Source organism: uncultured Sulfitobacter sp. (assembly GCF_947502895.1).
GTDB lineage: Bacteria > Pseudomonadota > Alphaproteobacteria > Rhodobacterales > Rhodobacteraceae > Sulfitobacter.
The window spans coordinates 1013018-1128360 of sequence record NZ_CANNBM010000001.1 but is presented as its reverse complement, the minus strand read 5'-3'; the positions used below and the strand labels follow the sequence as shown (position 1 = coordinate 1128360).

96 protein-coding genes and 1 tRNA gene (2 of these 97 running past the window's edge) are annotated in these 115343 nt (G+C 55.1%); 60 read left to right on the top strand and 37 right to left on the bottom strand.

The window, feature by feature from the left end; translation table 11 throughout:
- The 5 genes from Q0903_RS05620 to Q0903_RS05600 form a co-directional block, all read left to right on the top strand.
- Nucleotides 1-964, top strand: the final stretch of a protein-coding gene (locus Q0903_RS05620) for a TRAP transporter large permease subunit (RefSeq protein ID WP_299413593.1). The gene continues 1400 nt to the left of window position 1, outside the view; the window shows 964 of its 2364 coding nt (coding positions 1401-2364); its start codon lies off the left edge, out of view; its stop codon occupies nucleotides 962-964.
- On the top strand, nucleotides 961-2523 hold the full coding sequence (locus tag Q0903_RS05615; protein WP_299413590.1) for a sulfatase-like hydrolase/transferase: 1563 nt from the start codon (nucleotides 961-963) through the stop codon (nucleotides 2521-2523). Before Q0903_RS05620 ends, Q0903_RS05615 begins: the two co-directional genes overlap by 4 nt.
- A 255-nt stretch (nucleotides 2524-2778) precedes the next feature.
- On the top strand, nucleotides 2779-7386 hold the full coding sequence (locus tag Q0903_RS05610; RefSeq protein WP_299413587.1) for a DUF4214 domain-containing protein: 4608 nt from the start codon (nucleotides 2779-2781) through the stop codon (nucleotides 7384-7386).
- Nucleotides 7387-7651: 265 nt separating this feature from the next.
- Nucleotides 7652-10297, top strand: a complete 2646-nt coding sequence (locus Q0903_RS05605; protein ID WP_299413585.1) for a DUF4214 domain-containing protein — start codon at nucleotides 7652-7654, stop codon at nucleotides 10295-10297.
- A gap of 73 nt (nucleotides 10298-10370) precedes the next feature.
- Complete coding sequence (locus Q0903_RS05600; protein ID WP_299413583.1) at nucleotides 10371-11012, top strand: LysE family translocator; 642 nt, start codon at nucleotides 10371-10373, stop codon at nucleotides 11010-11012.
- On the opposite strand, the gene Q0903_RS05595 is transcribed toward Q0903_RS05600, so the two are convergent.
- On the bottom strand, nucleotides 11009-12031 hold the full coding sequence (locus Q0903_RS05595; RefSeq protein WP_299413581.1) for a LacI family DNA-binding transcriptional regulator: 1023 nt from the start codon (nucleotides 12029-12031) through the stop codon (nucleotides 11009-11011). The two genes, Q0903_RS05600 and Q0903_RS05595, sit on opposite strands and share 4 nt — an antisense overlap.
- Nucleotides 12032-12128: 97 nt before the next feature.
- Between Q0903_RS05595 and Q0903_RS05590 the strand changes: the two genes are divergently transcribed.
- Genes Q0903_RS05590 through Q0903_RS05570 form a run of 5 tightly spaced genes read left to right on the top strand, consistent with a single transcriptional unit; the run spans nucleotide 12129 to nucleotide 18065 of the window.
- Nucleotides 12129-13640: a tripartite tricarboxylate transporter permease gene (locus tag Q0903_RS05590; RefSeq protein WP_299414482.1), complete on the top strand. Its 1512-nt coding sequence runs from the start codon at nucleotides 12129-12131 to the stop codon at nucleotides 13638-13640.
- On the top strand, nucleotides 13637-14104 hold the full coding sequence (locus Q0903_RS05585; RefSeq protein ID WP_299026239.1) for a tripartite tricarboxylate transporter TctB family protein: 468 nt from the start codon (nucleotides 13637-13639) through the stop codon (nucleotides 14102-14104). Before Q0903_RS05590 ends, Q0903_RS05585 begins: the two co-directional genes overlap by 4 nt.
- A 44-nt stretch (nucleotides 14105-14148) precedes the next feature.
- Entirely contained in the window at nucleotides 14149-15117 is a 969-nt protein-coding gene (locus Q0903_RS05580) for a tripartite tricarboxylate transporter substrate binding protein (protein WP_299026236.1), read from the top strand.
- 57 nt (nucleotides 15118-15174) lie between these two features.
- Nucleotides 15175-16578: an aldehyde dehydrogenase family protein gene (locus Q0903_RS05575; RefSeq protein WP_299413578.1), complete on the top strand. Its 1404-nt coding sequence runs from the start codon at nucleotides 15175-15177 to the stop codon at nucleotides 16576-16578.
- Nucleotides 16575-18065: an AMP-binding protein gene (locus Q0903_RS05570; RefSeq protein ID WP_299413575.1), complete on the top strand. Its 1491-nt coding sequence runs from the start codon at nucleotides 16575-16577 to the stop codon at nucleotides 18063-18065. The genes Q0903_RS05575 and Q0903_RS05570 overlap by 4 nt, the downstream gene beginning before the upstream one ends.
- Here the strand turns inward: Q0903_RS05570 and Q0903_RS05565 are convergent.
- The 5 genes from Q0903_RS05565 to Q0903_RS05545 form a co-directional block, all read right to left on the bottom strand.
- Nucleotides 18062-18826, bottom strand: coding sequence for a 5-oxoprolinase subunit PxpA (locus tag Q0903_RS05565; protein ID WP_299413571.1), 765 nt, complete (start codon nucleotides 18824-18826; stop codon nucleotides 18062-18064). The genes Q0903_RS05570 and Q0903_RS05565 overlap by 4 nt on opposite strands.
- Nucleotides 18817-19857 (bottom strand): biotin-dependent carboxyltransferase family protein, encoded by a 1041-nt coding sequence (locus Q0903_RS05560; RefSeq protein ID WP_299413568.1) that lies wholly within the window; start codon nucleotides 19855-19857, stop codon nucleotides 18817-18819. Before Q0903_RS05560 ends, Q0903_RS05565 begins: the two co-directional genes overlap by 10 nt.
- Complete coding sequence (locus Q0903_RS05555) at nucleotides 19854-20591, bottom strand: carboxyltransferase domain-containing protein (protein WP_299413565.1); 738 nt, start codon at nucleotides 20589-20591, stop codon at nucleotides 19854-19856. The genes Q0903_RS05560 and Q0903_RS05555 overlap by 4 nt, the downstream gene beginning before the upstream one ends.
- On the bottom strand, nucleotides 20584-21471 hold the full coding sequence (locus tag Q0903_RS05550; RefSeq protein WP_299413563.1) for a hypothetical protein: 888 nt from the start codon (nucleotides 21469-21471) through the stop codon (nucleotides 20584-20586). Before Q0903_RS05550 ends, Q0903_RS05555 begins: the two co-directional genes overlap by 8 nt.
- Nucleotides 21472-21625: 154 nt before the next feature.
- The gene (locus Q0903_RS05545) at nucleotides 21626-23227 is read right to left on the bottom strand and encodes a choline dehydrogenase (protein ID WP_299413560.1); all 1602 of its coding nucleotides are present in this window, start codon (nucleotides 23225-23227) and stop codon (nucleotides 21626-21628) included.
- Nucleotides 23228-23342: 115 nt separating this feature from the next.
- Here Q0903_RS05545 and Q0903_RS05540 point away from each other — a divergent pair, with 115 nt between their 5' ends.
- The 4 genes from Q0903_RS05540 (at nucleotide 23343) to Q0903_RS05525 (ending at nucleotide 27515) form a co-directional block, all read left to right on the top strand.
- On the top strand, nucleotides 23343-24575 hold the full coding sequence (locus Q0903_RS05540) for a TRAP transporter substrate-binding protein (RefSeq protein WP_299413557.1): 1233 nt from the start codon (nucleotides 23343-23345) through the stop codon (nucleotides 24573-24575).
- A 124-nt stretch (nucleotides 24576-24699) separates the two neighbouring features.
- Nucleotides 24700-25368, top strand: coding sequence for a TRAP transporter small permease subunit (locus tag Q0903_RS05535; protein WP_299026210.1), 669 nt, complete (start codon nucleotides 24700-24702; stop codon nucleotides 25366-25368).
- The gene (locus tag Q0903_RS05530; protein ID WP_299413555.1) at nucleotides 25368-26726 is read left to right on the top strand and encodes a TRAP transporter large permease; all 1359 of its coding nucleotides are present in this window, start codon (nucleotides 25368-25370) and stop codon (nucleotides 26724-26726) included. The genes Q0903_RS05535 and Q0903_RS05530 overlap by 1 nt, the downstream gene beginning before the upstream one ends.
- A gap of 33 nt (nucleotides 26727-26759) precedes the next feature.
- Entirely contained in the window at nucleotides 26760-27515 is a 756-nt protein-coding gene (locus tag Q0903_RS05525; protein WP_299026205.1) for an IclR family transcriptional regulator, read from the top strand.
- Here Q0903_RS05525 and Q0903_RS05520 read toward each other — a convergent pair.
- Both Q0903_RS05520 and Q0903_RS05515 read right to left on the bottom strand, forming a co-directional pair.
- Nucleotides 27498-28724 (bottom strand): crosslink repair DNA glycosylase YcaQ family protein, encoded by a 1227-nt coding sequence (locus Q0903_RS05520; protein ID WP_299413552.1) that lies wholly within the window; start codon nucleotides 28722-28724, stop codon nucleotides 27498-27500. The two genes, Q0903_RS05525 and Q0903_RS05520, sit on opposite strands and share 18 nt — an antisense overlap.
- A complete protein-coding gene (locus Q0903_RS05515) occupies nucleotides 28721-29758 on the bottom strand; it encodes a LacI family DNA-binding transcriptional regulator (RefSeq protein ID WP_299026199.1) in 1038 nt (345 codons plus the stop codon). Before Q0903_RS05515 ends, Q0903_RS05520 begins: the two co-directional genes overlap by 4 nt.
- A gap of 159 nt (nucleotides 29759-29917) precedes the next feature.
- Between Q0903_RS05515 and Q0903_RS05510 the strand changes: the two genes are divergently transcribed.
- The 6 genes from Q0903_RS05510 (at nucleotide 29918) to Q0903_RS05485 (ending at nucleotide 34590) form a co-directional block, all read left to right on the top strand.
- Nucleotides 29918-29994 (top strand) — tRNA-Arg (locus tag Q0903_RS05510).
- 155 nt (nucleotides 29995-30149) lie between these two features.
- The gene (locus tag Q0903_RS05505) at nucleotides 30150-31004 is read left to right on the top strand and encodes a hypothetical protein (protein ID WP_299413549.1); all 855 of its coding nucleotides are present in this window, start codon (nucleotides 30150-30152) and stop codon (nucleotides 31002-31004) included.
- Nucleotides 31005-31225: 221 nt separating this feature from the next.
- Complete coding sequence (mobC, locus tag Q0903_RS05500; protein ID WP_299413547.1) at nucleotides 31226-31486, top strand: plasmid mobilization relaxosome protein MobC; 261 nt, start codon at nucleotides 31226-31228, stop codon at nucleotides 31484-31486.
- Nucleotides 31480-33039: a relaxase/mobilization nuclease domain-containing protein gene (locus Q0903_RS05495; RefSeq protein WP_299413544.1), complete on the top strand. Its 1560-nt coding sequence runs from the start codon at nucleotides 31480-31482 to the stop codon at nucleotides 33037-33039. Before mobC ends, Q0903_RS05495 begins: the two co-directional genes overlap by 7 nt.
- A complete protein-coding gene (locus Q0903_RS05490; protein WP_299413542.1) occupies nucleotides 33023-33565 on the top strand; it encodes a hypothetical protein in 543 nt (180 codons plus the stop codon). Before Q0903_RS05495 ends, Q0903_RS05490 begins: the two co-directional genes overlap by 17 nt.
- Entirely contained in the window at nucleotides 33565-34590 is a 1026-nt protein-coding gene (locus Q0903_RS05485) for a type IV secretion system protein (RefSeq protein ID WP_299413539.1), read from the top strand. The genes Q0903_RS05490 and Q0903_RS05485 overlap by 1 nt, the downstream gene beginning before the upstream one ends.
- Before the next feature lie 2 nt (nucleotides 34591-34592).
- Here Q0903_RS05485 and Q0903_RS05480 read toward each other — a convergent pair whose 3' ends face one another.
- Together Q0903_RS05480 and Q0903_RS05475 are read right to left on the bottom strand one after the other, a co-directional pair.
- A complete protein-coding gene (locus Q0903_RS05480) occupies nucleotides 34593-37184 on the bottom strand; it encodes an ATP-binding protein (protein ID WP_299413537.1) in 2592 nt (863 codons plus the stop codon).
- Nucleotides 37185-37209: 25 nt separating this feature from the next.
- Entirely contained in the window at nucleotides 37210-40494 is a 3285-nt protein-coding gene (locus Q0903_RS05475; RefSeq protein WP_299413534.1) for a hypothetical protein, read from the bottom strand.
- Between the two features lie 52 nt (nucleotides 40495-40546).
- Between Q0903_RS05475 and Q0903_RS05470 the strand changes: the two genes are divergently transcribed.
- Together Q0903_RS05470 and Q0903_RS05465 are read left to right on the top strand one after the other, a co-directional pair.
- Complete coding sequence (locus tag Q0903_RS05470) at nucleotides 40547-41923, top strand: hypothetical protein (RefSeq protein ID WP_299413531.1); 1377 nt, start codon at nucleotides 40547-40549, stop codon at nucleotides 41921-41923.
- 394 nt (nucleotides 41924-42317) lie between these two features.
- Nucleotides 42318-43616 carry a hypothetical protein gene (locus Q0903_RS05465; RefSeq protein WP_299413529.1) on the top strand — a complete coding sequence of 433 codons (1299 nt, stop codon included), beginning with the start codon at nucleotides 42318-42320 and terminating at the stop codon, nucleotides 43614-43616.
- A 181-nt stretch (nucleotides 43617-43797) separates the two neighbouring features.
- On the opposite strand, the gene Q0903_RS05460 is transcribed toward Q0903_RS05465, so the two are convergent.
- From Q0903_RS05460 to Q0903_RS05450, 3 genes are all read right to left on the bottom strand, one after another.
- Nucleotides 43798-44907, bottom strand: a complete 1110-nt coding sequence (locus Q0903_RS05460) for a hypothetical protein (RefSeq protein ID WP_299413526.1) — start codon at nucleotides 44905-44907, stop codon at nucleotides 43798-43800.
- Nucleotides 44908-45030: 123 nt separating this feature from the next.
- Nucleotides 45031-46788 (bottom strand): hypothetical protein, encoded by a 1758-nt coding sequence (locus tag Q0903_RS05455; RefSeq protein ID WP_299413524.1) that lies wholly within the window; start codon nucleotides 46786-46788, stop codon nucleotides 45031-45033.
- An 86-nt stretch (nucleotides 46789-46874) separates the two neighbouring features.
- Nucleotides 46875-47228: a hypothetical protein gene (locus Q0903_RS05450; protein WP_299413521.1), complete on the bottom strand. Its 354-nt coding sequence runs from the start codon at nucleotides 47226-47228 to the stop codon at nucleotides 46875-46877.
- A gap of 416 nt (nucleotides 47229-47644) precedes the next feature.
- Here Q0903_RS05450 and Q0903_RS05445 point away from each other — a divergent pair, with 416 nt between their 5' ends.
- The gene (locus tag Q0903_RS05445) at nucleotides 47645-48739 is read left to right on the top strand and encodes a tyrosine-type recombinase/integrase (RefSeq protein ID WP_299413519.1); all 1095 of its coding nucleotides are present in this window, start codon (nucleotides 47645-47647) and stop codon (nucleotides 48737-48739) included.
- Between the two features lie 108 nt (nucleotides 48740-48847).
- Here the strand turns inward: Q0903_RS05445 and Q0903_RS05440 are convergent, their stop codons facing one another.
- Nucleotides 48848-49615 carry a DeoR/GlpR family DNA-binding transcription regulator gene (locus tag Q0903_RS05440; RefSeq protein WP_299413517.1) on the bottom strand — a complete coding sequence of 256 codons (768 nt, stop codon included), beginning with the start codon at nucleotides 49613-49615 and terminating at the stop codon, nucleotides 48848-48850.
- 255 nt (nucleotides 49616-49870) lie between these two features.
- On the opposite strand from Q0903_RS05440, the gene glpD reads away from it, so the two are divergent.
- The 12 genes from glpD (at nucleotide 49871) to Q0903_RS05380 (ending at nucleotide 63099) form a co-directional block, all read left to right on the top strand.
- The gene (gene glpD, locus Q0903_RS05435) at nucleotides 49871-51457 is read left to right on the top strand and encodes a glycerol-3-phosphate dehydrogenase (protein ID WP_299413514.1); all 1587 of its coding nucleotides are present in this window, start codon (nucleotides 49871-49873) and stop codon (nucleotides 51455-51457) included.
- Nucleotides 51458-51466: 9 nt separating this feature from the next.
- Nucleotides 51467-52555 carry an ABC transporter ATP-binding protein gene (locus Q0903_RS05430; RefSeq protein WP_299413512.1) on the top strand — a complete coding sequence of 363 codons (1089 nt, stop codon included), beginning with the start codon at nucleotides 51467-51469 and terminating at the stop codon, nucleotides 52553-52555.
- An 11-nt stretch (nucleotides 52556-52566) separates the two neighbouring features.
- Nucleotides 52567-53643 (top strand): ABC transporter ATP-binding protein, encoded by a 1077-nt coding sequence (locus Q0903_RS05425; RefSeq protein WP_299413509.1) that lies wholly within the window; start codon nucleotides 52567-52569, stop codon nucleotides 53641-53643.
- Nucleotides 53643-54512: a sugar ABC transporter permease gene (locus Q0903_RS05420; protein WP_299026141.1), complete on the top strand. Its 870-nt coding sequence runs from the start codon at nucleotides 53643-53645 to the stop codon at nucleotides 54510-54512. The genes Q0903_RS05425 and Q0903_RS05420 overlap by 1 nt, the downstream gene beginning before the upstream one ends.
- A 4-nt stretch (nucleotides 54513-54516) precedes the next feature.
- Nucleotides 54517-55374, top strand: coding sequence for a carbohydrate ABC transporter permease (locus tag Q0903_RS05415; protein WP_299026138.1), 858 nt, complete (start codon nucleotides 54517-54519; stop codon nucleotides 55372-55374).
- A 16-nt stretch (nucleotides 55375-55390) separates the two neighbouring features.
- Nucleotides 55391-55663 carry a DUF2160 domain-containing protein gene (locus tag Q0903_RS05410; RefSeq protein WP_299026135.1) on the top strand — a complete coding sequence of 91 codons (273 nt, stop codon included), beginning with the start codon at nucleotides 55391-55393 and terminating at the stop codon, nucleotides 55661-55663.
- Nucleotides 55664-55730: 67 nt separating this feature from the next.
- Entirely contained in the window at nucleotides 55731-57452 is a 1722-nt protein-coding gene (locus tag Q0903_RS05405) for an ABC transporter substrate-binding protein (protein WP_299026132.1), read from the top strand.
- Between the two features lie 131 nt (nucleotides 57453-57583).
- On the top strand, nucleotides 57584-59071 hold the full coding sequence (glpK, locus tag Q0903_RS05400; protein WP_299413505.1) for a glycerol kinase GlpK: 1488 nt from the start codon (nucleotides 57584-57586) through the stop codon (nucleotides 59069-59071).
- A 1-nt stretch (nucleotide 59072) separates the two neighbouring features.
- The gene (locus tag Q0903_RS05395) at nucleotides 59073-60233 is read left to right on the top strand and encodes an iron-containing alcohol dehydrogenase (protein WP_299413502.1); all 1161 of its coding nucleotides are present in this window, start codon (nucleotides 59073-59075) and stop codon (nucleotides 60231-60233) included.
- A 113-nt stretch (nucleotides 60234-60346) separates the two neighbouring features.
- On the top strand, nucleotides 60347-61345 hold the full coding sequence (gap, locus tag Q0903_RS05390) for a type I glyceraldehyde-3-phosphate dehydrogenase (protein WP_299413500.1): 999 nt from the start codon (nucleotides 60347-60349) through the stop codon (nucleotides 61343-61345).
- Between the two features lie 95 nt (nucleotides 61346-61440).
- Nucleotides 61441-62298, top strand: a complete 858-nt coding sequence (locus Q0903_RS05385) for a sugar ABC transporter permease (protein WP_299413498.1) — start codon at nucleotides 61441-61443, stop codon at nucleotides 62296-62298.
- Nucleotides 62299-63099 (top strand): carbohydrate ABC transporter permease, encoded by an 801-nt coding sequence (locus Q0903_RS05380; RefSeq protein WP_299413496.1) that lies wholly within the window; start codon nucleotides 62299-62301, stop codon nucleotides 63097-63099.
- A 7-nt stretch (nucleotides 63100-63106) separates the two neighbouring features.
- On the opposite strand, the gene Q0903_RS05375 is transcribed toward Q0903_RS05380, so the two are convergent.
- The 5 genes from Q0903_RS05375 to Q0903_RS05355 are packed head-to-tail and all read right to left on the bottom strand — an operon-like array spanning nucleotide 63107 to nucleotide 69067.
- Nucleotides 63107-64447 (bottom strand): FAD-binding oxidoreductase, encoded by a 1341-nt coding sequence (locus Q0903_RS05375; RefSeq protein WP_299413493.1) that lies wholly within the window; start codon nucleotides 64445-64447, stop codon nucleotides 63107-63109.
- A 1-nt stretch (nucleotide 64448) separates the two neighbouring features.
- Entirely contained in the window at nucleotides 64449-65999 is a 1551-nt protein-coding gene (locus tag Q0903_RS05370; RefSeq protein WP_299413490.1) for a trimethylamine methyltransferase family protein, read from the bottom strand.
- A complete protein-coding gene (locus tag Q0903_RS05365) occupies nucleotides 65996-67474 on the bottom strand; it encodes an aldehyde dehydrogenase (RefSeq protein WP_299413488.1) in 1479 nt (492 codons plus the stop codon). The genes Q0903_RS05370 and Q0903_RS05365 overlap by 4 nt, the downstream gene beginning before the upstream one ends.
- Nucleotides 67471-68379, bottom strand: a complete 909-nt coding sequence (locus Q0903_RS05360; protein ID WP_299413486.1) for a dihydrodipicolinate synthase family protein — start codon at nucleotides 68377-68379, stop codon at nucleotides 67471-67473. Before Q0903_RS05360 ends, Q0903_RS05365 begins: the two co-directional genes overlap by 4 nt.
- Nucleotides 68369-69067: a GntR family transcriptional regulator gene (locus Q0903_RS05355; protein WP_299413485.1), complete on the bottom strand. Its 699-nt coding sequence runs from the start codon at nucleotides 69065-69067 to the stop codon at nucleotides 68369-68371. The genes Q0903_RS05360 and Q0903_RS05355 overlap by 11 nt, the downstream gene beginning before the upstream one ends.
- Before the next feature lie 159 nt (nucleotides 69068-69226).
- Between Q0903_RS05355 and Q0903_RS05350 the strand changes: the two genes are divergently transcribed.
- Together Q0903_RS05350 and Q0903_RS05345 are read left to right on the top strand one after the other, a co-directional pair.
- Nucleotides 69227-69901: a DUF1045 domain-containing protein gene (locus tag Q0903_RS05350; RefSeq protein ID WP_299413482.1), complete on the top strand. Its 675-nt coding sequence runs from the start codon at nucleotides 69227-69229 to the stop codon at nucleotides 69899-69901.
- A 143-nt stretch (nucleotides 69902-70044) separates the two neighbouring features.
- Nucleotides 70045-72531 carry an FAD-dependent oxidoreductase gene (locus tag Q0903_RS05345; protein ID WP_299413480.1) on the top strand — a complete coding sequence of 829 codons (2487 nt, stop codon included), beginning with the start codon at nucleotides 70045-70047 and terminating at the stop codon, nucleotides 72529-72531.
- Nucleotides 72532-72538: 7 nt separating this feature from the next.
- Here the strand turns inward: Q0903_RS05345 and Q0903_RS05340 are convergent, their stop codons facing one another.
- The 4 genes from Q0903_RS05340 to Q0903_RS05325 form a co-directional block, all read right to left on the bottom strand.
- A complete protein-coding gene (locus Q0903_RS05340; protein ID WP_299413477.1) occupies nucleotides 72539-76438 on the bottom strand; it encodes an AAA and adenylate/guanylate cyclase domain-containing protein in 3900 nt (1299 codons plus the stop codon).
- A 68-nt stretch (nucleotides 76439-76506) separates the two neighbouring features.
- Entirely contained in the window at nucleotides 76507-77220 is a 714-nt protein-coding gene (locus tag Q0903_RS05335; protein WP_299413475.1) for a cyclic nucleotide-binding domain-containing protein, read from the bottom strand.
- 75 nt (nucleotides 77221-77295) lie between these two features.
- Complete coding sequence (locus Q0903_RS05330; RefSeq protein ID WP_299413472.1) at nucleotides 77296-79437, bottom strand: SulP family inorganic anion transporter; 2142 nt, start codon at nucleotides 79435-79437, stop codon at nucleotides 77296-77298.
- Between the two features lie 260 nt (nucleotides 79438-79697).
- Nucleotides 79698-80789, bottom strand: coding sequence for a cupin domain-containing protein (locus tag Q0903_RS05325; protein ID WP_299413469.1), 1092 nt, complete (start codon nucleotides 80787-80789; stop codon nucleotides 79698-79700).
- Between the two features lie 137 nt (nucleotides 80790-80926).
- Here Q0903_RS05325 and Q0903_RS05320 point away from each other — a divergent pair, with 137 nt between their 5' ends.
- Nucleotides 80927-81178: a hypothetical protein gene (locus Q0903_RS05320; RefSeq protein ID WP_299413466.1), complete on the top strand. Its 252-nt coding sequence runs from the start codon at nucleotides 80927-80929 to the stop codon at nucleotides 81176-81178.
- A gap of 35 nt (nucleotides 81179-81213) precedes the next feature.
- On the opposite strand, the gene leuB is transcribed toward Q0903_RS05320, so the two are convergent.
- The 7 genes from leuB to Q0903_RS05285 form a co-directional block, all read right to left on the bottom strand.
- A complete protein-coding gene (leuB, locus tag Q0903_RS05315) occupies nucleotides 81214-82320 on the bottom strand; it encodes a 3-isopropylmalate dehydrogenase (protein WP_299026081.1) in 1107 nt (368 codons plus the stop codon).
- A 54-nt stretch (nucleotides 82321-82374) separates the two neighbouring features.
- Nucleotides 82375-83313 (bottom strand): endonuclease/exonuclease/phosphatase family protein, encoded by a 939-nt coding sequence (locus Q0903_RS05310; RefSeq protein WP_299413464.1) that lies wholly within the window; start codon nucleotides 83311-83313, stop codon nucleotides 82375-82377.
- Nucleotides 83314-83378: 65 nt separating this feature from the next.
- Nucleotides 83379-84215 carry a hypothetical protein gene (locus Q0903_RS05305; RefSeq protein ID WP_299413461.1) on the bottom strand — a complete coding sequence of 279 codons (837 nt, stop codon included), beginning with the start codon at nucleotides 84213-84215 and terminating at the stop codon, nucleotides 83379-83381.
- Nucleotides 84216-84605: 390 nt separating this feature from the next.
- Nucleotides 84606-85211 (bottom strand): 3-isopropylmalate dehydratase small subunit, encoded by a 606-nt coding sequence (leuD, locus tag Q0903_RS05300; protein ID WP_299026075.1) that lies wholly within the window; start codon nucleotides 85209-85211, stop codon nucleotides 84606-84608.
- 2 nt (nucleotides 85212-85213) lie between these two features.
- Nucleotides 85214-85519: a hypothetical protein gene (locus Q0903_RS05295; RefSeq protein ID WP_299413459.1), complete on the bottom strand. Its 306-nt coding sequence runs from the start codon at nucleotides 85517-85519 to the stop codon at nucleotides 85214-85216.
- Nucleotide 85520: 1 nt separating this feature from the next.
- Nucleotides 85521-86936 (bottom strand): 3-isopropylmalate dehydratase large subunit, encoded by a 1416-nt coding sequence (leuC, locus tag Q0903_RS05290; protein ID WP_299026072.1) that lies wholly within the window; start codon nucleotides 86934-86936, stop codon nucleotides 85521-85523.
- A 212-nt stretch (nucleotides 86937-87148) separates the two neighbouring features.
- Nucleotides 87149-88531, bottom strand: a complete 1383-nt coding sequence (locus Q0903_RS05285; RefSeq protein WP_299413456.1) for a M10 family metallopeptidase C-terminal domain-containing protein — start codon at nucleotides 88529-88531, stop codon at nucleotides 87149-87151.
- A 194-nt stretch (nucleotides 88532-88725) separates the two neighbouring features.
- On the opposite strand from Q0903_RS05285, the gene Q0903_RS05280 reads away from it, so the two are divergent.
- The 3 genes from Q0903_RS05280 (at nucleotide 88726) to rlmH (ending at nucleotide 91118) form a co-directional block, all read left to right on the top strand.
- Nucleotides 88726-90042 carry a mechanosensitive ion channel domain-containing protein gene (locus tag Q0903_RS05280; RefSeq protein WP_299026066.1) on the top strand — a complete coding sequence of 439 codons (1317 nt, stop codon included), beginning with the start codon at nucleotides 88726-88728 and terminating at the stop codon, nucleotides 90040-90042.
- Nucleotides 90043-90273: 231 nt separating this feature from the next.
- A complete protein-coding gene (rsfS, locus tag Q0903_RS05275) occupies nucleotides 90274-90630 on the top strand; it encodes a ribosome silencing factor (RefSeq protein ID WP_299026063.1) in 357 nt (118 codons plus the stop codon).
- Between the two features lie 17 nt (nucleotides 90631-90647).
- Entirely contained in the window at nucleotides 90648-91118 is a 471-nt protein-coding gene (gene rlmH, locus Q0903_RS05270) for a 23S rRNA (pseudouridine(1915)-N(3))-methyltransferase RlmH (protein ID WP_299413452.1), read from the top strand.
- A 2-nt stretch (nucleotides 91119-91120) separates the two neighbouring features.
- On the opposite strand, the gene Q0903_RS05265 is transcribed toward rlmH, so the two are convergent.
- Nucleotides 91121-91489: a hypothetical protein gene (locus Q0903_RS05265; protein WP_299413450.1), complete on the bottom strand. Its 369-nt coding sequence runs from the start codon at nucleotides 91487-91489 to the stop codon at nucleotides 91121-91123.
- 37 nt (nucleotides 91490-91526) lie between these two features.
- Nucleotides 91527-92225, bottom strand: a complete 699-nt coding sequence (locus tag Q0903_RS05260) for a DUF599 domain-containing protein (protein ID WP_299413447.1) — start codon at nucleotides 92223-92225, stop codon at nucleotides 91527-91529.
- 386 nt (nucleotides 92226-92611) lie between these two features.
- Here Q0903_RS05260 and Q0903_RS05255 point away from each other — a divergent pair, with 386 nt between their 5' ends.
- From Q0903_RS05255 to Q0903_RS05220, 8 genes are all read left to right on the top strand, one after another.
- Nucleotides 92612-93292 carry a hypothetical protein gene (locus tag Q0903_RS05255; RefSeq protein WP_299413445.1) on the top strand — a complete coding sequence of 227 codons (681 nt, stop codon included), beginning with the start codon at nucleotides 92612-92614 and terminating at the stop codon, nucleotides 93290-93292.
- A 92-nt stretch (nucleotides 93293-93384) separates the two neighbouring features.
- Complete coding sequence (locus tag Q0903_RS05250; RefSeq protein ID WP_299026049.1) at nucleotides 93385-94833, top strand: FAD-linked oxidase C-terminal domain-containing protein; 1449 nt, start codon at nucleotides 93385-93387, stop codon at nucleotides 94831-94833.
- A 42-nt stretch (nucleotides 94834-94875) separates the two neighbouring features.
- Nucleotides 94876-95973, top strand: a complete 1098-nt coding sequence (locus tag Q0903_RS05245; protein ID WP_299413441.1) for an FAD-binding protein — start codon at nucleotides 94876-94878, stop codon at nucleotides 95971-95973.
- The gene (locus Q0903_RS05240) at nucleotides 95970-96335 is read left to right on the top strand and encodes a hypothetical protein (RefSeq protein WP_299026044.1); all 366 of its coding nucleotides are present in this window, start codon (nucleotides 95970-95972) and stop codon (nucleotides 96333-96335) included. Before Q0903_RS05245 ends, Q0903_RS05240 begins: the two co-directional genes overlap by 4 nt.
- Before the next feature lie 9 nt (nucleotides 96336-96344).
- Nucleotides 96345-97709 (top strand): glycolate oxidase subunit GlcF, encoded by a 1365-nt coding sequence (gene glcF / locus Q0903_RS05235; protein ID WP_299413438.1) that lies wholly within the window; start codon nucleotides 96345-96347, stop codon nucleotides 97707-97709.
- Between the two features lie 87 nt (nucleotides 97710-97796).
- Complete coding sequence (locus tag Q0903_RS05230; RefSeq protein WP_299026038.1) at nucleotides 97797-98600, top strand: trypsin-like serine protease; 804 nt, start codon at nucleotides 97797-97799, stop codon at nucleotides 98598-98600.
- Nucleotides 98601-98738: 138 nt separating this feature from the next.
- On the top strand, nucleotides 98739-99209 hold the full coding sequence (locus tag Q0903_RS05225; RefSeq protein ID WP_299026035.1) for an Hsp20 family protein: 471 nt from the start codon (nucleotides 98739-98741) through the stop codon (nucleotides 99207-99209).
- A gap of 136 nt (nucleotides 99210-99345) precedes the next feature.
- Entirely contained in the window at nucleotides 99346-100074 is a 729-nt protein-coding gene (locus Q0903_RS05220; RefSeq protein WP_299413435.1) for a hypothetical protein, read from the top strand.
- A 99-nt stretch (nucleotides 100075-100173) separates the two neighbouring features.
- On the opposite strand, the gene Q0903_RS05215 is transcribed toward Q0903_RS05220, so the two are convergent.
- Nucleotides 100174-101646 carry an NAD-dependent succinate-semialdehyde dehydrogenase gene (locus tag Q0903_RS05215; RefSeq protein WP_299413433.1) on the bottom strand — a complete coding sequence of 491 codons (1473 nt, stop codon included), beginning with the start codon at nucleotides 101644-101646 and terminating at the stop codon, nucleotides 100174-100176.
- Between the two features lie 81 nt (nucleotides 101647-101727).
- Here Q0903_RS05215 and Q0903_RS05210 point away from each other — a divergent pair, with 81 nt between their 5' ends.
- The 9 genes from Q0903_RS05210 (at nucleotide 101728) to Q0903_RS05170 (ending at nucleotide 109925) form a co-directional block, all read left to right on the top strand.
- Nucleotides 101728-102519: an alpha/beta hydrolase gene (locus tag Q0903_RS05210; protein ID WP_299026027.1), complete on the top strand. Its 792-nt coding sequence runs from the start codon at nucleotides 101728-101730 to the stop codon at nucleotides 102517-102519.
- Nucleotides 102520-102701: 182 nt separating this feature from the next.
- Nucleotides 102702-103778: a hypothetical protein gene (locus tag Q0903_RS05205; protein WP_299026024.1), complete on the top strand. Its 1077-nt coding sequence runs from the start codon at nucleotides 102702-102704 to the stop codon at nucleotides 103776-103778.
- Nucleotides 103779-103985, top strand: a complete 207-nt coding sequence (locus Q0903_RS05200) for a hypothetical protein (protein WP_299413430.1) — start codon at nucleotides 103779-103781, stop codon at nucleotides 103983-103985. It abuts the gene before it with no gap.
- A gap of 9 nt (nucleotides 103986-103994) precedes the next feature.
- Nucleotides 103995-105113 (top strand): hypothetical protein, encoded by a 1119-nt coding sequence (locus tag Q0903_RS05195; protein WP_299413427.1) that lies wholly within the window; start codon nucleotides 103995-103997, stop codon nucleotides 105111-105113.
- A 92-nt stretch (nucleotides 105114-105205) separates the two neighbouring features.
- Entirely contained in the window at nucleotides 105206-107140 is a 1935-nt protein-coding gene (locus Q0903_RS05190) for an ATP-binding protein (RefSeq protein ID WP_299413424.1), read from the top strand.
- Entirely contained in the window at nucleotides 107137-107643 is a 507-nt protein-coding gene (locus Q0903_RS05185) for a hypothetical protein (protein ID WP_299413422.1), read from the top strand. Before Q0903_RS05190 ends, Q0903_RS05185 begins: the two co-directional genes overlap by 4 nt.
- Nucleotides 107640-109010 (top strand): DUF6638 family protein, encoded by a 1371-nt coding sequence (locus tag Q0903_RS05180; protein ID WP_299413419.1) that lies wholly within the window; start codon nucleotides 107640-107642, stop codon nucleotides 109008-109010. The genes Q0903_RS05185 and Q0903_RS05180 overlap by 4 nt, the downstream gene beginning before the upstream one ends.
- A gap of 3 nt (nucleotides 109011-109013) precedes the next feature.
- Nucleotides 109014-109280, top strand: a complete 267-nt coding sequence (locus Q0903_RS05175; protein WP_299026007.1) for a hypothetical protein — start codon at nucleotides 109014-109016, stop codon at nucleotides 109278-109280.
- 12 nt (nucleotides 109281-109292) lie between these two features.
- A complete protein-coding gene (locus tag Q0903_RS05170) occupies nucleotides 109293-109925 on the top strand; it encodes a DUF1523 family protein (RefSeq protein ID WP_299413416.1) in 633 nt (210 codons plus the stop codon).
- Between the two features lie 94 nt (nucleotides 109926-110019).
- Here Q0903_RS05170 and Q0903_RS05165 read toward each other — a convergent pair whose 3' ends face one another.
- Both Q0903_RS05165 and Q0903_RS05160 read right to left on the bottom strand, forming a co-directional pair.
- Nucleotides 110020-110400 (bottom strand): histidine triad nucleotide-binding protein, encoded by a 381-nt coding sequence (locus tag Q0903_RS05165; protein ID WP_299026001.1) that lies wholly within the window; start codon nucleotides 110398-110400, stop codon nucleotides 110020-110022.
- An 11-nt stretch (nucleotides 110401-110411) separates the two neighbouring features.
- Nucleotides 110412-111989 (bottom strand): DUF5928 domain-containing protein, encoded by a 1578-nt coding sequence (locus Q0903_RS05160; RefSeq protein ID WP_299413414.1) that lies wholly within the window; start codon nucleotides 111987-111989, stop codon nucleotides 110412-110414.
- Between the two features lie 144 nt (nucleotides 111990-112133).
- Between Q0903_RS05160 and Q0903_RS05155 the strand changes: the two genes are divergently transcribed.
- Together Q0903_RS05155 and Q0903_RS05150 are read left to right on the top strand one after the other, a co-directional pair.
- Nucleotides 112134-112952, top strand: a complete 819-nt coding sequence (locus tag Q0903_RS05155; protein ID WP_299025995.1) for a sulfotransferase family protein — start codon at nucleotides 112134-112136, stop codon at nucleotides 112950-112952.
- Nucleotides 112953-113063: 111 nt separating this feature from the next.
- Nucleotides 113064-113759, top strand: a complete 696-nt coding sequence (locus Q0903_RS05150; protein ID WP_299413411.1) for a fumarylacetoacetate hydrolase family protein — start codon at nucleotides 113064-113066, stop codon at nucleotides 113757-113759.
- A gap of 89 nt (nucleotides 113760-113848) precedes the next feature.
- On the opposite strand, the gene Q0903_RS05145 is transcribed toward Q0903_RS05150, so the two are convergent.
- Both Q0903_RS05145 and Q0903_RS05140 read right to left on the bottom strand, forming a co-directional pair.
- Nucleotides 113849-114439 carry a DUF805 domain-containing protein gene (locus Q0903_RS05145; protein WP_299413408.1) on the bottom strand — a complete coding sequence of 197 codons (591 nt, stop codon included), beginning with the start codon at nucleotides 114437-114439 and terminating at the stop codon, nucleotides 113849-113851.
- A 67-nt stretch (nucleotides 114440-114506) separates the two neighbouring features.
- Nucleotides 114507-115343 carry the 3' portion of a tetratricopeptide repeat protein gene (locus Q0903_RS05140; protein WP_299413407.1) on the bottom strand. It continues 540 nt past the right edge of the window, so only the last 837 of its 1377 coding nucleotides appear in the window; its start codon lies beyond the right edge, outside the window — the gene reads right to left on this strand; it ends in the stop codon at nucleotides 114507-114509.

Sequence of the window (115343 nt, the reverse complement as noted above, 5' to 3'; positions counted from 1 at the left end):
GATCAATTTGCCGTGGTTCTTTGAGCTGTTGCAAAACGCGGCGGGAGATGCTGGCGCGACAGGTTGGTGGGCGGCAGCATTTGTGACCGTCTTGCTGTTTCTGGATAAAGAATTTCGCGCCAAGCCCCGATTGCTGCTGGATGCGCTGGCCGAAGCAGGGATTACGATTTCGTCGCTCTATCTGATGTTTTTGGCCGTCACTGTGATCGATGTTTGCCTCAGCTTTACGGGGCTGTCCAAATTTGTAGGCATCGACATCCTTAGCTTCCTGATCTCGCTGGATCTGGGGGGGGATGGATCTGATTATCTCAAGTTTATTGCCTTGCTGATCACGATGCTTCTTGCTGTGCTGCTGGGTATGGGTATGCCTGCGGTACCAGCTTATGTGAACGTGGCATTGCTGATGGGGCCGATGCTGATCGGTCTTGGGATTGCGACGGTAACGGCGCATATGTTCATCTTTTATTTTGCGGTTGCCTCGGCCATTACACCACCTGTCGCGGTGGCGGCTTTTGCGGCCTCCACCATCACAAAAGCCGATCCGATGGTAACGGGTTTCAGTGCCGTGCGTTCGGGGATTGTGATGTTTGTGATCCCCTTCATTTTTGCTTTCTATCCCGAGTTCTTGTTGATCGACCAAGCCTTGATTGATCCTGCCTCTTCTACAGGTGCACCGTTGCCGGGATATGAAAACGGGGTGAGCTGGTCGTCGTTTGCATGGCTTACTGCGCGATTGGTTCTGGCGCTGTTTCTAATCGCAAGCGCATTGGCGCGGTTTGATGTGCGCGCGCTGAGCCTGCCGATGGTTTTTGTCAGGCTGACCCTTGCTGTGCTGGTATTGCTGCGGCCCGAAACCATTCATATCGCTGCGGTGGCTGTTGCGCTTGCACTGTTGGTTTGGCACCGGATGAGCGGTGGCAGCGACTCTCCTATGTATAATACGCAAGCGGAGGCATCCACATGACCAAACGTCCAAATTTCTTGTTTCTGATCACCGACCAGCAACGTGCCGATTGGCTGGGCTGTTACGGGCATCCGGTTTTGAAGACACCGCACATTGACAGCATCGCGGCACGGGGTACGCGGTTTGACAACTTTCATGTGGCGTCACCTGTGTGCATGCCCAACCGCGCGTCTTTGCTGACAGGGCGGTATCCCAGTCTCCACGGCTTGCGTCACAATGGCTGCCGTTTGCCGCTGTCTGCGAACACATTCGTCGATTTGTTGGCCGAGGACGGCTATCACACTGCGGCTATTGGCAAGAGCCACCTCCAGCCATTTACCGATATGCCGCCGATGGGCAAGACGCTGGAAGAAATTGCCAAGCAGAAAGAGGCGTGGAAAGCTGATACAGGCAATTATGACCAAGAGGAGCCGGGACAGTATACAGCCGATGGTCGTTACGCGTTCAAAACACCTTACTATGGCTATCAACACGTTGATATGGTCACCACCCACGGCGATCGCTGCGGTGGGCATTATCACCAGTGGTTCCGCGAGAATGCCGATGACTGGGAGGCGTTGCACGATGATGCTAACGAGTTGCCGCATGGGTATACATGCCCGCAGGCTTACCGAACGCCGATCCCCGAAGATCTTTATCCAACGGCCTATGTGCGTGACCGTGCCATTGATTATCTGAACACGCGCGTGGGCAAGGACGCGCCATTCTTCAGTTTTGTGTCATTTCCCGATCCGCATCATCCGTTCAACCCGCCTGGCAAGTACTGGGACATGTATTCGCCAGATGATTTTGATGTATCGTTGCCCTATTCCGCGCACCAGAATCCCACACCGCCGATGCGATGGCTTGACGCTAATCTTCAAAGTGGTGGCGGGCAATCTACGCCTCAAACAGCGCAGATGCTTACAGATCGACACCTGAAAGAAGCGATGGCGCTGACGGCTGGCATGATGGCCTGCGTTGATGATGCTGTCGGTGAGATTTTGAATACACTTGAGCAGAACGGCCAGCTGGAGAATACGGTTATCTGTTACACGTCGGACCATGGCGATTACCTTGGTGATTTTAATATGCTTCTCAAAGGTGCGTTGCCCTTCAGGAGTGTGACGCGTGTACCATTTATCTGGTCTGACCCCGCCGACCGTAGTGCGGGGACCTCGGATGCGTTGGCATCGACAGTTGATCTGGCTGCAACGATCCTTGATCGTGTCGGCATCGCGCCGTTTAACGGTAATCAAGGCAAGAGTTTCAAAAGTGTCCTGACGGATGGCGGCAGTGTGCGGGATGAATTACTGATTGAGTTTAACGATGGCGGCATCCGTCTTGGCTTTCCCAAACCGGCGCGTGTCCGTTCCCTTTTGACGCCAGAATGGCGCTATACCATGTATTTGGACGAGGACTGGGGCGAGCTCTATGATCTGGGAGCTGATCCGAAAGAGACCCTCAATCTGTGGGATAGCGCGGACCATTTCGAGATGCGTGCGCATCTTGCAGAGCGGCTGATCCATCATTTAACGGCGCAGATGGATGAAAGCCCTGCGGCAGATCGTATTGCCTGACGGCTGGTTCGAATGGGGTCTGCGTTTACGCTGGCGTCCTTTAGTATGCTTTGCACTCATTTTTTTAAGGCGGCATTCCTAGGCCACGGACTGGCATGTATCCCCAATCACCTGTCAGTACGTGAATGTTGTGTGAATTCAGTTATGCTGCCCTTGAGTCAAAACGTGCGAGAGACAATACTTGGCCAGCGGTCCAACCAATATCCGATTTTGATGACGAGGGCTGAACACTAGGATCTGAATGGGATTGGTAGAATGAGTGCAGTGTATTCTTTTGAGCGGCTGGCAGCAGAAAGCCTTTCCAATACTGCAACGGATTTCCAGCAGTTAGAGCCTAGAATAACCACGCTATCTGACGGCGGTTACGTCGTTCTTTGGGTCGATACCAGCGGGCAAGGCGGCGATGCGGATGGCTCTTCAATCAAGGCGCGTCTGTTTTCAGATGACGGTAACGCGCTTGGTCCTGAAATTCTAATAAACCAGTCCACGTTGGGTATTCAGACGCAGCCTTCGGTCACGGCCCTTGTGGACGGACGGTTTTTGGTCGCATGGGAGAGCTTTAGCCAGACCTCAAGCGAGACGATCAACGGTATAACTGTTGATTTGCCATCGGATGGCAGGGTCATGGCACGTATTTTTTCCGCGGATGGCGCACCTGAGGGCGGCGAATTTAATCTGGATACCTCGCTTAGTGGCATACAGGGCATTCCTACCGTTCAAGGGCTGGCGGGAGGCGGATTTGTTGCGAGCTGGTTCGAGCTGGACGGATACTCTGCTTTTGAGACGGTAGACGGCAATATCAAAGCCAAAATCTTTGATGAAACAGGTGTGACCACCTCGGGTGAGTTCAAGGTCAACAACCTGACTTTCGGCTTGGGCGTGCGCCCTGAAATGGCCGAGCTGTCGGATGGTCGGATCATTGTGGTGTGGGACGGCACCGATCTGACAGGCAAAGATACGTCTGGGTTGGGTATTTCAGGTCAGCTACTGGATGCCGATGGCACGAAGAACGGCGGCGTTTTCACAGTCAATACGACGCGTGGTAATCAACAGGACTCGGCCAAGGTCGTCGCAACACCCGATGGTGGCTTTGTTGTCGTGTGGAATGATTTCCTTAGCGGATCGGGCACGCAAAAATACGATATTCGTGGCCGCGTTTACGACAGTAACGGTTTTTCAAAAGGTCAGGATTTTGCAATCGAGGGGTCACTGGGCTCACAACTTGATCCGGTCCTGACAGTATTGGACAATAATACCCTTGTCGTTGCATGGACGGATGAAAGTGGTCAAAGCGGTGATCCAAGTACCGCCGTGAAGGCAAGGTTCTATGATTTGGAAACAACGGACCGAGTGGGGACCGAAGCCTATCTGATCAATAGCGTTACCGCCGAGACCCAGTCCAAGCCAGCAATCACAGCCCTGTCTGAGGGTCGGTTTGCAGTTGCATGGACGGATGATAGTGGAATTGGCGGCGATACGTCGGGCTTTGGCATTAAGTCGGCGGTGTTCAAGGCAAACACGGCGCCTGTGAATTCCGGGCTGTTGGCGGATTATCCAAGTGCCACGCTCGAGAACCTCCAAGATGAAATTCTATTCATCCCCGAGCTTTTCGCATACGATCGTGAAGGCGATGCGATAACCTATAGTTATTCATCGCCGCTGCCGTCATGGGTGCGGGTAGAGGCAGACGGTACTTTGATCGGGCTGCCGGATTTGTCCTATACCGACTTTCTTGTGCGGGACGTTTCGGGTGATCTGAATGTCGCCTATTTTTCGTTTACTGCGGTGGCTACGGATACGTTTGGTGCATCGTTCAGTCAGACGTTCAGCTATGATTTTGTGATGGAAGGCATGCGGCGTGTTGGAGAGATCACCGCTGTCGATCCTCCTTTGGATGTCGATGTAGACGCACTGTTGGCAACGGTTGGTGTTTCGCATGACAGCGAAGGGCTGGAAGATATCGTAATGCTTGGGGACGGTCGGGCATTGGTCCTTGTTGCCGCCACATCATCAGATATCGACCAGATTTCCGGCGGTGGTACTGTTTATTGCAAGACGGGGCAGTATTGTCCGCCACCACCTGCCAGCAGGTATGACACATCAGCCGCCAGCGAGCTTTGGCAGTTTTGGCTTGATGCCGATGGCACGTCGGCGATTTCGCCAGAACTCCTGCAAGGGGTTTCGGAAACCGCAAACAACGTGATCTATAGTGGCCGCGCGCAGGTCGATAGTCCTTTGGCAAAAGCCGCCTTTGACCCCGAGACTGGAACTGCGCTGTCGATTTACAAAGATCTGGTGAATGGTCGTACATACTTTGAAATGCAGCTCGATCCCGCGAGATCGGGAGAATTCACCCAGCTAAGCCTGAAACAGGCCCTTCATTATTCAGACGTATATGACATGGAAATCGGATATTCAGGCAATAGCAGCTTTGTCGCTTTGCTGGATGTATCGGGTGCTCAGGATCAGGCGTACCAGATCACTGTATCAGGCAGCGGTGCCGATGTGACCAATCTCGGGGTGGTGCGGTTTGAATACCATAACCAGCTGATCCTCAGTGACGGGCGAATTGTGGCGTGGGCTCTGACGGGTGGCAATTCGGATAGGGAACTCAAGGCACAGCTGTATGATACGGACTTTACCAAGATTCTGGATCCCGTTGTTGTCGTTGACAGTGATGCGGATGATGCGCCCGAAGGCGGTTGGTTTTTCGCTTCGAGCCAGACGCTTGAGGCGCGCGAAACGGAAAACGGGCAGGTCGCGTTTAGTTGGACGCATCAGAATGGCACAACCTATGAGCAGGTGATTGATTTCCTCTTTGAACCTGTCGAGCTTACCGATCTTGATGATGACTACACTCTGCCCGAACAACCGGTCGGTCGGGTGGTTGCGCGTCAGGGCAACGACAGCATCAAAGGCAGCATAAACGACGATATCCTCGACGGCGGTGAAGGTGGTGACAGTTTGGCGGGGCAGGCGGGCCAAGACCGCCTGTTCGGAGGTGAGGGTGCAGATTCGATCACGGGCGGTTTGGATAACGATAAACTGTATGGTGGCATTGGTGATGACACGCTGAAAGGCCAAGGCGGGGATGATGCACTCGACGGTGGCGACGGTGACGATGTTTTGTTTGGCGGGCTTGGGGATGATACGTTCTTTGCAGGAAGCGGGCAGAACATCATCGTCGGTGGTGGCGGCACGGATCTTGTCGTTCTCGATTTTGCCAGTGACAAGATCGAAGGCCAGGAAATTACGACGTATATCGAGCTGGTTGATCCATCAGGGAACACATACAGGATTAACGAAGATGTGGAGCTGATCCAGTTTGCAGACAGGACCATGACACTGGCGCAAGTGGAGGCACTTATTCCTTTTGCGGCTGATGGCATTGTCAGAATTGACGGTGCTGCCGCACAACACAGGATACTTTCAGCGGATACGTCGGAACTGTCCGATGACAATGGTCTTGGTGCTTTCAGCTATCAGTGGCTGCGTGACGGGGATGCGATCAGCGGGGCAATCCGGCGCGACTATACATTGTCAGCGCAGGACATTGGGGCGCAGATTTCTGTTACTGTAAGCTACACGGACGGAATAGGTACGCAAGAGAGCGTCCTGTCTGCACCAACGGCCGCCATCGCCGCGCGGGTTACAAAATCGGGAAATGATGCAGGCGAGACCCTCGCGGGTACTGCGGGCCCTGATGCGCTCAACGGGTTGGGCGGGAGAGACATCATAAGTGGTGCGGGTGGCCCTGATATCCTTCTGGGTGGTAACGGCAACGATTTTCTCTACGGAGATGATTTTGAGCTGCGCTATGCGTTGCCCCGAGCCAATCAGGTCTATCGTTTGTATCAGGCCACATTCGACCGGTTGCCGGACGAGGCTGGGCACAAAGCATGGACCTCTGAATTGTTCACAGAAAACAGTTCTTTGTTGGAGGTCATTGAAGGGTTCGTACGCTCGCAGGAATTTACCAACAGATATACAGGCACCAGCACTGCAGACTTTGTTGCAGAGCTGTACAAGAATGTTCTCGACCGTGATCTCGCTGCAGGCGAGGTGACAGCCGCAGAAATAAGTGGGTGGACAGACCGGATGGATGAAGGGCTGAGCCGCGCAGGGGTCGTGAACGGTTTTTCGGAGAGCGTGGAGTTCAATCTCAAGACGTTAGATGACGCTAATGCGCTGGCTGTGAACAACAACCCTGCTGAATGGTCAGATGATATCTACCGTCTGTACCGCGCCACGCTGGACCGTGATCCCGATCAGGGCGGTTTTCTTGCTTGGTCCGAGCAGATGTCAGAGGGGCGTGCCTATGAGCAGGTCGCGGCTGGCTTTACCAGATCGTCCGAGTTTACAAAAACTTACGGAAACCTGTCTGATCCGACATCTTTTGTCACACAGCTTTATAGTAATGTGTTGGGCCGTGCGCCTGATGCGACAGGTTTGTCTGCATGGGTAGATCTGCTGGCGGGTGGCACATCCCGCGAAGCCGTCGTGAGAGGCTTTGCCGAAAGCGGAGAGTTCAAACAAAACACCGCAGCAGACCTAAAGGACTGGATACGCTCACTTGGAGTAGATGACGAAATAAATGCCGGTCGCGGGTCCAACTTCATGGCGGGTGGCGCTTTGGCAGATAGTTTTATTTTCGTTCAGGCAGATCGGGGCGTAAATACCGTTCTGGACCTTGAGGTATGGGACTATCTGTCATTTCAGGGCTACGGGTATGAAACCGCCCAGGACGCGCGCGCACATATGGTTGAATTGGGCAACCGCGTTTTGTTCACAGATCAGGGGACCAGTATCAGTTTCGAGCGTACACAGCTGAGTGAACTTGTAGATGATATGTTCCTTGTCTAGCAGGTAAAGCCATTCGAAAGCGCAGCGGAGTATGACCAGAAGCCGTGGCTTGTTGCTCCAGAGCAGTGGACCAGTCTATTGGCGCAAGTATTGCCTAGGCTTGCGGCAATCTCTTTGAATATCGGCGGTTGCGCGATCTAGGGGCGTGAGACAGGCGGTGATCCACCTACGGCGATCTTTGTGCTGACGCATTGCTTTTCATCACTAATTTCATGCCCTAAGGTAAACCAAAGCGCCATGCACGCGCAAGATTTGAGGGTTTTTAATGGCAACGATTACTGAAACATCCGACGCGTTGGCGACTGTTGGTACAAATTACGACATTTCCTTTGGGGATGAGTTTTTAGGTGAAATCGAATCATCGCGTGAGCGGGATTGGATCAGGACCGAGCTTGATGTCGGATATAGCTATTGGGCGCAAATGCGTGGTGATGGAACCGCGACGCAATTGACGACAAATTCGCTGCGGTTGCGTGATGATGTAGGCGCGTCTCTGGCGGGCGTCAGTGGCAGTGGACCGATTGTTTTCGTAACACCAACCGAACTCTCGACATACTATCTGGATACAGGCGGGCAGTTTTCATCTTCCCTCGGGACCTACCGCGTCACACTTGAACGCGAGGTTGCAAATTCTGTTGCGACGGTTGCGACACTTGGAGTGGATAGCAGCCTTAGCAGTGCGATTGATTATAACAACGACCGTGACTACTACCGCGTCGAGCTTGAGGCCGGAACAGGGTATTATGCGCGTATGTCAGGTGATGGTGGCGCAGGCCAGATCACGGATAACCGCATCCGATTGCTGGATGACGCGGGAACAACGCTTGAGTCTGTCTCCGGTACTGCCCCGTTGGTTTTCATTTCACCTGATCAATCAGGCACCTTCTATATTCAGGCCGCAGGACAGTTCACATCGCGCCAAGGTACATATGCACTGGAGTTGGTGTCAGAGATTGCAGCGGGCGTCGGCACATCTTCTACCATTGAGTATTCCGAAGATCCGGTCGCGATTACCAGTGTTGTTGATTACTCTGGGGATAGTGACTGGTTTAAAACCACGCTTGAGACTGGATATAGCTATGTTGCAACGGTTACGGGCGATGGTTCCGGTAACACGTTGGATGATCCACGCGTGACGTGGCGCACTGAAAATGGGGCACAGATAAGCACCGGCACAGGAAGCGTTTCATTAGCGTCTGTCACCCCTTCTGAAAACGGCACGTTCTTTGTTGAAGCGGAGGGGCAGTTTTCATCGGATGTTGGCGGTTACGAGCTAGAAGTGCTGCGCGAAATTTCGAACGGGTTTGATACGGTCGCGTTCCTTACACCTGGTCAGACGTTGAGCAGTACATTGGAGTATCGCAGCGATATCGACCTGATCCGCACCACAATGACGGGTGGCGAGACCTACGTGATTTCACTGAAGGGCAGCGAGACCTCCAATCCGATCAGCCGTTCGTATATTGAGGTGTTCAACAGCAACGGCGTGCAAGTCAGCAACTTGCCCAATAGCTTTACGGGCGATCTGTCGACAGAATTCACACCGGATACGACTGGCACCTATTTCCTGCATGTTGGTAATAGCTCGTCCATTTCAGGCCGATCGGGTGACTACGATCTGACGTTCACCAAAGTGCCTGTCAACGGTGATGATACGGCCAACACATTGACAGGAGATGCCGGGCCTGACGTACTGAACGGGTTAGGCGGAAGCGACTGGATCACAGGACAGGGTGGGTCTGATCGTTTGGATGGCGGCGATGATGGCGATTTCATCTTCGGTGATCAGTTCGAGGTGAATTACTTTTCCACCATTGGCAGCTTTAGCGAAGATTCCGCGGTATTCGTGTACCGCCTCTACGTCTCTGCTTTTGACCGTGTAGCCGATCAGGAAGGTTTGGCAGGCTGGGTGGGTGCGCTCGAGCGTGACGAAGTGGATCGCCTGTCTGTTGCCAATAGTTTTGTGCAGAGTGCCGAGTTCCAGCAGACCTATGGTACGCTGAATACCGCTGAATTCGTCAATCAGATGTACCAGAATATCTTTGATCGCGAGGCAGACAGTGGCGGCTTCAATTTCTGGACCGATGCGCTGAACAATCAGGGCACGTCGCGGGCGTCTATGCTGAAGTCGCTTACGGAAAGCAGAGAATTCAGGAACGCGACCAACGCTGACGCCGCTCTTTATTTGCGCGAATCCGATCCTGCGGAATGGTCCGATGACGTGTTTCGTTTGTACCGTGCGACGCTGGACCGTGACCCTGATCAGACGGGGCTTTTGGGCTGGACTGATCTGCTTTCAAACGGCACATCCTTTGACAGCGTGATTGCGGGCTTTACAAATTCGCGCGAATTCCGTCAGACCTATGGTGATCTGGATAACGAAGATTTTGTCGAGTTGCTGTACCAGAATGTGCTGGACCGTGCGTCCGATACCGCAGGTCGCGAAGGCTGGCTGGATGTGCTGGAGGGGGGCAGCAGCCGCGCAGAGGTTGTCCGTGGGTTCTCGCAGAGCCGTGAATTTGTCGCCGATACCACTGATCCGCTAACCGATTGGATGCGCGCACAAGGCACTGACGATGTCATCGATGGCGGGAATTCTGTAAATGGTGTCGACTATCTGGCCGGCGGTAGCCTGTCGGACGAATTCATCATCCGTCCGAACACCAGCAATACCAAGGTCCTTGATCTTGAGGTGTGGGACACGCTGAATTTCAGCACCTTTGGGTTCACTGATAAACAGCAGGTGCTGGAACGGTTGCAAACCAGCAGCGAAATTGCTGTTGCGAACGGTGGCGTTTGGCAGGGTATTCTGCCTGATAATCTCAACTTCCGTGATTCATCTGGAAATGCTTTTGTGGAATTTGTGGGCATCTCTGAAGGTGGCATCACTGAAGATATGATCCAGATCTGATTTCGTCCGGTGGCGTTTGCTGTCAGTGGTGATGCCCTGTAAAGGGGCATCATCCCGAGAGAGAGCTTCGCCTATGGAAGTCCTGACACCATTCATTGCTTATGGCGCGGCTTTGACGCTGGCGGCCGCAATCCCCGGACCAGGGGTTGCTGCACTGGTCGGGCAATCACTTGGTATGGGGTTTCGGGCCTCCCTTCCATTCATCATGGGCATCGCCGTAGCCGATTTGGTGTACCTGACTGCGGCGATTGTCGGTCTTGCTGCATTGGCGCAGGCTTTTGCGGGTGCGCTGATGGTGATTAAGGTTCTTGGGGCGTTATACCTCGTCTACTTAGCCTACCGGTTCTGGACCAGCAAAGCAGGCCTGACGCGTGTGGAGGCGGCAACAAAACGTGACGGTGCGCGCGCTTTCATGACTGGCTTTGCAGTAACTATGGGCAATCCAAAGGCGATTGTGTTCTACCTCGCGCTTTTGCCAGCGGTCGTGGATTTGGAAGGCATCGGCATGTCGCAATGGTTTTTCTTGGCTGTTCTGACGGTTGGGATTCTGTTTGCCGTATTGCTGCCTTACGCGGTTCTTGCGGCGAAGGCGCGGTTGTTCATGGCCCGCTCTGGCGCATTACTGCGTCTGAACCGCGTGGCCGCTCTGACAATTGGCGGCGCAGGTGCGATCATTCTGGTGCAGGCCCTGCTTGCCTTGGGGGGCATTGCCTAAAGGGGGCGACAACTATCCCGTACCCGCAAGGCGATGTCGCAATTTATTCTTCGCATCTCGCTTGGCGCGTTGATGATTGCATCAGAAAGCTGTTCACCCGCGATACGACCAATGCGCTGGGCGGGTAGACGGATGGTGGTCAGGGCGGGATACATCTCGGCAGAGCCTTTAAAATCGCCGATCCCGATGACCGAGATATCATCAGGCACCGACAGACCCGTAGTCTGCGCTGCATAGATTGCCCCGAGTGCCAGTACATCATTGCCACAAAGCAGAGCTGTCGGGCGGCGCGTCGACTGCAAGAGTGCCATCACATCACGTTTGGCAGCGGAAAGGCTATAGGGGCTTTGCAAGATCCACTCTTGAGGCACACTGATACCTGCGGCTTGCAATGTCTGGCGCGCGCCATCCATTCTGCCTTTGGCGCGGTCATTCCCTGTTCGGGGAGCAAATATCATTGCGATGTCACGGTGGCCATGCTCGACTAAATGGCTGGCGGCCAGTTTTCCCGCACTCAGGTTGTCGGCGCCGACACAGGGCAGACGCGAATTTTTATCATAATTCCAGATCGAAATTGCGGGTGTCTGGTTTTGCGAAAGCAACTGATAGGTTTCTTCCGAATGATCCTGCCCGATCAGAGCAACGCCATCAACGCGGTGTTCAAGGAATTTTCGCGCTACAGCGTATTCCTTTTCCAGATCGTAGCCGTGTGAAGCGACAAGCATCGAGAAGCCGTGTGGCTCCACCGATCGGGCAAAGGCCTCCATCAGTTCGGAAAAGATTGCGTGATCCATTGTGGGAACAATTAGTCCGATGGTGCCGCTGCGGATACCATGCATCGTTTGGGCGGCGCGGTTGCGAATATAGCCCAGCTTTCGTACGGCGCGATCGATGCGTTTGCGGGTTTCGGGTTTCAGCTTTTCAGGATGATTAAAGCTGCGCGAAACAGTTGAGATAGACACTTTTGCAGCATTTGCCACTGCAAAGATGTCCACGTTTCTTTTATCTTTATCAGACATTTACGCGCCCATTTCGCCAATTTTATGAAAACATTTGCATTACTGTTTTCATTCTCTACCCTGAAACGTCAATGATTTTATGAATGGGGGCGAATGGTTGGAGTTCATCTTTTACTTCGGTGATGTGTTCACTCCGATCAACTTCGGGCTGTTGCTTATCGGGACTATTGGCGGCCTGATCCTCGGCGCGACACCGGGTTTGTCGCCCACGATGGCGGTTGCGTTGTTGATCCCATTTACGTTCCAGCTTCAGGCGACACAGGGGCTGATCCTTTTGGGGGCGGCCTATACATCGACGGTGGCAGGGGGCGCTGTATCGGCAATCTTGCTCAAGATTCCTGGTGCCCCTGCTAATATTGCGACCACGCTGGACGGACATGCAATGGCGCAAAAAGGCGAGGGGGCCAAAGCGCTACAGCTGTCATTCTTGTCCTCTGCTGTGGGCGGTGTTTTTGGTGTTCTGTTGCTGATCTTTCTAACGCCCCTGCTTGCGAAATGGGCGTTGGCGTTCGGGCCCAGCCATCTGTTCTGGCTTGCAATCCTCGGCGTGACAGTGATCGGTTCGCTCGATGGCAATTCGGTTGTCAAAGGGTTGCTGTCAGGGTGTATCGGTCTGTGGCTTGCGACGATTGGTTTTGATGACATCATGGGCGCGCAGCGGTTTATCTTTCATGATTCACTGGGCGGCGGGATTAACATCATCGCGGCGTTGATCGGGTTGTTCGCTATTCCACAGGTGATCACCATGTTCGCGCGTGGCCGCCGTAATGATGTGGCAGATGTCATCGAAGTGCAAAAACATCCGATCAAGGACGCGGTTGCCCTGATGATGAAATCGAAACGCGCCCTTGGTATAGGGACCATGACAGGGTCTATCATAGGGCTGATCCCCGGTGTCGGGGGGCAGATCGCGGGGTTGGTAGCCTATGACCAGTCCAAAAAATTCAGCCCTGACCGCGAGAAGTTCGGCACAGGCCACCCCGAAGGACTGATTGCCGCAGAGAGCGCCAATAACGCAATGGTCGGGCCTTCGCTTGTGCCGTTGCTGACACTGTCTATCCCAGGCTCTCCTACTGCGGCGGTGCTGTTGGGCGGTTTGCTGATCCACGGGATTTTTCCTGGCTCTGACTTGTTTGATAATCACCCTGATGTCGCCTGGACCTTTATTAATTCTATGCTGATCGGGCAGGTGTTGATGTGCATCTTTGGCCTCTATGTGGCGGGCCTTGCTGCACGCATCGCCACCGTTCCGCAGAGCGTAATGGCGGCTGTCGTTCTGGGCCTCGCGGTTTTTGGCAGCTACTCGGTCCAGTCGAGCATGGGCGATGTCTATGTAATGGCGTCACTTGGAGTAATGATGTATTTTCTGGAGCGGTTCGGATTTTCTGCCGCACCTTTGGTGCTGGGCCTCATTCTTGGTCCGATCGCTGAATCCAACTTTATTCAGGGCAGTATGATCGCAAATGCGACAGAAGGTTTGGGGCCGTATTTCTTTGGCGGCGGCCTGAATATTTTGCTGATCTCTGTTGTGATCGCGTCGATCATATATTCCGCGTGGATGGAGCTTCGCTCGCGGCGCTACACCTCAAAAGAGGAAATCCTGCAATGAGTGTGAGTTTGCCGCGCGTCCAGCATATTATCGGTTCCGGCATTGTTGCCGCTGTTGGTGCGACGGTGTGCTATATCAGCTTTACCCAGCAGCCTGCCGAGGCATTCTTGTTTCCGCGTCTGATCTCTACCGTGTTTGTGGTGCTGGCGGGCTGGACCTTTATCAAGGCATGTCTGGGTTGGACCAAGGTAGGCAATGGCATATCGGTTCCGCAGATGCGCAACCTTGCGCCAGGGCTGACTGTGGCTCTGGTCTATATCTTTTGGGCGGCCAAGGGCTTGGGTTTTTATACAGCCACAACAATCGCCTTTTTTCTATTGCTGAGCATGTATGATCCCGCACCGCACCATGCGGTGCGCTCATGGCTCAAGCGTATCTTCATCACGGCGTGTTTTATCGCCGTTATGTACGGGCTCTTTGCGATGCTGCTGAACGTATACACACCGCGAGAGATATTGTTCTGAACCGTAAACATACGGCAGAGCGTCATTTAGGGAGGAACTAGGAAATGAAGAGAATGATTGCAGGGGCTGCGATGGCCCTGATGGGAATGACAGGTGCTGCTGTTGCGGACGGTCATGCGAATTACCCCGAGCGGCCTATAATGATGATGGTCAGCTATGGTGCCGGCGGTGCCACGGATTTTCAGGCCCGCATCGTAACAATGACTGCTGGCAACGAGGATGCGTTGGGCATGCCTATCGCAATCCTGAACAAACCAGGTGCAGGTGGGCGTGTTGGCTGGAACTGGCTGGCAACACAGGCCGAGGCCGATGGCTATACGCTGGGTGCCTATAACATTCCCCACTTTATCGCCCAGTCGATCAAGGGGGGCGTGCAATACTCAGCCGAGACATTCGAGCCTATTGCGAATTGGGGCGCGGACCCCGCCGTGCTGGTTGTCGGCGCGGATAGTGAATTCAATACGCTGCAAGATGTGGTTGATTTCGCCAAAGCGAACCCGGGTAAGCTGACGACATCAGGCGCTGGTTTGTTTGTGGGCCACCACATTGCGGCGCTTCAAATGGAGAAGGCAGGCGATATGAAGATGGCCTATATCCCGACAAAAGGTGGTGGTGCTGCCGCGATGAAAGCTGTCATTGCGGGCGATACGTTGGCGGGGATCAACAACTTGTCCGATGCCTTCCGTGCGGCACAAGCTGGCAATGTCAAAATCCTCGCGGTGGCGGATCTGGAGCGGAACGAGTTTCTGCCTGATGTGCCGACAATGATGGAAGCGGGTCTGGATGTGGATAACTCATCTGTTAACTTCCGCGGTGTGATGGTGCCAAAGGGTACGCCACAAGCGATCATCGACAAGCTGGCTGCGACCGTGCCTGCCATGTTCGAGAACAGCCGCGTTGCGGGCAAGATGAAGGCAGGTGGCTCGCCTATGAACATCATGAACCGTGAGGAAGTGCTGGCTATGTGGGCTGCGCGTGAAGAAACGCTCAAAGAGCTGCTTGCAGGTCTGTAAACCAAATGGCCCTGTCCCGTATGATTGCGGTGCAGGGCATTCGCAAAGGATAACACCATGACTGTTCAGGATGATCTCCATGAGGTTGAGGCGATCGTTGCGCGCGCGCGCAAGGCCCAAAAAGCTTATGAAGCTGGTGGCAGCCAAGCGCGCTATGACCGTGCGGCACAGGCGGCGGGCTGGGCAATTATGGAACCTGCACGCAACCGTGCGTTGGCCGAATTGGCGGTACAAACCACGGGTCTTGGCAACGTGGCTGACAAGATCATCAAAAACCACCGCAAGACTTTGGGTCTGATGCGCGATATCGCTCCGGCCAAGACCTATGGCGTGATTTCCGAAAATGCCGATACGGGTATCACCGAGATTGCCCGCCCCATCGGAGTGATTGGCGCAGTCGTCCCTTCGACCAACCCTGCGGCCACGCCTGCAAATAACATTATCAACGCACTTAAGTGCGGAAACGCAATTGTGCTGTCGCCTTCGCCCAAAGGCGTGCCCGCCTGTGAAACCCTGATTGCGTATATCCATGCAGAGTTCGACAAGATCGGCGAAGACCGTGACCTTGTGCAAATGGTTCAGGGGGCAGGCAGCAAGGAAAAGACCCAGCGCCTACTGGAGATAAGTGATACGATTGTCGTCACCGGATCGCAGAACAACGTCAGACGCGCCTACACCTCTGGCACGCCAGCACTGGCCGTGGGTGCGGGCAATGTGACTGTGATCGTGGACGAGACGAGTGATCTGAAAGCCGCAGCCGAGAAGATCACAGCTTCCAAGACTTTTGACAATGCGACCTCATGTTCGTCCGAAAATGCGCTGGTGGTTGTGGACGCGGTCTATGATGCTTTTGTCGCAGCACTGGCGCAGGCGGGCGGCACGTTGGTCCGTGACGAGGCAGCGATAGTCGCCAAGCTTTGGCCGGATGGCCATTTGAACCGCGCAGTGATTGCGCAGGACGCGGACAAGATGCTGATAGCACTTGGCATGGAAAACGATGTGCCGAAGGATACCAAGTTTCTCGCTGTAGAGACAAAGGGCATTGGCCCCGACCACCCGCTGTCAGGGGAAAAGCTGTCTCGGGTAGCGGCACTTTACCGTGCTACAGATTTTGAAGATGCAGTGCAGATCGTCTCTGACATCCTAGCCTATCAGGGCGCGGGTCATTCAGTCGGGCTTCACTCTACGGACGAGGAGCGCGCGGTTGTGCTGGGCCAGGCCATCCCGACCTGCCGTGTGATCGTCAATCAGGCGCATTGCTTTGCAACAGGGGGTGCGTTCAACAACGGGATGCCGTTCTCGCTCTCGATGGGGTGTGGATCATGGGGAGGGAACTCCATTGATGATAATGTGCATTGGAAGCATTTCATGCAGACCACCAAAATCATTCGCGAAATTCCCGAAGTAGAGCCAGCTGTAGAAGATATTTTTGCAGGCTATTGGGATGCGGTGGGTAAATGATATTACACCGCGATCAGCCACCCGAGGGCACGTTGCGCGACTGGGTTGATGCGCGTGCGGCAGAAGGTGGTGATGCGTTTGTCTTCTCGGATGGAAGCGGGCCGCTGGACTGGCAAGCATTGCAGCGCGAGGCGCGCGCCATCGCCGGTGCACTCACCGCGCAAGGACTGAGCAAAGGTGAAAGTGTCGCCATTTTGCATCCTAACGGACGGGCAGGGGTGCTTGCGTTTTACGGGGTGGTCTATGGTGGCTTTCGCGCAACGATGGTCAATTTGGCTGCCGGACAAGATGCCATCGCCTATGCGCTGGATCACTGTGATGCGCGGATAGCACTGGTGCATGACAGCGTGGCAGAAGTGTTCAAGACTGCGCGCCCGTCACGCCTTGAACGTATGAAAGATTTCAGCGCCACTTCCGCATTGCACAGCATTGACCCGCAAGATCACGCGTTGCTGATGTATACTTCTGGCACAACAGGGCAACCAAAGGGTGTTGTACATACCAACGCCAGTCTGCTCGCTGGTGGATGGACGACGGCGGTGGCACATGATCTGGGGCCAGCAGATCGCGCGCTTTGTGTCCTGCCGATTTGCCACATCAATGGTTTGTGTGTGACGATGATGGGGCCGCTTGTCTCGGGTGGGTCGGTTGCGATGTGTACCAAGTTTTCTGCCAGCCGCTTTTGGGCGCAGGCAGATGCCATGCAGGCCAACTGGTTTTCCGTAGTGCCTACGATTATTTCGCATCTGCTCCATAGCACCGAAAACCCGTCGAAGGCCACAATGGAGCGGCTGCGGTTTGGCCGCTCGGCGTCTTCCGCGCTTGCGCCAGATGTTCAGACTGCATTCGAGGCACGCTTTGGTGTGCCGATCATCGAAACCATGGGCCTGACGGAAACTGCGGCGCAAATTCTGTCCAATCCTCTGCCGCCCGCTGTGCGCAAAATCGGATCTCCAGGGATCGCTTTTGGTAACGAGGTTGCGGTTTTGGGCGCAGACCTGAAACCCGGTCCGCCAAATACAGAAGGCGAGATTGCCGTGCGCGGCCCCAATGTCATGCTTGAATACCTAAAGAACCCCGAGGCGACAAAAGCGACATTCGCGCAGGGCTGGCTGCGCACCGGTGATCTGGGGCGCAAGGATGCGGATGGATATCTATTTGTGACCGGACGGCTGAAAGAACTGATTATCAAGGGTGGCGAAAACATCGCCCCGCGCGAGATCGACGAGGCGCTTTATGCCCATGCGGATGTAATCGAGGCAGCTGCTTTTGCCCGCCCTTGCAAAACCTACGGAGAGCGTGTCGAGGCTGCTGTTCGGGTCTGTGACGGGTCCACGCTGTCAAATGATATGTTGATCGCGCTCTGCGTTGAAAAGCTGGGAAGGTTCAAAGCACCGGACAAGATCCACTTCCTGCCTGAATTGCCCAAAGGACCGTCGGGCAAGATACAGCGGCTGAAGCTGCTGGATTTGACCGAAGCGGCCTAGCGTCGCCCGTCGAATGTTTCAACACCAATGCCCGCCCCTTCGAGCGCACCGCGCACAGAGGCCGCGATTTGCACAGCGGTTGGCGTGTCGCCGTGTAAGCAAATCGTGTCTATGGCGGCGGGGATGTGTTTGCCGCTTTCCGTGATGATGGCTCCTGCCTTGACCATCTCGACCATGCGCGTACCTGCGATTGCAGGGTCATGGATTACGGCACCTTCTATGCTGCGATCGACCAGCGTTGCATCGTCGTTATAAGCACGGTCTGCAAAAATCTCGCCTGCCCAAGCGCATCCCAGTTCTTCTACAGCTTGTTGATGTGCAGTGGCGGCGAGGATCATGATGATGAGATCGGGATCAACCGATAAAGCGGCCTCATAGAGGTCTCGCGCCAGAACGGGGTCTTCGGACGCCATATTCGACAGCGCACCGTGTAGTTTGAGGTGACGCACCGATGCCCCTAGGCTACGCGCCATGCCGATGCTGGCGGCGACTTGATAGCGTATCTGGTTTTGCAATGTGGCGCGCGGCACTGACATACGGTTGCGGCCAAAGCCAGCGATATCCATGAACCCCGGATGCGCGCCGATCCCTACATTATTCCGGTGCGCCAGCGTCATCGTAGCTGCCATAACATCAGCGTCGCCTGCATGACCCCCACAGGCGATATTGGCTGAGGTCACGGTACGTAAAAGTGCTGCGTCATCACCCATTTTCCACGGTCCAAAGCTTTCGCCCATGTCGGCGTTCAGGTCTACTCGCATGTATTGTCCTCTTGGCTGAAAGGGTCGGATGTAGCGGATATTGCGCCACTGATCAGCTGGTAGGACAGCAGATCACGAATGTCATAGGGGTTGCGAAGCAAGGGTTTCACCATGGTGGGAAGAGCATTGCGCAGGGCTGCTTCTCGATGCTCCGCTGCGCGGGCGGTCTGCACATCTATCAGATCAAAAGTGATCGCCGCTCCAGCTGGCGCTTGGGCCACACGGGGCATGTCGCAGGGCAGTACTGTGCCGATGCGGGGATAGCCGCCAGTTGTCTGACACTCGCACATCAGAACAAATGGCGCGCCATCCCCCGCGATCTGGATATCACCCGGCACAATGACATCCGACAGGATGCTCAGCTGGTCCGCGGCCATGAACGGCGTGCTGTCGTGATCCATGCGCACACCCATCCTGTTGGCCCGTGTGTCGCGGCGAAAAATGGTTGTGGTGAACCGCGCACGGGTTGCGGCATCAAACTGGTCGGTTTGCATTGAGGGGATGATGCGGATCGGCCCACCGTCAAAGCGGTTTTGAACATCAAGCGTCATCCCTGTTTTGGTGGCGCTGTCCGCGCCCAACGGTAATGTGCTGCCTGCCTCAAGCGCCTTGCCCAGACCAGCACCAAGATGTGTACCCCGCGCCCCCATCATCTCAGGGGTATTGAGACCGCCCCCGACATGCAGATAGCCATAGGTGCCTCCTCGTGTGCCGCCAATCTGTAAATCTGCGCCCGCGGGCAGCATGTGGCTTGCGTTCCAAGCTAGGGGGATCCCGTCAATTGATGCTATCATGGGTGCGCCCGTCAGTGCGATGCGGGTGTCACCGGTGGCGCGAAACTGGCCGCCCATGCCACCCATTTCAAGACATGCCAGCTGTGGTGACTGCCCCAGCAATGCCGCGCCCTCAAACAGGGCTAGTGTATCAGCGGCGCCCCCGCGAGTTAGCCCTTGGGCAAGATATCCGATGCGCCCCATATCCTGCACCGTCACAGCAGGTCCACAGGAGAGGATTTCCAGATGCGCTCTCATGTCAGCATGCTCCGGACCGCACCGCCATCACCTGAGATGTCACGCGCGACGATCTGTTGGTATTCGGCGGTTGTTATAGAGGGAAAACAAAGCTCGTCCCCGGGTGTTAGAGCAATGGGTGTGTTTTGATCAGGGCGAAAAGTGCGAAAGGCCGTTTGGCCGACGTGACGCCAGCCCGTAGGGGATGCGTTGGTAAACACGATCAACTGACGGATCGCGACGACCAATGCACCTGACGGGACGGATTTCGTAAGCGATTGCTGACGGGGAATATCCCAATGGGGCGGCAACTGCCCCGCATAGGGCTGACCAGGGGCAAATCCGATGGTGAGGACCCTCACGCGGGTGGTTGATAGCTCGGTGATCGCTTGTTCTGGTGACACACCCGCTGCTGCTGCGGCCTCTTCAAGCTGTGGCGCTAGGTCTGTCCCGTAGAGGGTAGGTATTTCCCACAGGGTGCGCCCAGCGGGCAGGGGCGATGCATACCAGTCACGGGTAGAAAGCAACTCTTCCAGCTTGTCGTTCAAGACATCGGGCGCGTTGCTGATCAGATCAGCGCTGACAAAAGTTGAGACAAGCGATGTGGATGTTTCTTGCACTTCGCGCCAATGCTGCGCGTCGACGGCGGCGCGAAAGGCAATAGCGGCGCGGTTCGCAGTTTCGCTCATCGTTTCGCCAAACTGAACCAGCAAACCCGAGAGACCAACGGGACGGATGCGCGGATACTCAACCATCATGCAGTGCCTTGTTGTAAAGAGAAGGTAACAGAATGGGGGTCAGATACATGGGTAATTGCCAGCAGCCAATAAAGATCAGTAGCGGGGCCAGAGTTTCGGGTGGCAGGGCAACCAGAAACAGTGCGATGTTGCGATTGCCTGCCCCTATGGCGAGTGGCCCTGCAACGTTGTTCAAGGCTGTGCGGCGCAGCACCAACAGTGTCATTGCTTGTAACCCGTAGCTGATTGCAAAAGCCAGCAGCGCCCAGAGTGCCACCTGCAGGGGTTCCGTTTGCAACGCGTGGTTCAGTGGCGCCATGAGTGCGACCACGATAATGCAGAATGCCAGGACCGATGCACCGTCCAGTGTCTTGATTTGATACGAGTTGGGCTGAGGAAAAAGCCATGCGCGCACCCCGAAACCCATCGCAGTTGCCCCCAGTATTACCGCGAGCACCAAAGCGGCAGAGGTCACTACGTCGCCAAACACGCCGATCTGTGGTGAGAGTAATAGCACAGGCGTCACGGTTACAGGAAAGGCAACTGTGCCCAGCACCATGATCTGCATCATGCGCCCCGCGTCCAATCCCAATAGCAGTGCCAGGTTTGTGCTGCCCGATATGGCTGGCGCAGCTGTGGCGAGGACGAGCGCCAAGGCGGCTGGAGTATGTGCTATGCCAAACAACCAGACAGCAAACAGACAAACCAGAGGCACGCCGAGTTGCAGCACTGCTACGGCACCTAATCCCCAACGCAGATCGGCGATGGCCCCGCGCGCAGCGTGATGGCCGATACGCAGCGCGGTCACTGTGAGAAGTGCGGCAACCATGAAAGGCAACCAAGGGGCGAGGATATTCGCGATGTCGGGCAGCAAAAGCCCTGCTGCAAGACCTGCCATCAGACAAAGGCGCGCGTGGCGTGAGATCAGTTGAAGCAAGGACGCCATCACGCATGATGGCGCGATTTGACATGTTGCATTGCGGCCTCCTGACCAAGAGACAGACCAGAGCACTGCGCCAAACGCAATGGCGTAGACCCGATTGCAGTCTCTATCAGGCGGGATTGTCCTCTAGCACCAGATCGCTGGCTTTCTCACCGATCATGATCGCAGGGGCGTTTGTATTGCCCGAAACGATTTCCGGCATGATCGAGCAATCCGCCACGCGCAGTCCCGCGATGCCATGCACTCTCAGGCGGGCATCTACCACCGAGGATGAATCATCGCCCATCTTGCAAGTGCCCGTCGGGTGGTAAATCGAGGCGGTGTTGTTGCGTGCCCAATCCAGTGTGGCTTCATAGTCCTCCATATCAAGATCAGGATTTGGTCGGAACTCGGTTTTGATCTTGGAGGTAAGTGGTGCATGTCGGGCAATGCGCCGTGCGATGTTCACGCCCTCCACAACGGTTCTGCAATCGGTCTCTGTTGATAGATAGTTGGGTATGATCTTTGGATATGCCTTGCCGTTGGCAGAAGCCAGCCGGATCTCGCCACGGCTTTCGGGGCGCAACTGGCAGACAGACATGGTGAAGGCCGAAAATTTATCCGCGCCCTGTCCCGGGTTTTCCGCGGACAGAGGCTGCACATGAAACTGGATGTCAGGGGTTTCCATGTCCGGACGCGTTTTGAGAAACCCCGTTGCAAGGCTTGCTGCCATTGTCATCGGGCCTGCACGGAACATCATATATTTTAGCCCGATCTTGGCCTGCCCCAGTAGGGTGGACACTTCATCATTCAGGGTCGCTTCGTGGGTTTTATAGACCAGACGCGCTTGCAGGTGATCTTGCATATTCTTGCCGACACCGTGCAGATCCGCTTTTACCTCGATGCCATGCTCGGCCAGTTGCTCTGCCTCGCCAATGCCCGACAGCATCAAGAGTTGGGGCGAGTTGATCGCACCACCGGAGAGTATGATTTCTTTTGCGGCCTGAACGGTCTGTGTCTGTCCTGATTTGTCTGTATATTTGACACCAGTGGCGCGCCTGCCCTCAATGACAATCTGTTCCACCTGTGCGTGTGTGATGATCTGGAGGTTCGGGCGTTTGCGTGCGGGGTTGAGGTAGGCCACTGCTGTTGAGCAGCGGCGCCCGTTCTTGGCTGTGAGCTGAAAGAAACCGACGCCTTCTTGTTCCGCGCCATTGTAATCGGGGTTGAACTTGTAGCCCGCTGCCTGCGCTGCGGCGACCCATGCGTCAGTGATAGGGCGCTGTATCCTCATATTAGAGACAGATAACGGCCCCTTATTACCATGGAATGCATCTGCGCCCCGCTCATTATTTTCGGCACGTTTGAACAAGGGCAGCACATCGTCCCAGCCCCAGCCCGTATTGCCCATCTGGCGCCAGCGGTCGTAATCTTCCGGCTGGCCCCGCACATAAAGCAGCCCGTTCAGGGAGGATGACCCGCCCAATACCTTACCACGCGGCCATTCTATCGAACGGTTATTCAGCCCTGGGTCAGGCTCTGTTTTGTAGCACCAATCGACGGATGGATTATGGATTGTCTTGAAATAGCCGACAGGAATGTGAATCCACGGGTTCCAATCACGCCCGCCCGCCTCCAGCAGGACGACTTTGTTCTTCGGGTCCGCACTTAGCCGATTTGCCAAAACGCAGCCCGCCGAGCCTGCCCCGATGACAATAAAATCTGCGTCCATTCCAAAATCCTCCAACCGATTGAAGAAATTTCTATACAGAAGGATTGTTTCAAGCTAGTCTTTTTTGAAACAAAAAGTCTCAATAATCGACAAACACTTCACGGGAGGAACTAACATGAGTGTACAAGACAAACTGAATGGCATTTCACGACGCGATCTTTTCCGCGTAGCAGGCCGCTACGGGATGAGTTCGACACTGCTGGCAGCAGGGGGCTTCGGGGGAGCGATGAGCCTTGCAAATCTGGCGTCTGCGGCTGAGTCGACCTATGACAAACGCTTCAAAAAAGAAGCCAAGCACACTTTCAAATTCGGTGCATCCGGCTTTAACGCGCGCAACCTGCTGATCGAACGTGCGGGCGCATTGGAATTCTGTCGCGATCTGGAATCGCGCACCGATGGCGAGATTCGGATCGAGTTTATCGGCGATAACCAAATCTGTGGTCAGACGTCCTGTGTTGAGAAATGTCAGCAGGGGATTGTTGATTTCTATGCTGCTTCCACGCAGAACTCTGCTGGTGGTGCGCCTTACCTGAACGTGCTGGACTATGCGTATATGTTCCGTAACCGCGCGGACCAGTACCACTTCCTCTATTCTCCTGCGTCTCAGGCCCTGCTGCGCGAGCCGTATGAGAAACGCCACGGCCTGAAACTGCTGTTCTCGCACGCAGAACTGCGCGGCATCCAGTTGGGTCTGGCTTGGGAAGACAAGCCGACTGTGACATCTGTCGAGCAGCTGGCGGGCACGAAAAACCGCGTTACTGGCACACAGCTGGGTCGTATCGCAATGGAAGCACTGAACTTGAACCCTGTTCCGGTTGCGTGGGAAGAAACGCTTGATGGTCTGAAACAAGGCCTGATCGATGGTGCAGAGACATGGGCCTCGGCTGTGGCATACGCCAACATGGCGCCTGTTGTGTCCCAATCGGTTCACTTGAACTTCTTCTGCGGTACAGAAGCGACCTCCATGAATGCATCCGTCTTTGACGGTCTGTCCGGCGAGCTGCAGGATGCGGTTATGGAATCGTCCTACTGGGCACAGACACACGTGCAAGCCGCAAACGAGGCCGCATTGGTGAAAACTGTTGGTCAGTCCGATCCACAGCTCGACGGTACGATTTTCAAGGAAAACAACGTGCGCAACGCGTTCTTGTCCGATGCCGAAATCAAGAAGGCGGAAGAGATGTGCTCGCCCGAGTTCCAGCCACAGCTGTGGGAGCAGTGGCGCGAGCGCCTGAACGGCTGGTCCGGCGGCCGCGATACCTATCAGGAAATCTACGACGAAGTCCGCACAATCGACGGCAATACCCTGCCCGAGAATGTGGAGCCGCGTCGCTGGTGGAAAGCCTAATTTAATCAGGCCTAAGCTGAAGCCGATCCGCACATTCTGCGGGTCGGCTTTTTCCGTTGCATTTATAGACAATGAAGGTTGGTATTCAGGCCGTGGCTGAATACTGATAGGGGAGAACATCACTATGTCGATTTGGTCCGAGGCATTTGCAGTATTGCCTGCCATTGCATCCGGCGACCCGTGGGAGATGAAGTCAGCATTCTATACCGATGGAATGTGGCTGTTCGGGGTTGTCGTGACACTGTTGGGCGGGATACTTGCGCATATCATTTTCAAGACAGTCCCACCGATTGAGCGGCATCTGGAGCGCGGCGTTTCTGTTGTCGCTTATCTGATGATCGCCCTGATCATCTTTTGGGGCGTAATCGACAGATTTGTGTTTTCCCACCAGTGGTCGGGTTCAACGACGGTACCGCCGTTCCTGTTTATGATTATGGCTTGGTTCGGATGTTCCTATAACGTCAAGCTGCGCACACACCTCAGCTTTAGCGAATTCCGCTCAAAGATGAGCCCGAAAGGCCAGATGGGCGCGCTGACGATGGATACCATTTTGTGGCTCGGGTTTTGTTTGCTGGCGATCACAACATCGCTGCGCTTTTCCGCGTACTCCGCTGATAACTTCCAGATGGTTGATGGCGTCGATGACGTGATGAAGTGGTGGTTCTACATCACCGTTCCTGTCGCGTTTACCCTGATGGCAGGCCGTGTCATCGGAAACTGGTTGGAGGACTGGAGCAACTTCCGCGCTGGTAATCCGATTATCAAACAAGCTGTTATCGGGGGGGATGTCTGATGGCTGATGGTACATGGATTACGCTTATCTCAATTGTAGTAACGATGTTCTTTATGTTGGGAACACCGGTTCTGCTGGTAATTTTTTATTGGGTGGTTGGCTGTAGCTTTGTTATCGGCCTGCCGCTTGATAATACAGGCAACGAGTTGCTCAATGTGTTCAACAAGGGCTTTGCCCTGCTGGCCATGCCGCTGTTTATCCTGACGGGGGATCTAATCAACCAGTCGGGCATTGCGCGACGGCTTTCTGATTTTGCCTATTCATGCTTGGGCTGGCTACGTGGTGGTCTGGCGATGGCAGCACTGGCTGCCTGCGGTTTGTTTGCGGCAATTTCCGGCTCCAACTCGGCCACAACTGCTACGATCGGCTCAATGCTGCATCCTGAGATGGTCAAAGGCGGCTATGACGAGCGTTTCTCGGCGGCCACAGCGGCTGCGGGCGGTACAGTTGGCATCATTATCCCACCCTCAATCATCTTTATCGTCTATGGCTTTTTGCTGAATCTTCCGATTTCTGATTTGTTTATTGCAGGTATCGTGCCGGGTTCGATGATGGTTCTGGCGATGATGACCGCAGCTTTCATCATCTGTACCATGAACGGCTGGGGCTACCTGATCCGTTTGTCACCGATGCGGGTGATAAAGACAGCAATCGGCGCTTGGTTGGGCTTTTTTGCCATTGGTCTGGTTCTTTGGGGTATCTATTCGGGCAAGTTCTCTCCGACCGAGGCTGCTGGCGTGACGGTGGGCTTTTGTATCATCGTTGGCATGATCAGCTATCCGCTGAACAAAGTCATGGGGGACGCACCCGACAAACCGGTTGAGGACAAGTCGGTCGTGTCGATGTTTGTGGTTGAAGGATTCACCTTACTGAATTTGCCCGGCATCGTATCACGCTCGGCCCAGATTACAGGTATTCTGGTGCCTTTGATCGCGGTTTCGGTCGCGATGCAGCAAGTGATGTCATCACTTGGCGCAAAAGAGGTGATCGGGGACTTTGTGACGGGTATGGGGGGCTATCATGCGGTTCTGTTCACCTCGATGGCGATCGTCTTTGTGACGGGTATGATCCTTGAATCGTTGCCCGTAACGATCATCCTCGCGCCGATCCTTGCGCCCATCGCGGCATCGGTCGGGATTGATCCGATCCACTTTGCTGTAATCTTTCTTGTGGGTGCGTCGATTGGCTTTGTCACGCCGCCTTACGGTTTGAACCTATATGTGGCAAGCGGCGTGACGGGCGTACCCTATTTCCGCCTGCTGCGGTATACCGTTCCGTATCTCGTTGCGCTTATTAGTGTCTGGGTTATCGTAGCGTTGACCCCCGAGCTGGCGCTGATGCTACTACCGAACAGATAAGGACCACTCCGACCCATGACCAATGTTTCCAGCATGACAGAAAAAACAATCCCAACGAACTTGAGATTGCTGTTGCTTCTGGAAGAACTGGCGCGGGTCGGAGTGCCCATCACGCCAACAGCTGCAAACGAGGTTCTGGGTCTGCCAAAACCTACGATCCACAGGCTTTTCCATACATTGGAGGAAGAAGGCTTTTTGCAGCGCGATATCGACGGGCGCTCGTACGCACCAGGTGCGCGGCTGCGACGGTTTGCCGGATCGGTATTGTCTACGTCACGTATTCGTATGGTACGCCAGACGGTGTTGATGGCACTGGCGGAAGATGTGGGAGAGACATGTAACATCGCCACACCTGAACGTCATGCGATGGTCTATCTCGACCGGGCCGAGACGAAGTGGCCCCTGCGCATCCAGTTGCCTGTCGGGACCGAAGTGCCATTTCATTGCACGGCCAGTGGCAAAATGTACCTGAGCACACTCAAGCCAAGATTGTTTACGAAATACCTGAGTATCGTAGCACTTGAGAGCCATACAGATCACACGTTGACTGATCGTGATATGCTGCGCACAGAGATCGAGATGATCCGTGCGCGCGGCTATTCGACTGACAAAGAAGAATTTATGAATGGGATGGTCGCTGTTGCAGTTCCCTTGCTTGATGCACAGAACCGGCTGATGTCGACGCTCTCCGTACATGCACCGGTGCAGCGTACCAGCATTGATGATCTGATTTCCTATCTGCCGCGGCTAAAACAGGCGGCCCAAGACCTTTCAGAACTGGTGAGCTGACGGCGCCTTGAGCCAATCGGGTGCGAATTCGATTTTCGAGACACCTGCCAGTCGCCGAACCCTATCCAACTCTGCCTCAAAAGCTGCTTGCCTACCCTTGCCCCAAGCAACGCCCTGTTCCGGCCAAAGGGCGTGAATACGCAATGTGTCCTCGTTCCGAAATGCTTTCATATCCACGCGACCGACCATGTGGTCGCCTTGAAGTAACGGGAAAACATAATAACCAAAAACACGCTTTGCCTGAGGCACGAAAACCTCGATGCGGTAGTCGAAACCAAAGAGAAACTTGGCCCGCTTACGGTCTCTCAGGGCGGGATCAAAAGGGCTAAGCACGCGAACTCGTGCAGGTGCGGCTGTGTCAGCGGCTGTGTCGTTTTGCAGGTCAGGGCGTGCAAAGCAGCGCTTTAGAGTGCCGTCGGCCCCTGTAATCTCAACCTCTTCAAGTGTACCTGATTTCAATTCCTGAGCGCACCAGTTTTTCGCCTCTGCCGCTGTGACGTGGGCCCAGAAAGCTGCAATCTCGCCCGAGGTAGCAAACCCCAGCCTGTCCAATGCGCTTGCACAGCACCATGCAACAGTTTCGGCTTCCGAAAGGCCTGCGTTGGGTGCCCACATCTGCGGATCAATAGACCGCTCTGTCAGATCGTAGCGTTTCTGAAAATTTTCACGCTTCACGACATGCAAGGTGCCAGTACGCCAAAGATACTCCAGCGCTGTTTTTGACGGATGCCAGTCCCACCATCCACCCGAACCGCGCTTTTCGTTCTGGCCTACATCGGATGACCCACAAGGGCCGACTTTTCGGATATGCTCCACCACTGTTTGCAGCTGTTCTTCGAACCCGTCGCGCCGCCAGCTGCGCCATTGATTGCGCAGCTTTGCTGCATCCCGATCGCGCCGCATCTGCCAATGGGGATAAAAGGCCATAGGGATTACGGCAGCGTCATGGGTCCAATGCTCGAACAGACCCTTATCGTGCTCATATAGACGTTTCAGATCTTGTGTGCGGTAGCGTGGCTTGCGGGCGAACAAAATCATGTCATGCGCCCGCGCTACGGTATTGATGCTGTCGAGTTGAACAAAGCCCAGTCGCGTAATCAGCTCAAGAAGAGTGTCGCTATCGGCGGGTCCTTGCGGCGTTTCCAGCAAGGCATGACGATCCAGAAAGATGCGCCGTGCAGCGAGGTTTTGCAGGCGCGGCAGCGTCATTTTCGCTGCTGGCGGCGCAACGTATCCCCCAGCGACAGGGTAGGCTTCATCGCAATAGTGGTGGGCATGTCAGGGTCAGGATCAGGTTGGCTCGCATTGAGGATGATTTTTGCGGCCTCTATCCCGATCTCGCGGCGGCATGCATCTGTCGTGGCCAGCTGTCGGGGCAATCCTGCCAATAGTTCTACCCCGTTGAACCCCGCCAGACCAATCTGGCCCGGGACATCAATGCCTGCATCCAGCAGGTGTAACAAACCACCTGCACCAATCATATCGTTCGAATAATACAGAAAATCCAGATCAGGTGAACGGGCAAGCATTTCCTGCGTCATCTCGCGCCCTTTTAACAATGCAGAGCCACCCGCGTAAAACGCGCGGTCCTCGATCTCGATCCCCTCTTTTGCCAGTGCTTCGGTAAAGCCTTCAAACCGTTTGCGCGCGCGGTGATCGAGTGGCATTTTTGTTCCAAGAAATCCGATACGCTCGTACCCTTCCCGCAGGATCGCACGGGCAATGTCTCGCCCCGCCTGTCGGTGTGAGATACCCACAACTGCATCTACCGGATTTCCGTCCACATCCATGATCTCAACCACGGGGATGCCTGCATTCAGCAACATTGCGCGTGTCGCTTCTGAATGCTCTAACCCCGCGATGATCACGCCAGAGGGCCGCCACGACAACATTTCGTAAAGAACCTGCTCTTCTTTCTCGGGCCGATAGTCCGTCACGCCGACAACAGGTTGCAATGGCGTGTCATCAAAGACAGCGTTGATGCCTGCCAGCACTTCGGGGAAGACCATATTGCCCAACGAAGGAATAATCACAGCGACGAGATTCACCCGTTGCGAGGCCAAAGACCCCGCGATTTGATTGGGGACATACCCCAACTCCTTTGCGGCCGCGAGCACACGCTCACGCGTGGTGGCAGAGACGTCGCCGCTTTTGCGCAATACGCGACTGACAGTCATTTCCGAAACCCCGCAAGCTTCGGAGACATCGCGCAGGGTGAGGGGGCGTTTGGATGGTTGTGACAATGCTAAGGTCCTGCGGTGCAGTTTGAATTGTCGTTAGCGTAATCGCTCGCCTTGGCACAGGCAATCAGCGATATTCGCATCTTTCCTTGAAACAGCATGCCATACAAGCTGCGCAATGGTCTGGAACAGAGCATGGGTTTATTGTAGCCATATCAAATCGGCCCCGTGGCTCAACTGGATAGAGCAGCCCCCTCCTAAGGGGCAGGTTATTGGTTCGAATCCAATCGGGGTCACCACAAACACCTATAAAATATGACTTATTTACAGGGCTTTGTGCAGGCGCTTGCAGAAACTTGCGCTGGGATGCAGGCCGATGTCGGCTGAAATCGCCAAATTCCTGTACAAAACCTGTACAAAATCTGTGGGCCCTTATGGGTATTGAGGCCTTTCGATGAGTTGGCGCGTCGCAAAGGAATGCTCCGAACGCAAGTTCGGGAGTGCTCCACGCAAACAGATCATCATGTTCTTGGCCGACAAGGCGAGCGATGATGGTTCTGGCATCTGGTGTTCCAAGGGGACGATCCAGCGCCATACCGAGTTGGGCGCAAGCACCGTGAAGCGGACGATTAAAGAATTCCTAGACGAAGGTATCTTGATCGAGACGGGGCAGAAGAGATGCAAGAACGGTCACACCATCGTTTACCGCATGATACTGGCCAAAGTTACGTTGTTCGAACTGACCCGAGAGCCCGACATAGAGACGGGGTCCATGATGGACCCCGTCCAATCTGAACCCGGAACCCAGCCCATGGTGGACCCAGTACCCCGTCCACAGCGGACCCCAAACAATCCTAAAACCATTCCTAAACCACCACCGCGCAAGCGCGAGGACGCGGATGGCCTTGAGGCTGAAAAGATTTTGGCTGCCTATCCATCGGATCGTCTTCGCGAAAAACAAGCTTGCCTTCCACAGATCGAAGATGCCTTGAACGGAGGGATCGCAGCAGAGGAACTGTTGCTGGCGGTTCAAGCTTACGCAACCGAAAGCGCAGGCTTCACCCGTTCGAGAGTTTGCTTTTCCGACAACTGGTTTCAGACAAGGCGCTGGCAAGGATACATCGAGGATATCCGCGCCAAGCGAAAGGAAGCTGAGGTTGTGACCGCCGATCACCATGCACGGCTTGCCTGCTGGATCAATGATCGCCATCCGATGTGCCAACACATCACGCCGACTCAAGTCACGTCTTTGCTGGCGTCCGAGCTGGTGACAGAAGCCCAAGTCCAAGCGGTTGGGCTGAGATCATGACCAAAATCGAACCCGCAGATAGGGAAACAGCAAGGCGACCCAGTTCTAGGTCTGCGACCTTTGAACTAGGACCTTGCGAGGGGCGGCAAGCCTCCCCTTCGAACCCCAACCAACCTGCCACGAAGGCAGGTGCAGCCGCAAAACCAGAAGCGGTGTTCTTCTATTGCTCAGCTGCAGAGAAGGCGCTGATCCGGCAAGCTGCAAAAGATCGCGGCCTGTCTATGTCTGCCTTCCTTCGCCAGCTTGCCACCGGTGCTGAACCAAAACGGCGGCGTAAACAGCCCCGTGTTGATCCTGTGCTGCTGCTGGCCGTGTCGCGCTATGGCGGCAACCTCAATCAGATGACCCGCTGGCTAAATACGGCGGTGCGTGCTGGCCATGCGTCACAGATTGATGCGCTGCGCGTCACCACCGCGCTCGTCGAGATCGAGCGGCAGTTGGCACAGATCATTGCTGCACACCGCGAGGCGTCGCAATGCTGATCAAGTTCTTTCCCAACGGCAAAGGTGGCGGTGCCGGACCGGTCGATTATCTGACGGCCCGCACTGTCCTTGCCTATGACGAGAACCGTGATCTGATCCGTGATGCCAGCGGACAGCCAAAGCACGTTACCCGCTATCCATTGCCTGAGATCCTTCGTGGTGATGCTGCGATTATGACCGACCTGATCGACGCTTGCCCGCACAAGTGGAGCTACCGCGCTGGTGTGATTAGCTTTGCCGAGGGAGACCAGCCTAGCGAAGAAGAACAGCGGCGGGTCATTGATCGTTTCGAAGAGCTGGCCTTCGCCGGTCTCGATGGCGACCAATACGCTTGCATGTGGGTGCGGCACACGCATGAAGATCGCGTTGAGTTGCATTTCTGTACGCCGCGCATGGAATTGCACAGCGGGCGTAGCCTGAACATTGCCCCACCAGGTTATGAACGTGCTTTCGATAGCCTGCGCGATTTGATGAACAAGGAACACGACTGGGCCGATCCAATGGATGCCGCTCGTACAGCCGAGACGAAGAAGGTGGCTGAGGCACCGGATCGCGCTGCGGGACGTGAGGCGCTCCACGGCTGGATCCGTGATCAGATATATGAGGGTCTGATCACGGATCGTGCCATGCTGATCGAGGCGCTTAAAGATGCGGGCTTTGAAGTCCCTCGTGCTGGCAAGAATTACCTGACTGTCAAAGACCCCGACACCGATGAACGGTGGCGTTTGAAAGGAGAATTTTTCCATGAAGACTGGACAGCCGAAGCAGCGATTGAGCGAGAAGCTGAACGCGGACCTAGAGCAGATGCGCACCGAGAACGCCGCCTTGATGGAAGCTCAGTTGCAGAGCTTCAGGATCGATTTGAAGACCATTGCCGAAAGCGGGCTGGCTATAATCAAGACCGATACAGAATCCTATCTGTTGCGCGTGAGGAAGCATCTGATGCGGCGGAGCGCGAACACCGAGAAGATGGCCACGACGCCTTTGGTTTGGATGGCGCTGATAGCCTGCTGCGTGGGGGTGAGCGCGACGATCACAGCATTCGCGATGACGAGCTGGTTCGAGCCGAAGATGTACACGCTGGGGATCACGGTGATGGATCGTACGGACGCGACCTACCTAATAGCGACTGGGGAACGGACGACGTTGCAGCTTTGCACGCTAGCGGGTCAACAGGTGGACTGTCTGCGGATCAAAAAGGAGTAAGCGATGGATGGTCTGACACCGTTAGAACGCGAGTTGCTAGGCTACGTCGAACAGTTGACGCAGGCCTCGAAAGCCTCAGCGCAGGCATTGGCCGCCTCCGAGGCACGATGGACGCAAGAGGCCAAGGTCGAGCTGGATGGGTTGAAGCTTTGCGTGATCGGGTTGGTCAGGTCACAAGCCTCATTGATCGCTGTCTTGGACGGTTGGATGCGGGAAGATCAGACCTACGCGCAGCTATCTTCGAAACTCAAGACCAGCTTGGAGACCATCAGGAAAGCCGAGACGCACCTCGGCACGGACTAATCGAAGACACCGATGGGGAGGAGCGTCATGGCCTCCGACATTAGCGGCAAATTCACGCTGAACGTGGGTGAGATTTTGTGCGGTGGTGACGATCGGGCCCCAGATGTGCTGGAGTGGGATCGCGTTAGTTCCATGCGCAACGAACCTCATAAAATGAAGGAGAACAAAATGCTTAGGGTGCTGATCATGTTATTGTCCATCGGCCAGGTCGCGCAGGCAGAAGATGCCACCGAAAACCTTGCAACCGGCGAAGTTCAACAAGATGAATATGGCTGCACGATTGTTGAGAGGCCAGACGAACTCACGTTCCTGACCTTCCGTGACGCTTGGCGCAGTATTGCCGCCGACAAACTGTATAGCCTTCATAGACATGAAGCTGCCATCACCGCCGAGAGCTGCGACTGTGCGGCTCTGAGGCCTGAATGGGCCACGATAATGGGTGACTTTGAAGCTTTGGGTTTTGTTTCCGGACCGTCGTCAACCTATCGAGATTGGGCTGCAGCGTCCTACTTTCCAGTCATTTCGGACCTTAGGAAATCCGTGCAGGAGCTTTGTGAGGAGCCAAACTGATGGGTATTGTTTCGTTCATTGTTGATTCCGCCAACGACAGCTTGAGCAGGATCGCCGAGTCACAATTTGGCTTGATCGCGTCTAGCATGGGCACGACCGTCGTTCTGATGTCTTCACTGGCTATCGTGCTGCTTTTTGCGAACATGGCACTCCAAATCAAACCAATGGATGGTACAGATCTCTTTCCAGTTTTGATCAAGATCGGGCTTATCAACGCCTTTGCCTTTGACTGGGTCCACTTCAACTACGTCTCCGGCCAGATCGTCGCGGGATTAGACAATATCGCTGGGCTGATCATCGGCTCAATAACTGGAGAAACTGGCTCCGGCGCCGTCTTCTTTGCTGCGCGATTTGATCAATTAACAAATGAGTTGACCGACTATGCGAACCAGATAGGCGCAAATATGAACTGGATGGCCGGAGCGATGATGAGCGTGCTGATGACGGTACTTGTGGCTGTGCTCAGTGGCGCAGCTGCTTTGATGTTAGTCCTGTCCAAGATGGTTGTAACGCTTCTTGTCGGGATTGCGCCAGTTATGATCACACTGACCCTATTTCGGCTTACGCAAGACTACTTCAACCGTTGGCTTTCAGCCCTCATCGCATGGTCGATGTACCCTATTGTGATCGCGGGAGTGTTCTCAATAATTTTTGGATTGTTAAACATGCTGCAAGTCGTGGTTGGCGGCGCGGATGAAGTAACAACGATCGGCACTGCTATCCCTTTCCTAGCGATGATCCTTCTGTCTCTAGTTTTGATTTACTTCATTCCAGTGATCGTGCGGACTCTGTCTGGGGACATCAATTCAGGCCTTGCTGGATCAGTCGTAGGGGGTATCGGACGACGGGCGTACCAGCAGACCGTTCAAACCACGCAAGGCTGGCATGCTCAACATTCCAGATGGGCAGGTTCGCAAACTCCAAACTTACCAAGAGAGCGTTTTTTGCCGCCGACCGACGGAGGGGCTGCCGCACGAATTACTCGTGTTGCAGAGCGCTCAGAGCGTCTTCGCTCGACGAAGTAGGATTAATCAAGATGATTGTTATTCTGCTTGCGAGCTATAATATTGCGAGCGCGGCTGACACCGCGATCTTCGCTGACAGTCTCGGGCTCAATAAGCTTGAGTAGAGCGTCAAGATGTTGACTACCCGCTATCTCGGCACTGCAGTGTAGCAGAGCGCCCTTAACGTAAGGCTCCTGAGGCTTTTTGATATATTTGACCATTTGATCGACCCAAAAGAACTTATCTGCGGATCGCGCGTAGGCCGTTGCGCGCGTTAGTCGTCTTATCAGGTGAATATTGTCATTGTCGATCGTTGTGAACAGCGGCAGGCATTGTTTTAAAACAGCATCAAACACAAGTTCGGATCGAACGTGTCGGATCACGCACTCCAAAACTGCACTAACTACCGACATGTGCTCTGGAAAACGTTCCAATATTTCAAGCAGTAGCGATTCAGAAAACTCCGGTGGCTCCGCCGTAGAAGTCAAAAGGTCGACAATCACTTTTCCATCGTTGGGCTCCGAATTGGGAAGAGTAAGCCTCGTTCGCGCATGGGCGAGGGCGCTCCACTTAGGACCATCTTCGTCCATAGACGAGGCAAACCGTAAGAAATTGCGCCAACCCCAAAACGTCTTATTGATTGCGTAGAACCGAAGCAGTACTTCAAAGGTGTGCTTGGGATCTGATTGCTCGTTATCGCTACGATAGAAGGCGGCGTCTGCGCCCGTTCTTATTCGGCCTTCTGTTGCTAACGCTCCGATAGCCTTTGCCTCAGAACTCAAGTCAAGCTTTTCGAGTAGTTGGCTTACGCGGCGCACATCACAATAATCCCCAACTTTTCCAATCTTTGTGGCTAGTTTTGCGATATCTCTACTGCTAGCTCGCGCTGCATCAATACCATCATCAGACACAGCCAGAGTGATCGTTCGGATGACGAATCGCCGCTCATTTTCGTATTCGACATCAGCAGAGGCAGCTAACTTTAGCATCCGCTCGACGGGTTCGATACCTGCGACTGAGACAACCCCCGTTGACAGTAGACGGTGTCCGGATCGCAGTCGCGATTGCCCGATCTTAAAGACGAGGCCGGATGCTTCGGGAGCACTCAGCAGACGTGAGGCCGTCCGATTGTGCCGCAGTAGCAGCGAAATTGGAACAGAGGTGTCTGATCTGCCAAAGACACATAGATCCAGATATGGCTCGATTAGATCTTCAGCTTCACTTTCGAGACGGTTCAGCAACCTTGTTGCGAAGTTCTCGGCTGAACCTTCACCGAGCAACACCAAGTTAAAAAGCAACAACTGTCCCGAATCTAGAATTTGATCTAATTGGTTTTCTGAAAAGTTCTCGAGGGAACAGTTAATTTTTGATGCGATCGCAGCGGCTTCCTGATTGCTTATACGACCGATAGGGATTTCAATCACTGCGTCTCCAAGACGCTTCGCGATCGAACCGCCTTTCCAAGCTGTTCCAATTATCTTTAGCATGGAGTCAAAGGGCAGTTCAGCAACGCGACTTACCAACTGCTCGAAGTCGAATAGATCGTCGACAATAAGCACCGTAAATCGTCCTGATCTCGCCTGTTGCATGGCAAACTTTACGATATCGTCCCAGTTCTCGGAGGCGTCGATCGGATCCGTGGTTTCAAGAACCAACGCAGTACCATGTTTTGCGAGTTCCCATGCTGCTCGACGCGCTAGCGTGCTTTTACCGACCCCACTCGGCCCAGATATCAGTATCTTTGATACTTCTGGGTCTTTGATGGCGTCTAGTACGATGCCTAACTGGTCGCGTGGCGCATCAAGATTGGCAAAAATGGCAGGCCATATTGTTGCTTGGCTTGCATAGAATGCTTCGACGGTAGGGCTTGATTTATCCTTACCCGTAACCAGTTGGACCGCGCCTTTACTTGATGCTGGATGATTGGTGGGCAAGTAAGGAATGATCCAAGCGACTACATCTCGGGCACTTATGTCTTCCCTCCAATGGATGTTGTCTATCAATGCACGAATTGCATCGTCAACGAGATCTGGGACAACACCGAAACGGGTCAGCCCAGCCTCTGCCATGACCCTATAAATGTCAGATGGAATTCCGACAGGGAATAGTTGCGCTTCCAGCCGATCTAAAACCGCACGAACTTCATTTTTCAGCTTTGCCGGCGCTTGATCTTTGTCAGAGATGAGTTGCGCTAATTTCCGTGCATGAACACTTTTTCTTTTTTGACGCATGATGTCGAGAACTGCCACGTCCGTGATATGACCAACAGCAATCAAGCGAAACGAAAGAAAGTCTGGCGGATTTTTATCGTTCGTAATCGCTGCATCGCGATAGTCTTGTGCGAAGCTCTTAATGACTTCAGTAACTCTAGTGAAATTCAACGGTGTCTTGTCGTATTTTTTGACCTGTACATGGATCTGCTTACCGTCTGTCAGCATTAGGTCGACGTCCTGTGCCCCCTCATAACGGACCACTGCCAACATCTCATCACCAGTTATTAGCTTGGTCAAAAGCCATGCAGCGTAAGACTTCTGGAATTGGAAGCCTTTCTCGGCATTCATGCCACCCGTTCGAGAGGGAGTAGCCATAGCGCCGCCGCGCATGAACCAGTCCATCAAATTACTCCTAACCTAATTGCCATTAATATCCGTCATCTTGTCCGCCGTCTCTCAACTTTCGCCGAAGCTCGAGGACGTCTTTGTAAGGTGGATCAGCAATATCGGCTGGGACGATTATTTCGTCGTCATCTTGCAGCGCCATCATTGCGTCGTCTTCTGGGCCAACTGCCCAGGCTTCTTTGATATGAAGATCACGCTTGAGCAAGGCAAGATCAGAATGAATGACGGTTTCACCGTTCGCTAGTATTTCCGCAGGTGCGATGATGTAGCACCCCATACGCTTGTAGTCGTTCAAAAATCTTTCCAAGTTCTCGCTGCTGGTCGGGTACATAGTTTGCATACGAGATAGTTGCCAAAACGTCTTTCCTTCCAGCGCATCTTTGTCGATGACGTTGCGGCTTCGGGTTATGTGAGTGCGGTAGGCAAGTGGCTTCTTTTCATCGATACCAGATAAGATTGAGATCCTAATTTCACTCAACTCGTCACGCTGTCCAAATTCACTGCGCCATTCACGAAAGATTGCCTTGCCGCCTTCGGTGTTCCTAAAGCCGAAGGCCATGACCGGAGGAACAGTCTCACCATAAGACGCATAAACGACACCCATCCATTTAGCCTCATCCCAAAGATGGGTGTTTATTACCGAATGCACCCCAAAGCTATCATGTCGAGTTTGCTGTGTGGCAGCAGTATCTCTGGAACTCCCGTCACGACCTTCGCCAGGGAAAATACCTGAGCCATTTGGGGCAGGCGGTGGGCTTTCTTCCTGGTACTTCTGTGAAACTAAGAAATCGAGATCATCGAGAGTGAACGCGATTTTTCCAAACACGCGATGGTGTGAATGAGCGGCATTGCTGAACGGAATCGCGCGGCGGAGTACCAACTCATTTTCTAGCATCTCAATGAAGGAAGTGTACTTGCCTGCAAGCGTTATGGTTGCCGAGAAAGCAGAGACACAGAACTCAATCAAAAAAGACGAGACTTCGTTGTGTCGATCAATATCCTCTATCAACAAATTGTCCGGCCAAACTGAAGTAATCAGCATTTTTTCAGCTTCAAAACTCAACGAGGGTTCTTGATCTTTTGAAGTAAATTTCGTTTTCAACCTTAAGCCGTTGGCAATTGGCATGGCCCCGCTTCGAAGGGCCGTCGCAGCGAAGGCTTCCAATGCGGCCAATTGAGCTTCACCAATCAATATCTCCTGCTTAGAATTTGCAAACGCGCTTACACCTACACCGAGCACGGTCGTTTTGATTTCCAACGGATGTAAACCAAAATTCTGTGGATGTTTAGTCAAGCTTGTCGCTGCGGGTTGGGCAGCTAACATATCTGCCATCCGCCCCATTTCTTCTATAGCTTGCTTGTTGGGTAGTGTTCCTTCTTCAAGAAGGACCTTCGAGTGCCCTAATCGGTATAGCAGGATAGGGCGCGCAATGTGCAATCCCAATCGATCTAGGATGTCTGGCACCCCACTCATTACACCAATTGACGATTGCGGGGCTGCTGAGATTAGACAAGCAAATAACTGATCAAAGTTCTCAAACTCATCTGCAAGGTGCTTGTCACTTTGTTCTGTCAGGTTCAGATTTTCTTGCAATGACCGGAGCCAAAGAACTCCAAATAAGAAATCTGGCACTCGACCAAGCTCTAAACTCAAACGAATAAATTGCAAAACACTCGGGACTGTTTCTTCTCGTTGCTCACCATCGTCGGCTGACAGGGCTTTGATTTGAACGAGCGCCGCGAGGCTTGTGGCCCTCGCAGCCCATAACAGTCCCACTGCTCGATATGCAGCAGAAAGGAACAGTAGGCACTCGAACTGTTCCTCACGATATTCTTCTTTCATGAAGTAATGAGAGGCCTTTCCAAGCCAAGCAATAGCATCGATCGGTTCATCGGACTCAACTTTTTGTTTTCCTCGATTGAGGCATATTTTACCTGCCTTGCCATCACGTGCGCGCGCTCCCATGAACTCAGCAAGTCGCTCTAAAAGACCATCAAAGGCAGAACTATCGGAGATGAACGACGATAGCATCTCGACGACCTCATCGAGCATGGTCGCAGGAAACTCACCCATCCCTTCCGCCTTGTCGACGGTCGAAGTTAGGTTCCCCCAAACTTCATCGAACATTTCGGGTAAGCTATCTCGCGGCAACGTCGCCAGCTTGTGTAGTTGAAGCAGTACATCTGCATAGAGCGAGTTGTTTGGCAGCGATGCATTTTTTGAGATTGCCTCCAGGTGAACAAAAAGACGATCTCCGCGCTTTCGCACGTTTAGTTGATCGGAGGTTTCCCACCCTTGGTGACAGCGTCCCATCAACACTTGGAAAAGATTGCATACGCGTGATGCATCCTCTGAGAGGCGGCTTTCAAACGCGAGGTTTTCGATCGTCTCGTATTCGTCATTGATTCCGCTAACATCGTCAAACCACCAAAGAGCGGTCCAAGCATGCTCATATCGCGCTCGTAACACCTGTCCGGTGTCTCCATGCTTCTCCGCAAGAGAAATGGCGCGTTGAAATCTGCCATCGGTTTCAACACGAGGCGCTTCAAGTTCACGAGATAACTGTGCTGCTTCGAATGCTTCAGATACTGCTCTTTGAAGTTCTCGTCGCGTGCCCCGATGATCAGACAAGAAACGCTCTAGTTTTTCGAGTTCCCGTTTGCGTCGGATGTCATTTGGCCCCAGCTGCACCTTAGACGAGTCAATTTTCCCCGCCCCAAGTTCTTCGAAAGCAAGTTTTTGATGTTGGTTTTCGAAAGTCTTCTCGATGATCCACTCTCGGTCCAAAATAGTGACTGGAATGGCATACTCATCAAAAAGCTCCTGCTCGATACGGAGTCTGTCTTTAGATCGTGCTGGTCGGCTCGTTAAAAAGAAAATTCGGTCGTAATTTCTGCCAGTTCCGATCAGTCCTTCGACATCGCTTCGGACCTTGCCCGACCACCTCTTCATTGCAGAAACGGCAAAGCCCCAAGACTCATTTCCAGAATTGGCTGTTCCTAGAAACCAACGCTCTGATATCTCGTCAGAGACGGGATAAGTGTCTGTATCAACTTTACCGTCGCCGCCGCCTTCGGGACCTGTTTGAGGTCGCAAATTCGGACAAATTTCTCTCTCGCAGAGCCGTCTGGCAAAATTCTCGAAATCCTTATGTTGGTTTCGGTCAGTCAGTGTCTCTAAGTAGTGACTGAACTCGGAGCGGCCAAGCTCATAGGCACATGTGACTGTACTGTCCGAATATAGGTAAGGGCGTTTATCCCGCATTATCTCGGATGGTTTGGGGAATCTATATTCTGTATCCATCATGATTGGATTATACCAAACCTGCCAAACAGCTACAACTCAAGGTGATGTAAGAATGGTCGTGAAACCTAAACTTGAATTGTGCGCGAGCTTCGTGAGAGCTCTGCTCAACAACGTCAGCCAAAAAATGAATTGGAATTTATGGGGTAGCGAGACCCACTACAGTAAGAGTGAGCGCGCGAGTGTGGACACAAAAGCCTCCATATTGGATCAAGTCCTGACCCAATACCTCAAATCAGGTGACTTCAATGGTTTGCCTGTGAGACAACTTCCAGCCGCCGCTGACGTCGATCTAGTGAGGGAGCTGATTGCGGAAGGCAAGTTGGATTTAGTACGTGGCGACGGACATCCTAACCCCCATATTAAGGCCTTTGTCGCAGAGACTGCTGATATTCAACTTGAGAAGATTAGCTCGGACGGATTAACTGGTTGCCTTTACCCGGCTCCTGCATTGCTTAAAGAAGAGGCTGTGGGTGTTGGTGAGACAGCGCCCTATACCCGAGCTCTGAAGGAAGGTGAGCCTCAGCTGAGCTTCCGGGCATTCGATCTACGAGCTCTCGAATGGTACCGCAATGACCCTCGATTCGACTTTGAAGTTGACGATATTCATGGGCGAATTCTGCAGAAAGAAGGAACAAGAATTGCAGACCGAGCCGTTATCCTTGATGGTCTAGAGTTCCTTGAGTTTGGTTTTGCGTACGATGATGAAATGCATCGAGCTGTCGCAGCCTTCGTTAGATATCTGCACGATTTGCCCGAAGTGCAGCAAATCGAGATGCAAAAGCATGAGCTGGCAGGGTCATACAAGTTACATCCAGATTTTTACCGAACTCAGATCATTGGAGACTTCCCTGAGCGAATTTCGATCTATGATGCTTTCTTGCAAGAGAAGATCGAAATCAATCGGATGTCTGAACTGATTGGCAAGCCGAAGCTCTTCCGCACCGAGTTTGCCGATCTAAAGCGCCCGCGAGGATTCGGCATATTGATTAGGCCTACCAAGAAAGAGTTTCGGGATTTTGCACTGCTACTGGATCAATTATTGAGCGACGATCTGAATCGAGATTTTTTCAAAGGCGACATTGAACTTAATCGCAACCTAACGGATGAAAATGGAGATCGAGTCACCCAAGCAAAGGGAACTATCCAACTTCTTCAAGAGTGGATTGGAGCTAAGTTCAGGCCTGCTGATCCGGAACCAATAGCAGAGATGTTGGGAAATATCAGAGCTGTGCGTAGGGTGCGCCAAAAACCAGCACATAAAGTGGAAGATGATGAGTTCGACCAGAAGTATGTTGCGATGCAGCGTGAACTAATCATTCAGGCATTTGACGCTGTACATACACTAAGAATGGCGCTTGAGAACCACCCGGCGGCACGCAAACATGAGGTGCCTGACTACCTGCGTGACGCAAAGGTATGGACGATGTGACCGAGGGAACCACAACTTGACTAGGTTCATAAGCGTCAGTGACGAGCAACAGCAGACATGCTGCGCATAAGCCATTACTTTCTACTATGCGGGACTTTGCCACCATTCGTATTTCTCGAATGAATGACTGCTCCCAATCCACAGCGGTACCAAGCCCTGCCTTAGAGCCAAGTTATTGGGCGTTGACGATTGAAAAATTAAACCTTTCAACTGCGGCGATGTCTTCAGAAGCAGAGTTGCGATCAGCCCTCGACTCGAATGGTGCAGCTTTTTTGCACAAGTACGCTAAATTGCCCGCTGTCCTTTCCCGGTGGAACACGGCAATCTGACCTAGATATTTTAAAGTGTTTTCGCTGCCGTGAGAATAGCAAAAAACTAAGGGAATTCTGCCAACATGATACTTGGTTTCGAAGAGATGATTGTGCGGTGCGTGAATGATGATGCCAAAATTCACATTCGCGAGGCGGTTCGCTGCTACGAAGCGGGGGCTTATCGTGCTGCAATCATCTCAACGTATGTTGCTGTTTGCTTCGACCTAATTGCGAAGTTGCACGGTTTGGCATCAGGTGGCGATCAAGAAGCCCAAAAAATTGTGGAAAATCTCGGCAAACTGCATGTGCAACAGCAAAACGGGGCAGCGCAGGCAATAAAGGGCTTGCTCGAAATCGAGCGTAACCTTCTTGAGGATTTTCGAGACAAATTCGATTTCTTTGGCCACCAAGAGTTTGAAGAGCTGACTCGGTTGCGTGCCGACCGCCATCGCTGTGCCCACCCGACATTCTCTCTTGATGCTTTGCCCTATGCTCCGGCAGCGGAGCTGGCGCGACTGCACATTCGCTCGGCCTTACATTACGTATTGTCGCAGCCAGCGCGCCAGGGAAAGGCGGCGCTCTCCAGCCTTCAAACAGTTGTAGTGTCACCTTATTTTCCCAGCGACCTTGAAGATGCCGTTATTCGCCTCCGAGGAACTGAACTCAGCAATGCACGCGACCCGCTCGTACGTGCTTTTGTGGATGATCTTGCTTTCGGTTGGCCAAGCCCGGAAAGTGCATATCATGCCCACGTGAATGTGTTTGTAGCGATAGACGCCGCTGTAGAAATGCACCGATCAATTGTGGTGCCTCGGCTTGTAGCAGCTATCAATAAGCTATCGGCAAGCGGTATCCCTGACGCAGTGCGTTTCGCTGCCGCAATGACGGTACGCGTTAGTGAGGCGGGAGAGTTGGTCAGCGAAGCTACGCAGGTTGTTCTGAAGACTTGGCTCAAGCAAGACGATGCAGATGATAAAGGATTTGCGGTCAAGGCCGCGCTTAAATTGGGCTGGTGGCGCGAGGACGCGCTCAAAGCACTTGAGACACTCGGTGCCGACCAGCTGGTTGATGTTACCGATCCCCCTGCAGAAATTATATCTCGTGTCGCTCAGATCTATGGGACTGCGTCAAACTGGAATGAAGCCAATGCGCTCGCTGGTAGCATTGCCAACCCTCTCGCTGATCGCTTTTCGCCGGAAGATATCGCTGGTGTGTTTAGTGCCACAAACAACGGGGCTGACCTTCGAGGAAGCCTTGGTTTTCGTGAGTTCATCAAGCTGCTTTATGCCAAGAATGAGATCAGCAATGCCGACCTTGAGTCTCTCTTGGATGAGCACCATTTGGAAGCCTACAAGCGGGCTGAGCAAACGGTGGCAAGTTGACTAGACGATTGTTGCACAACTTTTCATAAGGACTCCGAAAACTGAACCAGAGTGGAGGGCTGCAGCGACTTGTGGCCATTCACGCCCAACGCAGCAACGGCAACTCTTAGCTCGATTTGGAATCTGGCTGAGATCCCCACGAATGTCCGGAGGGCGATCTGACCAATAGGGTCCAACTTGGTCACTGCCGCCAGTTTCTCGATTGGTTTGCTAGGATGCTCGCTTCACCAATCGCTATCAGGTCGCCAACATAGTCTTTCAAATAAGAGCCATGTTGTGGTGGCGATCGCTCGGTTGCTAATGACATTGCTCTTGCAAAGCCCATTGCTAAGGAAGCAGAATCTGCCTGCCACCACTTTTCGAACTGTGCAGATAGCTTGGCTTCGAGATCTAGAAGGTTCTCGGCATCAAGGAAAAGTAGGGGAGCAACCTGTGCGATTGCTTTGTCAGCAGTTGCCAAAATAAAGCGATCAGAATCGTGATTGGAGGAAGTTGCGTGTCGGACTAGTTCGCTAAGGTAAGTAACATCCCACGCTGCGTTTTTTATGCCATTCAAAGCTCGGTCTCGATTTGGCGACCTTAGCTGTTTGAACATGCCCGCTTTGGTGGCAAACGGAGCGAAATACATCGCGCAATATATGGCTGCAGGTCCAGCGAGCATGAAATCAGAAATCATCCACTCAAGAAGCGCTAACATTCGTTCCTTTGGGCTTAGGTCAGAGAGCTCCAACTCTGCGGCCTTCAGCATTACAGTATAATTGCGTCGCCATCGGAACAGAGGTTTTGAAAGATCATATTCTTCTAGTCCTGTTGGTGCCGACAAAGGAAGTGCATCTTCCCGTCCGAGGGCAACGTCAATCCAAGCCCGTGCTTGGCCATGATCGGCCGCACGGAACCAGCGAAGCTCCTCTGACGCGTCGGCATTGCTGTTCAGGTGAGCAAGTTCGTGAAATGCGATCGATGGATCGATGTTCAGATTCACAGATTGCGCTAGAGCCATGAGGTCAACTGCGATTTGTGTTGGACCGTTTAGCGGACGGACGGCTCCATCACGCGCGATCTGGGCCATACGTGACGCGACATTGCGGTCAACAATGACAGTTGTACTCGCTTGATCAACCAACTCAGAATACAAGAATGCTTCAATCGAGGCTAAGCCTGCAACTGGAGCTATGAAGCCTGGAACCAGACAGTTGGATGCCGCCAGTCTGGTAGCAATGCTTTTGACATCATCATATGGAAAGTCGCTCCCAATTGAAAAAATGACTGTAGCATCTTCTTCTAATTCCAAGTGTTTACTCCACCTAAAAGCAAAATTGCCGTTTGTTTGAGGTTACCTCTTCACGAGTAGCGCGGTCCTATTACCAGCCACATATTCTATCAATATGAAGACGGCTGATATCAAAATATCTCCTTAGCGATCCAACAGATATCTTAGCTGAGTATTCAGATGGGCAAACCCATTGATCACGCCGTCAAAAACATGGTCAAGCGCACGGCCATACCCTTGATTTATCGTCGCAGTATCGAAACCAAGAGATTCTAAATGAGGTAGTACAGAACCTGCATCATGTGCATCTGAGATACGTAAGTCATTGTTTACAAAAAGGGCTGCAACATTGGGGTTTCGGCATGCCAAATCATCGGGCTCCGGGCTCGACCCGAATGCGTCGACTTCCTCTCCATCAGAATTCAGCCTTTCGACAACATTCAACAGCGCCTGGATTAGCCTTAGGCTGGCCAGATCTTTGATGTCTTTTCGGGCATGGCCCGCTTCTTTGAGCAGGTTACGTAGTATGGCATTTGGTATCCGCTGCCAGAGCTCATGGATACTCTTACACCTAGATAAGAAAGCCTGTTCGGTCATGGACAGAGGTGCCACTTGAGCGAGACGGGAGATTTCAGGGTAGTTTAGCCATCCATTTTGGTTGAGGTCCGTGCGAGAAAACCCGACGATGTCTTCGACAGTTGAGTTTATGCCCAAGTTCAAGTTTAAGGCAGTTAATCCGTCCCCTAAGTCTAATATTTCAGCTACGAACCTGTCCACCTTGGCAACGATATGCTCTTCGCCTAAGTCAAAAGTTTCGATTTTGGACGGGTCCAAAGCATAAGACATAGCATGAAGAATCTCGCGATCAGGCTTCGGCTTATATAACTCGCGCATAGGCACCTTAAGCAAGTTACGCCCGGTTCGAACACTCTCTGTAAAACACCACTGCCCTAGGTAGGATGGGCTGCAATGCCAACGCCCGTGTACATTAACGGGTACTGTATCGAAGAAGCTACTTTGTTCGTATCGCTCCAAGAATTGATCATCCAGATACACTGGCTCGGCGGCCACGAGGGCGTTCGCCCTGTCATGGGTCATTGGCTCACTCGCACCGGGCCATTTGACCCCATCAGCTGATTGTTCTGGGCTCAATTCAGGAGCAACGGCAACAACTGAAGCCCAGACCTGAACAAGCAATCCGCCCTTGAATTCTCGAATATCCAGCCGAAACCATCCATTCTCAGGTTCGATTAGGACGTGAGACTGACCATCCATCAACGCTCTAAGATCCTCGCAATCGGCTAACAAGCTTTCATAAAAGAAGACCCTGGCACCATACATTCCTCGCATCCAAAGGTACCGTCTCAAGTATTCGTTCGACATAATCCAACGGACGTCGCGCTGTGAAGAGAAGTAATATTGGGTAGAGACCTCGCCCTCAGCGACGCCGAATTCTGGCAACGAAAGATCGTCGTAGATGATGCGTTGCTCATCTCCACCGAGGACGCGGGATGACAGCCCCAATGCCATCCAAACCTTCTCAGACAGAGCGTAGCTATAGAACGATCCTCCGCCCCAAGACGCGACAATATAATCGTAGCCCGCTACTGAAGGCACAAACTTTGACAGATCGCCTTGGTTTTCGATGTCTGGAACCGAAAACGAAACAACTCCATGATTTGCCTCACGTACCACACTCAATGAGCCAAGATCTTTCTCTGGCACCGCAGCCATGATCATGTGAATGTATTCGCGGTTCGGTCCGTAGTGATCTTTTTCCCAACGTTTCGTTACTTCAACCTGTAGCGTTGGATCTTGCCCAACCGGTTCTAATAACGCCTGAAGTTTGGGTGGAAGTATTGCTAGAGGTATCGGAAATTCATCTTGATAGTCTGTGATCACGAGGTTGCCTCAAATTTGGACTTCAGTTTAAAAATCAAATGCTTGCGTGATTTTGTGGTTTCGCATTGATAAGATCACGCAAGCCTCTAGAATTTTTCGTCGTCGTTTGATGACTCTGCAATAGAACGTCCCGCAAGAACCTCGTAGGCCGCTGCCTGTCTATCGCGAAGTGAGCCTGGCTTTGGAGAGCTTTTTCTAATTCTGCCAGCCAGCCAGAGCAGCACCCGAGCTTCTATGCCCGTAGCGTCAGTAGCTGAGGGCGTTGGATACTTCTCTTCTAACGCGGCCACGATCTCTTGTGAAAGACTTCTGCGGTTAAGCGAAGCCATTTCTTCAACCCGGATTTTGAGATCGGCGGGAAGCATTAGCTTGAACTGAATCGGCGTGTTTTCACTCATACACACAACATGGACAATTTCTGTCCTTGAATAAACGGACATTTTATGTCCTGATAGTGATCAATCAAGAGGGAACGTGATGAAGACCACGCAGTTCAAATTGATCCTACCCGCCGATGTGAAGGCTTGGTTGGAAACTGAGGCGAAGAAAAACCTTCGCTCGCAAAGCGCTCAGATAGTTACCTGTCTCCGAACTGAGATGACGAAAGGTACCGACTCTCCACGCGCATAGGAAAGGCGAAGGACATGTCCAAATTCGATGGATCGATTGGCTCCAAAATACTTGATGAGGGAATGACACCAGCTCAATGGATCGTCGTTCTAGGTGAGAAGGACATCATCATCTCTGAGCGCACCTTGCGCGAGAAAGCTAGGGAAAAGGGCGCTTACTATTGCCTTGCCAGAACCATGCTGATCACGCCTCGACAGATCGACATCATCTATGAGGAAGGTCAGCCATGCCACTTAAAATCTACAAGCGAGGCCTCTACTACTGGGTCAAAGGGCAGGTCGAATACAACGGCAGGCCGATCACCGGCACATATCGGCGAAGCACTAAGGCATCTACAGAAGAGGGCGCACGGGACTGGGTAGCGATTGAAACTGAAATGCAGATACGTCGACATGTTGTCGGCGATGAGATCAGCAAAACATTTTCAGATGCGATCTTGCTCTACAACGCCTCCGAAGAAGACGCTGAGCGACTCATTCCAATTGTCAAAAAGATTGGGGCCATGCCGCTGACGGACATCACAGGCGCTTTGTTGAAGGGGTTTGGGCCAGATTGGAAACCGATGGCATCGACCGATACTTGGTGGAGGGAAATCGTTACACCAGCAAGCGCTGTCATCAATAATGCACACCAGTTATTGGGAACGCCTCTCATCCGCGTAAAGCCCTATAGTAAATTTGAACGCATTTCGCAGGACAAATTGCGCGACAAGCCGAGTCGTGTTGAGCGTACCCCTGCGGACAAGACGTGGATCGAGGCATTTTGCAGCGCAGCTGATCCGTACAACGCGGCGTTGGTCCGGTTCATGTTCGAGACGGCGGCGCGGATCGATCAGTCTGTTTCGTTAGTGCCTCATGATCTGCGGCCCGCCGAGAACAAGGTCAGGGTGAAGGCCCAGAAGGGACATCCCGAGAGCTGGATCACGGTATCGCCAGAGATGATGGACGAAATGCTGGCCTTGCCACCAAAGCGACCCAAGAACCGCAAGACCGATAAATTCATGAAGCCGCGCGTTTTTGGCTATGGCAGCTCGACCGGATACAACACACGCTGGAAGACCATCTGCAAGCGGGCTGGTATCCAATACCTATCCGCGCACCAAGCAGGGCGTCATGGGTTCTTCACTGAATTAGTTGTCCGGCAGGGTGTCGATCCCGTAACTGCGGCCAAAGCTGGTCGCTGGGCTGATCCTAATTTGCCGATGCGTATCTATGCCCACGCAGAGACGGATGAGGCCGATGTCAGGGCTCGTTTTCGTACAAACCATGTACAGATAGACCCTGTACAAACACCCAAACAACGGAAATCAAAGAAGGAATAGCGCTATGAACGGTTCCCTCCTAAGGGGCAGGTTGCAGGTTCGAATCCTGCCGGGGTCACCAGACTATGGTGGTTCAGGCCCGCTTAAGCCTAGCTTTGCGCAACAACATTAACTATTGTCGGCAATGATCAAGTCGGTCCCGGCTGTTCTGCAGAGGGTTTCAATTTGTGGGGGAGGCCGGGAGTCGGTTACGAAGCTGTTAACATTCGCGAGGGATGCTATTTTGGCGGGGGCTTTGCGATCGAATTTGGAAACATCCGCGGCAAGAATGATATGATCGCTTTGTTTGAAGATTGCGCGGCTCACAGCGACTTCCTGAGGATCGAAGTCTAGGATATCTCCGTCGACATGCAATGCCGAGCATCCGATTAGCGAGAAATCAAAGCGATATTGACTGGTAATATGCTGGGTGACTGCGCCTATGAGGCCGCCGTCTGACTTTCGAAGGCTGCCTCCTGTTACAATCACATCAACGTTCGGGTTTTCTGATAAAATAAGGGCGATGTGGATGTTGTTGGTGACGACAAGCAATCCCTGATGCTGGAGCAGTTCTGCGGCAACTGCCTCTGTCGTTGTGCCGATATTGAGGAAAACACAGCAGTCGTTCGGGATCAGCTTTGCGCATCGGCGTGCAATGTCTACCTTGGACGACTGGTTGAGTTGGCGGCGATCATTGTAGCCGATGTTCACGGTGGTAGAAGGCAGTACCGCACCGCCGTGCACGCGTTCTAGCTGACCGGCATCGGACAGCTCGGCGAGATCGCGACGGATTGTTTGGGGTGTCACGCCGAAATGCTCGACCAACCCTTCAACGGTCACGCGCCCTTCGCGGCGGGCGATGCCGATTATTTCAGGCTTTCGAAGTGTCGCGACCATATCACATACCTTCCGCACGACTCAGACAGCAGCGCGTTTTACTAAATCTCACAACGGATAATTGTTCTCTTGTTAATTGAAGTCCAGCGGAGCGCGCGGAAACACTGCATTGACTGGGAATCTGTGCTGAAATTCGTTTGTAAAAACATATGGATATAAAAAGCGAACAAAAAGGAACATTTTTATCTTTCTTTTGTGATCGTTTGTTGTCACAAATTGTCGCAGCGTAATATTGGCTACTGGGGGGGACACCGAATGACGGCTCATTTCGATTTGTTGGTCATCGGTGGTGGAATAAACGGTTGTGGCATCGCGCGTGATGCTGCAGGGCGCGGCTTGAGCGTAGGGCTGGCCGAGATGAACGATATCGGCTCTGCGACCTCTGGCGCTTCAACCAAATTGTTCCATGGTGGCTTGCGCTATCTTGAATATTTCGAAATCGGGCTTGTGCGTAAAGCATTGATTGAGCGCGAAATTTTGCTCAGAGCAATGCCGCATATCTCGTGGCCCATGCGATTTGTGCTGCCGTATCACAAAAGCATGCGGTTCGATTCGACCACACCCACGTCCAAACTGCTCGGCGTACTTATGCCGTGGATGAAAGGGCGCAGACCTGCATGGCTCATCCGGTTGGGGCTGTTTCTCTATGATAATCTGGGGGGACGCGAAATTCTGGAAGGGACTAAAAGCCTGGACTTGCGAAGCTCTGTTGAAGGTAAGGCGCTGAACTCCAAGTTCGAGAAAGCCTATGAGTATTCCGACTGTTGGGTTGAGGATTCGCGGCTTGTGGTGCTGAATGCCCGCGATGCGCAAGCGCGCGGCGCGACGATTATGGTGCGCGAAAAAGTCGTATCTTCTGATGTGAAGGACGGCATTTGGCATGTCACTCTTGCCAACTCGGCCTCTGGCGAGACACGTGATGTGACCGCACGTATGGTAGTGAACGCTGCGGGTCCGTGGGTAGGTGATGTGCTGCGCGGTGCATTAAAGAGTAACAGCCAGTCGGATGTGCGGCTGGTGCGCGGCAGCCATATCGTGACAAAGCGCTTGTTCGAGCATGAGAAATCATATTTCTTTCAGGGTACAGATGGCAGAATCATATTTGCCATCCCTTACGAAACTGATTTCACCCTGATCGGCACCACGGACGAGGATCACCCTGATCCGTCAGCCAAGCCTGAATGTACGCCGCAAGAGCGCGATTATCTGATCAATTTCATAAACCAGTATCTGAACAGCCCGATTGCGGCGGATGATGTAGTTTGGACCTATTCAGGTGTGCGTCCGCTTTATGATGACGGTGCCACCTCGGCTTCGGCTGCTACGCGTGACTATGTTCTGACAATGGATCATAGCCGTGGTGCGCCTGCGCTGAATGTCTTCGGTGGCAAGATAACGACATATCGTTGTCTTGCCGAAAATGCACTGGACGAGGTCAAAACAGTGTTTGCCGACCTCAAAGGGTCTTGGACCGCAGGTGTGGCACTTCCTGGTGGTGATTTTCCGGTGAACGGTGTTGACGTTCTGATTGCTGAACTGCGCGCTGCGCACACTTTTATCTCGCAACGCTGGGCAACCCGCCTGATCCGCGCCTACGGGACTGATGCGGCAAAAATGCTTGCGGGTGCGACCGCGCAGATTGATCTGGGTAAGGCGTTTGGTGCCACCCTCACAGCGCGCGAAGTCGCTTGGTTGATGGATCATGAATACGCCCGCGAGGCATCGGATGTTGTCTGGCGGCGCAGCAAACTTGGCCTGCGAATGACCAAGGAAGAGATCGCGCAGCTAGACGCGTGGATGAAAAAGAGACTTCAGAATCCGCTTGTCGCGGCAGCTGAATAAAGGGGCGTTATGACACTTGAACTCAGAGGTGTGTCGAAGGTGGTTGAGGGTGTGACGCACATCCACCCGACACAACTAACACTGGAAAAGGGAACAATGAATGTTCTTCTGGGGCCCACGCTCTCGGGAAAGACATCGCTCATGCGGCTGATGGCGGGGCTGGATGTGCCGACAACGGGTCAGGTCTTCTGGCAGGGTGTGGACGTGACAGGCATGCGCGTACAGGACCGCAAGGTCGCAATGGTCTACCAGCAGTTCATCAATTATCCGTCGATGACAGTATATGACAACATTGCCTCGCCGCTGCGGCTGATGGGCAAGTCGAAATCCGAAATTGAATCGGCGGTGCAAAAGGCCGCTGACTTGATGCAGCTTACTCCGATGTTACAGCGCAAACCGCTGGAACTGTCGGGCGGCCAGCAGCAACGCTGCGCGTTAGCCCGTGCATTGGTCAAAGATGCGGGCCTGGTCCTGCTAGATGAGCCTCTGGCAAACCTCGACTACAAATTGCGCGAAGAATTGCGCGTGGAGATTCCCAAGATTTTCGAAGAGGCAGGCTCGATTTTTGTCTATGCCACAACCGAGCCAGAGGAAGCGCTGCTGCTGGGTGGCAACACTGCCGCGATGTGGGAGGGCCAAGTGACCCAGTTTGATCTGACGCCCAAAGTGTACCGCCAACCGGTCAATGCTACGACAGCGCGGGTGTTCAGTGATCCGCCCATGAACTTTCTCAAAGTGCACAAGACGGGCGACCAGATCATATTTGGCGATAGCCAAATAGCGCCCGCCGCGGGTCCGCTGGCACGGCTGGCAGATGGAAGCTATCTGGCTGGGTTCCGCCCAAATCATCTGGAAATCACGTCGCAGTCGGCAAGCGGTATTGCCTTTGAGGCAACCCTGATCGTGACCGAGCTGACAGGCTCGGAGACATTCGTGCACCTGGACCATCTGGGCGACAAATGGGTCGGGCTGATCCACGGAGTACACGATCTGCCGCTTGGCCAGCCGCTTACGGTCCATCTGGACCCGAGCCATGTCTACATCTTCAGCGAGCAAGGCGATCTTGTCGCGCCCGCCTCGTATGCGCTTGCGGCCTGAGGGGGTATACCATGGCAAAGATCACACTCGATAACCTAGCACATTCCTATTACCCCAAACCAAAGGGCGAGGATGATTTCGCGCTCAAAGAGCTGAATCACGTCTGGGCTGATGGGGAGGCTTATGCGCTGCTTGGCTCTTCGGGCTGCGGGAAATCGACACTGTTGAACATCATCTCGGGTCTCTTGCACCCTAGTCAGGGGCGCATCCTGTTCGATGATGTGGACGTTACCCATGCAACCACTGCGGACCGCAACATCGCGCAGGTGTTCCAGTTTCCCGTTGTCTACGACACGATGACAGTGCGCGACAATCTGGCCTTTCCGCTGAAAAACCGCGGTGCCAGTGCGCAGTACATCGCGCAGCGTGTGCAGCAGATCGGCGCGATGATCGGGATGGAGGCGGAGCTGGACAAGCGCGCGCGCGGTCTGACGGCAGATGCCAAGCAGAAAATCTCTCTGGGCCGTGGTATGGTGCGTGAGGACGTGAACGCGCTGCTATTTGACGAGCCGCTGACAGTAATCGATCCGCACATGAAATGGGAATTGCGCACGCAGTTAAAGTCGCTGCACCACGAATTTGGTCATACGATGATCTATGTCACGCATGACCAGACCGAAGCGCTGACATTCGCTGACAAAGTGGTCGTGATGTATGATGGTCGCGTTGTGCAAATCGGTACGCCGCAGCAGTTGTTTGAAAAACCGGAGCATACCTTTGTTGGCTACTTCATCGGCTCACCGGGAATGAACGTGATCCCCGCCTCGGTTACGGGCAAGACGGCCACGGTTCACGGAAGCGCCATTGAATTGCAGCGCGGTTATAGCGGCCTCGATGGTAAGGTCGAGATTGGCGTGCGTCCCGAGTTTGTGTCACTGACGGAGGGTGAAGGCCTGCCTGTCCGCATCCGCCGTGTTGAGGACGTAGGCCGCCACAAGATCGTGCGTGCAGAACTGTTCGGCAACGAGATAAATATCGTCGCTGGCGAAGGCACGGCCATTTCACCCGATATGAACAAGATCACATTCGATACCAGCCATGTGAATGTCTACGTGAATGACTGGCTCATAGAGGGGGAGGCCGCCTGATGGAAAAGACAGTCAATCAAAAGGCGTGGTTCCTGATCCTGCCTGTATTGTTGCTGGTCGCTTTCTCGGCGGTGATCCCGCTGATGACAGTAGTGAATTATTCAGTGCAGGACACCTTCGGCAATAACCAGTTCTTCTGGGCGGGGTTGGAGTGGTTTGATGATATGCTGCGCTCCGAGCGTATGTGGGATGCGCTGGGCCGCCAGTTGATGTTCTCCGCGATCATTCTGACAATTCAGATTCCGTTGGGGATCTTTGTGGCGCTTAACATGCCCAAAAGCGGATTTTGGTCCAGCTTTTGTCTGGTCGTGATGTCACTGCCGTTGCTGATCCCGTGGAATGTGGTTGGTACGATCTGGCAGATTTTTGGTCGCGTTGATATCGGGCTGTTGGGCTATACGCTGGATGCGCTGGGCATCTCGTACAACTATACCCAAGACAGCTTTGCCGCTTGGGCCACGATCATTGTGATGGACGTGTGGCATTGGACCTCGCTCGTCGCATTGCTGGCCTTTGCAGGTCTCAAGTCCATCCCCGATGCCTATTATCAAGCGGCCAAGATTGATCAGGCAAGCCGCTGGGCAATCTTTCGCTACATCGAGTTGCCCAAAATGATGGGCGTGCTGATGATCGCGATCCTGTTGCGGTTTATGGACAGCTTCATGATCTATACCGAGCCGTTTGTGGTGACAGGGGGCGGGCCTGGCAACTCGACTACGTTGCTGTCGATTGATCTGGTGAAAATGGCGCTGGGGCAATTTGATCTTGGCCCCGCGGCTGCTTTCTCGATCATGTATTACCTCGTAATTTTGCTGATCTCATGGGTGTTCTACACCGTGATGACCAACCTCGATAACAAAGGGGGTTGATATCATGACCACCAAATCCACCCCGTCCGCACCTGTTGCCGCAGCGGCTAAGAAGCGGTTCAAGATTAACGGCTCGCTGATCGTGATGACGCTTTATTTGCTGTTCCTGATGCTGCCGCTTTACTGGCTGCTGAACATGAGCCTCAAAACGAACACGGAAATCCTCAATTCCTTTACGCTGTTCCCGCGTGATCTGACATTCGCCAATTACGCCACCATTCTGACAGATGCGTCATGGTACATGGGCTACGTTAACTCGCTTATCTATGTGGTAATGAACACAGTAATCAGCCTCGCAGTGGCACTGCCTGCAGCATATGCGTTCAGCCGCTATCACTTCATGGGCGACAAGCATTTGTTCTTTTGGTTGCTGACCAACCGCATGGCGCCGCCTGCTGTGTTCGCGCTGCCATTCTTTCAGCTTTATTCATCCGTCGGTCTGTTTGACACCCACATCGCCGTTGCATTGGCGCACTGCCTGTTCAATGTGCCGCTGGCCGTGTGGATCCTCGAAGGTTTCATGCGCGGCGTTCCAAAAGAGATCGATGAGACAGCCTATCTGGACGGCTACAGCTTTGGGCGGTTCTTTATCAAGATTTTCACGCCACTGATCGCCTCGGGCATCGGGGTCGCAGCATTCTTTTGCTTCATGTTCTCGTGGGTCGAATTGCTGCTCAGCCGCACGCTGACTACGGTAGATGCAAAACCCATCGCCGCAATTATGACGCGGACCCAAGGCGCCGCTGGCATCGACTGGGGCGTGCTGGCTGCGGCAGGTGTGCTCACCGTCGTGCCAGGTGCTTTGGTGATCTATTTTGTCCGTAACTACATCGCCAAGGGCTTTGCCCTAGGGCGCGTATAATCAGGAGGCTACCCCAATGGAATGGATGGCTTGGACATGGCCCACAGCAATCTTCTTTATCTGTATCGGCACCATACTGACTGTTTTTACGGTGCTGGCGATCAAGTATCCCGAAACACCCCGTAAGGGGATTTTACGAATTGAGACGACACGCGGTGACCGTCTCTTCATCACACTACTCGGCTCTGCCTTTCTGAATTTGGCATGGCTGGGGGTGGTCGGTGCGAACCAACCGTTCGCATTGATAGTCTGCCTGATCTACGCCGCAGCGGTGTTTCGCTGGGTGTAGAGTGGGGGAAGACATCAGGGTTTCTATACTCTGATGACAAAAAACGATCTCAACTTGGGAGGAAAGAATGAAACTATCACTCAATTCAAGCACAGCACTGGTGTTGTCGCTTGGGCTGCTCAGTACGCCGGCCTTTGCCGACATGGATGCTGCCAAAGCGTTCCTTGACGGCGAAATCGGAGAGCTGTCCACCCTGTCGCGCGCGGATCAGGAAGCGGAAATGCAGTTCTTTGTGGACGCAGCCAAGCCGTATGAAGGCATGGAAATCAAGGTTGTTTCCGAGACAATCGCCACGCACCAATACGAGAGCGAAGTGCTTGCACCCGCTTTCGAGGCTATCACAGGTATCAAGGTCACTCATGACCTGATCGGGGAAGGCGACGTTGTTGAAAAGCTGCAAACGCAGATGCAGTCGGGCGAGAACATTTATGACGCCTATATCAACGACTCTGATCTGATCGGTACGCACTGGCGCTACAAGCAGGTGCGCAATTTGACCGACTGGATGGCGGGCGAGGGCAAAGACGTCACGCTGCCAACGCTGGATATCGAAGACTTCATCGGTACGTCCTTTACGACTGGTCCCGATGGTAAGCTGTACCAGTTGCCGACCCAGCAGTTCGCGAACCTTTATTGGTTCCGCTATGATTGGTTCAACGACGAAAAGAACAAGGCCGACTTCAAAGCCACCTTTGGCTATGACCTGGGCGTGCCCGTAAACTGGTCCGCCTATGAAGACATTGCCGAATTCTTTACCGGCCGCGATCTGAGCCACCTCGGTGTCGAGGGCGAAGTGTTCGGCAACATGGACTACGGCAAAAAAGACCCGTCTCTCGGCTGGCGCTACACCGACGCGTGGATGTCCATGGCAGGTATGGGTGATGTGGGTGAGCCGAACGGTTTGCCAGTGGATGAATGGGGTATTCGCGTAAACGAGAACTCCCAGCCGACCGGCTCGTGCGTGGCGCGCGGCGGTGCGACCAACTCTCCCGCAGCAGTCTATGCTGTTACCAAAGCGATTGAATGGCTTGAAAAATACTCGCCACCAGCCGCTGCGGGCATGACATTCTCCGAAGCAGGGCCAATCCCTGCGCAGGGTAATGTCGCACAGCAGATGTTCTGGTACACAGCCTTTACCGCTGCAACAGTCGAGCCTGACCTGCCGGTGATGAACGAAGATGGCACGCCCAAGTGGCGCATGGCACCTTCGCCACACGGTGTGTACTGGAAAGACGGCCAGAAGATCGGCTATCAGGATGCCGGCTCTTGGACGTTGATGGAATCGACACCCGTCGACCGCGCACAGGCGGCTTGGCTCTATGCCCAGTTTGTTGTGTCCAAGACTGTCGATCTCAAGAAGTCTGATGTGGGTCTGACCTTCATCCGCGAGTCAACCATCGACTCCGAGCACTTCACCGAGCGCGCACCCCGTCTGGGTGGTCTGGTAGAATTCTACCGCTCGCCCGCGCGCGTCCAGTGGTCGCCAACAGGGACCAACGTGCCTGATTATCCAAAGCTGGCGCAGCTGTGGTGGCAGAACATCGGCGATGCAATGTCCGGTGCGAAAACACCTCAGGAGGCATTGGACACTCTGTGTGCCGATCAGGAAAAAGTACTGGCCCGTCTTGAGCGCGCAGGCGTTCAGGGTGATCTGGGTCCTGTCCTGAACGAGGAAATGAGTGCCGAGCACTGGTTCTCACAGCCAGGCGCACCCTACGCCAAGCTGGAAAATGAAGACGAGGAACCACAGACCGTCCCTTATGACGAGCTGATCAAATCCTGGCAGTAAGCCGGATCTTGTCGGTGCGAAGCGTTTCTTGCGCTTCGCACCACTTTTTTACCAAATTGGCACGCACCTCTTGCGCTTTCGGCGTAATGCACGCGACGATTTGACGATATCCAAACACATGAGACATACCGATGAAGTATATTCTGGCGATTGACCAAGGCACCACATCGACCCGCGCTATTCTCTTTGACGAGGCGCTGAACCCCGTGGCTACCTCGCAAGAGGAATTCGAGCAGATATTCCCGCAGTCGGGTTGGGTCGAGCATAATGCAGATGATCTGTGGGCCACGACTGCCGGCACTTGCCGCGCGGTGATCGAGCGTGCGTCGATAGACGCCACCAATATCATTTCCATCGGAATTACCAACCAGCGTGAAACCACTGTGGTCTGGAACCGCAACACAGGTAAGCCCATTCACAATGCGATCGTCTGGCAAGACAGACGTACCGCCGATTATTGCAAGGTGCTGCGTGACGAAGGACATTCCGAGATGTTCGCAGATCGCACAGGCTTGCTGATCGATCCCTATTTTTCGGCGACCAAGTTGAAATGGTTGCTGGACAACGTCGAGGGTGCGCGCGCAATGGCTGCCCGTGGTGAGCTGTTGTTCGGCACAGTCGACACTTTCCTGATCTGGAAGCTGACAGGCGGAAAGGTGCATGCCACCGATGCCACGAACGCCGCGCGCACCATGTTATATGACATCCGCAAAGGGCGGTGGAGCCAGACGATCTGCGATCTGTTTGACATCCCGATGGATATTCTGCCCGAAGTAAAAGACAGCGCCGCTGATTTCGGGGCATGCCGTGCCGATCTGTTTGGCCGCGCAATCCCGATCTGCGGGGTTGCAGGTGACCAGCAGGCCGCAACGCTGGGGCAGGCGTGTTTTGAACCAGGGATGTTGAAGGCGACCTATGGCACAGGCTGTTTTGCGTTGCTGAATACGGGTCATACGCCTGTCCGCTCTAACAACCGCTTGTTGACCACCATCGCCTATCAGTTGGATGGTAAGCCAACCTATGCCCTCGAAGGGTCGATCTTTATTGCGGGGGCTGTGGTGCAATGGCTGCGCGACGGGCTGAAGATGATCCGTGAGGCGTCGGACACGCAGCCCTTGGCAGAACGCGCCGATCCCTCCCAATCTGTCGTTCTGGTGCCTGCGTTCACGGGTCTTGGTGCGCCGTATTGGAACCCCGAATGCCGCGGTGCGATATTCGGGCTGACCCGCAATTCCGGTCCCAACGAATTGGCCGCTGCAGCGTTGGAAAGTGTGGGCTATCAGACGCGTGATCTGTTGGAAGCGATGCAAGCCGATTGGACCACAGGCGATACAAAAGCTGTGCTGCGCGTCGACGGGGGCATGTCTGCCTCGGATTGGGCGATGCAGTTTTTGGCCGACATCATTGCCGCCCCTGTTGATCGCCCGAAGGTGTTGGAGACTACAGCGCTGGGCGTGGCGTGGCTGGCCGGTATGAAAGCCGGTGCCATCCCTGCACAGGATGAATTTGCACGCCAATGGGCGCTGGATCGGCAGTTTGAGCCGAGCATGCCAGAAAGTGTCCGCACCCAAAAGTATGCCGCTTGGCAACGGGCGGTTAAAAGCACGCTGGACTATTGATATGACACTCACAACCGCGCCGTTCTCTATCAATTGCCCGACCAGTATCCAATTCGGCGCTGGCGTTAGTCGTGCGGTGGTGGATGTGCTGCCCGCAGGCTGCATGCGTGTTGCTGTTGTACGCGGCAAGTCGGGCATTGCGGCACAACAAGTGATCAAAGATCTTGAGGCCGCAGGCTGTGACGTGGCCGAGGTAATCTGTGCGCAAGAGCCAACGGTCGCCGCGATCAATGTCGCGGTTGCGGCCTTGCGCAACCAGAACACGCACGCAGTAGTGGCCTGTGGCGGGGGGGCCGTAATGGACGCAGGCAAAGCGATTGCTTTTTGCCTTGGCAATAATCTGCGTTTGACCAATGACTTTGCCGAGGTCCCTGCAGACCTGCTGTCGGAACCGTCGCGTATTCCCTGCATTGCGATCCCCACGACTGCTGGCACGGGGGCCGAAGTGACGTCAAATGCTGTTCTTGAGGTTGAGGCCCTTAACGTCAAACTGAGCTTGCGAGGCAAATCACTCTTTCCAGCCCATGCCTTTGTAGATCCTGATCTGATGATGTCTGCACCCGCGCATGTCGTGCTTGGCTCGGGTCTTGATGCGGTTGTGCAAACGGTGGAGGCCTATACCTCTTGTGCTGCTACGCGATTTTCTGATGCCCTAACTGGGGCCAACCTTACGTTAGGTCTTCGCGCCCTGAAAGGTGTGGTTGAGGCACCTGATGCAGCGCATTGGGCGGATATGGCGTGGGTTTCCATGAGCAGCGGTTTGGCGCTGGCAAACAGTGGCTTGGGGGCAGCGCATGGGGTGGCTTCTGTCTTCGGGGCGAAGTTCAATGCACCACATGGGGCGGTTTGTGGGGCGCTGTTGGTGCCTGTGCTGCGCCAGAATATGTCCCGTGCCGAAGTAGGATCATCTCCAGAGAGACGGCTTCGCGCATGCTTTGCCGCCATTGCAGAGGTTTTTCAGCCCATAAATGGTCAGGACGCGTTAAGCGGATTTGAACAATGGACGCGGCAACACCAGCTACCGAGCCTTGGCTTCTACGGAATGACCCCTGACCAGATTGATGATTTGGCCGCGCGCTCTTGTGGCGCGTCATCAAGCAAAAAGAACGCGGTTCTGCTCACTGCCGCTGACTTCTCAGCAATACTCGAGGCAGCACTTTAAGTCCTACAAGCAGGTCTTGGAAAACTCTTCGGGTAGCACTGGATTAATTGCGTCAGAAATGTTAGCGCAAACATATATCAGCTTTCAGACATGACAGATGCAGGAGATATGCCATGACACGTGTAGCAATCAACGGATTTGGACGGATCGGGCGGAACGTCCTGCGTGCGATAATAGAGAACGGGCGTGATGATATCCAAGTCGTTGCAATCAACGATCTTGCTCCGGTGGAAACCAATGCGCATCTGCTACGCTATGACAGCGTGCATGGCCGCTTCCCGGGCGTAGTGACGACGACAGAAGATTCACTGGATGCGGGCACCGGTCCCATCCGTGTAACCGCAATCCGCAACCCTGCTGACTTGCCATGGTCGGATGTAGACATCGTTCTGGAATGTACAGGCATTTTCAAATCAAAAGAGGCATGTGCAGCCCATCTGGAAAACGGGTCCAGCCGTGTGTTGATCTCTGCTCCAGGGAAGGACGCTGATAAGACAATCGTATTTGGCGTGAACCATGAGACGCTGACCAGCGGCGATCTGGTTGTCTCGAACGCTTCATGCACAACAAATTGCCTTGCCCCAGTAGCGCAGGTTTTGGCGGATAGTGTCGGGATCGAAAAAGGGTTTATGACAACGATTCATAGCTACACTGGCGATCAGCCTACACTGGATACGTATCACAGCGACCTCTATCGCGCCCGTGCAGCGGCCTTGTCGATGATACCCACATCAACGGGTGCTGCAAAAGCTGTCGGGCTGGTATTGCCTGCGTTGGCCGGCAAGTTGGACGGCGTGGCGATCCGTGTGCCTACGCCGAATGTGTCGGCTGTAGATCTGACATTCGAGGCCAGCCGCGACACCACGGTAGAGGAGGTAAATGCTGCTATTTGCGCGGCTGCCGATGGCAGGCTCCAAGGTGTGCTTGGCTATACGGACGCCCCACTTGTTTCGATGGATTTCAACCACGATCCACATTCATCTGTCTTTGCCACAGACCAGACCAAGGTTATTGGTGGGCGCATGGTGCGCATTCTGGCGTGGTATGACAACGAATGGGGCTTTTCCAACCGCATGCTCGATACTGCTGCTACGATGGGCCGGTTGATCTAGACGCCTTTGCAACGCCGCCGTCCGTTAAGGTAAGGGTGTTTAAGTAGTATCCGAAACTGCTATGCTTTTAAAATGCGTTTAGCGGGGGCGGCAAGGTGAAGGTCCGGAACAATGCTGCGTGGTGGTTCATAGCGCCCGCTGTCGCCATTCTGGCGGTGGTTGGCGTTGTGCCCCTTGTGGCTGTCTTCAACTTTTCCTTCTTTGACATTTTCACAATCCAAAGCCGCTATTGGGTTGGCGCAGAATGGTATGCCGATCTGTTGGGTTCACGCGATTTCTACGCTAGCCTTGGTCGTAGTTTACTGTTCTCGCTGCTGGTCATCCTGTTGCAGTTTCCATTGGGTATATTTCTGGCCAAGCTGATCCCCGAAAACAGGCTTATCAGTGTAGCGCTCCTGATGCTTGTCTCACTGCCGCTGGTGATCCCGTGGAACATGATCCCGATGATCTGGCTTAACATGCTGCATCCGATCTTTGGGGGGTTAACAGCAGTCTTTGCGGACTTGGGCGTGAGTTTTGATTATAAATTCAATGCGGTACATACCTATATTCTGCTGGTGATGGTCGATACGTGGCATTGGATCGGTCTTGTGATCGTTCTGGCCTATGCTGGCCTTTCGAGTATTCCCAAACCCTATTATCAAGCTGCGGAAATTGACGGTGCTACCCGTTGGCAGGTGTTTCGCTATATCGAGTTGCCAAAAATTGCGGGTGTTTTGATGATGGCTTTGCTGTTGCGCACAGTGGACAGCATGATGATCTATACCGAGGCTTTTGCGATTAACGCAGGCGGGCCAAATGGTGCGACTACTTTTCTGTCGCTGGGGCTGGGAGAGGAGATCAACGCGTTTAACTATGGTCCTGCTGCCGCCCGCTCAATCGTGTATTTCCTGCTGGTGCTTCTGATTGCGTGGGGCTTTCGCACTGCAATGACACAACACAAGGACAGCTGAATGATTACGTTTGGCCCATTTGCGCTGCGATTGTTTTGTTTTGGCATGTTGGCAGCGTTCATTTTGGGGCCATTGCTGCAGACATTCATGCTCAGTCTCACTGTAACGCTGCCGCGGGACGGTGTTGTGGTCGGTCAGTTTACGCTCGGTAATTACGTAAAGGTTTTTACTCGGCCTGATCTGGTCTCGGCGCTGCTTAATTCTGTGATGTACGTGAGCGCGAATGTGGCGTTAACCATCGCGGTTTCATTGCCTGCCGCCTATGCGCTGTCGCGGTTCCGCTTTGTAGGGGACCGTCATATCATGCTGTTGCTATTGGCGTTTCGGTTGACCCCGCCAGTGGTCTTGTCACTGCCGGTATTTCTGCTTTTTGCAAAGCTGAATCTCCTGAATAATCCGCTGGGCATTGCGCTGGTGCATTGTTTGTTCAACATTCCCATCGCGACTTGGATACTGGAGAGTTTCATCTCGGCAATTCCCAAAGAGTTTGACGAGACAGCATTCCTAGACGGCTATTCGCGCGCACGGTTTTTCAGAAAGTTGCTTATCCCTGCCATTGCACCGGGCATCGGGGTGGCGTGCTTTTTCTGCTTTATCTTCTCATGGGTCGAGGTGGTATTTGCACGCATCCTGACCTCGACAGGGGGCAAGCCCATTGCCATGGCAATCGAAGGGCTGTTCGGTTTTACGACCGACATCGGATTGGTTAGTGCGATGACAATAGCATCGCTTATTCCGGGCGTGGCACTTATCTTTTTTGTCCGTGATCATATTTCCAAAGGGTTCCAGATACGCACGTGATCAGCGCTCACAGTTCTGCCCCTGCTTTGAATTCCTGCCATTTCAGGTGCGCCGCAGCCCCGATGCGTGTGATGGTTTCCGGCGGTAGTTTTTGTGGCGCATCCGCTGCCAATGCACGATCCAGCATGGGAGAGGAGGTCTGGGTGGCAAGTTCTGCCGCCAGCATACCCGACAGCGTGCCGCGCGTTGTGCCAAGACCGTTCTGACAGCAGGCTGTGAATAATCCTTCCTCGACTTCGCTTACTGCGCTGACATTGTTGCGGCTCAGACATAGGCGCCCCCCCCAACGATGGGCCATTGCTACGTCACCCAGCATAGGAAATCGCGCGGCAAAGGCGCGGTCATGGTCGCGGCCTACTCGGGCGATCCGCTTGTGATCGACCTCCATCGAAGGATTAAAGGTAAAGCGGTTGCGGATGATGATCCTGTCTCCTTGGGGTGACGGAATACGCCTGACGGTGGTGCCCATCGGATCAGCGGGTGTGACGCCCCAAACGCGCTGGCCGCCCAGTTTTGTAGCCTCGACGTCGCTCAGCGCGCGCGTCATTGACGCATAGGTAAACACATGCATCAGACGCTGTTTGAGAAAGCCAAAGCTGTTGAGATGCCCGTTCACCGCAAGGATCACTTTGGGTGCGGTCACTTTACCCGCTGGCGTCGTCGCAACCCAACCGTCCTGCCGTTCCAGTGCTGTAACGGGGCTGTTCTCAAATATCTGGATGCGGTTTGAGGCCAGACCCCGTGCTGCTGCACGAATGAACGCGGCAGGCTGGATCATCACTGTACCCGCAGTGAACAATCCGCTGCGGTAGTAATCTGTGCCCGTCATGGTGCGCATGGCCTTGGCATCCAGTAACTCGAACGGTTCGCCCATCGAGGTGAGGTGCGTTGCATACTCGCGGTTATGCGCATCACCTTTTGCAGTTGCGGCTGCATTCACCTTGCCGCATGGGTCAAACACGCTTTGGCCCATCCCGAAATCCCCCGCCATCTGCGCGGCAAAGCGGATCGCATGGCGGTTATCTTGGGTCAGCGCCACGTCATGTGCCAATGCACCGCCATAGTCTGACGATGATAGATCATGCGGCAGATCTATCATAAAGCCCGAGTTGCGGCCTGCTGGCCCTTCGGCCACGCGCCGTGCTTCCAGCACTATTATCTGGTCGGTAGGGCACAGCTGTGACAACCTGCGCGCAGCGGCCAGTCCGGCAAAACCCGCCCCGATGATGATCCAGTCTGCCCGCAGATCACCCTGTACGGATTGCGCAGGGGGGTGATCGGGCAAAAGAGCGTTCCATGCCGCTGGTCCCGGATCGACGGGCAATTTGCTGACCGCAATCTTGCTCATTCTATAGGTCCTGATTCAGCGCATCTGCTGCGGGTATCTCCCTTTCGCGGCGGGCGATGTAATCCAGTAATGCATCACTCGTTGCAGCGTCCAGTGAGGGCTCTTCGTATTCGTTCAGCAGGTCTTGTGCGCGTTTCAGCGCGCGCTCGTTGATCTCGACCGCGCCGTTGGCTTGCCATTGCTCAATGCTGTCATTGTCGAACATCTCGGGCATGAAAAATGCCTGCTGAAAGTTCTCCAATGTATGGGGGTGGCCTAGATAGTGCCCGCCTGGCCCCACATCGCGCACAGCTTGCATCCCTTCGTCGAAATCAGACCAGTTTATGCCTGTTGCCATGCGGTGGCCCATCGCGCATTGCTCGGCATCCACAACGAATTTCGCCATGGAGCAGTGCATGCCCGCTTCGTTCCAGCCAGCGGAATGCCAGATGTAATTTGCGCCAGACATCAGGACCGACATCATGGTTGTGGCACTCTCGTATCCTGCTTGGGCATCAAACGTCTTGGCCCCGCCCAGCGTGTTCGACGTGCGCCACGGCACATTATAGTGCCGTGCCATCTGGCCGATCATCATATTCATCAGGCTGATTTCCGGCGTGCCTGCCATGGGTGCGCCCGATTTCATTGAAACCGTTGACAGGTAGTGACCATAGATTGCAGGCATTCCTTTTCGGATGACTTGGGTATAGGCAAGGCCGCTCAGCGCCTCGGCGTTGAGTTGTGCCACCGAAGGCGCAACCCCCGCAGGTGTGTTGGCCCCGCCCAACACAAAAGGCGAACACAAAACAGGCTGATTATACTTCGCAAAAGCCCGCATCGCGCCCAGCATCGTCTCGTCCCAGACCAACGGCGAATTGCCATTGCAGTTTCCCGTCACGACGGGGTGGGTCTGCATATAGTCAGCGCCAAACAGGATGGCGCACATCTCCATCACGTCCTCGGCGTTCTTGGGGCTGGTGGTCATGCCCATAAAGGTTTTGTCCGAATACTTCATCGAACTGTAGGTAATGCGCAGATGTCGCTGGCTGATCGGGTGATCATACGGCTCGACGATATGGTGCGCCGAGGAATGGATCGCAGGCAGCATATGGCTCAGCTTGTGAAAATCGCCCAAATCCTTGAGCGTCGGGTTGCGCCGCACATCATCCAGACCGCGCAGGTAGGGTGCGCCGGTCATGGGCACAAATATCGCATGATCATTGCCAAAGGGCAGGTTGTTGGCCGGATTGCGGGCGTGATACGTAAAGGATGCGGGTATGCTGGCGATGAGTTCGCGCAAAAGACCCCGATCAATATGCACCCGCTCTCCACGCACATCGGCACCTGCGCGTTTCCAGTCGGCAAGTGCGATTTCATCGCGAAACACCACGCCTACGTCCTCGAGAATAGCGAGAGAGGCTTCGTCAATCCGTGCGACTTGTTCGGGGGACATGGGTTCTGTTAGCGGGATGCCGCGTTTCAAAGCGGGCAACATCTGGGTGTCGCGCTGCTGGCGAATGGCACGGCGCGCCCCGCGCCCGCGCCGCGTGGTGCCGACTGCATCAACGCTCATGCGATGTTATCCCCGTCGGTCGGGTCGGTCAGGTCAATCCAGATTGTCTTGATCTCGGTGAATTGGTCATGGGCATGAATGCCATTGTCCCGCCCGCCAAAACCCGACTGCTTGTAGCCGCCGAATGGTGTAGCGATATCGCCTTCGCCGTAGCAATTCACAGTCACAGTGCCTGCGCGAATATCACGCGCTGCACGGATCGCGCGGCGGGTATTGGCGGTGAACACACTTGCCGCCAAGCCGTACACCGTTTGGTTGGCAATTTCGATGGCCTCGTCATTGCTACCAGCGGTAATGATCGACAGCACAGGCCCGAAAATCTCCTCGTGGGCGCGTGGGTCGTCTTTGGCTACGTCATAAATTATTGGCGCAATAAAAGGTCCCTCACCGCGATCTGTCGCTTCCAGAAAACTGCGTACTTTTGCACAGTGGTCTGCATCGATCATCGCGCCGATATGGTGGGCGGGGTCAAGCGGATCACCTGTTTTCCAGTCGCGCAGGCGCGCCTGTATCCGCTGAATCAATGCGTCTTTGACATCCTTATGCACTATCAATCGCGAGGTTGCCGAACAGTTCTGCCCGCCGTTCCAAAAGGCGGCATTGACCACATGGGCGGCAACGTGATCCAGATTTTCCGCATCATCGAACACGACGGCAGGGTTCTTGCCACCGCATTCCAGTACGATTTTCTTAAGGTTGCTGTCCGCTGCATAATGCAGAAAACGCCGCCCCGTCTCGGTTGAGCCGGTAAAGCTGACCATGTCCACATCCATGTGGCGGCCCAGTGGCTCTCCTACGGATGGACCATCACCAGGTAAAACCTGTAAAACCCCATGCGGCACGCCAGCTTCGGTGGCTAACTCCGCCACCCGCAAGGCTGTCAGCGATGTCTGCTCGGCGGGTTTGACAATCACGCTGCAACCGGCGGCCAGCGCGGGGCCAATTTTCCACGCCAGCATCATCAACGGGAAATTCCACGGCAGCACGGCACCGACTACGCCAATAGGTTCGCGCACAATCACTGACAGAGCGTCGTCTCCCGTCGGGCTGGTTTGATCATAAATCTTATCTACGGCCTCGGCGTGCCATTTGATGCAGGCGATGGTTTCGGGGATATCGACAGTCTCGCAATCAAGGATCGGTTTGCCGCTATCAAGGCTCTCCATCACGGCCAATTCGCGGCGGTTGCGGGTCAGCAGTTTGCAGAACTGGATCAGAACGTCTTTACGGTCGGAAGGGTGGCGTTTTGACCAAGTGCCTTGGTCGAAAGCTCCGCGCGCTTTTTCAACCGCAAAATCGACATCCTGCGCGCCGCAGCCTGCAATCTGGGCGATAGCATCGCCCGTGGCGGGATTGGTTGTGATGAATGTGGCACCTGTACCTGCGCGGTATTTCCCGTCGATAAAAGCGGCACGGGGAACGTCGAGGTTTTGCGCAATGGCGCGGTATTCAGCATGGGTGAGCAGATCGGTCATATCGCCTCTCCTGTGATGGCACTGAGCGTGGTGTTCATAGTGCGGATCACTTCGGCCAACTGGCGTTTGTCATCCTTGTCGAGCGGTTGCAGTGGTTTGCGTGGCGGGCCTGCATCAATGCCGCGCAGGGTTAGGCCGTATTTGATGCATTGAACAAACTTGCCACCTTGCTCCAGCACGCTCATCAGGGGCAGCATCGCAGACATGATTGCGCGGCCCTTGGTAAAGTCCCCCTCGACCACACATGCGCGGTAGAGCGCGATGTGCGCTTCGGGAGCAAAGTTTGACCCCGCACAGACCCATGATCGTGCGCCCCATGCAAAAAACTCCAGCGCCTGATCATCCATTCCGCAACTCATTGCGATGTGGGGGTAACTGCGTGCCAGCAGATGCACACGGTTGATATCCCCCGAGCTTTCCTTGATCGCGCAGAAATTCGGGCTGCGGCCCAGACGATCCAGTGTTTCCTCGTCCATGCTGACCGACATACGGCCGGGGTAGTTGTAGAGCATCACAGGCAGGTTGGCTGCGCGGTCTATAGCCAGTGCATGCAGGGCAATTTCGCGGCCCGTGGGGTAGGCGTAGGGGGGGGTTGCGACCAGCAGCGCGTCCGCACCTGCGGACTTGGCAGCTTGTGCGTAGCGGATACTGTCTTCGGTCCGAATAGCGCCCGTGCCCACGATCATCGGCACGCGCCCCGCGATCAATTCGGCGCAGCGGTTCATCATCCACACCCGCTCTTCCTCGGTCTGGGCGTAGTATTCACCGGTAGAGCCTGCAATCACCAAACCGTGCACACCAGCCGCGATCAGATACTCGATGGTTTGGGCCAGCGCCGCCTCGTTGCATGAAAAGTCGTCGTGGTAAGGCGTAACAACAGGGGTGTAGATTCCTTCAAACTGCATTCTTGTGGTCTTTCATTGAAATAACGTCCAACGGCAATGGATCAGGGCGGACATAGTTTTCGATCTGGTCACGCGATAAATCCCAGTGCTGCAGGGTCAAATCGATTGCCAAGGACGGCTCGCGCGCCTCTATCGCCGAGATCATGGCATCGTGCTGATCTATAGCTTTGCTGACCCGCCCCACATCCGCCTCCGAGTGAGGGCGAAAGAATGTCTGGCTTAGCCGTGTATGGTCGATCAACATCCGCTTGAGGCTTGCAAAAAGATACGGGTTTTGAGCCATTTCACCGATGATTTCGTGGAAGCGGTGATTCAGAAGGGCTGCCTGCTCTGTCTCGCGGGCCTTGGCTGCAATCGTGAACGCTGCTTGCGTTTCCTTCAGGTCGTCCAGCTGTCTGCCGGTCCGGTTTTCCGCGGCCTGACGCGCAACCGAGGAATAGACCAGTGGCGCGGTCTGGAAAAAGACCCGCATTACCGAAAGGTCCATCGAGACAACCTTGGCACCGCGGTTTTCCTCCAACCGCACATAGCCGTCACCTGCAAGACGGTGCAGAATTTCACGCAATGGCGTCCGAGAAATACCATAGCGCTGTGACAGGCTCACCTCGTCCAGATCAGAGCCCGGAGCGATGTCTTGCGAAAGGATGCGCTTGCGTAGGTCTTCGACGCAAAGGGTCTTTTTGTTCATGAGGACTCCAGTGTTGTACAAATTGTATACAAACATCATACAGACGGTGTCAACTTCCTGTTTTTCGCGCGATATTGCGATTGCAAAAACAACTGTCTGGTTTGTCACGCCGGGACCGCAGCGTTAGAGTGTGGAGGCAGCGGGATCAGGGAAATGCGAATGTTTGAGCGGTACGCGATTTTCTATTGCCCATCAGGGGCTTTGGCACAGTTCGGCGCTGCTTGGCTGGGATGGGATAATGGGGCAGGTCATGCGGTGCATCATCCGCCGTTGGATATTCCCGACATCGCGGCGATGACTGCCAAACCTCGCAGGTACGGGCTGCATGCCACGCTCAAAGCGCCGTTTCACCTTAGGCACGGTAAATCGCCCGATGATCTTTACCAGATAGCGCAGGACTTTGCGGCGCATACACCGGCGGTTGATCTGGGTCGGTTGGCGCTGCGCTATGAAAACGGTTTTATTGCGCTCCGTCCTCTTGCCGATCAGCCTGCGTTGCGGGCACTGGCGGCTGCTGTGGTTCGACAGTTTGATCCGCTGCGCGCACCGTTAGAGGAGGCCGCAATTGCGCAGCGCCGCAAGGCACGGCTGAGCGCGCGACAGGATGCGCAGATGCTGGAATGGGGTTATCCGTATATCTTTGACGACTATCACTTTCATCTGACCCTCACAGGACGGATAAAACCTGCGCAAGCGCAGACCGTCATGGATGGGCTTGCGCCACAGGTCATGCCCCTATTGCCTGATCCGCATTTGATGGACGCCATCACAATCATGGGCCAAGACGCGCAGGGCATGTTCCATCAGGTTGAGCGGTTTGCCTTGATATCTTGAGACATAATTCTGGCGCCTCTTAAGAAAGTGCTTTGATAGTTAACAAAGTATGTGGATGATCCTTCCCTAACGTCAGACAAGAAGTTGCAGTGTTGCGATGCTGTGTCTGTGGGGGCTGACGGATATATTTAAGGAATTGATTCATGGATCATTATGACCTCGTTGTAGCTGGCGCCGGATTGACCGGTCTAACGGCTGCATATCGCTGTGCGCAAGCTGGCAAAAGCGTTCTGGTGCTCGAGGCGCGGAACCGCGTGGGCGGACGTACGCTGACAGTCACCGATACCTATCAGGGCAAGCCCAGCCATTTTGACCTAGGGGCGCATTTCATCGGGCATGAAGCATACCAAGCCTCCGTCTGGAACATGGTAGAGGAACTGGGGCTAGAGACCTTCAAGCAGTACGAAGGCCCCGAAAATGTAATGCCCACGCCCGATAAGTTCTGGGCAGGGCAGGGCGCGAATTTTCAGGCCTCAAAGATGGACACTGCCAGTCCCGACATCGAGACCTATATCGGCACAACGATCCCGAAATCGGCCGCAGGCCAAGCCTATATTCTGTATCTCGAGCAGCTGTCACAATCAGTCTGGCTGACCTCCCCTGAGAAGACGCCTAACGCCGAGGCCTTGGACAAACTGTCGGTCTGGGATTGGGTTTGCCGCACCGACTTGCCTGGCTATGGCGTACCAGTCCAGCCTGATGTGGGTTCGATCACAACAGACTTCGGTAATATCCCGAACGCGTTTCGGGCGTTGACACGGATGCTCTGCCGCGTTGGGTTTTCAGCCGAGCCTGAAGAGATTTCGATGCTGTGGCTGATGTTCTATATCCGCTCCAGTGGCGGATTGCAGATGTTCCAATCTTTGCGTTTTCCTGTTCAGGGTGCGCAGGGCTATCGCTTGAAGGATGGTGCGCAGTCCATTGCGCTGACGCTCACGGAAAAGCTGGAGGTGTTGCAACCTGGCTGCATCAGATTGGGTGAGCCGGTCGAGAGCTTGCGCATGAATGCACAGGGCGAATTTACCGATGTGATTGTGGGGGGCAGCCAGATCTGCACCGCCGGTCAACTGTTGGTCGCCATGTCGCCAAAACTCAGCAATACGATCAAATACTATGACGCGAACAACAACGTCATTCTGGACCGCTCCAGCATCGCGGATGCGATGCCAAACTCGCATATGGTGATGAGCTATGTCACCTTTGACACCGCGTTCTGGCGCAATGATACCAACCAGCGGACAGGGCGCATAAACGGTCTGCCGATGCCTGACGAGGTCAATGTTGCAGAATATGGTCTGTCGGGTGATGCGCTGTGTACTGATGGTCCTGTGGTTTGGACGATGGATAACTGTTCTGCCGAAGGGCAGCCTGCGCTCTTTGCCTTTGTTGTGGGGGATGCTGCACGGAATCTGCCCACCAAGTCCGATCGCGAAGCTGCTGTGATGGATATTCTTTCAAAGCTATTTGATCCTGTGGGCAAGCTGGCTGGCCACAACCCCGTGTATAACGAGCTTGACTGGAACGCTGAGCAATACTCGATGGGGTGCCCTGCTGCGCATTTTGGTCCGGGCGAGTTTTTGAAGAACCGAAACGAGGTTCTTTTGACACCGGGCAATGGCGCATACGCAGAGAAAACAGGCCTCTACTTTGCCTCTACCGAAGGGGCGCTTGTCTCTAATGGGTATATGTCGGGTGCGATCTGGTCCGGCGAAACCGTTGCGATCCAGATTCTAGAGCAGTTGGGCACAAAGCAGATACCCGCCCCCGATACCTTCTCTCGCGAGATCGAGATGAAGACCTGTATCAATCAGATCATGAAGGCGATCGAGATGCAGGTGCCCATGCTTGAATGGCCTGCGCTAACGGACGACTGTAACTTCCAAGGGCCGGGAGGGGCCGCCCTGCCAACAACACCTGACGGCAAGATAGGCTATATCGGGCAGGAGGGTACTGTCGAATTCTATGTGCGCATGGGGTTCTTCTTTGCGATCTCACAAGTGGCGGTGGAAACGATCGCAGTTGATGTTGAACGCAACACCGGTTTTGCAACCTTCAAGGTGACGGGCACGGTCAACACGAACGGGCGACCGTTCAAGGATATGGCAGCCACGATGCTGTTCGAATTTACCGACCCCGATGAAGGACCAGCATTGATCAAGTCAGACCGCTTGATTATGGACTCAGCCGAAATTGACGCATTGGTCAGTGCTGCTCCCGCGTCGGCACCTACGTACGTTACCGAGGATCATTTTGCGCCCGTTATAAAAGAGATTGAAGCGGTGCTGGGCGGTGCCAACAGCACGTTGTCGGCAGCATTCGAGAACGCCGTGATCTATGGTCCGGGGGGCAAAACAATTCCCAAAGGCCCACATCTTGGTGTTGCGGGTTTCCAGTTGATGATGAACCGTTTGGCAGCGGCACCTCTAACAAACGGAGCCAAGCTCAAAACATTCGGGTTGGGGCCGCAGCAGCTGACCATCATGTTGGGGTTGGATATTTCGGGAACAACGCCCAGCACGGGTAAACCGTTCACATCACAGATGACGATTGAAATCCGCCTTGCCAATGATGCAGCTGATCCCAAAATCGCGATGATACGGTTTAGCCTTGATCCTTATCTGATTGACTAGGACAGCGTTACAGAGACCATGACACGGGCAATTCCACGTTAAGGCGGTCCAGAATATCTGTGACCGCCCGCTCGTGGTCCGCGCTCTGTGCGCTGCCCAGCTTGCCGAACTGGGCGAGCCTGTAATGCGCCATTGCATTGTCAAAGGGCAGGTCAACGGGGCCGTCAGTAGCGGTTGCGAGTTGCCAGTGCTTTATGGCTTTGGCCAACTGGCCGCGCGCCTCGTGCCAATCGCCTTGGGCCAGATGCCGCCGCGCCCAGCACATCGGATACAAGTGGTGTACCTTCTTGGCGCTTTTCAGAACAAAGTCGGTCAGGGGGAGAATATCGGCGGTGTCCCTTCCGGCGTGGCGCAATCCGCGCACCGCATCCATAATATAGCTTAGCGGATCCACCATATAGACCTGCGGGTCACGCAACCCTTCAAACAGTCTTTTGGTGATCATCAAATCGCCAAAGGCACGTTCGGAATTGCCAAGGCGAATATCATTCAGCGCCGAGAAGATATGATGGCCAATCGTGTTGGATGCAGCTGAATTCAGTTTGTTAAGATCATCGGACAATAGCGATGCAGAGCGGTCTATCCACTGTTCGAACAAATCGAACTGGTTTGTGATCCACATGTTCTTGAGCCGCCCTACCGTGCCCCACAGCTTGACCTGTGGCACCGCGCGGTCATGGCCGCTGTCATAAACCTTTTTGTCCAAGGCATCGGTTTCGGCAAATTGTGCCTGCAGGCGCAGTACATTCGCCTTTCCCGAAGCAGCGTATTCCCAGTTCTTTGCTTCGCGTGAGCGGGTCGCAGCGGCCATAGCTGCATCGGCATGGATATTCGACTTGTCAAACCTCCCCGAGCAGAATTCATAAGAGCTAAGAACAACCAAAATCCATGATTTGGCGCGGTCATCATCGAGATTTGGCAGCATTCTTTCGCACCGCGCGGCAAAAGCATCCCCGTTCAGCGCAAACCTTATAAAGACTGCTGTCATTGCCATCTGGGCATTGGCCGTCGCGATCTCGACGGCGTCGCCTTCAGCCGAAAATGCAAGGTTCGCCCCCCGTAAGGAGCCATGCAAAACACGCAAGGTATCCTGTCTGTCATAGGCGACTTCTGCGCTGGTCAGATGTGCGGTGGCTGAAATCAGCTTGGCCTCCTGCGACAATCCTTTGATTTTGCCCCCTGTCTTTAGACGGATGAACTCTCGCAACGTACCTCCAATGTAGGATGCACTTGTTTGGGGGGGCGGCTTGTCGGCGATTGCCATGATAGAGCGCAAATGCTCGTCAGTGCCGGTCAGATGCCCTTGGGAGCGGTAGGCTGTTTGTAGTGCGTTATGCCACCGCATCGCGCGCTCATCCGTCACAAACTCAGGATGCAGTTTGCCCAGCTCAAGCGCCTTTTTGCCATATCGTAAGACTTCTTCGTTGGCGTGCTGCCCACTGGCGCGGATCAGCGCGCGATCAAAGTATGGCAATGCGCGTGCCGTTTCGCCCCCTGCTTCCCAGTGGTAGGCCAACAAGCCGGCACTGTTGGGACTGTCGGCAAAACCACAGCTTTCCATTGTCGCGGCAACCTTGAGGTGCAATGCCTGACGGGTTTCACGCAGCAGCAGGTCGTAGGCCGTCTCGGCGATCAGGGCGTGGTGGAACCGGCAGGTGTCGCCATCGGTATATTCCATCAGTCCTGATGCGATGATGTCGTCAAGTAATTGTATAAATGTGGTATCTTCGGTGCCGTACATTTTGGCCAATACGGTCTTGTCGACGTTGCGCCCTTGAATGGCGGCCTCTTTTATCAAGCGCTGGGCGCCAAGCGGTAGGGTATCAATCCGTTCAGCCAGGGTCGCGCCGAGGTTCTTGGGAAAACCGCTATGCTCCAGCGTAATTTGCCCTGTCGAGATATGGCAATGTCCGTTTGCGACACGGACAATCCCTTGCTCCAGAATAAGTTTGGTCAGTTCTTTAGTGAAAAGCGGGTTGCCACCTGCCAATTCGAATACACGTGCGCCCAACGCAGGCGGGATATCTTGTGCGCCCAACTGTGCCCCGATCAGCGCGTCCGAGCCAGCACGGTCAAAAGGCTTTAATTCAATCGTGGTAACGTCGTCGCCTTGGAGCAGGGTAAGGGCGGTGATCGACATTGCATCGTCGGGCACAGGCCGCGTCAATAGCAGCATCGCCACTTCTGGTATCTGGCGACGGCATTGTGCGATCAGCCCCCAAGATGCGGAATCCAGCCAATGTGTGTCTTCAAATATAATTGCTGTGGGCTGATCTCCGATCAGTTTGCGCAGCAGATCAATCGTGAGATCACCCGCCAGTTGCGCGCGCGCAGCAGGGCTGAGTGTTTCGCTGGCCGCAGTCTCGGCCTGCGCTCTTCCCAGCACGGGATTAAGCAGGGCTGCGTATTGTATGTTCTCACCCAAAAGCTGTTGGATGCTGTCCCGCGGATGATCCTCGGTTAGGTGGGCAAAGACAGGGCGCCATGCGCAATAGGCATCTGCCTGCCGCAATGCATCACTCGCCCCGTTGAGGCAGCGAATTCCCTGCTGTGCCATCCAGTGGCCAAAGGCCGCGCCGAGATGTGATTTACCCAGACCTGCGGGTGCCAAGACACGCAAAAGAGGCTGTGCATTTTTCGCGGCCCCTTCAAACAAGGAACGAAAGGTCTCAAATTCGGCTGTGCGCCCGATCAGGTCATGATCGAATACAGTGTCGGTGCGGTGCTCGGACAGCGGGGTAAAGGCCGCGACGGTATGCGTCTCTCCTTTTAATCGAACAGCGTTAGCCTGCTCGAACGTAAACCGGCTGCCAGCATGTTGCACCACATGTGCATCGCACAGCACTTCACCGTTTTTAGCATGCACTGCCAGTACCGAAGCGAGGTTCACGACTTCGGACAGAACAGTATATTGGCGGAAATGGTCATTGCCGATCTCACCTGCCAGCACGTTGCCGGTGGTCACGCCGATCTGTACTGGAATGGCGCGCTCTGTCAGGCGTGATGCAATCTGGTTCGCGGCAAACACCGCGCGGGCAGACTGGCTTTCATGGGCAGTGTCGGGGATGCCCCAGACGCCGATGCCGACAACCCCCTTATCGTCACTTTGGAAGTGCAGCAGCGCGCCACCTTGCGTAGCTATCGCGTTCTGGACAGTTTCTGCAACTGTTTGTGTCTGCGCCAGATCACCCCGATGCGCAGGTGGCAATTTGACAAACATAACCGCCACTTGCCGAAACTCGGCTGGTCTTCTGAGCGTAATGGATTCCGATTGGGCTGGCTGGATGTACCCCAGACTGTCGTGCAAATGAACGGCTGGGGACGGTGCAAGATCGTTGACTTGTGCTTGATCCAGAACAGCCTCGAATGCGGGTGTTAGGGTGATCGCCTTGGGCGATAGCTGTGCAGCATGTGCGTTCAGTTCAGCCAGCAGATCACCGGCAAAAAGTTTTGCCCACTTCCCGGCATGCCCGCCAACTGTCATCAGGTCGAGCGGCCCGTAATCAAGCAGCATCTTCACCGTGACTGACGCGTGGCTGGCACCGTGCGTTTGGGGCAGAGCGCGGATATCTTGTGCGGCCTTCTGCGCCGCTTGCGCGGTGCGGCCCAGATCGTCCCCTACCTGCCAAAAGGCCAGAAGGGCGTCACCCGCCGTTGTCGCAACGGTACCGCCGTTTTCTGCGATCGTATTGATGAACAGACCAAAGGCAGTGTTCAAAACACGCATTATCTCTTCGGCGCCGCGCGTATCATGCGCGACTAGATCGGCGCTCATTTTTGAAAAGCCGGCAATGTCGATGAAAAGCAGGACTGCGGTGGTGCATTCAACTTTTGCGTGTATTTCTGCAGGGTTATACGACAAATCCCGTTTGTCTTTTACTTCCACGCAGCGACTCCCCGTTAACATTTACTGCGGAAACCCTAGCAACGAAGTGGCGCTTTTGTCCAACTTTGCTTCACATGTTCATCATTTAGTTAAATCGTTGCTGTTATCTTATTCTGGTGGTTCAGCATCTGGTTTGCAGCCACCAGCTTGGTACGGGTATCAGAGCGCATCGCGCTTTCGAGGGCTGATTTCAAATCCTCGTTGCGTTTGCACAATGCATTCAGCGCGTCAGTCGAGATGCGAAAGACGCGCGACCCGGCCGCGATTGTGACCGAGGCGGTGGTTGGCCCGCCGTCAAAGCAGGTCAGCTCTCCGACAAAGGCACCACCGTGCAATTGCCCGACGATATTACCGCCCAGAGATACGTTCGCTGATCCTGATTGTAGGTAGATCAGGCCACTTAGTGGCGCGCCTTCGGTGGTTACGTCAGTGTCGTGCAGGTACTCGACCCAGAGGCCCGCATCGAAAAACTTGCGCACGGAAGGTTTGGTTAAACCAGGCGTCTTCGATTTTGCAAACTCGGCCTCTTCGGCTGTAAGATGCGTGGAATGAAGTAATAGAAAAGTACGGGATAGGCCAAATAGGCTGATTGCGATCCAAGTGATCTGAATTATCGCTGATGACAGGTTGAAGTCATTGGTAAGCGATACAAGCACAAAAGACGCGGCTGCCAGATTGAGCAGGATATAGATATAGCCCGTTCCCCGCACGAGGCCTATTTGCAGCGCCGCATATGCAGCCACATAAAATCCGACACCAAACAGGCCGATGATATCGAACATAGAGCTAAAGGTTTGGTCCATCGTCGGGCTTTCATTAGTCGCTTGGAAATCAACGTGGCAGGCAATAGCGAGCCGAGTCAAATGATCATTGCAGACCTACATTCCCAGATCACGCAGCAGCAATGTCGTGCGGCGCAAGCGGCGTGCCATGTGACGCGCGATAAGCCGGTGAAATTCAAGGGCCAGTTCAGGCTTTTGCGTTCCTATTGCAGTCATCTTTGCCATATCGATACGCAGCAGTTGTGACCGTGTGCTGGCGCAGATATCTGCAGATCTCACGCGTCCTGAGTAATAGGCCATCTCGCCGATGATGGAGCCCGCGCGAATCTTTGCGACAACCGAAACGTCACCGTTATCCCGTGGCACCTGTACGCTGAGCGCGCCTGAGTGCAGATAGAATATATCCGTCGATGTACTGCCGTATTTCAATAGTAATTCGCCTGCCTCAAGCACCATCCGTTCAACAAGGCTGTCCACTTCATACTCGGCGATCAAGGTGTCGAGGCTGATCTGTGATTGCGCATCCTCTGCTGTTTTATGCGCGGCAATCAGGGTGTCTTCCGCCGCCTCCAGCGCGCTCTCTCGTGAGGGGGCGAAATCTGCTAGATCGGGGGGCAGGGATTTTTGTAATTCTGCCTGTGTGGCGTCAGGCAGGTTTGAAAATCTCAACGAGACAGCGTTGGTGGCGCAATCTGTCGCCATACGCTCAAGGCTGCGCAAGGTAGATACATCAATGCCAGTCACCGATTTAAAATCCACGATCAGGTATCGCACATCGGTGTCAGGGGCGCTGACGATCGTTTGTATCCTTTCGCGCAGGGTATTTGCCGACCCAAAGAAGAGAAATCCGCGCAACTCCACAATTCGGACTTGCCGTCCCACTGTCTCTAGCACGCCCAGTTCGTAATCCGGTCGCTCGACATAAGAGCGTCGGACGCTCAGGTCGGTTTCGGAATGAATCACGTTGAGCTTTGAGTAGGAGATGATGAAGAAACCGCAAGCAACCAAAAGGCCGACACCCACAGCGGTGAGAAAGCTGAACGTGACCGCAATCACGGGGATGCAGATCACAATGGCAAAGTCGATTGTTGTCAGTCGGCTGCGTTCTTCCCAAACCCAACTTACGAGCAGATCAAGACCCAGAAAGGCCAGTACAGCCGCAAACAACCCGATGGGTAGGCCCGACAGAATATTCGCGCCGAACACAAGGATAAGGGCGCAGCCTGCGGCGCTGCTGATCCCTGCGATACTGCCCACAAGGCCCAAGCGCGACGCGAGCAGGCTTTCGGCGACAAGGTGATAGCCCGGGATGCCGCCACACAGCCCCGAGGCCAGATTGCCAAGGCCTACGCCTTTGACTTCGGTGTTGATGTCAAAATCGCGCTTGAGCGCCAGTTCCAGCCCCGATGCATTAAGTGTTGTGCCCAGCAGGCAGGTCGCGACGATTGTCACGATCACCGGCGCTTGTAATGCGATGGCTTGCCAGTCAACAGAAGCGACCATCGCGGGCGATACCTCGGACAGCAGGTTTCCTTGCGAGAACGGACCCAGCAAAAATCCCTCGGCGCGGGCGGCGTCCATGTTCATGCCGAAACCCCAGATCAGGACGTAGAAACCCATCGCTGTAGCTGTCAGTGCCAGCGGCAGCGTCAGATCATTTTCAAACCTTCGGGTGACGGTCACCAGCAGGATCGCCGCAATCATCACAGGGATCCATTTCATCATCGTGTCACGCTCGAAATACCCTGCCCAGCTTTCAACTGTTGTTGAGCTGCCCAGCCCGACGCCCAAACCTCCGATAACCAGCAGCAGCCCTGTAGAGGCAAGAAAGCCTGCCAGCACAGGGTAAGGGATAAACCGCGCAATAAAGGCCAATTTCAGATGTCCGATGATGATGGCGGAAAGGCCTGTAGCAAGCGAGGCAACAATTGTCAGAGCAACAACAGTTGCAAACAATACTTCGCCCTCTAGTCCGCCCACAGCGACCAGTGTCCCCGCAGCACCAGACAGTAGAATCGCGGGGACATCCTGCGCTGCAAGAATCGAGCCGCGATAGGATAAGGTAAAGGCCCCAATAAGCGCGATGGCTGTACAGCCCAGCAAAGTCAGACCAATGCCGCGATCCAGATAGGGGGCCAGTTCACCTTTGTATATGATTGCAGCGAACGAGATTGCGAATACGGCTGATACAATCGCCACAAACAACGCGCTGAATCCGCTCTTTATAAAATGTGCCAAGGCTTCCTCCTGCAGAGCATGCTGCCGTTTGGCTGCTGGCACATGTCTGTTTCAAATTCGCAGGTATTGGCAAAAGAAAAGCGGCACAAATACGTGCAAGGCGCTGCCAATTCACGCGCACCGTAAAATAAAGAACACATCTGTACGGACTTGTCTCTAGATAATTTCCCTTCGGTCAAGCGACTGGCGCGCGGTTTCAACGCGCGGGCGGGTCATAAGACCCACGGTTGCTAGTCTCAACGCATATGCGTTTGGCTCCCTTATACCAGCGTTGTCTCGTAGTCGCCGCGCAAGGCCACCTGCAACAGCTCAAGGTCGCTGGACGGATCGAGATATTGCACGGTCATGTCAGGCGGAATGACAAAGCCGTCTCCCGCCTCGAGCGTACGGTCGTCCTGCCCCAAGGCGTGCAAAGTCATCGTGCCCTGCATCACGAACGTGAAATGGATGTCCGCGTTGTGCGTCCATGCAGGCGGTGTGCCATCGCCGCGCCGCAACACGTGAATGCCAGCGATGCCTTTTGTCCCTGCGGTAATGCCCGTGTCTTGCGCGTCAAACCCTGTGATTGGGGCTGGCTGCCATGTACCTTTTGCAGCCACGTGATGCACAAAGGTCTGCCCGTCCCATTCGCGCAGCGGGTCGCCCTTGCCGTTGGGCAGCGTAAAATCATGGTCGATGGTGGTCACATGCTCGGCAGGTACACCAATTTCGATCACTTCGATGTTCGGCGATGCCTCAACGACGCGGTGGCGAATGCCAGGGGGTTGGGTGACGCAATCACCTGCGTGCAGGCGGATCATATCGCCCTGATCCTCGTACAACACATCGACCCATCCACGGTAGCAATAGATCAGCTGAAACCCGACGGTATGGTAATGCACCATATCAGGCACCGGGCCGCCATCGGGGATGCGGATGTGGCTCGCGATGATCGAGCCACCCAGCCGTGAGGGGATTAGATCGCGATAATGCATGCCCGCACGCCCGATCACCCATGGTGCCTCGTCGGCCAAACGACGCACGGCAAATTCGTGCTGCGTGGTAATATGTTCGACCTGTGGGGTCAGTGGCACGATAGAGATGCGCGTGCCATTGGGGGCCGTCAACTCTTGTGCGCCATCGGCAAAGCCCGCCACATTGTCGGTCAAAATACGCAGATGCCCCGCAGGCACATCCGCGCCCTTTTCGATGCGTAGCCGGATGCCGTGACCCGAAAAGCTGGCCACAGAAGGGTCGTCGGCGGGGAAGATATTTTCAAGCCGCATGCCAAGGGTCTTGGTGTAAAAGGGCAAATCATCGCGCAGCTCGTCCGTGGGCAGCACAAATTCGGCAAGGATCGGCGTATCGGTCATGGCGGTGTCCTGTGGCTGTGTTGCCCGGAGCCTGCCAGCTTTTTCTGGCGCACTCAATCCGCAAAGAGATACCCCGCCACGGCCCCATTGCTGCCCATGTCCTGCGCAATACTGGTCAAAGCAGTGAGGATGCAGGCATGAAACGAACCACCCTAATCGTACTGGCAGGTCTGTTTGCCAACAGCGCAGCCGCGCTGACCGACACAGAGCTGAAGGCGTTGAGCGCCGAGATTATTACGCTGAACGGGTTTAGCTGCGGGCGCGTGTTGGCCGTGCAGCCAACTGATATTCCCGATGTCTGGCAGGTGTCATGCATAAGCGATGGCGCGATGGACGCGCTTGTCACCTACCGAATGGACGCCCGAACGGGTTTGGTGTCGGGCAGCTAGACCGCGCTGTTGGCGCGGCCTAGCCTGAGTATCGCTTAAAGGCTGGCGTCCAGCGCCTTGAGGATCACATCCCCCATTTCAGTGGTCGAGATTGGTGTGCCACCTTCTTCGCCCATCAGGTCTGCGGTACGCGCACCGTCTGCCAGTACCTTTTCTACTGCCGCTTCCAGACGCGTGGCTTCTTCGCCCTGGTCGAAGGAATACCGCAGCGCCATGGCAAAGCTGAGGATGCATGCAATAGGATTGGCCAGACCTTGCCCCGTGATATCGGGGGCGGAGCCGTGCACAGGCTCATACAGCGCCTTTGGACGGCCTTCGGCATTCGGCGCACCAAGGCTGGCAGAGGGCAACATGCCTAGCGAACCTGTGAGCATCGCAGCACAATCAGATAGGATATCGCCGAACAGGTTGTCTGTCAGGATCACGTCGAACTGCTTGGGCGCGCGGACCAGCTGCATCGCGCCATTGTCGGCGTACATGTGGCTCAGCTCCACATCGGGATAGTCATCATCATGCACCTTTTGCACTACTTCGCGCCACAGGATGCCGCTCTCCATTACGTTGGCCTTCTCCATCGAGCAGACCTTGTTGCCCCGGCGGCGGGCCAGCTCAAAAGCCGAGCGCGCAACGCGGTCAATCTCGCTTTCGGTGTATCGCTGGGTGTTGATGCCTACGCGCTCGTTGCCTTCCTCGAAAATGCCCCGCGGTTCGCCAAAATATACACCCGACGTCAGCTCGCGCACGATCATGATATCCAGACCCGCGATCAGCTCTTTCTTGAGCGACGAGAAATCGGCCAGCGCGTCAAAGCACTGTGCGGGGCGCAGGTTGGAGAACAGGTCCATCTCTTTGCGCAGGCGCAGCAGGCCGCGCTCTGGTTTCACCGAGAAATCCAGATCGTCGTATTTCGGACCACCCACTGCACCCAGCAGCACGGCATCCGCCTCAAGTGCTTTTGCCATCGTATCATCGTGCAAGGGCGTGCCATGCTTGTCATAGGCAGCACCACCGACCAGATCATGCTCCACGTCAAAGGCAAGGCCGCGCTTATCGCCGAACCAGTCGATGATGCGGGTGACTTGGCCCATGACCTCGGGGCCGATGCCGTCACCGGCGAGGATCAAAAGGGTTGGGTTTGCCATGCGAAATGCTCCTGAAATTGATTGGCCTTGGCCTAGCGTGCAGGGCGTGGGGCGTCAAGGATCGGCTGGCGTGATGTCTACCCAGAGCAGGCTGTGGCGGCTGGCAACGGGGGCGCTGACCATCCCGTGATCCACCACGCGCCATCCAGAGGAGGGCAGCAGGTAGTCCACACGCAGATCCCCCGGCACAGGGTCGCGAAAATCGGCAGTGGGGCTATCATCAAAAGGGTTTTGCAGGCGCGGATGTGCCAGCAAAGCAGTGATCGCTTCTGGCCGCCCGTCGCCGCGTGCGGGGTCGGTGTTGGCGGTGCCGAGAATGGCAAAGGGCGCTGTATTGTCATCGCGCTGCAGATAGTCGAGCCAAAAGGCAACCTCGTCGTGGTTGCGCCTGCCATTGCGATCTTCCGCTCCGTCATAAACGGGAGGAGAGGCATGAAAGGTCATTAGGCGCACAGGGCCGATATCCGGGACGGTGACAGGCACAACCCAATGCCCGCGCGAGGAGAGCCGGTGGGTTTCGAATACCCGCACGCCGCCAAAGGGTGCGCCATCTTGCATGGGATAGATATGGCCCTGCAAATCGCGCCAAAGCAGGGGGGTGTAATCTTCTATCCTGTCTTGCTGGATGGGATAGCGCGAAAGCACCGCCATGCCCCCCATTCCGTTGAAACGCCCATAGCCGTGGTTGTCATCGGCATCGCCCAACTTGCCGTTGCCATTCAGATCAAGGCCGGTTGCCTGCCCTGCGTTCGGCGCGGCAGTAAACCGGTAGGGATAGTCGAGACCTGCTTGCGCGAGATCGTCGGCCAAAGCGTGAAGGGCGGTGCTGCGCAGATCGTGGTCAATGCCTTGTAAGGCGATAATGTCAGGACGTATTTCCACCAACACAGTCTTGAACGCTGCAATCTGTGGGTCCTTGCCTTTGAGTATATCGCGCAGCAACAGGCCAGGACCTTTGCGGATCAGCTCGGCGTTGAAGGTGGCGATGCGCACTGTGCGATCCTGCGCCGTCGCAGCGGTGCAGGCCAGCGCCAGCACCGCGCAGAATATAGCTTGGATCAGGCGGCTTGCAGCCCGTCCTCGGCGGCTGCATAGGTCCGCTTGCGCTTTTCTTCGATCATGTCGGCGATCTTGCCCATGGCGATGCCGCGCATGATGATGCTTGCTGGAAGGAAGGCCCATGCGGAGATTGTCCAGATAAGGGTCTGCGGGTTCTGCATTGTGATCGGGTCTATCAGATCGGATGCAAGTTTGACCACAGCAGGGACCGCAAAGGGCAACAGGAACCCAAGGGCGATGTTGATGCGCGCATCACGCTGCAGCCGTTCAAGTACGTCACCGCCAGCGGTTGGATCGAATAGTGGCAGGTTGACCCATACGTTGAATGCGCCCGAGCGTGCAGGCCAGTTCAACACACGCACAAGGATCAGAAAGGCCGTCATCGCGATGAGCGAGATGACATAGGCCAGACCCGCCGCTGTGCGCACAAAGCTCACGGTTTCGTACGAGGCATCGGGCGGCAGCATCAGCACGACCATGCGGACAGGAGAATAGGGGAAATCAATCGCGTTTCCAACAATCGTTCCGATCGACGTAAGGGCCGTCGTCATCACTGTTGGGTCGGACATGCCTTTCAGAATAGCGCTGAGCAAAAAGACAGTAGCGAACAGGGAGGCAAAGCGCAGCCGGTTGAACGGGGCGGCATCACGGAACTCGACGATGCTGGGAAAGACAGAGTTATATTCAACAAAGGTTAGCACGGCTGCCAGCAGCGCCACGAGAAGCACCACCTGCGTCGCATCACTAGCCAGCCCCGGCAGCACCAGCGCCGGCGTCATGATTAGGGTCGCCACCAAAAGTCCACGCGCCGCAGCGCTGGTCATACGTACTATCACGTTCTATCCCTTCAAACTGGCCAGCCGCGTTTGCCGCGTGCTTGTTCCAACTTGATGCCTTCGGGTCGAGAAGGCCTGCCTCATTGTTGTCACAATCGTGCCTTCTTTCGCCTTAGTTCTCAAGACTATTGCGTCAGTTAGCGCGACAGGTGGGGCGTTTTGAGGGAAGGGGTGGTGCGTTCTTGCATCATTTCCGAGGCAGAAATAAGTCACGCGCCATATGTTGTGTTTGCCGCGAGGTTGCGCACAAGCCACTGGGTCTTATCGATGAGGGAAAATAGCGCTGCACATGCCCGCGCATCCCAATTCATGCTCAACGTAAAGTAAACTGGATAACAAATGGTTAAAGCTCCGGCGGCAGGATCACGTTGCCGCCGGAAAGAGTGTTTGTCAGACCCAAGGGCGGCTTTGCGCTGCCGCAGCTTCGAATGTGTCGATCGAGGCTGCTTTTTCCATGGTCAGGCCGATATCGTCGAGGCCGTTCATCAGGCAGTGCTTTTTGAATGCGTCTACTTCAAAAGTGAATACATCGCCGTCCGAGGAAGTGATGCTCTGGTTTTCCAGATCAATCTCGATACGTGCATTCGCGCCCTTTTCAGCGTCTTTCATCAACACGTCCACTTGCTCTTGCGGGAGGACGATGGGCAAGATGCCGTTTTTAAAGCAGTTATTATAGAAAATATCTGCATAGCTGGGGGCGATTACGCAGGTGATACCAAAATCCGCAATGGCCCAAGGCGCGTGTTCACGCGAGGAGCCGCAGCCAAAGTTATCGCCCGCCACAAGGATTTGCGCATCGCGGTATTGCGGCTTGTTCAGTACGAAATCGGGGATCTCGTTACGGTCATCATCATAGCGCATTTCGTCAAACAGGTTCACGCCAAGGCCCGAGCGCTTGATCGTTTTTAAAAACTGTTTGGGAATGATCATATCGGTGTCGATGTTGATCAGGGGCATGGGTGCGGCAATGCCGCTGAGTGTGGTGAATTTGTTCATGTCTATTTTCCTTTGTCGGTGCTGCGCGCAGCATCCTCAGGGGTATCATTTTCAAAGTACCGCTTGCCGTAGTGCAGTGCGAAAAACATCCACCCGATCGCAGCAGCGATACAGAGGACAAAACCGCTGACAAGCCATAGCGCATTGTCGGGAAAGAACCCGAGTGCGCCAAAACAGCCGATAGCAACCAGCATGAGGATCAAGAAGGGCGGGATCGCAAAAGCGACCGTGCGTCGGTGATCGGAGGAAATCCGATAACTCCCGCCCCTGCGTGCCTCATACTGCTTGCTGTAGAGCGTTTTTTTCATCTCAGGCCGACTCGCCCATCAGATCGCGCACATCGGTAAGCTTGCCGGTCACAGCTGCCGCCGCTGCCATCGCGGGGCTCATCAGATGGGTGCGACCGCCACGGCCCTGACGGCCTTCGAAGTTGCGGTTGGAGGTGGCTGCACAGCGCTCCCCGGGGGCCAGCTGGTCTGGATTCATCGCCAGACACATAGAGCACCCTGCGAGACGCCATTCAAAACCGGCCTCCTTAAAGATATCTGCAAGGCCTTCTTCTTCCGCCTGCGCGCGTACAAGGCCCGAGCCTGGAACGACCATCGCGCGTTTCACGGCAATTTTCTTGCCTTTGAGGATTTCGGCGGCAGCGCGCAAATCCTCGATACGGCCGTTGGTACAAGATCCGATGAACACCGTGTCGATCGGAACCTCGGACAGGGGGGTGCCAGCGGTCAGACCCATGTAATCAAGCGAACGCTGGGCTGCACTGACTTTGCCACCTGTAAAGTCACCGGCTGCGGGGACGTTTGCAGTGATCGGCAACACATCCTCGGGCGAGGTGCCCCATGTAACCACTGGGGCGATGTCCTCGCCTTTCAGCGTGACTACCTTGTCCCAATGGGCGTCATCGTCGGAATAGAGTGTTTTCCACCATGCCATCGCTGCTTCCCACTGTGCGCCTTTGGGTGCATGCGGGCGGCCCATGCAATACTCGAACGTCTTTTCGTCCGGTGCGATCAGACCTGCGCGTGCGCCGCCCTCGATCGCCATGTTGCAGACGGTCATGCGCCCTTCCATCGACAGGTCGCGGATTGCTTCGCCGCAATACTCGATCACATAGCCGGTCCCACCTGCAGTGCCTGTTTCGCCAATGACAGACAGCGTAATGTCTTTGGCTGTGACACCGGGGCGCAGTTTGCCCGTGATCTCGACTTTCATGTTCTTGCCCTTGCGCTGGATCAGCGTCTGTGTGGCGAGCACATGCTCTACTTCTGACGTGCCGATGCCGTGGGCCAATGCCCCGAACGCACCGTGGGTGGCGGTGTGGCTGTCGCCGCACACAACAGTCATGCCTGGCAGGGTCCAGCCCTGCTCTGGGCCTACGATATGTACAATGCCCTGACGCACGTCGGACACGGGGTAATAGTGAATGCCAAACTCTTTGGCGTTCTTGTCCAGTGCTTCAACCTGAATACGGCTGTCTTCGGTCATCGTCGCTGCATTGGCGCGGTCCAGCGTTGTGGGCACGTTGTGATCTGGCACAGCGATTGTCTTGTCAGGTGCGCGCACCGTGCGGCCTGTCATGCGTAGACCCTCGAATGCCTGCGGGCTGGTTACTTCGTGCACCAGATGGCGGTCGATGTACAAAAGACACGTGCCGTCTTCGGCCTCATGAGCCAGATGGGCATCCCAGATTTTATCGTAAAGCGTTTTGGGGGACATGTGGTCCTCTCCCTATGTGGTGGGGTTGTTCGGAAAAACGGTCAAAGCTGCGCCGCAGCGCAGGCGTGCGTTATAGTCGGGCCAGCACGGTATGCGTGGCACCGTAAAAACGATCCGGCAGACGGGAACGGTCAGTTTTGTTAAACACACGGGTCATGCGCCATTGCGTAGATTAAATTGGCCTACGCATCAAGTTGCTCGTCCACCAGCTGCTAAAGAATGAAATCATCCGCAGTCAGTGTCACGGTGTTCAACAGGAGTATTTCCATATCAGTCACCCTGTCTCCGTCGATATCTACCCGCACAACGCTATGCCCTGCCGATGTTTCGTTCAGGCGGAGGCTTGCGTCGCCTCCACCAGCAAAGCCCGACAATCCCTGAAACAGCAGATCATCAATACTTACGCGCGACAGATCGAGAAGGTCTTCGGTGGTGTCGAAATTATGGATCGTATCACGGTCCGCACGCGGGCCGGATTCGCTGGCGCTGCGCCAGACGAATGTATCCTCGCCAGCTCCGGCAAACATGACGTCTCGCCCCGCTCCGCCGTTGAGCACGGTGGGCCCACCACCCGCGACCAGCCTGTCATCGCCAATGTTGCCCAGCAATGTGTCCTCGCCCGAGCCGCCAATCAGTGTGTCGTCCCCGCCGCTGCCCAGCAATCGGTCGTCCCCATTGCCGCCAAACAGGATATCGTCGCCCTTGTCACCGTTGAGCGTATCATTGCCATCCTGACCAGAGATGAAATCATCGTCTGTTCCCCCCCGCACCAGATCAGCGCCGTCACCGCCCAAAAGGCTGTCGTTGCCCTCGCCGCCGAAGAGGGAGTCATTGCCGGACTGCCCTTGAACAGTGTCGTCGCCCGCAAGCGCCAGAACAACGTCATCGCCCCCCAAAGCGCGTATTTCGTCATCGGCGTTGGTTCCGGCCAAATCCTCGCCACGGAAACTGCCCGAGATAACTTCGGGCACAAAATTTTCGACGTTGACGGTGATCGTCTGTTCGAAGGCAAGACCGGTATTGTCGATTGACCGGATGCGTACTTCGAAGGACTGATCCTGCTCATAGTCTACCATGACGCCGTCGCGCAGACGCAGGGTGCCGCTGCTGATCTCGAAGTTACCTGATATGTCGCCGACGAGCTGGAGAGTGTGGAAATTGCCGACGTCGGGATCGACTGTTGTAATGATACCCACCGCATCACCAGGAGTGTTTTCGCTTATGGAGTAGTCCGAAAGCAGAATCCCACGGGGTGCATCATTGACGGGTGTGACATCGAATTCGTAGTTGCGCGGTGAGCCGCTTGAGAGGCTGGTCGATACAAATATTCCGCGAAGCTCTCCGGCGTCACCGAAGAAATCAGCATTGGGCACGAAGAGAAGTTCATATTGCTCGATTGTTCGCGATCCGCCGCGCGGAAAAGAGTTTGCACCCAGAACGATTTGCTGGAGGCTTGACCCTTCGTCGGATCGCCAGAAAACCCGCCCACCTGTAGGAAGTTCCGAAACGGTATACCGCGGTCCGAAAGTTGAACTGCTTTGTCGGAAAGTTGTAAACTGAACTGAATTGTCTTCTTCTGTGGTGAAAAGTGGCATGGTCTGCGGTCCCCGGCTGCTGACATTGAGACAAATTAAGCCTGATAACACGAAGCGTTACAAGGCGCATGTGCGACGGTTCGTGTTCGGGCCGACAAAATTTGCGTAGTGTTAAAGGCCCTCGCACAGCAATGTCGCAAGGGTTGCAGGACCTGCTGCTTCATGCGACGAATCTGGCGAGCATAGGAGCGCCAATGCAAGACCCTGTAGATCCATTCGCAGAATTCCTTTTGACGATGCAAGAGCTCTGGATCGGCATCTCGGGCTTTCTGGGTGGTGTGATCCAGCCAGGCTGGCGGCAGAATCAGGTGATAATTGTTGTCGTGCTGGCCTTTGTGGCTTGGGGTTTGCACCGCAGCACAGGCAACATGCTGGAAAACTGGGTCCGTTCGCGTGAGGGATGGGCCAAGTGGCAGCTGCGGATGATTGTGCAGATCAAGCGGCGGTTGGGGTTAATGTGGTTCGCTGTTCTGACAGGGGTCGTTTATCTCGTTATGCAGAATATCACTTGGCCGTCACGCTCTTATCTGATCGGGATTGCGGCCATGCTTGCGGTTGTTTGGGTTGGGATCGCATTTGCGGTGCGGTTGGTGCGCAACCGCCCGCTGCGGAGGATCGTGACATGGGGGCTGTGGATATACGCCACGCTCTATCTACTCAATGTGTCGGACGAGGTGGCGCAGTTTCTCGATCGTGTCGCGCTGGAGTTGGGAGATTTCCGCCTGTCGCTCCTGACGCTGATCACCTCGGTGGTCGTAATCGGAATTCTGGTGACGCTGGCGCGCATTGCGTCAACCGCGACTGCCAGCACGATCCGTCGCAACGAGGAAATCAGCCCGTCGATGCAGGTGTTGGCCGTCAAAGGTGTGCAGTTGGCGATGTATGGCATTGCCTTCTACCTTGGTGTCAATGCGGTGGGGATCGATTTGACAGGCCTTGCGGTGCTGTCGGGTGCCATCGGTGTTGGTCTGGGCTTTGGCCTGCAAAAGGTGGTGTCAAACCTTGTGTCGGGTGTGATCATCCTGCTGGATAAATCCATCAAGCCAGGTGATGTGATCAGCCTTGGCGAGACATTTGGCTGGATACAAACACTGGGCGCACGCTATGCCTCTGTAGTGACCCGCGACGGCAAGGAATACCTGATTCCGAACGAGGACCTGATTACGGGGCAGGTGGTCAACTGGTCTCATTCGAACGACTTTGTGCGGCTGGATATCTATTTTGGCACGGCTTACGCCGATGACCCGCACAAGGTGCGCGAGCTGGCAATTGGGGCAGCCGCAGGGGTTAATCGCGTGCTAAGCCACCCCAAACCGCCCGTCTGTCACATCGTCGGATTTGGCGACAGCAGTGTCGACTATATCCTGCGTTTCTGGATCAGGGATCCGACCGGCGGTCTGACCAACATACGTGGCAATGTCTATCTGGCACTCTGGGATGCGTTTCAGGAAAATGATATTTCGATCCCCTTTCCGCAGCGTGAAGTGCGGATGCTGGATGAAAACGCATGAGGCAATTGTGAATGATCTGCAGAACCAACACGGTGCGCAGGCGGATAAAATCGCCACAGAAGCAGGCTGGTAGCCGCCCACGGCGTCCGCGTCATTGAAATATGGCGCGGGCGTTGCTAACTAGCGGATTAATTCCCCAGCGTCGGGGGTCTGGCGGCGCGACATAAGGAGGACAATGTCCTGTCTACACAAATCCATGCAGGCTCCCCTGCGTTTGACGGTTCAGTTGTAATGGCTGGCCACAAGCAAGCAACCAGCGATCTGCTGCTGGAGACTGTTCTATCCTCGCTTAACGAAGATAAAGCCGAAGACATCGTGCAAATAGACCTGCGCGGCAAAACCGAGATTGGTGATCATATGATTATCTGCACGGGCCGTTCGACCCGTCAGGTGAGCGCTATTTCGGAAAAGCTCGCGCAGCGGGTCAAGGACGAATTCGGCCATGTCGTCCGCACCGAGGGCAAAGAATCAGGCGATTGGGTGCTGATCGATACAGGCGATGTGATCGTTCATGTCTTTCGCCCCGAAGTGCGCGAATTTTACCAGTTGGAAAAGATGTGGCTGCCCCAAGCCGATCCTGCCAGCTGATTGCCTGCTGACAGCCGATGAAGGTTCATATCTGCGCCGTAGGTCGCCTGCGGGCGGGACCAGAGAAAACCCTGATCGACGACTATCTGACACGTTTCAACAGAACCGGCCGGGGATTGTCCCTTGGGCCGGTTTCTGTGTCAGAAGTTGAGGACCGTAAAGGCGGCGGGATGGGCGCAGAGGCTGAACTGCTGCGCCGCGCGATACCGCAAGGGGCTGTGATCTGCGCGCTGGACGAGCGCGGGGTGGTCGAGACTTCGCCCAAGTTTGCCCGCCGCATTGAAGGCTGGCGGGATGCGGGCCGCAGCGATCTGGCCTTTGTCATCGGGGGGGCAGACGGAATTGACCCCGCCTTGCGCGGTGATGCCGACCACTTGCTGTCGTTCGGGGCGATGGTCTGGCCGCACATGATGGTGCGCGTGATGCTTTCTGAGCAGTTGTACCGCGCAGCGTCAATTCTCTCGGGCGGGCCGTACCACCGGGCCTAGTCTCAAGGCAGGTTTACGGTTTTCACTTGGGGTGACCAGCCTGTGACCGTATCGCGTGCTTCGATCACAACAGATTTGATGCCGTCCGGTATTTTTACTCCCGACAGCGACCGCGTGAAGGGCTGTTCGTTTACGTGGGGATGGGCCAGTTGGCGCATACCCAGCACATTGCCCTCCATATCCTTGATCCGCCACGCATCGGCGTAGTCGTCCCAGCCGGTATCGCTGTGCAGGATGGTGACGTTGAATGTATATGCGCCGCCTGATTTAGCGACCCGCACGTCGTGTACCGATGCAGGATCGGCCAGAGCAGCGGTAGGCAGGGCAGGAGAGGCGAGTAATGCAATCGGGAGTATGAAACGTTCTAACATAAAATTTATCCGTTTAAGAGACACCTAAGATAGGCGCTCAGACATCCTCTTCCAAGAGCGCCTTGCGTGATTGGGAGGCGAATTCCCGCCGCCAGATCACAACACATGTAACAATCGTCGCCACGATCAGGGGCACAGGTCCGGCCAGCCATGCTACCGTCGCCAGCCCGAAATAGATGGCGCGCAAGCCGCGATTGAAGGTGCGTGCTGCCGCTATGTTGAGGGCAGCGGCCTTGCGGGCGAAACTGGCGGCTTTGGGATCGACGGGATCGTTCGGGGCCGCCCCCATGATGACCGAGCAATAACCAAACAGGCGGTTTGACCAGACGAATTTCAGAAATGCATTGGTTAGAAATACTACGATCACGAGAAGTTTCATTTCCCACACAATAGCGGGGCTGCGCGCGTCTGTCAGATCGGCGGCCACGCCCGCGACCTGTTCGGCATTGCCGATCAGCGCCAGCGTACCACCGATCGCAATCACGCAGGTAGATGCGAAAAACGACGTGCCTTGCCGCAGCGTGCCGATGGTCTGCGCGTCGAATATGCGCACCTCGCGCGCGATCATCTGTTGCATCCACTGTTTTCGGTAGTCAGCCATGATCCACGATGTTGACGGCTTGTCGGGTGACGGATGCTCGATCCGCCAGCCGATCGCAATCCAAAGCGTTACAAGAAGAGCCAGCGCGCCGATGTCGAGGGGCGAAAGCAACGTGAGGTTTTCCAATGATGTCATGCGCCCTCTCTAGAAGGCTCTGCTGGGGGGCGCCAGTGCGGCGCGCGGCTTTTGCGTGATTGTACAGTGCGTAGATAGCCCAAAGCGGTGGTTTAGCTGTGTGCCTTTGCGGCGAATCGCGGCGCTACTGCGCGCGGCGAAATCGCATGACGCATCGCCAGATTGTCGAAGTCTTAACAGGAAGTGTGAGAGGGTTCTGCGCTTGGCAAGCAGTGGAGCTTTATCGTCGGATTGAGAGCAAATATCTAATTTACAAGTACTTGTGTCCAGTGTCGGATGGTTCGAGATGTGTCAACTCTACTGGACATGCGGCGATTAAATTTACCTAACGTAAACAAATTTTTCCTAACTCTTATCAAATAGATCACCATTTGAGGGAAATTCTAATGAAACCCGAAAGCACTCCCAACCCGACCTTATGCCTTACTGCCCCAAAGCGGTGCTCCATCAACTTACAAGTGCCTGTGAACGGTCTGCCGTTGGTCAATTCGTTGGAGTTATGGGCCGAAAGTGGACGGCATCATGTTTCGTTCTCTGGCGCGCACCAGTTGGATCAGGTGTTCGAGACAGGCATTGCCGCCACTTTGGCGCGGCAGGTGGCCAAGCTCTCGGCGGATATGCAGGATCTGTCGCTCCCCGATCAGGTCATAGAGGCAAAGGGGCTCGTACTTGCAGGGACGCGGCTGGTGTCCAATTATGCGGCAGATGGAACCGCTTTTGTGGTGGTGCGGTTCAAGCAGATCATCGGCGATTGGCGCAACGGATTGATTGACGCAGATGATTTTGGCATCGCGTTGCCGAAAGCGCGCGATGTAGTGGCTATGTCCATTCTGGCTGATATCAGTATGCCGCTGTTGGATATTTGCGACTGTGTCGAAGCGGGTGCCGCGCCGCATGCCATCAACGATAGCAGCTTTTTCCGTCATATCGGTGCTCACGCGGATAAAATCCGCTTTGAGGTGGAGTTGATCAAACGCTATCTCGCATCACTAGACCGCCCCAGGGTATCAGAGCCGACATCGGACGGTACATGCAGCAACTTGGAGATGGGACATGTTGTCGCCTGAGTGCTGAAGCGTGGAACAAGCTTGTGTTATGGAGAAATTGGTAATATAATTTTACCAGACCGCTCACACGACCCCTATATTGGAGCCGCGCTATGGAAATGCCTACCCCGAACCCTGCTGTTTTGGCGCGTAAAGCACGCGTTGTGGAGCGGCTCAGCACTGTATTGCCCAAAGATGCAGTTATCCATGAAATCTCCGAAACACGCGCATACGAATGTGACGCGCTGACGGCCTATCGTTGCGCGCCCATGGTGGCAGTGCTGCCGTCCTCCACCCGCGAAGTGTCGGATGTCTTGCGTATTTGCCACGAAGAAGGCGTGCCCGTGGTGCCGCGCGGTTCCGGCACCTCGCTGGCGGGCGGGGCTTTGCCGACAGCCGATTGTGTGATCCTTGGTGTGGCGCGGATGAATGACGTGATCGAGACGGATTATGACAACCGCATTATTCGCGTACAGACGGGCCGCACGAACCTGAGTGTGACTGGAGCCGTCGAGGAAGACGGATTTTTCTATGCACCGGACCCGTCCAGTCAGTTGGCCTGCGCCATCGCGGGTAACATCGCAATGAACAGCGGCGGCGCGCATTGCCTGAAATATGGTGTAACCACGAATAACCTGATGGGCGTTAAAATGGTGATGATGGACGGCGAGATTGTCGACATCGGTGGAGCGCATCTGGATGCAGGCGGGCTGGATCTGCTGGGGTTGATCTGCGGCTCGGAAGGGCAACTGGGTGTCGTGACCGAAGCGACCTTGCGTATCCTGCACAAACCAGAAGGCGCGCGACCCGTGTTGATGGGCTTTGACGATAATGAAGTCGCGGGCGCATGTGTGTCCGACATCATCAAGGCGGGTGTGCTGCCCGTGGCGATCGAATTTATGGACCGTCCTTGCATCGAAGCAACAGAGGCTTTTGCCAAAGCGGGATATCCCATGTGCGAAGCGCTGCTGATTGTGGAGGTCGAAGGCTCTGACGCCGAGATCGACCATCAGCTGGACCTGATCATGGAGATTGCCCGCCGCCATAACCCTGTTGAGTTGCGCCAAAGCAAATCCGCTGAAGAAAGTGCTGCCATCTGGCTGGGACGCAAGAGTGCGTTCGGCGCAATGGGGCAGATCAACGACTACATGTGTCTGGACGGTACAATCCCTGTGTCCAGCCTGCCGTATGTGCTGCGCCGCATTGGTGAGATGTCCGAGGAGTACGGCCTGAAAGTGGGCAATGTTTTCCACGCGGGTGACGGCAATATGCACCCCCTCATTCTTTTTGATGCAAACAAACCCGGTGATCTGGAGTTATGCGAGGCCTTTGGCGCTGACATCCTGCGCCTGTGCGTTGAGGTTGGCGGTTGTCTGACGGGCGAGCACGGTGTGGGCATCGAAAAGCGTGATCTGATGCACGTGCAATATGCGCCGAATGATCTGGAAGCGCAGATGGCTGTGAAGGATGTATTTGATCCGCAGTGGTTGCTTAACCCTGCCAAAGTATTTCCGCTGGATGCCTCTGACGCGCGCCGTCAGTTGCCGATTGCTGCGGAATAGATGACTGAAGTGGGGGCTAGCCCCCAGACCCCCAGAGGATTTATGGCCAAGAAAAATAAACATTTGCCAGCGGATGAATCCGAGTTGTCGGAGATGATTGCGCAGGCGAAAGCCCCTTTGTCTATTCAGGGTGGCGGGTCGCGGGGCATCGCGGTTGACGGCCATGCGCTGGGAACTTCGGCGATGTCGGGTATCACGTTATATGAGCCAGGTGCCATGACTTTGGTCGCGCAGGCGGGCACGCCTGTCGGCGAGATCGAAGTGGCGCTGGCGGCTGAAAACCAGCGCCTTGCGTTTGAGCCCGTGGATTACCGTGCTTTGATGGGGACCGATGGTGTCCCTACGATCGGGGGGACCATGGCCGCCAACTCCAGCGGGCCACGGCGGATTTCTGTAGGCGCTGCGCGCGATTTTCTGTTGGGCGTTCGGTACGTCGACGGGATGGGCAAGATTGTCAAAAACGGGGGCCGCGTGATGAAGAACGTTACCGGCTATGATTTGGTCAAACTGATGGCAGGGGCTCATGGCACGCTGGGTGTGCTGAGCGAGGTATCTCTCAAGGTGCTGCCGTGCCCTGAAATGGAGGCGACGCTTGTGTTGCAGGGGCTGGAGGATGAGGCAGCTGTTGGTGCTTTGGCCCGTGCGCTGGGCAGCCCGTTCGAGGTATCCGCAGCTGCGCATGATCCTGCGTCGGGCGAGACCATGTTGCGGGTAGAGGGGTTCGAGGATTCTGTGCGTTACCGGATTCAGGAGCTAAAGGCACTGCTGGGCGGTGAGGCGCGCGTGGAGGAGAATAGCACAAAACGATGGGCTGCCTGGCGCGATCTGAACGGGTTTGCGCAAACGGGTGAAGATGTCTGGCGCGTGTCATGCAAACCGTCTGACGGACCTGCGCTGGCGGCCAAATCGGGTGCGCGGGCTGTACGTTATGACTGGGCGGGTGGGTTGATCTGGCTTGCAACAACGGCAGGTCATGATCTGCGCGCGGTGCTTGGTGCGTATGACGGCCATGCGACACTGGTGCGCGGTACCGGCCAGCCACGGTTTGAGCCTGAGGCAGCGGGTGTCGCGCGTATCACCGCAGGACTACGGGCGCGGTTTGATCCGCGTGGTCTGCTGAACGCGGGCCTTATGGGATGAGCTATGTCGCTGTCTTTATCATCGTTTTTGTTGGTGGGCCGCTGGCCTTTCGTGCGCTCACGCGGGGTGGGCCATCGCCGCGCGCATTTCGGCGGTTGGCTTTGTTTACAGCACTATGCGCGGCAACAGGCCTGACGCTGCGGTATGGTTTTTCCGATCTGTGGGGGCGCAATCTGCTGGTCACGGGCGGGGGCATCGCCTTTATCTGGGGCGGCTGGATTGGCGTGCTCGCATATGGCGCGCAGGCGCTGCGGCGCATGGACAGCGGTTTGCGCATGCGGCGGTGGACCGCCGTTATGGGTGCCGCGGGAACAACGGTGCCGTGGTTCGGGCTGGCCAGTGCCAGCCTGCTTGCGGCCTAAGGGGGCGATATGCAAACGACATTCACCGAAGAACAGCTAACAGATCCCGGTACTGCGCGCGCCAACGAGATTTTGCGTGCTTGTGTGCACTGCGGCTTTTGCACGGCGACCTGTCCCACCTATCAGGTGTTGGGCGATGAGTTGGACAGCCCGCGTGGCCGCATTTACCTGATCAAGGATATGCTTGAGAACGAGCGCGTACCTGACGAGAAAACCGTCAAGCATATTGACCGCTGTCTTAGCTGTCTTGCCTGTATGTCCACCTGCCCGTCAGGGGTGCATTACATGCATCTCGTTGATCACGCGCGCGATTATATCGAGCAAAAGTACAAACGCCCGTGGGGTGACCGTGCGCTGCGCTGGATTCTGGCGCAGATCTTGCCGTATCCAATGCGGTTTCGTGTGGCGCTGTTGGGGGCAAAGCTGGGCCGCCCGTTTGCGCGGTTGATGCCCGATGCCCGCCTACGTGCTATGTTGCAGATGGCGCCAAAGGTGATCCCGCCGGTCAGCCGCAATGACGACCCGCAGACATTTGCGCCAGTGGCCCCAAAGCGTATGCGCGTGGCGTTGATGACAGGTTGTGCGCAAAAGGCGCTGAATACTGACATCAACGATGCCACCATTCGCCTGCTGACGCGGTTGGGCGCCGAGGTGGTCGTTGCCGAAGGGGCGGGATGCTGTGGGGCGCTGACCCACCACATGGGCAAAACCGCCGAGAGCCATGAGACAGCAGGCAAGAATATCCGCGCTTGGGCGCGGGAAATGGATGCAGGCGGGCTTGATGCGATTGTGATTAATACATCCGGTTGTGGCACTACTGTAAAAGACTACGGGCATATGTTCCGTCATACCGATCTGGCGGCGGATGCGGCGCGGGTTGCGGGCATCGCGCGCGACGTCTCGGAGGTGGTGGTGGAGCTGACCAAAGACGATTGGCAAGCTGATCCTGCATGGGAGCGCGTGGACAAAACGCCGCGCCCGCAGGCAGGTACTGTTGTGGCCTATCACGCGGCCTGTTCGTTGCAGCATGGCCAACAGATCAAGACCCACCCCAAAACGCTACTAAAAAAGGCAGGTTTCACCATTGTCGAGCCTGCGGATTCGCACCTGTGCTGTGGCTCTGCGGGAACCTATAATCTGATGCAGCCCGAAATCTCGGCGCAGTTGAAAGAGCGGAAGGTCAAGACGCTGGAGGCCAAGAACCCCGATATCATAGCGGCGGGCAATATCGGGTGCATGATGCAGATTGGCTCTGCCGCCTCTGTGCCGATTGTCCACTCGATTGAGTTGTTGGATTGGGCCTGGGGTGGGCCAAAACCACCCGCGCTGGACGGCGAAAGAGCGCCGAAAGACGACATTCCGCGCTTGCGCTAACGGGCTTTGCCCTAATTTTGCCACATGTGCCGCGTATCGCGAGGGGCGTGTGTTTTGGTGCGGGGGGAATCCGGTTTGCGGCGATGGATGGCTTTGACTGTTGTAGGGCTGTTCCTCACCTCCGGCGCAGTCGCGCAGGATGCAGGATTAAAGCGTCTTGATAACGGGGACGACGCCAAGGCGTGGGAAGCGGTCGGGCGACTGGACATTAATGGCAAAGGGTTCTGCACAGGGGCGTTGATTGCACCCAAACTGGTGCTGACGGCTGCACACTGCATGTTCGACAGTGATACGGGTCAGCGCATTGATGAAGGCCATATCGAATTTTTGGCAGGCTGGCGCAATGGTCGTGCGGGGGCTTACCGTGATGTAGCGCGTGTTGTGGTGCACCCTGAGTATCGTTTTGACGAGGTTCTGTCTTCGGAGCGTGTGCGCAATGATCTGGCGCTGCTTGAGCTGTCGCAGCCTATCCGCAATACATCCATCAAACCATTCAAGACGGCTGCGCGCCCGCGCAAAGGCGACCGTGTCGGTGTTGTCAGCTATGCACTGGACCGTGCCGAGGCACCCTCCTTGCAGGAGGTATGCGCGGTGCTAGCCCGTCAGGACGGCGTACTGATTACCTCTTGTTCTGTTGATTTCGGTTCCAGCGGTGCGCCGATTTTTGTTATCGAGAACGGACAGGCGCAGATCGTATCAGTTGTATCCGCCAAGGCCGAAGTGCGCGGCGAGGAAGTGTCACTAGGCACCGCGTTGGGCCAGCCCTTAGCCGAGTTGCAGGCCGAACTGGTGGCAGGACGCGCCATATATCTGGGTTCAACACCCGAAAGCCGTCGCGTGCGCGTGGGCGATGAAAAGGTAGATACAGGCGCGAAATTCGTCCGCCCCTAGCCCCCTTGAAACGCTAAAACCAATCCCCACATTATTCTCATCAGGACGCCTATACAGGGTTCTGGTGAATGACACGTCGGGTCTGTCCAATGGTGGAAGGCCCGAACATGACAATCGCTCAATGATGAGGATATACATATGCGTAACTTTGATTTTGCACCGCTTTACCGCTCCACAGTCGGGTTCGACCAGATCGCCAGCCTGATGGACCGTGTGCTGACCGCCGAGACGAGCCAGCCAAGCTATCCGCCCTATAACATCGAAAAGCTGGAGGATGACGCTTATCGCATTTCTATTGCGGTTGCGGGTTTTTCCGAGGCTGATCTAAGCGTTGAGGTGCGCGAAAAGTCCCTGATCGTATCAGCCCGAAAAGCGGATGAGGATACCGACAAGACCTATCTGCACCGTGGCATCGCCACCCGAGCGTTCGAGCGGCGCTTTCATCTCGCCGATCATGTGGTGGTCACGGGTGCTGCCCATGCCGACGGTATGCTGCACATCGAGATGGAGCGGCAGGTGCCCGATGCGTTGAAACCGCGTCAGATCCAGATCGCATCTGATGCGGCGCGGATTGGTAAGGATGTCGTAGACGCCAAATCGGTAAACTGACTCTAACAGTAGTCTGAACAGAGGTCTGGCGCAGGAATGCGCCGGACCCTTTCGTTTGTGAAAAGGTGCTTTGGAAAACCAAATATCAACCTGTGGCTGTCATCGTGTTCATACCACGGTGACACAGGAGGATTTGATGGTCAGTTGGTCATGGTGCGCAGGCGCAATCTGCGGCCTTTTTGCAGCAACAAGCCTGTATGCAGGCGCAATTTCGTTATTCGAGACAGGCAGCACACGCGGGGCGGTCTTTATCCCCGCCACCCCTTTAGGCAGGTCGGAGGCAGCCGAACCGTCCAGCCTGTTCATAGGGCGTGAAGGGGCCAGCCTGTTTGCCAGCCGCCCCAAAGCAGAGCCTGCAATGGCGGTGGCAACAGGCAGAACCTTGGGTGGTACACCAGTTGAGGTGGTGCGCCAGATCATCGAACAGGCAGAATCGCGGCGCGATGGGTATGATGCCGTGCAGCATGGCGCACGGATCAAGCCGCCGCGCAGGCCGACGCAGATGACGCTTGGCGAGATTTATAAGTGGATCGACGATACCCCGAACCAGCCACATGCCATCGGCAGATACCAGTTTATCCCGCCCACCCTGCGGCGTGTTGCACGCAAGATAGGGGCCTCACCGCAGCAACGGTTTTCGCCACGTCTGCAAGACCAGTTGGCGGATGTTCTATTGGCCGAAGCAGGGTATCACGACATCCAAGCAGGCAAGATTACCCGTCGCGCATTTATGAATAATCTGGCCAAGATATGGGCTGGTTTGCCGAACGATACCGGACGTTCGCACTACCACGGTCACGCAGGTAACAAGGCCAGTATGACATGGGCAAAGTTCGATGCGCAGATGGCGCAGGCGTTCCCCTAGCTATTGTGGGTGCGGCAGTTGATTGCCCGCCACAGCACCTAGGTACCGTGCCAAGATGTAGGTGCGCGGCGGCAAAAGGTACCGCCGCGCGGATCTGTCTTAGACGGACATACAGATGTATTTCATTTCCAGATAGTCCTCGATGCCGTGGTGGCTGCCCTCGCGGCCAAGGCCCGACTGCTTGACGCCGCCAAAGGGGGCGACTTCGGTCGAGATCAGGCCTGTGTTTACGCCGACGATCCCGTATTCCAGCGCTTCGGCTACCTTGTATACGCGGCTGAGGTCTTTGGCGTAGAAATAGCTGGCCAGACCAAAGATCGTGTCGTTCGCCATGGCAATAACTTCATCTTCGTCGGTGAATTTGAACAGCGGTGCAAGGGGGCCGAACGTCTCTTCCTGTGCAACCTGCATATCCTGAGTGACCCCAGTCATAATCGTCGGAGCGAGGAAGTTCCCGTCCATTGCGCCGTTCGAGCCAAGCACGATTGTAGCGCCTTTGGACGTGGCATCGTCAATATGTTCTTTCACCTTTTCACCCGCAGCGGGGTTGATGAGCGGGCCAAGCGCCACGCCTTCCTCAAATCCGTCCCCGACCTTGAGTTTTTCGACAGCTGCAACCAGTTTGGCTGCAAAAGCGTCATAAACGCCCGCCTGCACATAAATCCGGTTTGCACATACACAGGTCTGGCCGTTGTTGCGGAATTTGCACAGGATTGCGCCCTCGACAGCGGCATCCAGATCAGCGTCATCAAATACAATAAACGGCGCGTTGCCGCCCAACTCCATTGAGCATTTCATGACTTGATCGGCGGCTTGTTTCATCAGGATGCGCCCCACTTCGGTTGAACCTGTGAAGGTGAGTTTGCGCACGGCCGGGTTTTCGCAGAATTCCTTGCCCACAGCGGAAGAGGAGGACGATGGCACCACGTTGAATACGCCAGCGGGGATGCCCGCACGTTCAGCCAGCACGCCCATAACGATCGCGCTCAGGGGGGTTTCGGCGGCCGGGCGCGCCACGAAAGAACAGCCGGCGGCCAACGCAGGTGCTGCTTTGCGGGTAATCATCGCGTTGGGAAAATTCCATGGCGTGATAGATGCAGCAACGCCTATGGGTTGCTTGATCACGGTGATACGTTTGTCGCGCTGGTGGCCGGGGATCGTCTCGCCGTAGACGCGCTTGGCCTGCTCACCGAAAAACTCGATGAAGGATGCGCCATAGGCAACTTCGCCTTTGGCCTCGGCCAGCGGTTTGCCTTGTTCGGCCGTCAGGATCGCACCTAGATCGTCCTGATTTTCCATCATCAGATCAAACCATTTGCGCAGGACGCCAGCGCGCTCTTTACCTGTCCAGCTGGCCCATTCCTTTTGCGCGGTCTCGGCCTGCGCGATGGCGCCTGCCACTTGCGCACGGCTTAGGTTGGCGACTTTTGCCACCACATCGCCACGTGCGGGGTTGGTCACATCAAAGGTGCCATCTTCACCGTCCACCCATTTGCCACCAATGTAGGCGCGGGTTTCCAGCAGGCTGGGGTCTTTGAGAAGGGATTTAAGGTCGGTTGCCTGCGCAGTCATGAACATTCTCCTTGAATTCGTCTGGGAACCCAAACCAACTCTGGGTATGATTGTCCAGATCACATTGAAAGGATCCATGCGATGAAGCTGGATGATGCTTATGCGAACGCGGCTTATATCGATGGCGCGGATGCCTATCCCCCCCGCTGGGCGCAAGAGGCGTTGGCCTTTCGGGAGGCGCTGGGCGCGCGGGCGCAGCAGGGCGTGTCCTATGGGCCGTCGCCACGGCAAGTCTTCGATATGTTCCAACCCGAAGGCGTATCGCGGGGGACGATGATTTTTGTACATGGCGGATATTGGAAAGCGTTTGATGCAAGTGTCTGGTCGCATCTGGCGGCGGGTGCGCTGGCACGGGGTTGGGGTGTTGCCATGCCCAGCTATGACCTGTGCCCTGATGTGCGTATCGGCGATATCACGCGCCAGATCGCTGCAGCTGTAACGCGCATTGCCGACCGTACTTTTGGGCCTCTCGCGCTTGCTGGCCATTCCGCAGGGGGACATCTGGTATGCCGCATGACCGATCCGTTGATCCTGCCGTCAGAGCTGCGGGGCAGGATCAAACAGATCGTCTCGATCTCGCCTGTGGCCGATTTGGTCCCGCTGATGGACACCAGCATGAATGAAGTGCTGCGGCTGGACGCTGCCGAGGCGCAGGCGGAAAGCCCTGTTAACATGCCTCCACCCCACGGATTGGATTTGACCATCTGGGTCGGGGCAGATGAACGCCCCGCATTTCTGGATCAAGCCGAGCAGTTGTCCCGTACATGGGGCGCGCGGCGCATCGTCGAGCCGGGCAAACACCACTTTGATGTGATAGACGCATTGGGCGATCCCGACAGCGCAATGGTCAAGGCGCTTTTGGGGTTGAAGTAGAGCCCCAAAAATTCCGCTTCCTGCGGCAAGTGATGTAAAAAGGTCATTTTACGGCGCACGGTGTTCAGCCTTTCTTTTGGCGCGGTGTTTTGTCAAACTCGGCTTCAAGTAGTGCGAGGGGGATGTAAATTGCCTTCACATACCCTATATTGATGATAAGACTTATTAAAACGGAGCATTTAATGGCAAATCTTGACGCGCAAGTTCGCGAATCCCAAGCTCAGGTCGCTGAGGCACAGGGTAAAATTGCTGAATTGACCAGCAGGATTGAAACGGCACGGGCGAAACTGGCTGCGGGTGAGGCGGCTGAAATAGATATCGAAAACGCCTCGCTTGAGGATGTGCATGCCCACACAGAGACGATGAATGCCAACATTGCCGAGCTGATTATGGGTTTGGATGACGTGACCGCAGGGTTCAGCCGCGATTTCGACGAGATGCGGTCAAAGACCGGTTGGGAAAGCGTAATTGGCATCTTCTCGTCTGCGAAGGCTGACAGCATGCGGCAGGAACGTGTGCGTAGTGCCAGCATTGATGACAAATTGCAGGATCTCATCGCAAAATCCGACACGATTGTGCAGTTGCTCGAAGGGCAATTGGCAGTGCTGGAGGAGCAGAAGGTCAAGGTGGAGGGCAACCTCACCGATACGCTCAATGATCGTGAAATGACCGTATCCGAGCTTGAATCCCTGCGCACGGACATCGGGAACATGGATCCGGAAATTATTAAACTGGAAAACGCGATTGCCTCCGAGATGGATGCCGCCAAGCGTACCGCATTGGAGAGCAAGCTGGCCGAAGCCAACAGCAGATACAACGCAATGGTGCAGGAGGAGCAGGTAAAACTCGCCAAGAGCCAGACGTTGGAGCGGTATATCGACAAGGGCAAAACCTGGGTGGACAGCCTGCAGAATCAGGCGGCAACGCAGATGGTGCTGATCAACAAGCTGCAAACCGACACCAAGCAGCGTGTGGTTCTCTATGATGCGCTGACCAAATCGTTGAAAACTGCACAGCAGCAGGATGTGGCCCACCGCATCAACGAGATCGGTGTGAAAACGGATCAAGAGGCACAGTCGGCCATGGCGGGCATCGGCTCTGCCACGAACGCGCGTATGGCCGAGATGATGGAAAAGCATGAGGATCACATGGTATTCGCCCGTGACGTGCTGGAGCAGAAGGCCAAGGCAGACGAGCGGTTCGCGCGCCGCTTTGCCAAGATCATCGAAAAGCATGACAGCAATGCGTATGGAGAGTAGATGGCGCGCATGCCATCTGTTCTGAAAAATAATCTGCTTATGATTGCTTTTGGTGCCGTCATTGTCTGGCTGGCTATCGCGATGATCTGGCCATGGTGGGCATTCGTTTCAGGCGTCACCTGTATAGTCATCGGGCTTTTCCGTTTGGCAGACTGGCAGTCTGGTGCAGATCGCTCTGGTATGGGGCCTTGGGGAGATTCAAGTTGAGAATTTTGCATGACTGACCCGACCGCCAACCACTATGACCTGAAAGATACCTTCGCCAGCCGCCGGTACTTCGCCAAGTTCCAAGGCATCATGCAACACATGCTGCGTGTGGCGGGTGTGATGGAGGCCGAACGGCAGTTAACACGCGATGAGGTGAGTATCCTTGCAGGCTACGCTGTGCATCTGACCAATACGTTTCAGGCGCTGAGCTGGAAGTATCTGTTGGTGGGCCGCGAGACGGGACGCTTCTTTGGCTCGCTCACCGTGGACGGGCGCGACAGCGGGTTTCCCGTGGCTGCTGAATTGATGACCATGGCCAATGACGCCCAGCAGGCACAGACCCATCTGGCCGCGATGCCCAGCGTCGAGGCGCACAAGGATCAGATGGTCCAGGCGATCCTGAGCGATCGGACGCTGCCGACAAAACTGCAATTCAGCCTGTCACAGCGGCTCTATTACGAAGAGTTGTTGAAAGGGCATTTGTTTTGGGTGCGCAACGATCCACAGGCAGAGTATATGGGCGACGTTGTGGATCGCCGCAAATACCGCCTGCATTGGGCGACCTATGACAGTCAGGTGAACCTGCCAGTCATCTATATGATGGAGTTGGAAGATTCCGGGCGCGAAGCGTTACCGCGCGATACCCGCCGCTGGCCCGAAGTACAGGCGCATCTGAGCGCGCAGGCGCTTGGTGGCCTAAAACTGGTGACAATTGCGCGCGGGTTCGATGAGGATTTCGATGATCTGCACCCCAAACGCCTGCGCCGCTTCCACCTTGGGCCGATGTACAGCCACGCGTATACCCGCCAGAACGGCCCGCTGCGTGATGTGCTCGCGGAGGCCAAAGCGCCCGAGGGACAAGACTGGGCCATGGTCTGGACTGAGGAAGAGCTGGTCTCGGACCGTGTAATAGAGGAAAAATCTGGTTGGTTTTCGACGGTGGAGCGTGAGATTTTTGCGTTGGATCCGATGGGCGGCGGTCTGCCTGATATGGGGGCGACCCGTACCCAGCGCAGCATCATCCTGCCCCAACGCCCCTATCAGGTGCTAGAGGAGCATAACCCGCCGGGATTCAGCGGTGTGCGCAAGTTTGTTGTCAGCGCTGGCGGGCGCGTGTTGCAGTATTGAACGCAGCCGTTCGTGCGTGGGGCGCGCGTCGCACTAGAGTATTTTTGGCCAGAAAAAATAGAGGCCGGTTTTGGATTTGAGAGGATGTTTTTGTGAGCCAGACGTCAGACCAGATGGAGCTTCGTGAAGAAGATATTGCCAGCCATGTTGCTATGGCTCAGTCGCTGATTGAAGGGTTTGACCATGCACCGCGTATTGGTAAGGCCGCGGGGGAACCTGCTGCTGAACGCTCTAGCGGGATTGGGACGCGGCGTCGTTTCCGGTCAACCACGCCGGGGTTGGTGACGCAGCGGCGGGTGCCGTCGGGCGCGGTGCAATTGATCGCGCGGGTTGAGGGGGCGGACGGCGATGATGCATTGATGTCGCCGTTGCAGGCCAGCGTCCTGCACGCGGTGCGGCGTGCGATTGCAATTGCGTTGGCTGTGGCCGAGAATTTTGCGGAACAATCGGGATTGGGCGATCTAAAGCGTGCCAATCTTGAGGGGTCTGTGCCAGCTGCGCGCAAGGCCGAGTTTGGTGAGCTGCTGGCGGCGGAGGCTTTGGTCACGCTCTATGTATTCGGCAATGCGGTGGCGTATCTTTTGTCAGCACATCTGTCCGAGACCACCGTTGAGGTGGGCGATGTGGAGGAGGTACTGACCGACAATGGCCAGACCGCACTGCATGGTGCGCTATGGGAACTGGATCAGGATATTGCTGCACATGCTGCGGACGATGCACGGTTGGTGGCTACGGTAAGTGCCTTTGCTGAAAGTCTGATGGAAAAAGTCGGCTTGCGCGCTGCGACCGCGCCACGCCTGGAGGCCTTTACCGCCGCTACATGGCATGTGGAGGCAGATGATTTCACCGTGAGCGGGTTCAGTCCGGCGTCGGCGGCGAAATCAAGCACGCTGACCATGACGTTCAAGAAACCGAATGAAGTGGTGGGCAACCATATCGCTAAATACCAGTCAATGAAGCTGGCCAAGATGCTGATGGCTTATGACTTTGACCGCCGCCTCAACCCCTTTGCCGATTTGGGTGGCTTTATCTTTACCTTCATGGGGGATGGGGCACCAGGCACGGGGAAAACGACCCTCATCCAGATGATGGCGGGGCTGATCTCCGAGTATTGCGGCAATGCGGGCTATCCTTTCCGTTATCAGAACCTCAGCACCGACAACATTGACAGCTATCAGGGCAAATCAGGCCAGAACGCCAAGTCGTTTATCAACAATATCATCGATCCCAGTGTCATCGGCTTTGGCACTATTGACGATATTGACCAGCTTGCGGGCAAACGCGGCGACCGCCAATCCTCTGCGGGGCAGTTGGAGATTACGGCCGTGTTGATGGAGAGTTTTGCAGGGGCCAATACGGTTGTGCGCGGCAACTGCACCTTTGGCATGTTCTCGAACTACCCCGAGAATGTGGACGATGCCCTGCGCCAGCGTGCGGGCGCACGCTTCCTTGTTGATGGGCCGCAGACGCGGGAGGATTACGTCGACATCCTTTATCTGCTGATGGGCAAGAACCACGACATCCCGCTGGGCGATCACGAGGTGTTCGAGGCGCAGGCGATCAAAAAGGCCGTTGCGGCATCGTTTGCAGGCCACGCGAAACCGCATGAGGCGGGACTGTTGGAGGTTTATAACGCCGTGCAATCCCAGATTGGCGCGCTGGACACGATCAACAAACTGGGCACGTATCTAAAGGCGATCCAAGAGGCCGACCCCCGCTTCACAGGCCGCGCGATCAAGAACATCACCGACGCGGTAAAAGTCCGCGCGATGGATTTCGAACTGCCCGACGAATGGATGGAGCAGCCCGACCTGTTCCTGTTCAAAGACTACGACACCAAGAAAGCGATGATCGAAGACATGCGCCAGCCCATCACGGTGGATATGGTGGTGCAGGAGATCAACCGCTATGCGGATTCCGAATTCCGCTATGCCGACAAGTCGGATGAGGTGGCGATTGAGAATATGGTCCGCGACTTTGGGCGCAATGAAGAGGCTAAGAAGCGGTATTTGGGGGGCGGCAGTTGAACACTCTCGCACTTTTAGAGGCCTTAGAGCAGTTCATTGCTAGTCACCAATTGACGTTGGTTGTGATCGCGATTCCGATGCTCACTCTCTTGGTGACAGCGCTAACAAACCGCTCATCTGAGAGGAAGTCGTTGGCAGAGAGGCGGATTGAACGAGATTTAGAAAGAGAACGGATATTAGTTGAATTTAGACAAGCTTGGATAAATGACCTCCGAGATGCTCTTGTCGAGTATTGTTCACAAGTTTTTTCAAGTGAGGAGCGTGACGATCAGTGGATGAATCTGATCGGAGCCACTACGAGAATTAGACTTCTCATGAATCCAAATGATCCCGACTTTGCAGAATTGGATGGCTACTTATCTCAAGGGATAGCAGCCTTTTCTAAGGATGAGGGGATTTCAAATTTATCAACTGACATTAACGATGTAAGTCAGCGCATTTTAAAGCGGGAATGGGATCGCTTGAAGGAAGACCTAATATCACTGGAAGATAAATTTCTATGAACCGCCTCATCCGCGCCGGCTTGATGTTCGGCAATCTCTTTCACGTTCATTCGCCCGCCTTGGTGGAGCGGTATAACCGTGCGCTGCATCATCTAACGGGCAAGCGCACGAAGCTTACCGATTTCTACATCGACATCTCTGGCTACTCGCCCGAGATTGGCGACGAGCTTAACGACCCACTCTACCTCAACCACAAGGGCGTGAACCGTCAGTTTATCTTGCTGAGCGTCGAGCAGCGTATGTCGCCTTTGCTCAACACCAAATTCTCGACCTCCAAGGCGATCTTGCAGGACTTTATCGAAGAAAACGAGGCGGCGCTGTTTGCGTTGACGGCCAAGGACGCTGTGGCGGGGGAGTTGGTGAACTCGGTCTATGACGTCACCTCGCCCGCGCGGCTGTTTGATATTCGTCGGATCACGATCGATGCAGATACCACGGGCGGCACGGTCAAGGAAGCCGCCCGTCTGGCCGAGATGGTCGACCAGTTTCGCGATACGGAAAATGGCTGGTACGACGATGTGCTGATTTCGCAGATGATCGAGATTGCAGGCAAGACCGGCGATGTGGTGCGCAATCCGGTCAAGCTCAAGGTCATGTCATTTGATCAGCGCAATTTCTGGACGGCGCATTTTGGCGGGCTGTATGTCTTTCAGGATGTGGCCCATCCTGCGGCGATTGCTCCTGCGGGTAAGGCGGGGCTGGACGGTCTGCCGCTGAAGTACGTATTTGACGGCGCGCAGCGCAACCGTATCGCGCAGTTCTTCCAGCTTAATGGCCTGACGCAGACGATACTGGAGGCGCGGGGCATCAAATCGGCTGCGATCCTGCGGCAGAAGATGGACTTTATCCTGATTGACGCGGTGGCGGATCAGGGGGTGGATTTGACGGGACTGTCCCGCGGGGACCTGCGCCGCCTTGCGCGTGATCATAGCGATAAACTACCGCCGGAATTCCACACGCTGGGGCAGCTGGTGAACTGGGCCGAGAACGGCGGCGCCTTCCCCAATATCGACAGCGCCGATCCGGTTTATTTCTATACCCTGCGCGCAGCGGATACCCCTGATGCGGAACTGGTGAACATGCTGCTGGCCGAGCTTGCGCCCAAAGACATCCGCCAGCTGTTCATCTGCCACAAAGACCTGTTCTACAGCACCTACGCGGCTTGGCCCGATGCGAAAAAGGCCTATGTTGCCGATTTTCTGGAGCGCGAGTACCTTATGGACAAGGCAGGCGTGCGCGATGCGCTGTTTGGCCATGAACCCGCATTGGAAATACCGCCGCTGCCGCGTAAACGTAAAAAGCCGCCGCCATTGCCACAGGATCGCATCAAAGCGGTCGGGCCCTGGGGCGCCGTAAAGAGGAGATAGGACATGGCTGCACTCGCCCGCTTGATGGTCATTGGGTTTATCGTACTGACAGTGATTTATGTCTGCCTGTCGCTCTATTCGCGCGCAGTGCGCAAGGGCAAGCTGCGTGCGGAATGGCATGAGGGCCCACAGGACCAGCCGCTGGAGGCGTTTTTGGAAGAGGGTCTTGAAGACTATGACAAGTCGCTGCGTCGCAAATTGATCCTGTCTGTCTATGTTATTCCTGTGATCCTTGTGTCAGTGGTCATCTATCTTACGAATTTTGCCTGAGAGGGGTCGTACATGTTTGGTCTTATCCGTTGGACGTTCTGGATAACCGTCTGGGTGCTGGTAGCTGCTGTATTCCATTACACGCTGCCGCAGACCGATATTGTGCGGATTACCGACACCTACGAGAAGCGTCAGGATTTTGGCGAGAACTCTATCTTTTGGGCGCAGGCGGATACAGGCACAGACGGCACTTTGATGAACCGTGATGTCTTTTTCATCCAGACGCGGCGCGTGGGCGGCGATGTGATGGTCTACCGCAACGAAGATACGGGCTGGGGCTGGCCGCCTTACTTCAAATTCGACACGTCCAATCTGCAAGCAGAGGCAGGGGAGTTCCGCTCCACCGAGGAGAACGCCCGTTATGTGGCGATCAAACACTACGGCTGGCGCAACGAGTTTTTGACGATTTTCCCCAACGCGATCTCCGTGCGCGAAGTAGACGGGCCTGATGCGTCCAAGGGTATTCCTTGGCTGAATATCATTATCCTGACCCTGTTTGCAGCAGTGACTTACGGCATTTGGGTGCGCTGGCGGCGGTTCCGCAAGGCGCGGATTGATCCCACGATGGAAGCGATCGAAGATGATCTGGCCGATGCGTCCGGCGCGGTTACCAGTTGGCTGGGGTCGTGGCGCAAAAAGTCATAAGCGCCTTCGCGCGAGAGTGCGTCAAATCATTTAAAAATTTGGGTGGGAATTGCGGAGAATTCCGCATCCCGCCGCTGTCTTCGTACTTTGTCTGTCAACTGGCGGGCTGAACCATCCGCCCCATGCGCCGACCGCCCAGAATGTGTACATGCAGATGTGGCACTTCTTGTACCCCATGCTCGCCCGCGTTGCTAATCATACGAAAGCCGTCGCCCGCCTCCAGCGTGACACCTTCCATGCGGCACACCTCGCCGATGGCGCGTGTGTAATCGACGATCTCCGCGTCCGAGGCACTGGCCGCGAAATGGTCATAGCTGACATACGGACCTTTGGGGATCACCAGCACATGGGTAGGCGCCTGCGGATACAGATCGCGGAACGCGAGCGTGTGTTCCGTCTCTAGGACAGTGGTATTGGGAATTTCACCGCGCAAGATTTTGGCAAAGATATTCTGGTCATCATAGGCGTAGGTCACGGGCAAACTCCTCAGTCGGCAAACAGGTAATCGGTGCTGGCAATCTCTTGCGCTTTATCGCCACTGATGCCCAGAAACTTTGCCAACTCATCGGCGTTTTCCTGCGCCGAGGCGCTTTCGCGCATCCGGCTGTGGTTCTCGAACTGCGCATCGCGGATGGCGTCGCTCTCGAAGATCATATCATTGCGGATGGTAGGCAACAGACGGTCCAACGTCTCTTGCGAGGTTTGCTCGCCTGCAAGCCCTACGCGCATGGCATGGCCGATCAGGTAATCCTCTGTGAAGGTGCAATCAATTTCGAGTATCTTGGTGACAGAGCGGTCGGCGGCGAAATCTTCAAGCAGGTCCAGATTGCTGGGGTCCATGCAGACGATCAGGCGGTCCGTCTCAAAGTAATCAAACAGCATCCGCATCAGGGCGCGACGGTGGCGCGTCCGTTTGCCCAGCGTTTTCTCAATTCCGCCAAGCGCGGGCAGGGGCGTGTCCTCTTCGTTGAACACATATTCGATGGCAGGCACGTTTGTGGTCTGGCGAATACGTTCCAGCACCCGTTTGGCCACGTGCCACTTCTTGCACACAACAATCAGCAGTTCACGCTCACGGCCCAGCGTGCTCTCCGTCTCCCAGAACCGTGTCGAAAACCGCCGCCCGATGCGGCCACGACCGGTGAGGAACTTGAACAGGCTGCGTCCTTCGTTGCTAATCTGGAACCGCACGCCCTGAGCGGCATAGAGCAGGCCGAGACGGCGCTTGAGGTCCTGTGCATCGGGGCTGATCTTGCGCGCGAACAGATAGTCCTGACTGAGCAGAAGGTCATAGTGGTCGTTATAGAATGTCACTGGCATCCCGTAGTCGGTGAACATCAAAAACGTCAGAGTGCGCCCGCGAATCTGGTCTTCGGGTACCATATGGCGCACGAGGGTCTGAAAAAACGTCTCGTCCGGTATCCATGTGGTGCGGAAAAACCGGATCACATCACGGCGTTTTTTGCAGAAATCCAGTATCCATTCGATGGTCTGGCGGCGCAGGCACCACCACTGGCTACCGATCTGTACCTGAATATCCGCAGGAATTTCCCGCGTCAGGCCAAAGCGTTTCTGGAAGTTGAACATCGCATAAAACAGCTTTTTCTGCGTCCGCTCGTTGAACCAGTGGCGATAGATCAGCCGCTCTTCTGTCCAGCCTGTCTTGATCCAGTCGCTCTCGAAATAGTCGAAACTCTCGATGAAATCCGCATCGTTGTTATCAAGAAAGTGATGGGTGTATTCGGCTGACTTGATCGCCATGCAATCGCCTGACAACATGTAGAAATGTGTCGCGCGCGGAAAGGCGTCGACGGCGGATTCTACCGCGTGCAAAGTGGCCTGCACCAGCGACCATTCCCCCCATCCGCACTTGATCCGTTTGGCGGCGAATGTGACGTTGGGGTTGTTATCCAGTGCTTTGCGAATGGCCTTGTATTGTGCCGGATCCGCGCTCGCGTCAAAATGGATCGACATATAGTCGCCCACAGCAGTCAACCGTTCCGCCTGCTTGATGATGGCGTCCGGGTCTTTGTGACACAGAAGGATATAGGCAATTTTTGCCATTCAGGAACCATTCACCGTAAATATACTCGATTGTTTACATAGATAATCGTGAACACTCATTGAATAAACAGCAATTATTTGCTTTTGTAGATCAAAAGCCGTCCCAAGAGGCGGCACAAGCAGTTTGAGCAGGAGTAGCGCGGCATGGGTTTCCCGGGAACTTGGATGACCGAGAGTGAGAGCGTGGTGTACCGTGTGGTGCCCAAATGCGCCTGTTCGACCATTGGGCAAATCATGTATTACTCTGATCATGGGGCCTTTTTTGATGGCGATATCCATGATGCTAAGGGCGGAATGCACAAATGGGCGCTTGATGGCAGTCAGGATGCGATTGCACGAAATGTGCAAAATCACAGCTCGTACGCCTTTACCTGTGTGCGCAATCCCTACACCCGCATCCTCAGCTCCTTCTTCGATAAAATCTGTGGCATCCAGCGTAACGGCAAACGGTACCGTGGCAATTTAGTGCCACTTTTGGTGCAAAAATACGGGATCGAGGTTGGTGGCCCCGACGGCAAGCAGGAATTTGACCAGATCGCCAGCTTCCGCCGCTTCTTGCTGTTTGCGCGCGATACCATTCGCTGGCGCCGCCCGATGGACCCCGACATTCACTGGTCGGCCATGTCTGGCCACGTTAGCACCTTTATCGTAAACGGCGGCACGTACGACAAAATCGTCTGGACCGAGAGTTTCAATGACGGGATGCGCGATGTGCTGGACGCTATCGAGACACCCAATGCGATTGATCTGACCACCATCCCCCGCTTTAACGAGAGCGAAGGTCACGGCCCCAAGCGCGCCCATCCGGTCGAGGATTACTTCGACGACCTCTCGATGCATCTGGTTTATGAAATCTACAAACGTGATTTTAACCTGTTCAAATACGACTTTGAAAACCCCGCAAACAAAATGCCCATAGGCGAGATTGATCTGGACGAGGTGCATGCAAAGCTGGGGGACTGACCCGACTGTGCAACCACCCTTACCAAATGACTAATATTTTGGTTAAAATTTAGCAGGTTGTTTCGTGCGCGAAACATCCGGTGATCGCTTTGGCCTGAAAGGTTCCTGACTATGGAATATGTTATCCCGACCCCACCCCAAGCCAGTCTTGCGGTGCAGGGCAGCAAAGCGCGCTTTCCCGTGCGCCGAATTTTTTGCGTTGGCCGGAATTACGAGGCCCACGCGCGCGAAATGGGCAATGATCCCGATCGGGAGCCACCGTTTTTCTTCACCAAGCCAGCCGATGCAGCCTGCGATACGCCCTGCACGTTGCCCTACCCGACACTTACCAACGACCTGCATCACGAGATCGAGTTGGTGATCGCGATAGGCAAAGGTGGCTCCAACATTGCGCCCGAAGACGTCGCGGCCCACATCTGGGGTGCCTCTGTCGGCATTGACCTGACCCGCCGCGATCTACAGGCCGAGGCCAAGCAGACCCGCCGCCCTTGGGACTGGTCCAAAGCATTCGACCTTTCGGCGCCTATCGCTCCGCTCAAGCCGATCGCACAGGTGCCAAGCCTGACCAATGGGCGCATCTGGCTGGCTGTGAACGGTGATATCCGTCAGAACGCCGACATCGCCGATCTGATCTGGTCCGTCTCCGACCACATCGCCACCCTGAGCCAAGGTATGACCCTCGCGCCCGGTGATCTGGTGATGACAGGGACACCCGCAGGTGTTGCATCCGTTACCGCAGGTGATGTGATTACAGGCGGCGTGGACGGCATAGCAGAGCTTGAGGTCACAATCGGCCCGCGCGCCTGACTTTCTATTTTTCTTGGCCTTAAATCCTCCGGGGGAATTGGCCCTTCGGGGCCAAGGGGGCTGGCCCCCTGACACCCTTTGCCGCGGGCTCACCTGTTGGGTGGCATGCCCCATTGGTTTGGCGTCTCTTCTGTTTTGGTGCAGTAGAAGACGATCAAAACAATCCATCCTACAATGGGTATAAAGACCAGCAGATACCACCAGCCTGTGCGCCCGATGTCATGCAAACGCCGGATTGCCACCGCAAGGGAGGGCAGGAACAGCGCCAGTGAAACCAACAATCCTACCGGCCCGCTATCGCCCGCACCGATCGCGCTGTCGATCATCGCAGAACCGATGCTGAAAATTATCGACCAAAGCACCCACCACCAGAACTGTGAGCGGGTCGAGCGGGTCTTGAAATCGACATACCGCGCCAAGCCGTCTTTCAACGCTCCGGGAAAGGTGTTGGCGTCACCGCGTGCGGGATCGCTGGCGTTACTCGATGGCATGCGGTCGGGTGGGGGCATTGCACCGGTCCCCGTGTTCGCCCGACGGTAGGGCAGCCAGTCGTCCATGCCTTCCTGCCAGACCAACGTATCGCCCCTTATGGTTCCAACGGCAATCAGTTCTTCAAACTCTTGTGCGCTGACAGGTCCGTGTGAATTTCCTTCAACGGCGTAATACCAATCTGTGCTCATGTCTGGTCAATCCCTTTTTGTTCAATTGCTCCAGCCTAGCGGTCCAGATGCCCTGCTGCAACGCTGCTCAACTGCTGTGTTGTGACAGGGTTTGTGCCGCGCGCGCGCGGGCTTCTTCTGCCAGAACGGGCAGGCCTGATTTGGCATAGACCTCGCCCAGCATCAGGTTCAGCGGCACGCCGTCCGGATCGTAGGTGCGCCGCATTTCCAGCACTTGTTGCGCTGCCGAGGCACGGCCGTCTTGCACCAGTGCGTCCAGATGTATCTGCTCGAACAGATCACGCTGCGCATGACTGCCGCCACATTCCGACATGCGCGGCAGTGCGCGTGCCATGTCGCTGATCGCGGTGGGCCAGTCGCCCTTGGCATGCGCCATGATCCCCGTTGCAGCAGGCAGCGCCACCTCGCGCCATGCGATGTGGTCATGCTGGCGGGTGTCCTCTGCACGGTCGCGAATGGCTTGCATCAAGTTATCTGCCTCGCTCCGCTTGGTCCGCGCCAGCGCATAGAGATATTGCAGCGTCAGGAACGGATTAACTGTATCGGCCCCGCGCAATGCGACATAATCCGCCACATCGGCCCACCGCTCGCCGACGTCAACACCCGCAAATTCCATCCGCGCCAGCAGCGATGTCGCACCGACCTGATCTTGTGAATAGTCTTTGGCCAGCCCCCAGACATGCGTGTCATAAGCGCGGCGTACATCGTCATGCCGCCCGAGGCTCAGGTAAAACAACGCCAGATGCCACCAGTTATGGCTGCGCATAAAGCTGTTGAGCTGGCCCCATGTCTCGGCCACGCTTTCCATAAATGCGGCCCCTTCGGCGACGCGGCCCTGCGTCAGCATGACGTGGGCAATTGCGTGGTGCGACCATGCTTCGTCGGGTTGCAGCGATATTGCGTG

Coding starts and splice junctions, on each gene's coding strand:
- Q0903_RS05615 (WP_299413590.1), top strand. CDS start 961: ATGACCAAACGTCCAAATTTCTTGTTTCTGATCACCGACCAGCAACGT.
- Q0903_RS05610 (WP_299413587.1), top strand. CDS start 2,779: ATGAGTGCAGTGTATTCTTTTGAGCGGCTGGCAGCAGAAAGCCTTTCC.
- Q0903_RS05605 (WP_299413585.1), top strand. CDS start 7,652: ATGGCAACGATTACTGAAACATCCGACGCGTTGGCGACTGTTGGTACA.
- Q0903_RS05600 (WP_299413583.1), top strand. CDS start 10,371: ATGGAAGTCCTGACACCATTCATTGCTTATGGCGCGGCTTTGACGCTG.
- Q0903_RS05595 (WP_299413581.1), bottom strand. CDS start 12,031: ATGTCTGATAAAGATAAAAGAAACGTGGACATCTTTGCAGTGGCAAAT.
- Q0903_RS05585 (WP_299026239.1), top strand. CDS start 13,637: ATGAGTGTGAGTTTGCCGCGCGTCCAGCATATTATCGGTTCCGGCATT.
- Q0903_RS05580 (WP_299026236.1), top strand. CDS start 14,149: ATGAAGAGAATGATTGCAGGGGCTGCGATGGCCCTGATGGGAATGACA.
- Q0903_RS05575 (WP_299413578.1), top strand. CDS start 15,175: ATGACTGTTCAGGATGATCTCCATGAGGTTGAGGCGATCGTTGCGCGC.
- Q0903_RS05570 (WP_299413575.1), top strand. CDS start 16,575: ATGATATTACACCGCGATCAGCCACCCGAGGGCACGTTGCGCGACTGG.
- Q0903_RS05565 (WP_299413571.1), bottom strand. CDS start 18,826: ATGCGAGTAGACCTGAACGCCGACATGGGCGAAAGCTTTGGACCGTGG.
- Q0903_RS05560 (WP_299413568.1), bottom strand. CDS start 19,857: ATGAGAGCGCATCTGGAAATCCTCTCCTGTGGACCTGCTGTGACGGTG.
- Q0903_RS05555 (WP_299413565.1), bottom strand. CDS start 20,591: ATGGTTGAGTATCCGCGCATCCGTCCCGTTGGTCTCTCGGGTTTGCTG.
- Q0903_RS05550 (WP_299413563.1), bottom strand. CDS start 21,471: ATGGCAGGTCTTGCAGCAGGGCTTTTGCTGCCCGACATCGCGAATATC.
- Q0903_RS05545 (WP_299413560.1), bottom strand. CDS start 23,227: ATGGACGCAGATTTTATTGTCATCGGGGCAGGCTCGGCGGGCTGCGTT.
- Q0903_RS05540 (WP_299413557.1), top strand. CDS start 23,343: ATGAGTGTACAAGACAAACTGAATGGCATTTCACGACGCGATCTTTTC.
- Q0903_RS05535 (WP_299026210.1), top strand. CDS start 24,700: ATGTCGATTTGGTCCGAGGCATTTGCAGTATTGCCTGCCATTGCATCC.
- Q0903_RS05530 (WP_299413555.1), top strand. CDS start 25,368: ATGGCTGATGGTACATGGATTACGCTTATCTCAATTGTAGTAACGATG.
- Q0903_RS05525 (WP_299026205.1), top strand. CDS start 26,760: ATGACAGAAAAAACAATCCCAACGAACTTGAGATTGCTGTTGCTTCTG.
- Q0903_RS05520 (WP_299413552.1), bottom strand. CDS start 28,724: ATGACGCTGCCGCGCCTGCAAAACCTCGCTGCACGGCGCATCTTTCTG.
- Q0903_RS05505 (WP_299413549.1), top strand. CDS start 30,150: ATGAGTTGGCGCGTCGCAAAGGAATGCTCCGAACGCAAGTTCGGGAGT.
- mobC (WP_299413547.1), top strand. CDS start 31,226: ATGTCTGCCTTCCTTCGCCAGCTTGCCACCGGTGCTGAACCAAAACGG.
- Q0903_RS05495 (WP_299413544.1), top strand. CDS start 31,480: ATGCTGATCAAGTTCTTTCCCAACGGCAAAGGTGGCGGTGCCGGACCG.
- Q0903_RS05490 (WP_299413542.1), top strand. CDS start 33,023: ATGGCCTCCGACATTAGCGGCAAATTCACGCTGAACGTGGGTGAGATT.
- Q0903_RS05485 (WP_299413539.1), top strand. CDS start 33,565: ATGGGTATTGTTTCGTTCATTGTTGATTCCGCCAACGACAGCTTGAGC.
- Q0903_RS05480 (WP_299413537.1), bottom strand. CDS start 37,184: ATGGACTGGTTCATGCGCGGCGGCGCTATGGCTACTCCCTCTCGAACG.
- Q0903_RS05475 (WP_299413534.1), bottom strand. CDS start 40,494: ATGATGGATACAGAATATAGATTCCCCAAACCATCCGAGATAATGCGG.
- Q0903_RS05470 (WP_299413531.1), top strand. CDS start 40,547: ATGGTCGTGAAACCTAAACTTGAATTGTGCGCGAGCTTCGTGAGAGCT.
- Q0903_RS05465 (WP_299413529.1), top strand. CDS start 42,318: ATGATACTTGGTTTCGAAGAGATGATTGTGCGGTGCGTGAATGATGAT.
- Q0903_RS05450 (WP_299413521.1), bottom strand. CDS start 47,228: ATGTCCGTTTATTCAAGGACAGAAATTGTCCATGTTGTGTGTATGAGT.
- Q0903_RS05445 (WP_299413519.1), top strand. CDS start 47,645: ATGCCACTTAAAATCTACAAGCGAGGCCTCTACTACTGGGTCAAAGGG.
- Q0903_RS05440 (WP_299413517.1), bottom strand. CDS start 49,615: ATGGTCGCGACACTTCGAAAGCCTGAAATAATCGGCATCGCCCGCCGC.
- glpD (WP_299413514.1), top strand. CDS start 49,871: ATGACGGCTCATTTCGATTTGTTGGTCATCGGTGGTGGAATAAACGGT.
- Q0903_RS05430 (WP_299413512.1), top strand. CDS start 51,467: ATGACACTTGAACTCAGAGGTGTGTCGAAGGTGGTTGAGGGTGTGACG.
- Q0903_RS05425 (WP_299413509.1), top strand. CDS start 52,567: ATGGCAAAGATCACACTCGATAACCTAGCACATTCCTATTACCCCAAA.
- Q0903_RS05420 (WP_299026141.1), top strand. CDS start 53,643: ATGGAAAAGACAGTCAATCAAAAGGCGTGGTTCCTGATCCTGCCTGTA.
- Q0903_RS05415 (WP_299026138.1), top strand. CDS start 54,517: ATGACCACCAAATCCACCCCGTCCGCACCTGTTGCCGCAGCGGCTAAG.
- Q0903_RS05410 (WP_299026135.1), top strand. CDS start 55,391: ATGGAATGGATGGCTTGGACATGGCCCACAGCAATCTTCTTTATCTGT.
- Q0903_RS05405 (WP_299026132.1), top strand. CDS start 55,731: ATGAAACTATCACTCAATTCAAGCACAGCACTGGTGTTGTCGCTTGGG.
- glpK (WP_299413505.1), top strand. CDS start 57,584: ATGAAGTATATTCTGGCGATTGACCAAGGCACCACATCGACCCGCGCT.
- Q0903_RS05395 (WP_299413502.1), top strand. CDS start 59,073: ATGACACTCACAACCGCGCCGTTCTCTATCAATTGCCCGACCAGTATC.
- gap (WP_299413500.1), top strand. CDS start 60,347: ATGACACGTGTAGCAATCAACGGATTTGGACGGATCGGGCGGAACGTC.
- Q0903_RS05380 (WP_299413496.1), top strand. CDS start 62,299: ATGATTACGTTTGGCCCATTTGCGCTGCGATTGTTTTGTTTTGGCATG.
- Q0903_RS05375 (WP_299413493.1), bottom strand. CDS start 64,447: ATGAGCAAGATTGCGGTCAGCAAATTGCCCGTCGATCCGGGACCAGCG.
- Q0903_RS05370 (WP_299413490.1), bottom strand. CDS start 65,999: ATGAGCGTTGATGCAGTCGGCACCACGCGGCGCGGGCGCGGGGCGCGC.
- Q0903_RS05365 (WP_299413488.1), bottom strand. CDS start 67,474: ATGACCGATCTGCTCACCCATGCTGAATACCGCGCCATTGCGCAAAAC.
- Q0903_RS05360 (WP_299413486.1), bottom strand. CDS start 68,379: ATGCAGTTTGAAGGAATCTACACCCCTGTTGTTACGCCTTACCACGAC.
- Q0903_RS05355 (WP_299413485.1), bottom strand. CDS start 69,067: ATGAACAAAAAGACCCTTTGCGTCGAAGACCTACGCAAGCGCATCCTT.
- Q0903_RS05350 (WP_299413482.1), top strand. CDS start 69,227: ATGTTTGAGCGGTACGCGATTTTCTATTGCCCATCAGGGGCTTTGGCA.
- Q0903_RS05345 (WP_299413480.1), top strand. CDS start 70,045: ATGGATCATTATGACCTCGTTGTAGCTGGCGCCGGATTGACCGGTCTA.
- Q0903_RS05340 (WP_299413477.1), bottom strand. CDS start 76,438: ATGTTAACGGGGAGTCGCTGCGTGGAAGTAAAAGACAAACGGGATTTG.
- Q0903_RS05335 (WP_299413475.1), bottom strand. CDS start 77,220: ATGGACCAAACCTTTAGCTCTATGTTCGATATCATCGGCCTGTTTGGT.
- Q0903_RS05325 (WP_299413469.1), bottom strand. CDS start 80,789: ATGACCGATACGCCGATCCTTGCCGAATTTGTGCTGCCCACGGACGAG.
- Q0903_RS05320 (WP_299413466.1), top strand. CDS start 80,927: ATGAAACGAACCACCCTAATCGTACTGGCAGGTCTGTTTGCCAACAGC.
- leuB (WP_299026081.1), bottom strand. CDS start 82,320: ATGGCAAACCCAACCCTTTTGATCCTCGCCGGTGACGGCATCGGCCCC.
- leuD (WP_299026075.1), bottom strand. CDS start 85,211: ATGAACAAATTCACCACACTCAGCGGCATTGCCGCACCCATGCCCCTG.
- Q0903_RS05295 (WP_299413459.1), bottom strand. CDS start 85,519: ATGAAAAAAACGCTCTACAGCAAGCAGTATGAGGCACGCAGGGGCGGG.
- leuC (WP_299026072.1), bottom strand. CDS start 86,936: ATGTCCCCCAAAACGCTTTACGATAAAATCTGGGATGCCCATCTGGCT.
- Q0903_RS05285 (WP_299413456.1), bottom strand. CDS start 88,531: ATGCCACTTTTCACCACAGAAGAAGACAATTCAGTTCAGTTTACAACT.
- Q0903_RS05280 (WP_299026066.1), top strand. CDS start 88,726: ATGCAAGACCCTGTAGATCCATTCGCAGAATTCCTTTTGACGATGCAA.
- rsfS (WP_299026063.1), top strand. CDS start 90,274: ATGGCTGGCCACAAGCAAGCAACCAGCGATCTGCTGCTGGAGACTGTT.
- rlmH (WP_299413452.1), top strand. CDS start 90,648: ATGAAGGTTCATATCTGCGCCGTAGGTCGCCTGCGGGCGGGACCAGAG.
- Q0903_RS05265 (WP_299413450.1), bottom strand. CDS start 91,489: ATGTTAGAACGTTTCATACTCCCGATTGCATTACTCGCCTCTCCTGCC.
- Q0903_RS05260 (WP_299413447.1), bottom strand. CDS start 92,225: ATGACATCATTGGAAAACCTCACGTTGCTTTCGCCCCTCGACATCGGC.
- Q0903_RS05255 (WP_299413445.1), top strand. CDS start 92,612: ATGAAACCCGAAAGCACTCCCAACCCGACCTTATGCCTTACTGCCCCA.
- Q0903_RS05250 (WP_299026049.1), top strand. CDS start 93,385: ATGGAAATGCCTACCCCGAACCCTGCTGTTTTGGCGCGTAAAGCACGC.
- Q0903_RS05245 (WP_299413441.1), top strand. CDS start 94,876: ATGGCCAAGAAAAATAAACATTTGCCAGCGGATGAATCCGAGTTGTCG.
- Q0903_RS05240 (WP_299026044.1), top strand. CDS start 95,970: ATGAGCTATGTCGCTGTCTTTATCATCGTTTTTGTTGGTGGGCCGCTG.
- glcF (WP_299413438.1), top strand. CDS start 96,345: ATGCAAACGACATTCACCGAAGAACAGCTAACAGATCCCGGTACTGCG.
- Q0903_RS05230 (WP_299026038.1), top strand. CDS start 97,797: ATGGCTTTGACTGTTGTAGGGCTGTTCCTCACCTCCGGCGCAGTCGCG.
- Q0903_RS05225 (WP_299026035.1), top strand. CDS start 98,739: ATGCGTAACTTTGATTTTGCACCGCTTTACCGCTCCACAGTCGGGTTC.
- Q0903_RS05220 (WP_299413435.1), top strand. CDS start 99,346: ATGGTCAGTTGGTCATGGTGCGCAGGCGCAATCTGCGGCCTTTTTGCA.
- Q0903_RS05215 (WP_299413433.1), bottom strand. CDS start 101,646: ATGACTGCGCAGGCAACCGACCTTAAATCCCTTCTCAAAGACCCCAGC.
- Q0903_RS05210 (WP_299026027.1), top strand. CDS start 101,728: ATGAAGCTGGATGATGCTTATGCGAACGCGGCTTATATCGATGGCGCG.
- Q0903_RS05205 (WP_299026024.1), top strand. CDS start 102,702: ATGGCAAATCTTGACGCGCAAGTTCGCGAATCCCAAGCTCAGGTCGCT.
- Q0903_RS05200 (WP_299413430.1), top strand. CDS start 103,779: ATGGCGCGCATGCCATCTGTTCTGAAAAATAATCTGCTTATGATTGCT.
- Q0903_RS05195 (WP_299413427.1), top strand. CDS start 103,995: ATGACTGACCCGACCGCCAACCACTATGACCTGAAAGATACCTTCGCC.
- Q0903_RS05180 (WP_299413419.1), top strand. CDS start 107,640: ATGAACCGCCTCATCCGCGCCGGCTTGATGTTCGGCAATCTCTTTCAC.
- Q0903_RS05175 (WP_299026007.1), top strand. CDS start 109,014: ATGGCTGCACTCGCCCGCTTGATGGTCATTGGGTTTATCGTACTGACA.
- Q0903_RS05170 (WP_299413416.1), top strand. CDS start 109,293: ATGTTTGGTCTTATCCGTTGGACGTTCTGGATAACCGTCTGGGTGCTG.
- Q0903_RS05160 (WP_299413414.1), bottom strand. CDS start 111,989: ATGGCAAAAATTGCCTATATCCTTCTGTGTCACAAAGACCCGGACGCC.
- Q0903_RS05155 (WP_299025995.1), top strand. CDS start 112,134: ATGGGTTTCCCGGGAACTTGGATGACCGAGAGTGAGAGCGTGGTGTAC.
- Q0903_RS05150 (WP_299413411.1), top strand. CDS start 113,064: ATGGAATATGTTATCCCGACCCCACCCCAAGCCAGTCTTGCGGTGCAG.
- Q0903_RS05145 (WP_299413408.1), bottom strand. CDS start 114,439: ATGAGCACAGATTGGTATTACGCCGTTGAAGGAAATTCACACGGACCT.